The organism is Spiroplasma endosymbiont of Cantharis lateralis (assembly GCF_964030855.1).
GTDB lineage: Bacteria > Bacillota_I > Bacilli_A > Mycoplasmatales > Mycoplasmataceae > Spiroplasma_A.
This window is the reverse complement of the sequence record NZ_CAXIQF010000003.1, coordinates 1-115,343: the sequence shown is the minus strand read 5'-3', so window position 1 is coordinate 115,343 and position 115,343 is coordinate 1. Positions and strand designations below refer to the sequence as shown.

General features: G+C 23.8%; 105 protein-coding genes and 1 pseudogene. 15 read left to right on the top strand and 91 right to left on the bottom strand.

The features are described 5' to 3' along the window. Positions 1-100 precede the first annotated feature (100 nt). The 4 genes from AAHM99_RS01015 to rpsU all read right to left on the bottom strand — a co-directional run bounded on the left by AAHM99_RS01015 (position 101) and on the right by rpsU (position 1,925). Complete coding sequence (locus AAHM99_RS01015) at positions 101-499, bottom strand: AAA family ATPase (RefSeq protein ID WP_342274939.1); 399 nt, start codon at positions 497-499, stop codon at positions 101-103. Further along, positions 489-1,040, bottom strand: a complete 552-nt coding sequence (locus AAHM99_RS01010; protein WP_342274938.1) for a Holliday junction ATP-dependent DNA helicase RuvA — start codon at positions 1,038-1,040, stop codon at positions 489-491. Before AAHM99_RS01010 ends, AAHM99_RS01015 begins: the two co-directional genes overlap by 11 nt. A gap of 108 nt (positions 1,041-1,148) precedes the next feature. After that, positions 1,149-1,562, bottom strand: coding sequence for a hypothetical protein (locus AAHM99_RS01005; protein ID WP_342274937.1), 414 nt, complete (start codon positions 1,560-1,562; stop codon positions 1,149-1,151). Between the two features lie 198 nt (positions 1,563-1,760). Continuing rightward, positions 1,761-1,925, bottom strand: a complete 165-nt coding sequence (gene rpsU / locus AAHM99_RS01000; protein WP_020834273.1) for a 30S ribosomal protein S21 — start codon at positions 1,923-1,925, stop codon at positions 1,761-1,763. A gap of 123 nt (positions 1,926-2,048) precedes the next feature. On the opposite strand from rpsU, the gene coaBC reads away from it, so the two are divergent. After that, complete coding sequence (gene coaBC / locus AAHM99_RS00995) at positions 2,049-3,224, top strand: bifunctional phosphopantothenoylcysteine decarboxylase/phosphopantothenate--cysteine ligase CoaBC (RefSeq protein WP_342274936.1); 1,176 nt, start codon at positions 2,049-2,051, stop codon at positions 3,222-3,224. 7 nt (positions 3,225-3,231) lie between these two features. Here the strand turns inward: coaBC and AAHM99_RS00990 are convergent, their stop codons facing one another. From AAHM99_RS00990 to udk, 13 genes are all read right to left on the bottom strand, one after another. Then, a complete protein-coding gene (locus AAHM99_RS00990; protein WP_342274935.1) occupies positions 3,232-5,028 on the bottom strand; it encodes a PTS transporter subunit EIIC in 1,797 nt (598 codons plus the stop codon). A 57-nt stretch (positions 5,029-5,085) separates the two neighbouring features. Further along, entirely contained in the window at positions 5,086-7,239 is a 2,154-nt protein-coding gene (locus AAHM99_RS00985; RefSeq protein WP_342274934.1) for a hypothetical protein, read from the bottom strand. A 357-nt stretch (positions 7,240-7,596) separates the two neighbouring features. Beyond that, the gene (locus tag AAHM99_RS00980; protein WP_342274933.1) at positions 7,597-8,319 is read right to left on the bottom strand and encodes an ABC transporter permease; all 723 of its coding nucleotides are present in this window, start codon (positions 8,317-8,319) and stop codon (positions 7,597-7,599) included. Next, entirely contained in the window at positions 8,312-8,980 is a 669-nt protein-coding gene (locus tag AAHM99_RS00975; RefSeq protein ID WP_339031038.1) for an ATP-binding cassette domain-containing protein, read from the bottom strand. The genes AAHM99_RS00980 and AAHM99_RS00975 overlap by 8 nt, the downstream gene beginning before the upstream one ends. A 168-nt stretch (positions 8,981-9,148) precedes the next feature. Next, the gene (gene deoC / locus AAHM99_RS00970) at positions 9,149-9,811 is read right to left on the bottom strand and encodes a deoxyribose-phosphate aldolase (RefSeq protein ID WP_342274932.1); all 663 of its coding nucleotides are present in this window, start codon (positions 9,809-9,811) and stop codon (positions 9,149-9,151) included. Between the two features lies 1 nt (position 9,812). Continuing rightward, complete coding sequence (locus AAHM99_RS00965; RefSeq protein ID WP_342274931.1) at positions 9,813-10,793, bottom strand: Gfo/Idh/MocA family protein; 981 nt, start codon at positions 10,791-10,793, stop codon at positions 9,813-9,815. Next, entirely contained in the window at positions 10,786-11,364 is a 579-nt protein-coding gene (locus AAHM99_RS00960) for a hypothetical protein (protein WP_342274930.1), read from the bottom strand. Before AAHM99_RS00960 ends, AAHM99_RS00965 begins: the two co-directional genes overlap by 8 nt. After that, positions 11,354-12,496, bottom strand: coding sequence for an N-acetylglucosamine-6-phosphate deacetylase (nagA, locus tag AAHM99_RS00955; protein ID WP_342274929.1), 1,143 nt, complete (start codon positions 12,494-12,496; stop codon positions 11,354-11,356). The genes AAHM99_RS00960 and nagA overlap by 11 nt, the downstream gene beginning before the upstream one ends. Positions 12,497-12,570: 74 nt before the next feature. After that, positions 12,571-14,781 (bottom strand): AAA family ATPase, encoded by a 2,211-nt coding sequence (locus tag AAHM99_RS00950; protein WP_342274928.1) that lies wholly within the window; start codon positions 14,779-14,781, stop codon positions 12,571-12,573. 72 nt (positions 14,782-14,853) lie between these two features. Then, entirely contained in the window at positions 14,854-17,721 is a 2,868-nt protein-coding gene (gene parC / locus AAHM99_RS00945; RefSeq protein ID WP_342274927.1) for a DNA topoisomerase IV subunit A, read from the bottom strand. Positions 17,722-17,733: 12 nt separating this feature from the next. Further along, a complete protein-coding gene (locus AAHM99_RS00940) occupies positions 17,734-18,714 on the bottom strand; it encodes a hypothetical protein (RefSeq protein WP_342274926.1) in 981 nt (326 codons plus the stop codon). A 31-nt stretch (positions 18,715-18,745) separates the two neighbouring features. Beyond that, on the bottom strand, positions 18,746-20,680 hold the full coding sequence (gene parE, locus AAHM99_RS00935; protein ID WP_339031052.1) for a DNA topoisomerase IV subunit B: 1,935 nt from the start codon (positions 20,678-20,680) through the stop codon (positions 18,746-18,748). A 193-nt stretch (positions 20,681-20,873) separates the two neighbouring features. Continuing rightward, on the bottom strand, positions 20,874-21,497 hold the full coding sequence (gene udk, locus AAHM99_RS00930) for a uridine kinase (RefSeq protein ID WP_339035005.1): 624 nt from the start codon (positions 21,495-21,497) through the stop codon (positions 20,874-20,876). Between the two features lie 116 nt (positions 21,498-21,613). Between udk and AAHM99_RS00925 the strand changes: the two genes are divergently transcribed. The 5 genes from AAHM99_RS00925 (at position 21,614) to AAHM99_RS00905 (ending at position 24,890) form a co-directional block, all read left to right on the top strand. Continuing rightward, positions 21,614-21,910, top strand: coding sequence for a transposase (locus AAHM99_RS00925; RefSeq protein ID WP_342274802.1), 297 nt, complete (start codon positions 21,614-21,616; stop codon positions 21,908-21,910). Between the two features lie 278 nt (positions 21,911-22,188). Then, positions 22,189-22,752 (top strand): DDE-type integrase/transposase/recombinase, encoded by a 564-nt coding sequence (locus tag AAHM99_RS00920; protein WP_342274925.1) that lies wholly within the window; start codon positions 22,189-22,191, stop codon positions 22,750-22,752. Positions 22,753-22,863: 111 nt separating this feature from the next. Next, complete coding sequence (locus tag AAHM99_RS00915; protein WP_339031056.1) at positions 22,864-23,466, top strand: FMN-dependent NADH-azoreductase; 603 nt, start codon at positions 22,864-22,866, stop codon at positions 23,464-23,466. 90 nt (positions 23,467-23,556) lie between these two features. After that, positions 23,557-24,519 carry a GMP reductase gene (locus tag AAHM99_RS00910; RefSeq protein WP_342274924.1) on the top strand — a complete coding sequence of 321 codons (963 nt, stop codon included), beginning with the start codon at positions 23,557-23,559 and terminating at the stop codon, positions 24,517-24,519. A gap of 194 nt (positions 24,520-24,713) precedes the next feature. Further along, on the top strand, positions 24,714-24,890 hold the full coding sequence (locus AAHM99_RS00905) for a hypothetical protein (RefSeq protein WP_342274923.1): 177 nt from the start codon (positions 24,714-24,716) through the stop codon (positions 24,888-24,890). Positions 24,891-24,948: 58 nt separating this feature from the next. On the opposite strand, the gene AAHM99_RS00900 is transcribed toward AAHM99_RS00905, so the two are convergent. From AAHM99_RS00900 to AAHM99_RS00875, 6 genes are all read right to left on the bottom strand, one after another. After that, complete coding sequence (locus tag AAHM99_RS00900) at positions 24,949-26,265, bottom strand: hypothetical protein (RefSeq protein WP_342274922.1); 1,317 nt, start codon at positions 26,263-26,265, stop codon at positions 24,949-24,951. Between the two features lie 56 nt (positions 26,266-26,321). Further along, positions 26,322-27,422 (bottom strand): hypothetical protein, encoded by a 1,101-nt coding sequence (locus tag AAHM99_RS00895; RefSeq protein ID WP_342274921.1) that lies wholly within the window; start codon positions 27,420-27,422, stop codon positions 26,322-26,324. A 121-nt stretch (positions 27,423-27,543) separates the two neighbouring features. Continuing rightward, on the bottom strand, positions 27,544-27,861 hold the full coding sequence (locus AAHM99_RS00890; protein WP_342274920.1) for a hypothetical protein: 318 nt from the start codon (positions 27,859-27,861) through the stop codon (positions 27,544-27,546). Positions 27,862-28,707: 846 nt separating this feature from the next. Next, a complete protein-coding gene (locus AAHM99_RS00885; RefSeq protein WP_342274919.1) occupies positions 28,708-29,343 on the bottom strand; it encodes a hypothetical protein in 636 nt (211 codons plus the stop codon). Continuing rightward, positions 29,343-29,954, bottom strand: a complete 612-nt coding sequence (locus tag AAHM99_RS00880; RefSeq protein WP_342274918.1) for a hypothetical protein — start codon at positions 29,952-29,954, stop codon at positions 29,343-29,345. Before AAHM99_RS00880 ends, AAHM99_RS00885 begins: the two co-directional genes overlap by 1 nt. A gap of 185 nt (positions 29,955-30,139) precedes the next feature. Beyond that, positions 30,140-30,361 carry a hypothetical protein gene (locus tag AAHM99_RS00875; RefSeq protein WP_342274917.1) on the bottom strand — a complete coding sequence of 74 codons (222 nt, stop codon included), beginning with the start codon at positions 30,359-30,361 and terminating at the stop codon, positions 30,140-30,142. 729 nt (positions 30,362-31,090) lie between these two features. Between AAHM99_RS00875 and AAHM99_RS00870 the strand changes: the two genes are divergently transcribed. Further along, a complete protein-coding gene (locus AAHM99_RS00870) occupies positions 31,091-32,053 on the top strand; it encodes a DUF4238 domain-containing protein (protein ID WP_342274916.1) in 963 nt (320 codons plus the stop codon). A gap of 722 nt (positions 32,054-32,775) precedes the next feature. Here the strand turns inward: AAHM99_RS00870 and AAHM99_RS00865 are convergent. The 8 genes from AAHM99_RS00865 to AAHM99_RS00830 all read right to left on the bottom strand — a co-directional run bounded on the left by AAHM99_RS00865 (position 32,776) and on the right by AAHM99_RS00830 (position 43,182). Then, positions 32,776-33,567, bottom strand: a complete 792-nt coding sequence (locus tag AAHM99_RS00865) for a hypothetical protein (RefSeq protein ID WP_342274915.1) — start codon at positions 33,565-33,567, stop codon at positions 32,776-32,778. 151 nt (positions 33,568-33,718) lie between these two features. Beyond that, a complete protein-coding gene (locus tag AAHM99_RS00860) occupies positions 33,719-34,171 on the bottom strand; it encodes a hypothetical protein (RefSeq protein ID WP_342274914.1) in 453 nt (150 codons plus the stop codon). 288 nt (positions 34,172-34,459) lie between these two features. Further along, positions 34,460-34,951 carry a lipoprotein gene (locus tag AAHM99_RS00855; protein WP_342274913.1) on the bottom strand — a complete coding sequence of 164 codons (492 nt, stop codon included), beginning with the start codon at positions 34,949-34,951 and terminating at the stop codon, positions 34,460-34,462. Positions 34,952-35,018: 67 nt separating this feature from the next. Next, a complete protein-coding gene (locus tag AAHM99_RS00850; RefSeq protein WP_342274912.1) occupies positions 35,019-35,510 on the bottom strand; it encodes a lipoprotein in 492 nt (163 codons plus the stop codon). Between the two features lie 16 nt (positions 35,511-35,526). Beyond that, a complete protein-coding gene (locus AAHM99_RS00845) occupies positions 35,527-37,629 on the bottom strand; it encodes a hypothetical protein (protein WP_342274911.1) in 2,103 nt (700 codons plus the stop codon). 18 nt (positions 37,630-37,647) lie between these two features. Then, positions 37,648-40,407 carry a hypothetical protein gene (locus AAHM99_RS00840; RefSeq protein ID WP_342274910.1) on the bottom strand — a complete coding sequence of 920 codons (2,760 nt, stop codon included), beginning with the start codon at positions 40,405-40,407 and terminating at the stop codon, positions 37,648-37,650. A 758-nt stretch (positions 40,408-41,165) separates the two neighbouring features. Beyond that, positions 41,166-42,557, bottom strand: coding sequence for an Mbov_0401 family ICE element transposase-like protein (locus AAHM99_RS00835; protein WP_342274909.1), 1,392 nt, complete (start codon positions 42,555-42,557; stop codon positions 41,166-41,168). A gap of 100 nt (positions 42,558-42,657) precedes the next feature. Further along, the gene (locus tag AAHM99_RS00830; RefSeq protein ID WP_342274908.1) at positions 42,658-43,182 is read right to left on the bottom strand and encodes a hypothetical protein; all 525 of its coding nucleotides are present in this window, start codon (positions 43,180-43,182) and stop codon (positions 42,658-42,660) included. Positions 43,183-43,239: 57 nt separating this feature from the next. Here AAHM99_RS00830 and AAHM99_RS00825 point away from each other — a divergent pair, with 57 nt between their 5' ends. From AAHM99_RS00825 to AAHM99_RS00810, 4 genes are all read left to right on the top strand, one after another. Then, a complete protein-coding gene (locus tag AAHM99_RS00825) occupies positions 43,240-43,536 on the top strand; it encodes a transposase (RefSeq protein ID WP_342274802.1) in 297 nt (98 codons plus the stop codon). A 385-nt stretch (positions 43,537-43,921) separates the two neighbouring features. After that, complete coding sequence (locus tag AAHM99_RS00820) at positions 43,922-44,377, top strand: DDE-type integrase/transposase/recombinase (RefSeq protein ID WP_342274907.1); 456 nt, start codon at positions 43,922-43,924, stop codon at positions 44,375-44,377. Positions 44,378-44,713: 336 nt separating this feature from the next. Then, the gene (locus AAHM99_RS00815) at positions 44,714-46,066 is read left to right on the top strand and encodes a hypothetical protein (RefSeq protein WP_342274906.1); all 1,353 of its coding nucleotides are present in this window, start codon (positions 44,714-44,716) and stop codon (positions 46,064-46,066) included. A gap of 204 nt (positions 46,067-46,270) precedes the next feature. Continuing rightward, positions 46,271-47,149: a hypothetical protein gene (locus AAHM99_RS00810; protein WP_342274905.1), complete on the top strand. Its 879-nt coding sequence runs from the start codon at positions 46,271-46,273 to the stop codon at positions 47,147-47,149. 652 nt (positions 47,150-47,801) lie between these two features. Here AAHM99_RS00810 and AAHM99_RS00805 read toward each other — a convergent pair. The 13 genes from AAHM99_RS00805 to AAHM99_RS00745 all read right to left on the bottom strand — a co-directional run bounded on the left by AAHM99_RS00805 (position 47,802) and on the right by AAHM99_RS00745 (position 64,150). After that, on the bottom strand, positions 47,802-49,103 hold the full coding sequence (locus AAHM99_RS00805; RefSeq protein WP_342274904.1) for a hypothetical protein: 1,302 nt from the start codon (positions 49,101-49,103) through the stop codon (positions 47,802-47,804). Between the two features lie 1,442 nt (positions 49,104-50,545). Beyond that, on the bottom strand, positions 50,546-51,952 hold the full coding sequence (locus tag AAHM99_RS00800) for a hypothetical protein (protein WP_342274903.1): 1,407 nt from the start codon (positions 51,950-51,952) through the stop codon (positions 50,546-50,548). After that, positions 51,939-52,604 (bottom strand): hypothetical protein, encoded by a 666-nt coding sequence (locus tag AAHM99_RS00795; RefSeq protein ID WP_342274902.1) that lies wholly within the window; start codon positions 52,602-52,604, stop codon positions 51,939-51,941. The genes AAHM99_RS00800 and AAHM99_RS00795 overlap by 14 nt, the downstream gene beginning before the upstream one ends. Before the next feature lie 452 nt (positions 52,605-53,056). After that, on the bottom strand, positions 53,057-54,172 hold the full coding sequence (locus AAHM99_RS00790) for a hypothetical protein (RefSeq protein WP_342274901.1): 1,116 nt from the start codon (positions 54,170-54,172) through the stop codon (positions 53,057-53,059). A 2-nt stretch (positions 54,173-54,174) separates the two neighbouring features. Next, entirely contained in the window at positions 54,175-55,341 is a 1,167-nt protein-coding gene (locus AAHM99_RS00785) for a hypothetical protein (RefSeq protein WP_342274900.1), read from the bottom strand. A 184-nt stretch (positions 55,342-55,525) separates the two neighbouring features. Next, entirely contained in the window at positions 55,526-56,053 is a 528-nt protein-coding gene (locus tag AAHM99_RS00780) for a hypothetical protein (protein WP_342274899.1), read from the bottom strand. Positions 56,054-56,108: 55 nt separating this feature from the next. After that, positions 56,109-56,570, bottom strand: a complete 462-nt coding sequence (locus AAHM99_RS00775; protein WP_342274898.1) for a hypothetical protein — start codon at positions 56,568-56,570, stop codon at positions 56,109-56,111. Positions 56,571-56,914: 344 nt separating this feature from the next. Further along, positions 56,915-57,094, bottom strand: coding sequence for a hypothetical protein (locus AAHM99_RS00770; protein ID WP_342274897.1), 180 nt, complete (start codon positions 57,092-57,094; stop codon positions 56,915-56,917). A 439-nt stretch (positions 57,095-57,533) separates the two neighbouring features. Continuing rightward, positions 57,534-60,335 (bottom strand): glycosyl hydrolase family 18 protein, encoded by a 2,802-nt coding sequence (locus AAHM99_RS00765; RefSeq protein ID WP_342274896.1) that lies wholly within the window; start codon positions 60,333-60,335, stop codon positions 57,534-57,536. A 403-nt stretch (positions 60,336-60,738) separates the two neighbouring features. Then, positions 60,739-60,918: a hypothetical protein gene (locus AAHM99_RS00760; protein WP_339031120.1), complete on the bottom strand. Its 180-nt coding sequence runs from the start codon at positions 60,916-60,918 to the stop codon at positions 60,739-60,741. Between the two features lie 129 nt (positions 60,919-61,047). After that, on the bottom strand, positions 61,048-61,548 hold the full coding sequence (locus AAHM99_RS00755; RefSeq protein ID WP_342274895.1) for a lipoprotein: 501 nt from the start codon (positions 61,546-61,548) through the stop codon (positions 61,048-61,050). Between the two features lie 167 nt (positions 61,549-61,715). Continuing rightward, entirely contained in the window at positions 61,716-63,287 is a 1,572-nt protein-coding gene (locus tag AAHM99_RS00750; RefSeq protein ID WP_342274894.1) for a hypothetical protein, read from the bottom strand. 155 nt (positions 63,288-63,442) lie between these two features. Further along, complete coding sequence (locus AAHM99_RS00745; protein ID WP_342274893.1) at positions 63,443-64,150, bottom strand: hypothetical protein; 708 nt, start codon at positions 64,148-64,150, stop codon at positions 63,443-63,445. A 70-nt stretch (positions 64,151-64,220) separates the two neighbouring features. On the opposite strand from AAHM99_RS00745, the gene AAHM99_RS00740 reads away from it, so the two are divergent. Further along, positions 64,221-64,916, top strand: coding sequence for a hypothetical protein (locus AAHM99_RS00740; RefSeq protein ID WP_342274892.1), 696 nt, complete (start codon positions 64,221-64,223; stop codon positions 64,914-64,916). A 20-nt stretch (positions 64,917-64,936) separates the two neighbouring features. On the opposite strand, the gene AAHM99_RS00735 is transcribed toward AAHM99_RS00740, so the two are convergent. The 14 genes from AAHM99_RS00735 to hisS all read right to left on the bottom strand — a co-directional run bounded on the left by AAHM99_RS00735 (position 64,937) and on the right by hisS (position 79,760). After that, positions 64,937-65,401 (bottom strand): M3 family metallopeptidase, encoded by a 465-nt coding sequence (locus tag AAHM99_RS00735; RefSeq protein WP_342274891.1) that lies wholly within the window; start codon positions 65,399-65,401, stop codon positions 64,937-64,939. Then, positions 65,382-66,737 carry a M3 family metallopeptidase gene (locus AAHM99_RS00730; protein WP_342274890.1) on the bottom strand — a complete coding sequence of 452 codons (1,356 nt, stop codon included), beginning with the start codon at positions 66,735-66,737 and terminating at the stop codon, positions 65,382-65,384. The genes AAHM99_RS00735 and AAHM99_RS00730 overlap by 20 nt, the downstream gene beginning before the upstream one ends. 222 nt (positions 66,738-66,959) lie before the next feature. Further along, positions 66,960-68,078, bottom strand: a complete 1,119-nt coding sequence (locus tag AAHM99_RS00725; RefSeq protein WP_342274889.1) for a glycosyl hydrolase family 18 protein — start codon at positions 68,076-68,078, stop codon at positions 66,960-66,962. Positions 68,079-68,124: 46 nt separating this feature from the next. After that, a complete protein-coding gene (locus AAHM99_RS00720) occupies positions 68,125-68,931 on the bottom strand; it encodes a hypothetical protein (protein WP_342274888.1) in 807 nt (268 codons plus the stop codon). A gap of 145 nt (positions 68,932-69,076) precedes the next feature. Further along, on the bottom strand, positions 69,077-70,366 hold the full coding sequence (locus tag AAHM99_RS00715) for a glycosyl hydrolase family 18 protein (protein ID WP_342274887.1): 1,290 nt from the start codon (positions 70,364-70,366) through the stop codon (positions 69,077-69,079). 121 nt (positions 70,367-70,487) lie between these two features. Next, on the bottom strand, positions 70,488-71,864 hold the full coding sequence (locus AAHM99_RS00710; RefSeq protein ID WP_342274886.1) for a glycosyl hydrolase family 18 protein: 1,377 nt from the start codon (positions 71,862-71,864) through the stop codon (positions 70,488-70,490). A 117-nt stretch (positions 71,865-71,981) separates the two neighbouring features. Next, complete coding sequence (locus AAHM99_RS00705) at positions 71,982-73,370, bottom strand: glycosyl hydrolase family 18 protein (RefSeq protein WP_342274885.1); 1,389 nt, start codon at positions 73,368-73,370, stop codon at positions 71,982-71,984. A 139-nt stretch (positions 73,371-73,509) separates the two neighbouring features. Continuing rightward, positions 73,510-74,025 carry a hypothetical protein gene (locus tag AAHM99_RS00700; protein ID WP_342274884.1) on the bottom strand — a complete coding sequence of 172 codons (516 nt, stop codon included), beginning with the start codon at positions 74,023-74,025 and terminating at the stop codon, positions 73,510-73,512. Between the two features lie 77 nt (positions 74,026-74,102). Continuing rightward, positions 74,103-74,393 carry a hypothetical protein gene (locus tag AAHM99_RS00695; protein ID WP_342274883.1) on the bottom strand — a complete coding sequence of 97 codons (291 nt, stop codon included), beginning with the start codon at positions 74,391-74,393 and terminating at the stop codon, positions 74,103-74,105. Positions 74,394-74,794: 401 nt separating this feature from the next. Next, positions 74,795-75,040, bottom strand: a complete 246-nt coding sequence (locus AAHM99_RS00690) for a hypothetical protein (RefSeq protein ID WP_342274882.1) — start codon at positions 75,038-75,040, stop codon at positions 74,795-74,797. Between the two features lie 200 nt (positions 75,041-75,240). After that, positions 75,241-75,864, bottom strand: coding sequence for a hypothetical protein (locus AAHM99_RS00685; RefSeq protein ID WP_342274881.1), 624 nt, complete (start codon positions 75,862-75,864; stop codon positions 75,241-75,243). Positions 75,865-75,954: 90 nt separating this feature from the next. After that, positions 75,955-76,716 carry a Pr6Pr family membrane protein gene (locus AAHM99_RS00680; RefSeq protein WP_342274880.1) on the bottom strand — a complete coding sequence of 254 codons (762 nt, stop codon included), beginning with the start codon at positions 76,714-76,716 and terminating at the stop codon, positions 75,955-75,957. Between the two features lie 85 nt (positions 76,717-76,801). Continuing rightward, on the bottom strand, positions 76,802-78,520 hold the full coding sequence (aspS, locus tag AAHM99_RS00675) for an aspartate--tRNA ligase (protein WP_342274879.1): 1,719 nt from the start codon (positions 78,518-78,520) through the stop codon (positions 76,802-76,804). A 4-nt stretch (positions 78,521-78,524) separates the two neighbouring features. Beyond that, on the bottom strand, positions 78,525-79,760 hold the full coding sequence (gene hisS / locus AAHM99_RS00670; RefSeq protein WP_342274878.1) for a histidine--tRNA ligase: 1,236 nt from the start codon (positions 79,758-79,760) through the stop codon (positions 78,525-78,527). Positions 79,761-79,943: 183 nt separating this feature from the next. Between hisS and AAHM99_RS00665 the strand changes: the two genes are divergently transcribed. Continuing rightward, the gene (locus AAHM99_RS00665) at positions 79,944-81,347 is read left to right on the top strand and encodes an ISNCY family transposase (protein WP_342274877.1); all 1,404 of its coding nucleotides are present in this window, start codon (positions 79,944-79,946) and stop codon (positions 81,345-81,347) included. 86 nt (positions 81,348-81,433) lie between these two features. Here AAHM99_RS00665 and AAHM99_RS00660 read toward each other — a convergent pair whose 3' ends face one another. From AAHM99_RS00660 to AAHM99_RS00650, 3 genes are read right to left on the bottom strand one after another with little or no spacing between them, the layout of a single operon-like run. Further along, positions 81,434-83,809 carry a PTS fructose transporter subunit IIABC gene (locus tag AAHM99_RS00660; protein WP_342274876.1) on the bottom strand — a complete coding sequence of 792 codons (2,376 nt, stop codon included), beginning with the start codon at positions 83,807-83,809 and terminating at the stop codon, positions 81,434-81,436. Between the two features lie 9 nt (positions 83,810-83,818). After that, positions 83,819-84,760, bottom strand: a complete 942-nt coding sequence (locus AAHM99_RS00655) for a 1-phosphofructokinase (protein WP_339031155.1) — start codon at positions 84,758-84,760, stop codon at positions 83,819-83,821. Between the two features lie 2 nt (positions 84,761-84,762). Next, positions 84,763-85,467 (bottom strand): DeoR/GlpR family DNA-binding transcription regulator, encoded by a 705-nt coding sequence (locus AAHM99_RS00650; RefSeq protein WP_339034865.1) that lies wholly within the window; start codon positions 85,465-85,467, stop codon positions 84,763-84,765. Between the two features lie 166 nt (positions 85,468-85,633). On the opposite strand from AAHM99_RS00650, the gene AAHM99_RS00645 reads away from it, so the two are divergent. Together AAHM99_RS00645 and AAHM99_RS00640 are read left to right on the top strand one after the other, a co-directional pair. After that, the gene (locus AAHM99_RS00645) at positions 85,634-85,999 is read left to right on the top strand and encodes a helix-turn-helix domain-containing protein (protein WP_342274828.1); all 366 of its coding nucleotides are present in this window, start codon (positions 85,634-85,636) and stop codon (positions 85,997-85,999) included. Beyond that, positions 85,978-86,853: an IS3 family transposase gene (locus AAHM99_RS00640; RefSeq protein WP_342274829.1), complete on the top strand. Its 876-nt coding sequence runs from the start codon at positions 85,978-85,980 to the stop codon at positions 86,851-86,853. Before AAHM99_RS00645 ends, AAHM99_RS00640 begins: the two co-directional genes overlap by 22 nt. A 50-nt stretch (positions 86,854-86,903) precedes the next feature. Here the strand turns inward: AAHM99_RS00640 and AAHM99_RS00635 are convergent, their stop codons facing one another. The 30 genes and pseudogenes from AAHM99_RS00635 to AAHM99_RS00490 all read right to left on the bottom strand — a co-directional run bounded on the left by AAHM99_RS00635 (position 86,904) and on the right by AAHM99_RS00490 (position 115,254). Next, entirely contained in the window at positions 86,904-87,719 is an 816-nt protein-coding gene (locus AAHM99_RS00635; protein ID WP_342274875.1) for a hypothetical protein, read from the bottom strand. Between the two features lie 240 nt (positions 87,720-87,959). Then, on the bottom strand, positions 87,960-89,363 hold the full coding sequence (locus AAHM99_RS00630) for an Mbov_0401 family ICE element transposase-like protein (RefSeq protein WP_342274874.1): 1,404 nt from the start codon (positions 89,361-89,363) through the stop codon (positions 87,960-87,962). Positions 89,364-89,450: 87 nt separating this feature from the next. Then, entirely contained in the window at positions 89,451-92,549 is a 3,099-nt protein-coding gene (locus AAHM99_RS00625; protein WP_342274873.1) for an Mbov_0399 family ICE element protein, read from the bottom strand. A 57-nt stretch (positions 92,550-92,606) separates the two neighbouring features. Then, complete coding sequence (locus AAHM99_RS00620) at positions 92,607-93,254, bottom strand: hypothetical protein (protein WP_342274872.1); 648 nt, start codon at positions 93,252-93,254, stop codon at positions 92,607-92,609. Positions 93,255-93,443: 189 nt separating this feature from the next. Then, the gene (locus tag AAHM99_RS00615; RefSeq protein WP_342274871.1) at positions 93,444-93,776 is read right to left on the bottom strand and encodes a hypothetical protein; all 333 of its coding nucleotides are present in this window, start codon (positions 93,774-93,776) and stop codon (positions 93,444-93,446) included. Between the two features lie 276 nt (positions 93,777-94,052). Continuing rightward, positions 94,053-94,952, bottom strand: a complete 900-nt coding sequence (locus AAHM99_RS00610; protein ID WP_342274870.1) for a DUF3800 domain-containing protein — start codon at positions 94,950-94,952, stop codon at positions 94,053-94,055. Further along, positions 94,945-95,250, bottom strand: a complete 306-nt coding sequence (locus tag AAHM99_RS00605) for an HNH endonuclease signature motif containing protein (RefSeq protein ID WP_342274869.1) — start codon at positions 95,248-95,250, stop codon at positions 94,945-94,947. The genes AAHM99_RS00610 and AAHM99_RS00605 overlap by 8 nt, the downstream gene beginning before the upstream one ends. Positions 95,251-95,302: 52 nt before the next feature. After that, entirely contained in the window at positions 95,303-95,731 is a 429-nt protein-coding gene (locus AAHM99_RS00600; protein ID WP_342274868.1) for a hypothetical protein, read from the bottom strand. Between the two features lie 309 nt (positions 95,732-96,040). Continuing rightward, positions 96,041-98,842 (bottom strand): type IV secretory system conjugative DNA transfer family protein, encoded by a 2,802-nt coding sequence (locus AAHM99_RS00595; protein ID WP_342274867.1) that lies wholly within the window; start codon positions 98,840-98,842, stop codon positions 96,041-96,043. Further along, positions 98,835-99,110 carry a hypothetical protein gene (locus tag AAHM99_RS00590; RefSeq protein ID WP_342274866.1) on the bottom strand — a complete coding sequence of 92 codons (276 nt, stop codon included), beginning with the start codon at positions 99,108-99,110 and terminating at the stop codon, positions 98,835-98,837. The genes AAHM99_RS00595 and AAHM99_RS00590 overlap by 8 nt, the downstream gene beginning before the upstream one ends. 11 nt (positions 99,111-99,121) lie before the next feature. After that, positions 99,122-100,489 (bottom strand): relaxase MobL, encoded by a 1,368-nt coding sequence (gene mobL, locus AAHM99_RS00585; protein WP_342274865.1) that lies wholly within the window; start codon positions 100,487-100,489, stop codon positions 99,122-99,124. Further along, positions 100,482-100,739: a hypothetical protein gene (locus AAHM99_RS00580; RefSeq protein ID WP_342274864.1), complete on the bottom strand. Its 258-nt coding sequence runs from the start codon at positions 100,737-100,739 to the stop codon at positions 100,482-100,484. The genes mobL and AAHM99_RS00580 overlap by 8 nt, the downstream gene beginning before the upstream one ends. A gap of 108 nt (positions 100,740-100,847) precedes the next feature. After that, on the bottom strand, positions 100,848-101,597 hold the full coding sequence (locus AAHM99_RS00575) for a hypothetical protein (protein WP_342274863.1): 750 nt from the start codon (positions 101,595-101,597) through the stop codon (positions 100,848-100,850). Positions 101,598-101,602: 5 nt separating this feature from the next. Beyond that, on the bottom strand, positions 101,603-102,088 hold the full coding sequence (locus AAHM99_RS00570) for a hypothetical protein (protein ID WP_342274862.1): 486 nt from the start codon (positions 102,086-102,088) through the stop codon (positions 101,603-101,605). 15 nt (positions 102,089-102,103) lie between these two features. Next, complete coding sequence (locus AAHM99_RS00565) at positions 102,104-102,526, bottom strand: hypothetical protein (protein ID WP_342274861.1); 423 nt, start codon at positions 102,524-102,526, stop codon at positions 102,104-102,106. A gap of 111 nt (positions 102,527-102,637) precedes the next feature. Further along, on the bottom strand, positions 102,638-103,099 hold the full coding sequence (locus tag AAHM99_RS00560) for a hypothetical protein (protein ID WP_342274860.1): 462 nt from the start codon (positions 103,097-103,099) through the stop codon (positions 102,638-102,640). Further along, complete coding sequence (locus AAHM99_RS00555) at positions 103,089-103,349, bottom strand: HU family DNA-binding protein (RefSeq protein WP_342274859.1); 261 nt, start codon at positions 103,347-103,349, stop codon at positions 103,089-103,091. The genes AAHM99_RS00560 and AAHM99_RS00555 overlap by 11 nt, the downstream gene beginning before the upstream one ends. Beyond that, positions 103,321-106,464: an Mbov_0397 family ICE element conjugal transfer ATPase gene (locus AAHM99_RS00550; RefSeq protein WP_342274858.1), complete on the bottom strand. Its 3,144-nt coding sequence runs from the start codon at positions 106,462-106,464 to the stop codon at positions 103,321-103,323. The genes AAHM99_RS00555 and AAHM99_RS00550 overlap by 29 nt, the downstream gene beginning before the upstream one ends. 117 nt (positions 106,465-106,581) lie before the next feature. Then, positions 106,582-106,812 carry a hypothetical protein gene (locus AAHM99_RS00545; RefSeq protein WP_342274857.1) on the bottom strand — a complete coding sequence of 77 codons (231 nt, stop codon included), beginning with the start codon at positions 106,810-106,812 and terminating at the stop codon, positions 106,582-106,584. 6 nt (positions 106,813-106,818) lie between these two features. Further along, positions 106,819-109,293 (bottom strand): hypothetical protein, encoded by a 2,475-nt coding sequence (locus tag AAHM99_RS00540; protein WP_342274856.1) that lies wholly within the window; start codon positions 109,291-109,293, stop codon positions 106,819-106,821. Between the two features lie 60 nt (positions 109,294-109,353). Next, positions 109,354-110,136: a hypothetical protein gene (locus tag AAHM99_RS00535; protein ID WP_342274855.1), complete on the bottom strand. Its 783-nt coding sequence runs from the start codon at positions 110,134-110,136 to the stop codon at positions 109,354-109,356. 59 nt (positions 110,137-110,195) lie between these two features. Continuing rightward, positions 110,196-111,098 (bottom strand): hypothetical protein, encoded by a 903-nt coding sequence (locus AAHM99_RS00530; RefSeq protein WP_342274854.1) that lies wholly within the window; start codon positions 111,096-111,098, stop codon positions 110,196-110,198. A gap of 2 nt (positions 111,099-111,100) precedes the next feature. Then, on the bottom strand, positions 111,101-111,490 hold the full coding sequence (locus AAHM99_RS00525) for a hypothetical protein (RefSeq protein ID WP_342274853.1): 390 nt from the start codon (positions 111,488-111,490) through the stop codon (positions 111,101-111,103). Between the two features lie 38 nt (positions 111,491-111,528). Then, a complete protein-coding gene (locus AAHM99_RS00520; RefSeq protein ID WP_342274852.1) occupies positions 111,529-111,900 on the bottom strand; it encodes a hypothetical protein in 372 nt (123 codons plus the stop codon). A gap of 141 nt (positions 111,901-112,041) precedes the next feature. Next, positions 112,042-112,260, bottom strand: coding sequence for a hypothetical protein (locus tag AAHM99_RS00515; RefSeq protein WP_342274851.1), 219 nt, complete (start codon positions 112,258-112,260; stop codon positions 112,042-112,044). A gap of 5 nt (positions 112,261-112,265) precedes the next feature. Next, positions 112,266-112,478: a hypothetical protein gene (locus tag AAHM99_RS00510; protein WP_342274850.1), complete on the bottom strand. Its 213-nt coding sequence runs from the start codon at positions 112,476-112,478 to the stop codon at positions 112,266-112,268. Further along, a complete protein-coding gene (locus tag AAHM99_RS00505; RefSeq protein WP_342274849.1) occupies positions 112,453-112,602 on the bottom strand; it encodes a hypothetical protein in 150 nt (49 codons plus the stop codon). Before AAHM99_RS00505 ends, AAHM99_RS00510 begins: the two co-directional genes overlap by 26 nt. A 242-nt stretch (positions 112,603-112,844) precedes the next feature. Then, the gene (locus tag AAHM99_RS00500) at positions 112,845-113,360 is read right to left on the bottom strand and encodes a hypothetical protein (protein ID WP_342274848.1); all 516 of its coding nucleotides are present in this window, start codon (positions 113,358-113,360) and stop codon (positions 112,845-112,847) included. Positions 113,361-113,891: 531 nt separating this feature from the next. Then, positions 113,892-114,050 (bottom strand): hypothetical protein, encoded by a 159-nt coding sequence (locus AAHM99_RS00495; protein ID WP_342274847.1) that lies wholly within the window; start codon positions 114,048-114,050, stop codon positions 113,892-113,894. Between the two features lie 16 nt (positions 114,051-114,066). Continuing rightward, a pseudogene (locus tag AAHM99_RS00490) lies at positions 114,067-115,254 on the bottom strand (DNA topoisomerase). Positions 115,255-115,343 lie beyond the last annotated feature (89 nt).

Here is a 115,343-nt window from a genome sequence, read left to right as displayed (position 1 = left end):
ATAATGTTGAAAATGAAATAATATGGGAAATCTATTTTTAAATGGTTCGGCTAATTTATTTATTTCTGTTGTTGCACCAACTAAAGTAAAGTTTGCAATTTTATATTAACAACTTTTGATTATATTCTTTACCTACAATTATGTTTAACTTATTATCTTCTAGCACTGGATATAAAATTTCAAAAACTTCTTTTGAAACAGAATGAATCTCATCAATGAATAAAATTTCATTTTCTTTTAAAGATGTCAATGGTGAAATAATATCACTTGGTTTTTGTAAACTTTGACCATTTAAAATATAAATTTTTTTATTTATTATTTTAGATACTAAATAAGCTAAACTTGTTTTACCTAAACCAGATGACCCATGAATAAGAATATGATCTAAATTTTTATTTCTTTTTTGAGCAGACCTTACAAATATATTTAAATTATTTATTATATTTGTTTGTCCAATAAATTCCTTTAAACTATTTGGTCTAAAAACATTATTTTCCATAATTGTTTAAACTTAAAATTGTTTTAGATAAAAGAATTTCTTCACTTAAATTTAAATCAATATTTTGAATAGCTTTATAAATGTCAGATAATTTATATCCAAGTTTGTTTAAAGAATTTATTACATTCATTTGTTTTAAACTATATTTCTCATTAAATAATTTTAATCTTATTTCACTGATGACTTTTTTAGAAATACTTTCAGATAAATTACAAACTCTACTTAAAGAATTTATATCCTGCTCTTTGCAAATTTTAATGAAATCTAAATGATTTAAATTTTTAAATATTTTTTTAATAGTTGTTATTCCAATATTTTTAATATTTAGAATTAAATCTGCTAAATCTCTTATTGATTTACTTTGAAAAAATAGTAAATCATTAGAATAATCATTTTTATAATTTATAACATACAAAATAAGCATTTTGTTTAGTTGTAAATTCTCATTAAAAATTTTGTAACCTTTATAGCCAATATTATTAACTTTTAATAAAATAAAATTTTCATCTTGTTCTGTTATAGTGCCTTCCAAATAATACATTAAAGTATCACCCCTATTACATAATCGCTATAAAATAAAAAAAACAAAACAAATTTTGTTTTGAATATAATTTTTTATAATAATTTAAATTTTATCAAGATAAGTATATTATTCTTCGTATACTATTTTTATTTTTCTTTTTTTATTTTGTTCTAATTTTTCAATATTTTCTTTAAAGAATGCAATTCTTTCTTCTTTAATTTGACTTGCTCTTTTTTTATCAATTGGTCTCTTTTCCATTGCTAATTTTATTTTTAAATCTTCAACAGTATAGTTTCTTCCATTATTTAAAATCTCATGAATTCTGGCTTTATTTTTAATTGCCTTTTTAATTTCTTCAGGTAAATCACCTAATTTAGAAGATCCCGTACTATTTGACTTTCTTAATAATTCAATTTTTGTAATTTGATTATTTACTACTGCTTCTGGTTTACCAACAGTTCTACCACTTTCAAGTTTTTCTAATGATCCAAGTGAATATAAATTGTTAATTGAATATGCCTTTTTGTCCTTCTTTTTCATTTCACAATTTCTCCTTTAAAGTTTTATTATTACATTTAATTATATCTTATTTGCTTCTATTAAGGTTATAAAAAATAAAATAATTATTATTTTAATTAACAAAATAATTTATATAGATTTATAAAATATTTTAAGAATATGATGAAATTACAAATATTAGTTTAAAACCAATTTCAAAAAAATAAAAAAAAATTTGATTTAACCAAATTTTTTGTTTTGTTTTTGTTTGTAAATACGTTTTTCTTTTTTACTTAAATGATATTCACGTTTTCTTGCTTCTGATTTATTTGAAGCAGCTACTTTTTGAAAACGTTTTAGTGCTTTTTCAATTGGTTCACCTTCGCGTACAACAACACTTGCCATTTTTTCAACTCCTAGTCAACAATAATTATAGATTGTAAATTGCTTTGTGTCTATATTTTTTGCAAAAAAAGTGAAAAAAATGATAAAAAAGTAGATAATATTTAAAGAAATGGGTAAAAATTCATGAAAAAACAAATAAATTTAATAGTTACAGGAGGAATTGCTGCTAGTAAATCTCTAAAACTATATCAATTATTAACAAAAACATATGAAGTTAAGTTAATAATAACTAAAAATTCTAAAAGGTTTGTAAATTTTGGTGATATTGACTATTTAGAGGACATATTTGATAGAGATTTCTATGACTCACATCATTATGGTGAGCATATAAAAATCGCCTTTCAAAGCACTCTAAATGTGGTTTATCCTGCTTCTTACAACTATATTGGTAAAATTGCCAATGGAATAGCTGATGATTTAGCTAGTTTAATATTTTCTGTTTCAAATTACAAAACAATTTTATTTCCAAGTATGAACTCAAATATGTATTTAAACCCTATTTTAGAGAAAAATAAGAATATTTTAGAGTCTAGTGGAAATGTTAAGTGAATTGAACCAAAATATGGTAAATTAGCAAGTGGTCATGAAGGAATTGGTAGATCATTAGAACCTGATGAAGTAATAAAAGTTATTGATTTCGAACTAAACAGTTTTAAAAACTTATCAAATAAAACAGTTCTACTAAATTTTGGTAAAACTAGAAGTTATATTGATAAAGTTAGATATATTACAAATGCAAGTAGTGGCAAAATGGGATCTGAATTAAAAAAAATCCTAAAAACAAATTGTAAAGAGTTAAAAACTGTCTTTGGTGACACATTAGTGGCAAATATTTCAGATAATGATAATATTTACGTAAAAACAAACTCTGAAATGTTAGAACAAATGTTAAAAAACTTTGATAAAGCAGATATTGTCATTTGTGCAGCTGCTTTATATGACTTTGAAGTTGAAAATTATATTGATAAAAAAATAGAAAAAAGATCTCTTTCAAACAAGGATTTAAATTTAACCCTAAATCCCGCAATTGATGTTTTAAAGGAACTAGGAAAAGTTAAAAAAAATCAATTCCTGGTTGGTTTTTCCTTAGCAAATGATTTTGATTTAGAGAAAGCTTGAAAAAAAGCACAAGAAAAAAATCTTGATATGTTAGTAGTAAATTTAGCAAGCGCTATGGAATCAAATAGTAATGAGATTAAAATATTATTAACAAAAAACAAAAAAATTATTGAGTTTAATAAGGCAAAAAAAAGTGAAATTGCCTTTAATATTATAAAAACAATTAATGATAATATTTAAAAAAGAACTATTGAAGTTCTTTTTTAAATATTTTTTTCTTATTTTTATTTGAAATAATAAAATTTAATATTTCAATCTTTTCTTTATTGTTATCAAAGATTGAAAAAATCATAGTATCTTCTTTTTTTTCAATTTTTTCAAAATAATCGAATAAGTTTATAGCATTATTACTGTTTTTAAATTTAATAGTTAAGTCTTTTTGAGTTAAGTGATAACTAAGAATATTTTTTATTCCTCCAAAATCTTCAATTAATTTATAAATTGAATCTCTCAATAACTTAGCATTTATAATATCATTATTTTCTTCTCTATTAAATTTCTTAAATCAAAAGAAGGCAACAATAAATATAAAGATACTTGCAATAACTCCTACTATTGGAATTATTCATATTTTTGTATTTACTCCATTTGCAGTTGGAATAATACCACTTAATATAAAATCAAAAATACCAGTTGAAAATGATGTTCCTAGTTTAACTTTAAACAACGAGGTTAACATTGCTAAAATACCATTTAAAGGACAATAAATAGCAAAATAAAATAAAGGCATTGAATAACAAAATAGATATTCTACAGGTTCTGTTACTCCTACAAGCATAGCTGTTAAAGCAGCTGTAATGTAAATGCCCATTTTTGATCTTTTTTCCCCTTTTGGTGTCATTAATAACAAAGTTAGTGATAAAGTTGGCAGAATAAAAATTGAATTTATATAACCTCCTGAAATAAATCTACTTACTCTTAAACCAACATTTCAACAATCATCAACGGTAATATATTTATTAGTTGAAACAATATTTCAAATAATTTGATCTCCACTTGGATTTGATTGAAAAATACTTTCAGTTTCTTTAAATCAAATATTGATTCGATTTTCAATTAATTTAAAATCATTCTCTCCTAAATAATTTTTAAAAATAGTAGTAATTTCTTCTTGTCCGAATCCCTTTTCTTTAATATTTAAAAGTTCAGTTACAATAGCTAGATTTTCACCATTTGATTCTCTTAAAAGATATTGAATTAATAAGTCTTGTTGATATGAATTTAAATCTCCACCTACTTGGGTATATCACATTGGCGATTGTCAAAGTAAATTTGAGCCAAATGGTATTAACATTCTTTGTATTGTTCTAAATATAAAAGCATCTAATCCAATTGGTGATTTGGCAACAACACTTCCCATCATGGACAAAACATAACCAAATATTGGTCATACTATTATAAAAAAAGAAGCAAAAACCATTGAAAAAATAATAGTTAAAATTATTACAAATCTTTCTTTAGCAAAAAATTCTAAACCCTTTGGTAAATTTATATCTTTAAACTTCTTATAAATAAATGTAACATAGGTTCCAACAAGAATACCACCAATAACTCCAGAATTAAATGTTTCTAAACCACCAAAAAATAATTTTGAAAGATAGAGATTTTTTTGCAAGTCCTTTCAAAATCAAATATCAAATAAGTTTTTATTGACTGAATTATCTTTAATTGAAGCTCAAATAAAAACATTAAAGACTAAATAAGATAAAATCCCACAATAAACAGCAACTCCCTTATTTGAAGTAAAACCTATAATAATTGCTAGTGCAAATCAAATACCAATATTTGAAAATAAAATATTGCCGATATTAATTAGTAGATCTACTTTTGTAGCATTTCCAATCGATAAAATAATTCCAAAAATAGGCATTAAAATAATTACAAAACCAAAACTAGTTCCTAATTTTTTCAAGAAACTTTTTGTTTTATTTTTTGTATATCATGATATATCAAATCCTCTAAATTGAGTTTGGTAATTTTCCATGACTTTTCCGCCTTTTATATGGTTATTTTAGCATAAAAAAAAGATATGTTAATCAACCTATCTTTTAACTAATTTATACTTACTTAAAACTATTTTAGATGAAGTATGATGATTTTTTTTCTTTTTAAGCTCTAACTCTTTTGCTTCATCTTTTGTTATTATATTTAAATTTTTTCTGCTTTCTAAATATAAAATCCTTTTTTCATCACCCTCATATTGATTTTGATTTTTTAATTCAGTTGAAAAATTATTTTTATTTGCAAAAGATATTTTTTGATTAACAATTATTTCTTTTGAATTATTTCTTTTTGAATTAACTATCTTACTTTGATTTTTATTTGTATTGGTTGTTGTAACTGTAATCTCTTTTGTATTATTTACCAAGTTATTTGTGTTATTTTCAACACTAATTTCTGAGTTATTATTAACAGTTTGTTTTTGACTTAACATTTTATTTTCTGTTAAATTATTTACTCCACTCTTGTTTTCAACAATGTTTTCTGAATTATAATTAATAACTTTATTTTTATTAGTTGAGTTTTTCTTATTTACTGTATTATTCTCTTTTTTATCTTTTAGTTGCTCAACATTTTTATTTTCTATGATTACTTGTAAGCTATTGTCCGGTTCTTGTAAAAGTTTTGATTTTTCTTTAATAGAATTTACTACTCTAAAAGCTTTTTGTTTTGAATTTAAGGACCTATTAATTGTTTCTGCCCTTCATTTTCTCTCAAGAATTTGAAAAGTAGTTTCAATTTTTCTTTTTTCTTTTTTAATAGTATCTTCAAAATTTTCATTAAGTTTTCTTTTTCTATTTTCCAGTTCTCTTAATTCAGAAATTTTTCTTTCTTCTCTTAATTTAGTAAGTTCTTTATGAAGGAACTCATTTTCTCTAATTAACTTCTCAATTTGTCTATCTTTAGCTCTTGCTTTCTTTTTAATTTTTTTAATAATTTTTTCAGAATTAGCTTCAAATAATAAGATATTATTTTTTTCTCCAGCTTCAGAAAGTTCAAGATCTTTTTGAAATTTATTACCTGTAATAAGTTCTCTATTATTTTTATTTTCAAATAAATAGTTATTAATTTCTTTAATAATTACATTTGGTTCTGTAAGATTATTACTTTCTTTAGAGTTTTTATTCAATTTACTTTCAGTATTTTTGTTTTCATTAAGTATAAATTCTTGTGAATCCTTATTATTTTTAATTTCTTTTTTAACTGTTGAGTGATTTTGTTCAATACTGTTATAGATTACTTGATTATCAATATTGCTTTCAACTTTTTTCTCAACTTGATGAGTAATTTTATTATCTTTTAAACTATTTTCTAAATCTTGTGCTTTTTTTAGTTCTCTTTTCTCTGATTTATTTCTATATTCTTGTGTATATCTAGATCTGTTCATATTAATCATTTCTTCTTGATAGTCATCAAATCCAGGAACATCAAAAAATGTTTCAAGATTAATTTCTATTGTTTTTAGAATTTCAGAGTTGAATTCACTTTCATCTAAATTACAAAGCTCATGAGCCATTTCTTTATAATCAAATTCACTCTCATCATTATAAAAATTTTCCTCTATAATTTCATCAGGAATTTTATCAATAGTTTTATAAGTAGTTATAGCATTTGATATTTTTTTTAATCTATTATTTGCAAATTTAGCAATATTTAATTTTAACTCTTGGGTAATTTCATCATCTTCAAACTTAGCTATTTCATATTGTTTTTGAGCTAACTTTATTTTTTCTTGTTCTTTTTGAATAGCCATCTGAATTTTTAATTTTTTGCTAGCAATATCTTGCATTTTATTTATTTCTTCCATAGAACCAGTAAAACTATGCAAATTTTCAGAAATATTATTAATTGTTTGATATTTCTTTCTTAATGCCTCTCCATTAGTTTGCTTTTTTTGAAAAATTTGTTGAATTATTAATAGATTAGAATGACGCTTTTGCGAATTTAAATCTTGTTTTAAGTTTGAACCACCACTTTTTTTACTATTTTGATAAATAATAAAATCTTCTATTTCTAAAAGTTTTGTTATGTATCTGCCAATATTTTCTTTTGTTTCTTCACTTGAAGAAGAAAATTCAGTTGTAATAAGGTTTATAGTTGAAGGATTTATATTTAATTCAACTAAATCATCAATTCTCTTTCTGATTGAACTTGGTAAATTATAATCATCCATTTCAAATCCGTACTTTTTCATTGATAACCCCCCTGAAATACAAATATTACCTATATTATATCAAAAAAAATGCCTTTTTATTAAAACCTTTCCTTATGACTTTATATAAATTATGACTTTTAATTAATTATTTATAAATATCAAAAAAAAAAAAAAAAGTTTTAATTTAAGTTAATTGATAAATAAAATTGTTATTTTTGACTAAATTAAGCTAAATTAGCCAAAATTTACCCTTTTTTAGCTATTTATTTTAAGTTTTTAGCAGTATTTAATATTATCTTAATAATTCTCTATTTAAGTTAATATGAGATAGAGTATAAATTTTTCACCATTTATTTAATTTATTAATATACTTTCCTTTTAAATAAGTAAATTTGCTTATTTTTTGAATGTTTTTAATGAAAGATACAAAAAATAACTTAAAGTCACTATTCAACCCAAAATTACAAATCCAGCAATTAGTAATTTTGTTGTAGATAATTCTATTGATCCAACAACATGACTGTAGAACATATATAAACATCCAAAAGGAGTTAATACTTCTATATAATAGAAATTTTGATTTTCTTCCATTAAACTTTGCAATGGAATAACTAAACCTGATAAAAACAAAAATACATAGAATAATAGCATTGAAAAAGGAATTATAGAGTTAATAGAAGTAACCAAAGATCCCAAAATTATAACTATCATAAAAGCTAATGAATAAGAAATAATTGGAAATGTTAATAGCATTAAAATAGCTTTATAATTAATATTTACTTTAAAAAGCAATATTGTAATTAAAAAAATTATCAAAGAAACAAAGATAAATATAATTAAATTAACTAAGTATAAGGCAATAGTATATCTTTTTATCGCCCCTTGAATGATTAAATAATGCTTAATTCTTTTTTCAACTTTATCTGAACAAAAATAAATACTTATAGGAATAATTGTTCCAGTTAAAGATATTAACAATATTATTCCTATTACTCCATAATGCAAATATTCCCTTCCAAGTAATAGTCCAAAAATTATTATTAATGCAATAGGAAAAACCACAGAAAAAATTCAATTAATTGGAGTTTTTATAACTCTTAAAAGTTCAACTTTAAACATCTTCTTTAACCATCTCTTCTAATATTTTTACTCTTTCCTGGTAGTTTCCTTCTAATTTAAAGTCTCTGATAATTTTTCCCTTTTCTAAAAAAATAACTCTATTACAAATTTTTGCAACTTCCTCAGGATTATGTGAGACTAATAATAAATTAATTTCATTATTTTGATAAACATAATTATAAATAATATTAATTATTTTAATTCTTCATTTGTAATCAAGTGAAGTTGAAATTTCATCCAAGACTAAGAAATTAGGTTTATTTAATAAAGCAATTAAGAATTTAAATTTTTGTTGTTGACCTGCTGAAATTTTTTTAAACTTATTATTCATAATTTCTTTTAATTCAAAATTATTAAAATATTTATTATGATCCAAACTAATTTTATATAATTTGCAATATAAATAAAAAATATCCTTTAAACTAATGTCTGTATTAAAATTTGAATCTTGAAAAACAGCATTATAAATATATTTTTTATCACAATAAAAATTTCCTTTATATGAATTTTTTAGATTTAAAATTAATTCTACAAGAGTTGTTTTACCTGCACCATTTAATCCCATAAATGCTATTCTTTCACCATCATTAATAATAAAACTTTCAATATCAAGAACTTTATTTTTTTTATAATAATACTTAAGCTTAGTTAACTTAATCATTTTCTCTCTCCTTCTCTAATGATTAGATTGTTATTGAAAATGTTTTTAGCAATTAAAAATAATGCCAATGATACATAATTTTAAAACATAAAGAAATTAAATAATTAAAACTTTATTAAAATAAAAAAATAAAACTTTATGTTAAAAGTTTTATTTTAATTATTAATTTTAATACCCAGTCTTATGTTCTTCACCTTTAACGATTGCAACTCCACCACTTGTTCCTAAACGTGACGCACCATTTTCAATCATTTGTATAGCATCATCATATGTTCTAACTCCACCAGCTGCTTTAACTTTTGCATTATCTTTTACAATTGACTTCATTAATGAAACATCTTTAAAAGTAGCACCTCCTGATGAAAAACCTGTTGAGGTTTTTACAAATTCTAAATTTGCTTTCAATGCTAATTCACAACATTTAATAATTTCTTCTTGTGTCAATAAACAATTTTCTAAAATTACTTTTACACAATTATTTGGTGCTGCTTTTTTTACAGCAACCATGTCATTTAAAACCAAATCTCAATTAGCATCTTTTACTGCTCCTACATTTATTACCATATCGATTTCACTTGCACCATTTTCAATTGCTTGTTTTGTTTCAAATGCTTTTACTTCACTTGTTGTTGCTCCTAATGGAAATCCCACAACAGTTGTTATACCAACATTACTTCCTTTTAATAAAGATTTTGCATAAATTATATGACTTGGATTAATACAAACTGTTGCAAAGTCATATTCTTTTGCTTCAATACATAATCTTTCTATTTCAACTTTTTTAGCATCCGCTTTTAATAAAGTATGATCAATATACTTATTTAATTTCATCTTAAATTTCTCCTGGTTTTTCTTGATTTTTTTCAACAAGATTTAAAACTCTTATTGTTTCACAACTAATATCTAATAAATAATCTCTTAAATTAAAATCATTTTCAGCTATCATTTTTAAGAAAACTGATATTTCATATTCAAATAAATCTTTATCATTTTCCGTTTTATGAATTACTTCGGCTTCATTTGAATTTGTTTTATAAACATTTATTTCTTCTAATTCTATAACATTTTTAAACGTCATAGTTGCAATATCTGATAGTAACTCATTTTCAATTATTCCCCTACTTGCTTTACTACAAACTATATTTGTTAAAACATCACTATCATGTTTTAAAATAACACAATCATTCATCCCACTTCCATTACCAAGTCTTTGACCCATTGATTTAACTTCAATAACTGGTCCAAAAAGAGCAATGCTTAATTCAACTGGATAAATTAACATATCATAAGTTGAACCCTTTCCAAGTTTTGAATCAAAAACTGAATCATATTGTCCCATTTTAACTTGAGCCATTCTTGAAGAATAGCGATTTAAATTTAAATTAGCAATAAATGGTTGATAGCTTTTAACAAACTTAAATAAATGAGAAATTTGCGGACAGTGAAATGTTTTATAAGCTTCCATTAAGAAAACATTATTTCTTTTTGCAATCTCTGCTATCTCAAGTGCTTGTTCAAAAGATAGTGTCAATGGTTTTTCAAGTAAAACATGTTTTTGTTGTGTTAAAAAATATTTAGATTGCTCATAATGCAAGCCATTTGGTGAGGCAATATAAACTGCATCAACTTCATCTAACATTTGATCAAAATTATCAACAGCTCTAGCATATAGCTTATGATCACGAATAAAATCTTTTGCTCTAGTCTTGTCTCTTGAATAACAACATACAACTTTACAATTTGGATTTTTTACAGCAGCACTTATAAACTGTTGTGTAATTTTTGAAGTACCAATTGTTCCAAACTTAATCATGTTCTTCCTCCTGCATAAATGGATTAAAATCCTCATCATCTTTTTCTATTACTTTTGATTTTTCTTTACTAACTTTGAGTTTAATTTTATCCTCTTGTTCAAACCATAATTTATTTGCAATTACTTGTTCTGATAACCTTGAAAAGCTTTCTAGTATTGAAATAACTACTCCTAAAATTAATTGAACTATAATAAATATTATAACCATTACATAAATATTTTTTGAAACAAAGAATATAGTTACAATATCAATAATTGAAAGAATAAAAATAGTTAAAATAAATATTGAACATAAAAGTATTTGAATTTTTTCTCTTCTAATATAATTATAGTTTAATTTTTTGTTAACATTTCTTCTAACAAAAAAGAAAATTAATAAACTTGCAATAGCTGATAATAATAATAAAATCTGAATTGCAATATAGGTTTTGTTATCTATTAATAAATTTTGTCCATCACTTTTAAAAACATTAATAAATGATATTAATGAAATTGAATAATTAAAAATTAATCCTAAAGTTAATAAGAATTTTATCATAGTAAAACTTCTTGGATTAACTTTATTTTTCATAAACCTTTTCACCTTCTACAAATGTTTTTAAAACTTCTAAATTTTTATTTAGAACAACTAAATCAGCAAATTTATTTTTTTCAATACTTCCTCGCTCATTAAAAATTTTTAATTGCTTTGCAATATTGATTGAAGTCATTTTAATTAATTCTGTCATTTGAATTTCAGGATTAGCTTCAAGCATTACTCTAATATTAAAATCATAAGTCGCTCCTGCTCCTGCTAAAACACCAGTATCTTTTAATGAAACTCTCATTCCCTTTTTAATTACTTCTAAATTTCCTAATTTATATTCACCGTCATCTAATCCTTTAGCATTCATAGCATCTGTTATAATGCAAATATTTTCTGCTCCTTTAATCTTATAAATTAATTTTAAAGTATCTTTTTCAATATGAATTCCATCGGTAATTACTTCACATAAAATATCATCTTTATATAAACTAAAAGTTGCAAGTCCTGGTTCATATTGACTAACTCCACTCATTCCATTAAATAAATGAGTTACATGTCTAAAACCAATTTCATAATCTTTTTCACATTGAGCAAAACTCATGTTTGTATGACCAACACTTGGTAAAATATTATTTTCTAATAAATACTTGGTAAAACTACCATCTTGTAAGTCAGCTGCATAAGTCATAATTCTTATACTATCATTTGATGCTTTAACTAACTCTTTTAAATAGTCAATATTTGGATTTGTTAATAAAGAAACTTCATGTGCTCCTTTTTTTTCTTTTGATATGAAAGGACCTTCCATATGTAAACCCAAACATTTTGACCCTAACTTTTGATTATCCATGAATTTACTAAATTCTTTTAAATACTTAATATTATTTTCCTTAGAATTGGTAACACTTGCTTGAACATAACTTGTAATACCCTCTTTTGATACATTTTTTGAGAAATTTTCAAAAGCGCTTATCGTACCATTCTCAAAGTCGTAACCATAACCACCATGAACATGACAGTCAATAAATCCAGGTAAGAGTCAATTACCTTTAATATCAATACCTTCCAAATTAGTTTTACCCTTATTAATCGATTTAATAATTTTATTTTCTATTTCTAATCAACCATTTTCAATTACTTCATTCTCAATTACAATTTTAGCATTCTTTATAATCATATTTTAGCTCCTAACAACTATATTTTAAGTCAAAAAGTGAAAACTTTATTAAAGAAATTAAATAATTCAAGATTTTATTGCTCTTTTAATAACATAATTGCTTCTTTTAAAGTAGTTAATCTTGGTTTTGGGTTCCTATTACAAGCTTTTATAAAGAGTAACTGATCTGAAATTATAAACAGATTTTGTTTTGCTCTGGTAATAGCAGTATACAACATTTTCTTATTAAGTATAAAATTAGAGTTTCTATTATTTCCATCTAAAATAATAATTGTATTTTTATATTCACTTCCTTGAGTTTTATGAATTGAACAAGCATAGCTCAATTTAACTTTTTGAAATGAACTTAATCCCATTTCTATTTCTCTTTCGTTAAAAACTATCTTTGCAGTTTTTAATTTATCACCAATGAAATTTAATTCTTTAATATAGCCTACATCTCCATTTGAAAGTTCATAGATTGGGTCATTTTCAATATACATAACTTTATCATTTACTCTAAACTCTAAATCATATCTTTTATAAGCTTTTGATTTTGAAGGATTAACTAAACTTTGAATAATGCTATTTAAATAATCAATACCTAAATTTTCTTTATACATTGGAGCAATAATTTGCAAATCATTTAATTGATCTTCAATATTTGTTGGATTTAAATTACTATACGTTTCTTTTAAAATATTGACAACATGATCATAGTCCTTTGAAAAAGTGAACTTAACATTTGAAGTATTTTCAAAATTAAAATTATTAATAGTTTCATTTTTAATTGCATCTGAAAGTTCAATAATAGAATTAATCTCTCCTTCACTATTTAATTGTCGATTATTTTTAATAAGTCTTGTTGTTTTAAAATAATTGCTAACAATTAAATCTTCATAAAGATTACCATAATTAACACTTGGTAGTTGCTCAACATCTCCTACTAATAGCATTTTTTTAATACCCTTTACTCCTCTTAAAAGCGAAGCAAATAAATGATTATCTATCATTGAACATTCATCAATAACAACTAAGTTTTTAAATATTGGTTTAGATTCATTTGCTTCAAAAATATCATTACCAGAATATTGCAATAATCTATGAATTGTTGAAGTTTTGTATCCTGAGTCATCTTTTATTTTTCCAGCTGCTCTACCAGTTGGCGCAGTTAGCGCAAAATTATTATCGTTATAGACTAGTTCATACATTTTTACAATTCCAGTAATAACTGTTGTCTTACCAGTGCCAGGTCCTCCTGTTATTATTGAAATATCATTTTCCATAAAATTTTTAATTGCTTCTACTTGTTCGTTATTATATTTAAAATTTTTAATTCCACTTCTAGTAGAAATAAAATTTTCAACTTCCTCTAATTTTTCTTCAAAGTTAAATTCTTTTTTTAAATAGTTAGTTCTATTTAACAAATCAAATAATTCTTTTGCAATAAATTGTTCATTTTCATAACTCTCTTTAGTATATATTTTTTGATTTTTAAAATAAATAATTTTTTGATTTTTTGCATAAAGAAGTTTGTTTTTAATTTCTTCATCACTTAAATTAAAATGTGTTTTCATTTTTTTAAGCAGCTGATTTATATCAGTAAAAGTATTACCCTCTTTAAAAAGAATTTCTTTTACAAACTCATTTGCAAATCAAGAAACTCTTTTTTCATCATTTTCTTCCATACCAAAAGTTGTACAGACTCTGTCAACTTCATAAAATGGTTGCATTCCTTTTTCATTTGCATAACTATAAAAATCTTCTCTTAAAATTTGTTCAATAAAATTAATATCTTCTTCTTCCTTTTGCAATAAATTTAAAAATTCTATTTTTAAATTATTTTCCACAAATATATCCAAAATTTTTGTATCACCAAATTTTGAAATGACTACATCATAAATTATTTCTGCTTTTGCTTGTGTCATATCTTTTATATTAAATAACTCAGCTTTATTATTCATTATTTTTGCAAAAACATCATCTTTAAAATATTCAACAATATTTTTTGCTAAATTTTTTCCAACTGTTGGAAAAATTGGTGAACTTAGATACTTAATTAAACCATCTTGATCAAAAGTTTTGACTTGACTAAAACTTTTTATTGATAAACTTTTTTGATTTCTTTTTGTATCATCAACTTCTTCTCCACTAACTTCATAAATAATACCAATTTTCATCATGCCAATTGGTCCTGTTATTACAATTGATTTTTTTTCATCGCTAAACAAAACAAAAATTGCTATCGCATAGCCATTATCTGATTTAAAAATAAATTTTGACACTTTACCTTTGTATTGTTTCATGTTTCTTACTTTCTAAAATAAAAATTATATTAATTTAATCATAATTAAAATAAAAAAACACATAAAGTGTTTCTAAATTAAGTCTTCTAAATCTAATTTAAGTTCACTAGTTTCTTCATCACTAATACTTACTTTTTTACTTTCATTAGATTCTCTTGATTCCTTGATCATTTCTTCTTGAAACTCTTCAGATATTATTTCTTCTTCAACTTCATCAAGAACTATTTCATTCTCAACTTCCTCAAGAATTATTTCATTTTCAACTTCATCAAGAATTATTTCATTTTCAACTTCATCAAGAATTATTTCATCTTCAACTTCATCAAGAACTATTTCATTTTCAAGTTCATTAAGGATTACTTCATCTTCAACTTTATCAAAAATTACTTCATCTTCAACTTCACTATTTAGATTTTTTGATTTTTCAATTTTATTAACCGCTGTTTTTTTAGCGGCTAACTGCTTTTTTACATTCACAACTTTCTTTGGTTCTTCATCATCTCCACCTTTTGGAGTTGGTGGTACATCATTATTATTAATAATGAATGATTTTTCTAAAGTTGTTGTAATTATTTCAGCCATATCTAAATCTTCTGGTACATCTTCTAAGTCAGCAAATTTAAAGTTTTTAACATTTAATTGTATTAAATTATCTTCTTCATCTAAAATATTTAAAATATCATTTGTTTGAATGTTATATAAGAATGTCGCAAATTCATCACGTTTTTTATTTCAAGGATATAATCTAACTCCTCTTTTTGGTCTCGCCATAATTGGAACATGATCTTGCTTAATTTTTTTAACATTTCCTTTATTTGTAATGATTAAAACATCACCATTACCAAATGCTTTACCAGCAACAATATCTTCATCTTTTACTACAGTTGACTTAACTCCTTTTGCATTAGGACCTGCTGAAGGTATCTCAGCGATATCATATCTAACAGCAAAACCAGTTCTTGTTAACATTGTTGCAGATTTTGTTTTTGAAGTTACAAGTGAAGCTGATACAAGTTCATCTCCATTTTGTAATTTAATAATTCTAAAAGGTTTTGAAAACATTTTAGTTTCTAAATCTTCAACTGGTGTACGTTTTATCATTCCCTTTTTAGTTGCTAAAAGTATTTCTTGTTTTGCATTTTTAAATTGTTTAACAACAAATGCAGCAAGAATTCTTTCATTTCCAGAAATTGTTGCAACTTTATTTATATGCATTCCAATTTCTTTTCATTTACTTGGAATAATTTTATAAACAGGAATTGAATAATATGTTCCTGCACTTGATACAAGTAAAATAAAATCTAAACTTGATGCTGGAACTTGTGAAATTCAAATATCATTTGGTTTACGTTTGAAATCTTCCATTGAGTTTTTTCCCAATTGAGAATCTTCAATTGCTTTTAAATAACCGTCTTGTGAAATTCAAATTGTATAGTCCTTTTGAACAATTGTTTTTTTAATTTCAACTTCAATATTTTCAATTTCACTAACAACTTGACTTCTTCTTGGAACACCAAATTCTTTTTTAGTTGCTGTCAACTGTTCAATTACTTTTTGATCAAGAACTTTAGCATCACCTAAAATTGCTTTATAACCTTCAATTAAAGATGATAATTCTTTTTTCTCTTCTTCCAATTTAACAATATCAGTTGAAGTTAATCTATATAGTCTTAAATCAACAATTGCTATTGCTTGAGTCTCACTAAATTGATATTTTTCAATTAAGTTTAGAATAGCATCACTTCTATTTGATGAATGTCTAATTATCTTAATAACTTCATCAAGAATTGAAATTGCTTTAATTAAACCTTCAATAATTTCTAATCTTTTTTCTGCTTTCTCTAAATCAAATTTAGTTTTTCTTGAAAAAATTTCTTTGTAATGCTTGATATAAGCAGTAATAATATCAATTATTCCTAACTGTTTTGGTTGTTTTTCAACAATAACAACATTATTATAGTTATATGAAATTTGTAAAGGAGTATTTTTTAATAAAAATTTTCTTGTAATTTCGTAATCAGCTTTAGGAGAAAGTTCAATTACTATTCTTAAACCAGTTCTATCAGTTTCATCGCGAACTTCTTTTACTTCTAAATGAGGATTTGCATCAACAACATCTCCCATTTTTTTAACAAGATCTTGTTTAATAATTTCATAAGGAATTTCATCAATAACAAGATTGTCACCTTCTCTATGAATTTTTGATTGAACAATTACTCTTCCTTTACCAGTTGCAAATGCAGAGTCAATTCCTTCTTGGCCCATAACAATTCCCCCTGTTGGGAAGTCTGGTCCTTTAACAATTTTTGAAATATCACTTAATTTTATTTTGGGGTTTTTAATAGTTGCAATAACTGCATCTATTATTTCAATACTATTATGAGGAGGCATATTTGTTGCATAACCAGCAGCAATTCCTGTTGCACCATTTACCAGGATATTTGGAAAATATCCTGGTAAAACTGTTGGTTCTCTTTCAGAATCATCATAGTTTGGTGCAAAAAGAACTGTATTTTTTTGCAAATCAGCTAAAATAATACTTGATATTTTAGCAAGTCTTGTTTCAGTATAACGCATAGCAGCAGCACTATCGCCATCGATAGAACCATTATTACCGTGCATATCAACTAAAGGAATATTTAATTTTCATGGTTGACTCATACGAACTAAAGCATCATAAACAGATGTATCTCCATGAGGGTGATATTTACCAATAACATCTCCAACCACACGAGCAGATTTTTTATAAGCTCTGTCATGAGTTAAATTTATTTCGTTCATTGTAAATAAAATACGTCTTTGTACTGGCTTTAAACCATCTCTTACATCAGGTAAGGCTCTTTCTTGAATAATATACTTAGCATATCTTCCAAATCGATCACCCATTAAGTCTTCAAGCGCGAAATTAATTATTCCTTTTTCTTCTTTATTATTTGACATTTTTATATCCTCCTAGTTTATATCAAAGTCCATCTCACTAATATCAGTGTTAATGAAGTCGATAATATTTAAATTTTTAATTGTTTTTCTACCCTCATATGATAATTCTCAAAGTCCTGTGATAGAATTTTGAACATACAATTTTGGATTATTTTTTGATACTAAACTTCTTCCAAGATTTGCCATTATTTTACTTACTTCTTCATCTTTTCTAATTTGAATATATATTTTTTCTAATTCTTCAATTTCATTAATATTAGCTTCTAAACTAACTTCATTAACTTTATTTTTATCTTCAGCTGCTAAACCAAAATCTATTGTGGCATAACCATTATAATACATTATTTTATCATCTACTTCAATTGATGAAATATATCTTGGAATACCTTCTATTTTCATAATTTTTTTTGCAAGCAGATTAATTGATTTTAATGAATCATCAATTTTTACAATTACATCTTCAAGATTTAGTCCAAAAATCTCAATTGCTCGATCCTCTTCAACTGCAACTGAACGCAAGTTAATAAAGATATTGAAAATGTCTATTCTCGTGGAACTTATTTCTTTTAAAACTTCTTTTGATTTTAAAAGAATTGGTCCTGTTGTTGGGTTTAAATAATATGAATCAGTGAATTCATCATAGACAAGAATACCCACATGTGGCTTAGATATTTCTCTGGCTTTTTGCATAACACTTTTAGATTTTTCAAGAAATTTGTTTATTGTTTTTATTAATCAGTTTACTTCTTTGTCTTTTTCTACATTTATTTCAATTCATTGTTCAGTTGCTAAAGATGTGGCTGAAAAATCATTTTCAGCATAGTCTGTACTTTTTAATTCAAAAAAAAGGATAGGTTCTTTCAGTTCATAATAAAAAGAAAATGTATTAAAAATATCTCCATATCTTTTAATTTCCTTATTTATTTTATTATATTCTTCAATTTTTTGAACAATAATCTTTGCCTTTTGTGCAAAAGAAAGTTTATTTTCCACATTTAACACATCCATCCTAGCAACTGTTTAACTAAATAAATTCCGTATTTTCTTCAAGTGTAAATTTAACATTTTCTTCAATTCATTCTTTTCTTTTTTCAGAATTATCACCCATTAGAGTTCTAAAAGAATTTTCAGCAGCTAGTGCATCATTAATTGTTACTTGTATTAATTTTCTATGTTCTGGATCCATTGTTGTTTCTCAAAGTTGATCAGCATTCATTTCTCCTAACCCTTTGTACCTTTGAATCTCAATTTTAGCTTTAGTTTTTTTCATATGACTTGCTAATTCTTCTTCTGTTCATAAATACATAAAGTCCTTTTTATTTGAACCTGTTGTGACCTTAAACAATGGAGGCATTGCGATGTAAATGTTTTTATTGATAATCAATTCTTTCATATAGCGATAAAAGAAAGTTAGCAATAAAGTTTGAATATGAGCACCATCGGTGTCAGCATCTGTCATTAAAATTATTTTTCCATAATTGATATCACTAATATCAAAATCACTTCCAATACCAGCACCAATTGCATTAATTATTGTTGTTATTTCTTCATTTTTAAGCAAATCAATTAATTTTGTTTTTTCAGCATTTATGACCTTACCTCTTAATGGTAAGATAGCTTGAAATTTTCTATCTCTTCCAGATTTTGCACTTCCTCCAGCTGAATCCCCTTCAACTAGATATAATTCATTTTCTTGTTTATTTTTTCCTTGTGCTGGAGTTAATTTCCCAAGCATTGTTCTTGACTTTGATTTTGATTTTTGATCTCTAACTGCTTGTCTTGCTTTTCTTGCTTCTTCTTTTGCTCTTCGAGCCAATAATGCTTTTTCAATAATTGAAATAGCAATTGTTTTATTCTCTTGCAATCAAAAACTAAAGTGCTCTTCAGTTACTTTTTCACAAGCATACTTAGCTTCACTTGTTCCTAATTTTCCCTTTGTTTGACCTTCATATTGAATTAAACTTTCTGGAATTTTTACAGTTACAATTGCTATTAAACCTTCTTTAATATCTGATGAATCTAATTTTTTATCTTTTTCTTTCAAAATACTTTGAGTTTTACCATATTCATTTAAGGCTTTAACCATTCCTGTTCTAAAACCAGTTAAGTGAGTTCCTCCATCACTTGTTTTAACATTGTTGGCAAATCCTAATACTGTTTCTGAAAAATCAGTTGTATAAGTTAAAGCAATTTCTACATCAATATTTTGCTCACTACCTTTTAACATAATTGGTGAGCATAAAGCTTTTTGATCACCTCTTAGTTCATTAACAAATTCTGTTAATCCATTTTCATATAGATATTCAACATACTTATCACTTCTATTATCTTTTAAAGTTAATTTAAGCCCAGAATTTAAAAGCGCTGATTCTTTTAATCTTTCACTAATTGTTGAAAATGAAAACTTTGTTGTTGAAAACATTGTTTCATCTGGTAAAAAGTTAACAATTGTTCCAGTTTGCTTTGAAGTTCCAGTTTGTTTTAACTGATCAACTAATTTTCCCCCATGAGCAAACTTAATTTGTGATATAAGTCCATCTCTGTGAATAATTACTTTAAATTTAGATGATAGTGCATTAACAACTGATGAACCAACTCCGTGCAATCCTCCAGAAGTTTTATAACCATCACCACCAAATTTTCCCCCAGCATGTAATACTGAGAAAATAATTTCTGGTGTTGATTGACTTGTTCCTTTATAACTTCCTATTGGAACTCCTCTACCATTATCTTTTACTGTCACTGAACCGTCTTTTTCAATTGAAACATTAATTTCACTACACACTCCAGCAAGAGCCTCATCAATTGAGTTATCAACTATTTCCCAAACTAAATGATGTAAACCCCTTGAATCAGTTGAACCAATATACATACCAGGTCTTTTTCTAACTGCTTCTAGACCTTCTAATATTTGAATACTATCTTCTGTATACGATAAATTATTATTGTTTTCAGCCATATTTTACCTCATTGTTTCATATTAGAATTAATATATCACATTTCATTAAAAAATGTCAATTTAATCAAAAACCCTTTAAAATAGGCACTTGTCTTCGAAATAGTTAGTTTTTACGATAAAAAACACTTAATGTGAGAATAGTTTTAATAAAAAAAAGAGTTTTGTAACTCTTTTCATTCAATTATTAATGATTTTACTTTTTCAATAAACTGCTAATTTTTGCAGCTACTAAATCAATTGCAATATTATTACCCTCATAATAAGGAATTATTAAATCAGCATGTTCAATTGAAGGCTCTACAAAAAATTTATACATAGGTCTTACAGTATTTAAATATTGATTTGTAATGTCATCTAGTTTTCTTCCACGTTCATTGACATCACGCATAAGTCTTCTAATAAAGCGAATATCATCATCTGTTCTAATAAAAATTTTGATATCGCCTCTTTTGCGAATTTCTTCAATATGTAATGCTAATATGCCATCTAAAATAACTACATTTGAAGGTTCTACTTTAATAAACTCACCACTTTGTGAGTGAGTTTTAAAATCATAAACTGGTGTTTCAATTGCTTTAAACTGTTTTAAATCATCTAAATGTTTACAAAGCAAGTCGATGTCTAATGAACTTGGATGATCAAAATTTACTAATTGCTTTTCTTCAAAGGTTAAATCACTAAAATCTTTATAGTAACTGTCCATTGTTAAATGCGTTACAGGCTTGTTCATAAAGATTTCATTGGCAATAGTTTGTGCTACAGTAGTTTTTCCACTAGCACTACCCCCTGCTACAATAATTATTGTGACTTTTTTCATATGTACCTCTATATAACCATTTAATATTTTATTGTAGTGTAACCTTTTTTCGGACACATTTTAAAAATACTTTATATATTGATATAAAATATTTGTGAACGAAGAGAGGTTTTATTTTGACTAAGTATTCAATCAATCAAAAAATTGAATTAGTATTAAATTTTTACAAATCTAATTTGTTATTAGCACAGTATTCAAAAGCAGTAGGAATTGATAAATCAAGATTGAAAAACTGAATAAAAATTTATGACGAAAATGGAAGAAGTGGATTTAAAAAATCCTTTAAAGCCAATAATGAGGAGATTATAAATTTAAAAAGAGAGCTTAAAAAATCAAAAAGAGAGAGTGAAGACTTAAAATTAAGAGATGAAATGTTTAAAGAATTAAGAGAAATGATTGATAGAAAGAAGTAAATAAGTGAGAGTTAAATACATTTAAATCAAAAGTAGTTTATAACTTTACAATTAAATACCCAAATATTGCAATTAGAAGACTTTGTAGAATAATTGATTTAGCAAAAAGTACTTACTATGATTGATTATCAAAAGGTAAACCAAAAATTAAGGCAATTAATTGAGGTTTGGTTTTGAGAATTAATGATGTTTATAAAAATGAAGTTAAAATCTATGGTTCTAGAAGATTAATGAAGTATTTAGATCTAAATTGTAGTCATAAAAAAGTTTTGCGAATAATGAAGTTTTTAAAGTTAAAACCTAATAACTATAAAATACAAAAGAATAAATCAGTTACTCCAGAAAAAATTGGTAAGTATCCTAGATTATTTAAATATCAAACAGATTTGAAAAATTATGGAGATATTTTCTCTGTTGATATTACCGAGAAAATAATAGCAGGATGCAAACTATACACTTGCGCCTTTTATCATGTAAACACTAAAAAAGTTTATGGTTTGGTAACTAAAAATATTAAAGGTATGAAATTAGTATTAGAGTCATTTTTTAATATGGTTAATGAATTTGGAACATTTAAACCAAACTCAATTATTCACTCTGATAATGGCTCAGAATTTAAATCTTATCAATATCGCTTAGCTACAATGTGATTTGATTTTGGCTTAAGTATGTCTAGAATTGGTAGATCAACGGACAATGGATATATTGAAGGTTTTTGAAGTACTCTTAAAAGAGAAGCAATCAAGGAAGGTTATAAATACAATGTTGTAAATGAATATATTTATAATTTGAAAATGTATCAATATTTTTATAATAATAATAGAGTTAGTTATAAAATATAGGTGTCCGAAAAAAAGGAACAGTACACATTTAATATTTTATATTTAATTATTAAAAAAATGAAGTATTTTTGACAATTTAACTATAAAATTAACTTGATAAAGGAGAAAATTATGGCAAAAAAAATTTTAGTAATCACAGGTACAGTTAGTCCTGTTGAAAAATCATTTTCATTAGCTTTAACAAATCGTTTTGTTAAAGAATATCAAACATTAAACCCACAAGATGAAATTATTCATTTAGATTTAAACAATGAGCAAATGGCTCATAAGACTCTTTCAAGAGAAAACTTTGGTACATATTTTAATGAACAAGATGCTTTAAAATATATTAATCAGTTAAAAGAAGTTGATAAAGTTGTTATTTCAAGTCCAATGAATAACTTTAATGTTTCAGCTTTAATTAAAAATTACTTAGATCACATATTATTAGCAGATCAAACATTTTCATATAAATATGTTAAACAAGGAGATGCTAAAGGTCTATTAGAACATTTAACAGTACAAATTTTAACAACTCAAGGTGCACCATTTGGATGATATCCATGAGGAAATCACACTGAATTTTTAAAAGGAACTTGAGAGTTTGTTGGTGCAAAAGTTAATCAACCAATTCTGTTTGCAGGAACTAAAATAGCACCTGTTTCAACAACAAATCCAAATGATGCAATGAATGCCATTGCTGATAAAATTATTGAAGCTGCTAAAAAGTTTTAAAATAACCTTAAAGGTTATTTTTTTGTTTTAACTAATTTTCTTTTTTAAGCTTTTATTGCTATAATTTCAAAGGAATAAGGAGAAATGTAGATGTACGCTTTTGACTATGAAGATATTCAACTAATACCAAGTATGTGTGTTGTTAAATCAAGAAGTGAATGTAATACTGAAGTTAAACTTGGCAAACATACTTTTAAAATGCCTGTGATGCCTGCAAATATGGCATCAGTAATTAATGAACAATTATGTGAGATGTTAGCCAAAAATGGTTACTTTTATGTTATGCATCGTTTCAATGTTGACTCATATGCTTTTGTTAAAAAAATGCTTAAAGCTAATTTAATTGCATCAATTAGTGTGGGAGTTAAACAAGAAGATTATGACTTAATTGAAAAACTTGCTAAAGACAATATTATCCCTGATTATATTACAATTGATATTGCTCACGGCCACTCAATTAGTGTTAAAAATATGATTGAACATATCAGAAAACATATGAAAAAATCAACTTTCATTATTGCTGGAAATGTTGGAACACCCTATGCTGTTAGAGATTTAGAATTTTGAGGAGCTGATGCAACTAAAGTTGGAGTTGGTCCTGGAAAAGTTTGTATTACTAAATTAAAAACAGGATTTGGAACTGGTGGATGACAGTTGGGTGCTATTAAGTGATGTAGCAAAGCTGCTCACAAACCAATTATTGCTGATGGTGGTTTGCGTGTCAATGGTGATATTGCTAAATCAATTCGTTTTGGAGCTGCAATGTGTATGATTGGAAGTTTATTTGCAGCTCATGAAGAATCACCTGGAGCTAATGTTACTGTTGAAGGTGAATTATTTAAAGAATATTATGGTAGTGCCAGTGAATATAATAAGGGTGAAAAAAGATATGTTGAAGGAAAAAAAGAGCTAATTAAAGTAAGAGGAAAATTAATGGAAACTTACAAAGAAATGCAAGAAGATCTGCAATCATCAATATCATATTCTGGGGGAACTAAGCTTAATGATATTAAAAAAGTGGATTATGTAATTTTGAAAACAAGTAACTTCTAATTTGAATATTTCAAATAAATGCACAAAACAGTGCATTTTTATTGACTTTTATTACATTTCAAACTCCCCTATCGGCTCATTTCAACTCCCCTATTCACTCTTTTATAAGATATTTAATATTTAAATTCTAAAACTTCTCAATTAACTTTCTATTTTATAAATATCTAGTAAAATTATCTTGAGGAGTGATTTAAATGAAAGAAAAATGTCAAATTGCAAATTGCGATCAGGATTTGAACTTTATGGATAAAAAAAGAATTTATCAATATGATGAAAATTTAGAAGATGAAACTGCAATTTATGTTTGTGATGAATGTTATAAAAAAAATAAAGCTGAAGAAAATAATATTGATTGAGAACATTCTTCATAATAAAAAAATACTAACCAAGTTAGTATTTTTTTATAATTAATTTAAAAATTTAAACTTCTTAAAAGAAATTATTGCCTTTATTAAACCCCGCAAAGAATTTCATTTTTAAATATTCTTGACCCATATTTGGATGTTGGAATCTAAATTTATTTAAAGCGGAATACAATAATTTTTCTTGTTCATCTAATTTATCAAATCATTGTTTTTGAAATAAAATATTATCTGCCAATATCAGCGAACAATTTGAAATAAAAGCCGCTTCATTTTTTGATTTTAAATGAATAATTTTTAAATACTGTTCAAAGAAAGTATTTAAATTTTCTTTGCTTTTGTCATAAACCATTGTCACAAAAAAATTTGCTTTATCTGAAAACATGACAATCGTTGCAAAATTTTCAGAGATAAAAAAGTTATTAATTGAGTTTACAACTTTAAAATCATCTGGTGTTATCTGTGGTTGAAAGACATCTTTAATTGTAAAATTATTTGTTTTGGGTAAACTAAATTTCACAATCCCAAAGTTCTTATATTGCCCTTTTAAAGTTTTTACAAAGAAACTATAAGTATCTAGTAAAGAACTTACATGATTTGAAACTTTCTTTAAATTATAAATAAACATAGTTTTAACACCATCTTCTTCAATTGAATTAAAGTAGTTTCTAAATTCTTCTTTTAAAGCTTCAAGTTGAACTCTAGAGATGAATAATTTATTTACAATTGCAGGAAAGTTAAATAATAGGATTTCTTCATCACTGCTATTTTTTGTAATTTTAATGTCTGCAATTTGATTCATATGTTCTTGACAAAAACCAAAATACTTAAATTGATTTGGATCAACTTCCTTGAAAAAAGATTCGCCCATTTTATAGTTATTATCAAACACATTTCTTTTATTTGATGTTAAATAGTTTGTATGATCTAATTCATTAAAATCATACAAACTATTTTCAACAGCTTTTTTTTCACAATTAACAAAATTACAATTTTCAGTCTCACTCATATTTTTGTATTTATTTTCAAATAATTGCGAAGAAAATTTTAAGTAATCTTCATACTTATCATTGGCAATAATTGCCTTAATAAAGGGCGTATAACTTGAATTTTTTGTTTTTATTAAGTGTTTTTTGCAACACTCTAAAAATTGCTCTCCACTAAGACAAAAACATAGTTCTTGGTCCTTAAAAGTAAAAAAATTATAGCCATTTTTAACTAAAAAATTAATATTGTCATTATCTAGAAAATAATTACTAAAAATTGATTCAATAAATCTTTGTGTGTCCTCATTTGATAACTTTATATTTTTAGCTGCCTTATATAAATCTTGCTTACTGACAAGATTTTTTAATAATTCATTTTGTAGTATTTTTTCACCCATAGTAAACCCTCCAATAAAAATAGTTTTTTACATTAACTTTATACATTTTATTAATTCTATTTTCTTTTTTTATTTCATGCAAACTTTGGTTCCACATATTTTGGTTCTACAGCATCCTTTTCAAAGATTTTATTATATTTAAGCTCATTTGTAAAAACCAAAGTTGGATCAGCTTTAGCATTAAATTTGCTAACTCCTGAATAATAATTAAAGTTCTTCTTATTTAAAACTAATTTTGTATTAAAAAATTCTATTAATTCTCTTGAATAAACTGCATTTTCACAATGATTTTCATAGGCAATTTTTCTTATTTCAACAATATCATTTGCTGTTTTTACAGAATAAATTCATTTTAAATCTACTAAATAAACATCAAATAATAAATTAGCAAAATCCTCACGATATTTTTTATTTTCTCTTAATAATGGAATTGTATTTAAAAAATTGTCAAAGTGACTATTTCTTAAGAAAAATTCAATTTCATCAGCATAATTGATAATATCACCATCATCAATGCTATAAATTGCTTGACCCAATTTTTTAATAAACTCTTCATCATATCTGAAAGTTGTTTTTAAAACTTCTAGATATCTTTTATAATCTTCTTTTTCTTCTTCTTTAACTTTAACATCTTTATATTCAAAATACTTTTCTCTTAACTGAGCCACAGCATTAATTCCCATAGTAGTTAAAATATCTCTTTTACTTAAATTAGCTTTAAAGAACTTTTCATAGTGACTTCCAATACCAATTACTTTATCTGTTTTAAATTCTGCTGGCACTAAAGTTACAATTGGAAAAATAAAAGGATAAATACACTTAATTGAATAATAAAATATTCTAGATTTTCATGCCTTGATAACTCCAAGAGATTTTAAAATTTTATTTAATTGTACTAATTCCTCTTCTTCAATAAAAAATAAGGCATCAATTTGCAGATTCATTTCTTTATTTGCTAGCTTTTTTGCAAATTTTGGATAATACTTTTCAAAACTCATATTTGATTCTAATCAAGAACCATTAAATATCTTGTTTAACTCTAAGATATCGTTTGCATCACTATATATACCTTGTTTTAAAATATGATCTTCACTTAATGTAAAAGTTTGTTTTCCTGGATGAATAAAATTCTTAGCTATAATCTTTTGTAATTTCATGTTTCTTTCTCCCATTAAGTTAATTTATTCTATTATATCAAATTTTAATAGGTTTTTAAAGGGGTTATTAATAAGGAATATATAAAGTTTTAGAGCTGTACTATTCCTTTTTTTCGGACACCTATATTTTATAACTAACTCTATTATTATAAAAATATTGATACATTTTCAAATTATAAATATATTCATTTACAACATTGTATTTATAACATTCCTTGATTGCTTCTCTTTTAAGAATACTTCAAAAACCTTTAATATATCCATTATCTGTTGAACTGCCTATTCTAGAAATACTTAAACCAAAACCAAATCACATTGTAACTAATCGATATTGATATGATTTAAATTCTGAATGATTTTCAGAGTGAATAATAAAGGTTGACTTAAATGTTCCAAATTCATTAACCATATTAAAAAATCACTCTAATACTAATTTCATACCTTTAATATTTTTAGTTACCAAACCATAGACTTTTTTTACTGTTTACATGATAATAAGCGCAAGTATATAGTTTACATCCTGTTATTATTTTCTCTGTAATATCCACAAAGAAAATATCTTCAAAATTATTTAAATCTGTTTTGTATTTAAATAATTTAGGATACTTGCCATTTTTTTCTGGATTAACTAATTTTTTATTTTTTTAGTTATTAGGTTTCAACTTTAGAATATTCATTATTCATAGAATTTTTTTAGGACTTAATTTAAATCTAAATAATTCAATAATCTTCTAAATCCTTAATTTTAACTTCATTTTTATAAGCATCATTAATTCTCAAAATAAAATCTTAATTAATAATATTAAAATAATTTACTTTGTAACTAATATGAATTCTATGGATTAACATAGTTTTAATTAATGTATATAAAATTGTACTAAATAATGCAAACTATCACTTTATTACTAATTATTTTATAAATCAAGCTAGATACTATTCTTCAGCTTATGAATTAAGTATTTTATATCTACATTGTTTATCAAAGTAGTTTGATCAATCTCAATAGCTTTTTTATTAAGTTAATTCAGGATTCCTTATCTTTAGTTTTTTTATTTGATTTAAATTAATGTAAAGAATAAGCAATTATGCTCCAAAAAATAACAAACAATTTTGTTCTCCTTTATAATAAATAAAAGGAAATTTTATAAAAGGACTACTATTAAATGCCATAAAAATGGAAACAACCAAGATTAATTAAAGATTAATTTTTAAAAAAAGAATTTATTAAAAAAAATTAATAAATTCTAGTAAATAAAATCTATCAATTTTTTAAAAATGAAATAATTTAATCATTCTCCTTATTACTAGAAGAAGCTAAATCATCATATACTTCTTTAATTGTTTCAATGAAAATAATAAAAGATTTTTTTTGATTTTCATTTTTTTGTTTTAAATTATCATTTTTTTTAGTTTTATATTTATGTCTAACTTTATTTCAATTATTTCCCTTTATATTTCTTAATCTTCCAGTATGTTCAGAATAATCTCCTATTTCCTCTCATAAATAATCACCATTAATTCTCTTAATAATATTTAATTTATTAGTATTTTGATTTATTTTACATATTGCTATATCATATGAAAATTCCACATTTCCATTTTCAGATGTTTTTTTAACTGTGATAACAGATGTGGAATTATCACAATCTCATCCTTCATTGGAACTAAAGGCATTTTGAAATAAATTAAAAAAATAATCCTTAATTTTTTTAGGTTCCTCCTTATTACTATTTGTAATTCTTAATTGATAATCAATATCAAATTTTTTATCCTTATGTGCTAAAACTAAATTTCTTTTAGAGCTACCAACTAAATAAAAATTGAATCTGTAGCCATTTTTTACTCTAAAATTTTTTGTTTTAGAAATAAATTCAGATTTTTTTGGTTTTAATTCCTTCTTTGTTACATATTCTAATCCCATTATTTTAAATCCTCTATTAATAAATCCGATACTATTTTGAACTGTTTTTTACTTTCATTTATTACTTTTATATACCCTTTTTGATAATCCTCAGGTAATAAATTTTTTAATTCATATAATTTTTTAGTAAACCATTCAAGATTAGTGTATATTAAAGTAAAGTGAACAATTTTATTTCTTAACTCTAAAACTGACTTAAAATTTTTTTCTTCTAAATCATCTATTAATTTTAATTTTTTTAATTCTTTTAAAATTGTTCCTAAAGTATAATAATTAGAATCTAGTTCATTTAATTCATTTAATGTAGTAAAGTCCTCAGAATTATTTGCGATTTCAAATTTTTTATAGTAAATTGTATTATCTATTAATTTTTGTTTAATTTTATCTTCTATTGTATTTAAAAATCTAAAAACATTATACTTTATTCTCTTATCATATCTTATTAAATCAGATATATTTTTATAATTTAAACTATCAGTATTTCTTTTTTTACAAAAATAAAAAATTAGAAAATTAATTATTTTTTTGCCTATTATCTCTACGTATTTTAAATAATCTTCCTTATCTTTATGACTAAAATTAACCTTTATTTCATTTATAATCTCTACCATTTTTGCCCTTTTTACCCTTCTAATTTTATTTTAAAATAAAATATAATTTTTAGCAATAATATTTCATAAATATATAGTATAAAAAAATAAATTATACTGTTCTTTTTTTCGGACACCTATATTTTTATAACTAAATCTATTATTATAAAAATATTGATACATTTTTAAATTATAAATATATTCATTTACAATATTGTTTTTATAACCCTCCTTGATTGCTTCTCTTTTAAAAGTACTTTAAAAACCTTCAATATATCCCCATTGTCTGTTGATCTCCCTATTGTAGGCATACTTAAACCAAAACCAAATCACATTGTAACTAATCGATATTGATATGATTTAAATTCTGAATGATTTTCAGAGTAAATAATTGAGTTTGTTTTGAATGTTCCAAATTTATTAATCATATTAAAAAATGACTATAATGCTAATTTCATACTTTTAATATTTTTAGTTACCAAACCATAAACTTTTTTAGTGTTTACATGATAAAAAACGCAAGTATATATCTTGCAAACAGCTATTATTTTTCTCTGTAGATATTACAGAGAAAATATCTACATAATTTTTCAAATCTGTTTGATATTTAAATAATCTAGGTTACTTACCAATTTTTTCTGGATTAACTGATTTATTCTTTTGTACTTTATAATTGTTAGGTTTTAACTCTAGCAACTTCATTATTCGTAGAATTTTTTTATGACTACAATTTAAATCTAAATACTTCAAAAATATTCTAGATCTATAGATTTTAACTTCATTTTTATAAACATCATTAATTTACAAAATTAAATCTCAATTAAGAGTTTTAATTTTAGGTTTAGGTCTTTATATTCAATCAGAGTAAGTGCTTATTGTTAAATCAATTAGTCTACAAAGTCTTCTAATTTCAATATATGGATATCTAATTATAAAGTTGTAAACTACTTTTGATTTAGATCTATTTAACTCTGACTTACTTACTTTTTTCTATTAATCATTTCTTTTAATTCTCTAAATATTTTCATCTCATAGTTTTAAATATTCACGCTCTCTTTTTGATTTTTTAAGTTATTTTTTTTTTTTTTTTAAAAAAAAAAAAAAAATCATTGCTCCAATTATTATATTAACTACTATAATTAATATAGGAGAAGCAAATGAAATCATTAAAAGATATTAAAAGTCATTATTTGCCACAATTTAATTTAAAGTATTGAAAAAATAGTGGAGCTAGATTATATGAAAAAAATAAAAAATTAATTAGGACTTACAATACAAAAAATATTTTTTTTGAGAAAGGTTATTATTATATTAATAAAATAAATTATGAATCAAGACTGGGAGTTATTGAGAATAGAATGAAAGGATTAATTGATAGAATCTATGAGAGTAAAAAAAATATAGATCTAACTTTAAATGAGATTCATTTTATACAATTATATTTATTATTGCAAGCATATAGGCAATTAAAAACATCTAGTGTTATCAAAAATTTGGATAACCAAAATAACTATTTATTTGGTATATTCAATAATATATCCGAAGCGGAAAGAAAAAATAGTACTATTAGTTTACTAGAAACAATGGAATCTCTCATAAAGGGAGAAAAACATAAAGATGCTGATATTTGAATTGATATGCAAGTGTCTTCAATGGTATTGAATATTGTTAAAAGTAAAGATAATAAATTTTGTATTTCTGATATTTGTGGCTTAATCGAAACCGATGAATATGGAAATTTTATTATGGGTTTCTTTCCTCAGTCTCCTGATATTGCTTTTATAATATCTAAAGTTAAATATTTTTATAATTCTAAAAAAATGGTGAAAAAATTTGGTTATGGTAATCCTGGATCATATGTATTATTGGATGAAGCAGTAAAATTAATTTCTCAATATAATATTGAAGGTGTATCTGATTTTGGGCAATCTTTTTCATCGAGCATTACTTCTGATAATAATAAAAAAATCAATAAATTGAATTTTATAAATTTTAAAAAAAATACCATTGATGAAATTAATAAAATATTTTTGGATGATGGTGAAAGTTTTATTTTTACTCAAGAAAATGACTACATAAATGTTTTGAATAAAATTAAATTAAATTATAGATATATATAATTTAAAAATATTATAATAAAGATATTTACCTTTTTATAAATTCTATATCTTCTATTCTTATTTAATTTATCAAATTATTTTTGTATGACTCAAATTTTTTTTAGTGCTTTAATTAATTTTACAATTCATCAATATTATTAAATATAACTCATTAGGACTCTTAAAAAAAGAAAAAAAGTGTCGATAAAAATAGTATTCTCAACTTGTATCAAAATTGAAAATTGCATTTATATATAAATGAAATCCTTTCATCTCATATTTTATTTTTTATCTAAATTTGTAAGCTTATTTTAATTGCTCATATTCCCTTTATTTTTTTAAGTTCTTCTCTTAAAATTTTTTAACTCTAAATCTTCATTAATAAAGAAGTCATCAAGATATTTTATATTAATGAGTACTTCATTAATTATATTTTATCTTTTTTTCAGAAGTTTACTGTTTGTCTTTCATATTTTAATTCCAAACTATTTGATATTTTATTAGAACTTACAACATTTGAATATTTTCTAGTTTTATTATTTTTATTTACTTTTATTAATTTTTCTAAAAAATGAATGCTCCTTTATTGAGATGTTTGAGCTCTTTGAAATTGTTTATTATAAGCAACTGTTTTATTTCTTCAAAAAATAAAAACAAGAAATCTGCTATTTTACTAACATATTTCTTGCCAACTATCTATATTAAATTTTAAATACACTTTTTAAATTGTATAAATTACCTAATTATACAACTGAATTTGCTTTATGCATATAATCAAAAGCAGTAATTAATCTAAATAATCCAACTTGAGCATGATGCATCATAACTTCTGCTTGACCTTGTCTTGCTGCTCTATCATAATCTTCAGAAGCTAAAAGTAACATTTGTTTTGCTAAAACAATTTCACTCGGATGAGGTGCATTATTTAATAATTCATAAAATGAACTTATATTACCATAAGTAGCTCGAATATATACTAATTTGTGCTCAATTGATGATTGAGAAAATATCGGAACAGCACTTCTTTCAAAAGTACTCATTGTCAAATCAATTGCTTTCTCAATATGGATATTTCCTAACTTTCCTTGCTCTTTATTAATATTGAAGTTTGCTTTATGCATATAATCAAAAGCAGTAATTAATCTAAATAATCCAACTTGAGCATGATGCATCATAACTTCTGCTTGACCTTGTCTTGCTGCTCTATCATAATCTTCAGAAGCTAAAAGTAACATTTGTTTTGCTAAAACAATTTCACTCGGATGAGGTGCATTATTTAATATTTCATAAATTGAACTTATACTACCATAAGTAGCTCGAATATATACTAATTTGTGCTCAATTGATGATTGAGAAAATATCGGAACAGCACTTCTTTTAAAAGTACTCATTGTCAAATCAATTGCTTTCTCAATATGGATATTTCCATAGGTTTTTTGAGTTATATTTTTATTATTTAAATTTATATTTAAAACTGGTGTAACTGCTGATGTTGATAATGATAGCGACCCTATTAAACCTAATAATTTTATCATTATATTAATTACCTTTCTTTCAACTACCCACCCTTCCAACCTTTATAATTATGAGCTATAATAATAATTATAAACTATATAAAAAAAATAACTATATATTTATGTACTATTTCTTTTTTTCGGACACTGTACTGTTCCTTTTTTCGGACACCTATATTTTATAACTAACTATATTATTATAAAAATATTCATACATTTTCAAATTATAAATATATTCATTTACAACATTGTATTTATAATCTTCCTTGATTGCTTCTCTTTTAAAAGTACTTCAAAAACCTTCAATATATCCATTGTCTGTTGATTTGCATATTCTAGACATACTTAAACCAAAATCAAATCACATTGTAGCTAAATGATATTGATAAGATTTAAATTCTGAACCGTTATCAAAGTGAATAATTGAGTTTGGTTTAAATGTTCCAAACTCATTAACCATATTAAAAAATGACTCTAATACTAATTTCATACCTTTAATATTTTTGTTTACCAAACCATAAACTTTTTTAGTGTTTACATGATAAAAAGCGCAAGTATATAGTTTGCATCCTGCTATTATTTTGTCTGTAATATCTAGAGAGATAATACCTCCATAATTTTTCAAATCTGTTTGATATTTAAATAATCTAGGATACTTACCAATTTTTTCTGGATTAACTGATCTATTCTTTTGTATTTTATAGTTAACTTTTGACTATCTTAGTGAAAAACTATTATTTAAACTGAACTACTAATAAGTTTCTTATTAGTTTCATATCAATTGATTAATATTTTAAACATTTTTTGATACCTTACAATTTTAATTTACACAATGAATTATTTTTGGTATATAGATATTAAAAAAAATTTATACATATAGAATTATGTATAAATTAAATTAATATTTGATTTTTTATTCATGGATTGCTTCTTGTTTAGCTCATTTTTGAATTTCCAACATATACTCTTTTGTATTATTATTTAAAGTTTCATCCTTTTGTCATTCTTCAATAAATATATCAAAACTATCTGTTTGATCTCTAAAATAAGTTACTTTTGAGATTTTTGATTTTAAAGATTCATAGTCTAATTGCATCATTTTATAAGATTCATACGCTCTTATAAATGCTTCATATATTCTACTTTTTTGTCAAGCTTCACTATTTAATTTTATTAATTTTTCTTGTTCTTTACTACATTCATTACATTCATCAAGTTCCTTTGCTCAAATTGCATTCATTTTTTCTTGTTCTAAAAAATAGTTATCTAATGCTTCTACAATATCATCTCCAGATTTTGGTTGATTTGGTAATTCAAATTTTTTCTCACTTTGACATGATATAACAGATGTTGAAGTTGAAGCAAATAAAGTTATTGCTGTAAATAAAGTTAATAATTTTTTCATAATTTCTCCTTTTAAATGAATTAATAAATATAGAATTATGTATAAATTAAATTACTATTTTCTTTTTTTATTCATGGATTGCTTCTTGTTTAGCTCATTTTTGAATTTCCAACATATACTCTTTTGTATTATTATTTAAAGTTTCATCCTTTTGTCATCATTCAATAAATTCATCAAAGTAATCTGTATTTACTATAGAATATGTTATTTCTGAAGTTTTTGATTCTAACGCTTCATATTTCAACTGCAACATTTTATAAGATTTAAAAGCTCTTATAAATGCTTCATATATTCTACTTTTTTGTCAAGCATCACTATTAAGTTGAATTTCCTTTTCTTGATCTTCACTACATTCATTACATTCATCAATTTCCTTTGCTCAAATTTCATTGACACGCTCTTGCTCATAACGATATTTATCTAATGCCTCTACAATATCATCACCTGATTTTGGTTGATCTGGTAATTCAAATTTTTTTTCACTTTGACATGATATAACAGATGTTGAAGTTGAAGCAAATAAAGTTATTGCTGTAAATAAAGTTAATAATTTTTTCATAATTTCTCCTTTTAAATTAATAAATATTTGACGATTCAATTTCTATAATTTTGTTTATAGTTGACATAATATCATTATCATAAATTAATAAGGGTATAGTCAAACCTAAACTCGTTTGGTAATTATATAAATAAGTTTTATAAACTTGTACATTTATATTACTATTTTGTTTAGCAGCCTTTTTAACGGCATCAAGTGCTAAATCCTGACTTTGATAATAAATAAAGTTAGAACTATCATTTACATCTCTAATTCTATACACAGCATATCTACCATCTGAAATAATATTATCATAAGATAATTTAAAATTTGGATCTCATGTTTTTATTTCATCTCTATGTACATATTTTGCTGTTAATGAAATATTATTATGTAATTTTCTTAATGCTGCTTCTTCACTCTCTCCAGATGATTCTACTTTTCCAAAAGCATCATAAACTATATATTTTTTTTGTAATGTTCTTTTACTGTTTATAATTTCCTTTTCTTTGGCCTCTTCAAGAGTATTTGCCAACAGTTTACCATCTCTACTTGATAAATCTTGATCTGTTCCATATGAATATTTTAATACAGAACTAAAAGTACCTTGCAGTGGTAAAAAATTATCTAATTGTTCTTTTGTAACATAAAAATCTTCTCTCATTTTATACATTGTTTTATTATCAATTATATAAGGCTCTTTTAATATTCTTTCCTTTATTGGTAAAAAGTCATTATAACTTTGAATTAATGAGTATTTGAAACCTTGATTACCATTAACATCATATAATTTATCTTTTGCAATAGATCCTTCTGTATTTAAATTTAAATTATTATTTTTAAGATCTTTAAAAGTTAATTCCTTATTTGGATTTTCAAAATTTTGCAATCCATTAAAATAATTTGAGAATCATTTACTATAAAAATTTGCTAAATTATCTTGTGTCATATCACTTGTTGTATATGCATTTCCCATCTCTGGTGAAAATCAAATTTCATCTCCACTTTTTTTATCTTTTGTAGTATATCCTGTAAAAGAAGTACGAGTTTCATCATAATAACTAAAATCATCTAATGTAACTTTTTTATTTTTATAACTAGAATGCATTAAATTAATGTTTCCATTACTACATGATTTTTCATTATATTTAAAATTAAAAGTCTTTGTTAAATAAGGTCTCTTACCTTCATTTTTACTTTGTCAATTAGCTCTAAAATATCCAAGAAAAGAAGATCAAGAATTAAATGTTTTATTATCTAACATTTCCAAATTAACATAGTCACCAAAACCATAATCATCACTTGCTCCTTGACATTGAACTGTTATTCTATAATCTTTTTTTGGCATAAATTTTATTCTATATTTCGAGTTAGCATCCAATAAATTTTTATAATAACCTTCATAAAATTCTGATTCCAACTCTCTTTTTAATTTAGCAAAACTCTCTTCTTGAGTTCCAAAGAAATTAATTGGTTTAATTGCTTGTTGATTTAATCCTGTTTTTTTATTGACATAATATCCAGAAGTAAATTTTGATATTAAAGCTTCAACATCATTTTGATTGAAAGCATTATAGTACTCATTTGCATAAATATAGTATAAAGATTTATTAATTTTTAGATTATATTTCTCATTATTTTTGGCTTCATCTGGTGTATCAAATCATTCAATTTGATCATAACTGTACTTTGCTTTTACATTTCCTAAATTAGCATAAGTATTCAATGCATTTTCTTTTGATAGAGCTATATTTCCAAAAGCATCTCTATATACTTGACTAAAATTATTTATATTAATATCATAAATTTTTTTATCATCTAATGTCATATGCTCATAATTTTTAATAATTTTTGATGGATTTGAAGAAGTCAATTGCATTTGCACAAAGTTATTTTTTAGAATATACTCATCTAGTTCTTGAGGAGAGTTAAATTTCTTTCCATCAAAATAACTATATTCAGTATCTCCAATATATAGTCTATTTTCTTCTATATCCTTATAAAGTTCTTCAATTTGTTGATTTGATAAATTGCGAAATCTTATATTACTAATATTGTTTTCACTAGTAACTATAGGTAGTATAGTTGAGCTACTTAATACCAGAGCTAAACTTACTTTATATAATAATTTTTTAAACATGTTTTTTTCACCCCTCTTTTAATAAATTTCATGAGTTTGTTGCTCAATTCATTTTCTAAATTCTCATTCATTTAAAAATATATTGTCTTTGAAATCAAAGGTTTTTAACTCACCATTTTGATTAATTACTTGATAATTAATATTATTATCTAGATAAGTTAATAATTGATTTAATGTTTTAAAATACTTATTTTGTCCATAAAAATCCAACTTATAAAAATCATACTGACTTCCTTGATATTCTTCTAAACTATTATAGATTGAAGTTTTTATTAGATCACTGTTAATAATTAACTTAGATTCAATCGGTTGATTTGTTTTAATGAAAGAAATAATTTCTTCTTCACTATCCTTATAAATTTTTTCACCATTTTTCATTATATAAAAATATTTTTTATTAAATTTAGAATTAGCAATGTTTTCTTTTAAACTTGATATTGCATCATACTTATTTTCAAAAGCATTGCCAAAACCATCTAAATAATATTCTTTTTTATGCATTACATATTCTTCTTTAAATAGCTGTTCAATAAATATTTCTTTTTCTTTATCTAAAGCTTCTTGATATTCAGATCAAGTATATCCACCTGGTGAGTTTACGGGCTTATTAAATTTATCATTTGTTAATGTATAAACCTTACTTTTGTTCATAATACTTGCAAATATTTTTCTTGAAGAGAAGTAATTTTGAGGATTTTTGTAAGCATCTAATATTAACTCTTCTTCTGCTGTATCTTTATGCAAATAATACTTATTTTTAAACTCATAAATAGTTGTTGATGACGACTCTGGATTTTTTGGAACTAAATAATTTATTGCTGAATCTGAAATTTTTATAACGTTTACTTTTGGATTTGGTTTTTTAATTGATATATTAATTAAAGGAATTTTAATTGTAGGCACTGTATAAAATAATGATGTATTTTGATCTAATTTTGCTTCAAAACTAACTACTGACATAAAACTTAAAGCTTGGCTTATACTCCATGCCTTTCCTACTCAACTTAATCCAGATACTAAACTAGTAGCACTGGCTTTTGAATTATAATTCTTATTTGTAAATCCTTTAAAACCAATTCCCTTATAAATATCTTCACTTTTACTTTCAATTTCCTTTTGATTTTCTTTATGAATCTCTTCCATGCTACTATCTATTTGCAACTGAGAAGTATTTTTATCTTTAAAGGTATTTTCAGTTTTTTTCTTATTTTTGCTTAACTTTTCAAGTGGTTCCATTACAGTTTCTGCTATTTTTTGAAATTTTACAACTCCATCCAGTAATCTTTTATTTGCACCACCTTCTGAATAAAATTTATCCACATTTATAAAAAGAGAATATATATCTTCAAAACTACTTTCTCTTAAAGATTCCAATCCATTTTCAGAATCATTTGAAAAAACGTTTTCAACCATTTCTTCTTGTGAATTAATTATATCTGCTAATATATATACAAATGCTTTTTCTAACTCTTCAAAAGAAACTCCAATTCTATGTACTCTACTTTTAATTAATAATTTATTAAATACAACAAGTAATTTATTAAAATTTGTAAACTCTTTATCTTTAATAAGATTTAAATCTAATGACGCATCAAAAAAATAATTATCATCAATTTTATTCATTATAAATTCTAATTCTTCCTTGCCTTCTTGACTCCAATCAATATTCTCTCTTAAATATTTTAAATATTCAAAAGAAGCAAAATTGCTTTCTTCACCAGAATTGGGTTTATGAATTCAAGGCAAAACAATATCTATGACAGTACTTGTCATTGATGATAAACTGACAGCATAACTATAAGCAATTAAAGGATTAATATCAACAGAACCAGTTTGCTCAAATTTAATATTATTATCTTTAATTTCTTCAGTTGATTCAAAGTATTTTGGACCAACTAAATAACCATTTTGTAAATTAAGATTTCCCACTTGTGCTCAATAAGATTTTTTATCTGCATCTAAAACTTCTTTAATATGCTCTCTAGATAATTTTGGATCTAAAGGTTTTATTAAATTTTCATATTCCAAGTAGTTATAATCGGAAAAAGATTTTCCATTATATTCAAAACCAGTTGTCATATTTTTTCTTAATCAAGATTTAATTTCTGTTTCTGTTTGACATATTCCACTTTGCAAATAGCAAGTAGTTTTATCATCACTTTTTTCCAACTCTTTTAGTTTAATTTCTTCATAGTAGGATCTTGCATCACTTTCATTATTTGTTTCTTTACCTTCAACGAAAATTGATGATTCATAATTAAAGTATGTTTCTAAAGCATTATCTCTTGAAAGATACGCTTGATTATCATGACCCCTATAAACTTTGACCTCTTCTTCTACATTAGAAGTTACAATATCAGAAGAAAGTTCTCCAGAAGCATTAATTGTATAATTGCCTGGATTTCTCATTGTCTTTTCTTCTGTGATTTTGAATTTCTGATTTATATATAAATCTAGCTCTTCTTTTGTGTTAAATAACTGATTGTCAAATTTAAAAATATTTGTTTCGTAGTTAAAAGTTCTTTGCGCTTCATTATAAGCATAATTATAAACTTCTTCTTTTGTTAAAAACTCTTTACCTGCAAAACTATAACCTATTGGCTGAGGTTCTACAATATTATTATTTGTTAATACAAGACTAATTGGAACTATTGTTCCAATAGTTCCAATAGATATAAGTGAAACAATAGAGAGTCTCTTTTTTGTTAATCACTTGGTATTTTTTGATTTAAATATTTTATTTACTAATTCAGTGAAATTATTAGTCTTTTTTCTCATTTTTCTTTCTCTTTTGAAAATAAATTAAATAAGCGTAATAGAGTTTTTTTCATCTAATTGCTTTATTTACTAAATTTTCCTCCCCTTATTTGCTGAAATTTACTCTTATGTGCATTAGTAAAAACGTCACATAGTTATTTTATACACCTAATTTATTACAAAAGCAATATTTTTACCATAAATTTAATAAATTTTGGAAAATTTTGTATTAATCTTAAATGCCTATTTTATAATGCTATACATAAATGTAATAATTTATTAACTATAATTAGTAACATTGTGCTTGTAATATTCAACTTTAAAAACAGCTTCTTATTTGAAAACAAAAAAGACCAGCTATTAAACTGATTGACCGTGTAAATTAATTGGGGGGATTTGATTTATTTAAATATTGGAAATAGATCCCAATTTAAATCAAATGTACAAGAATATGTGTAAAAACTGCAATGTTTTTATTTCTAACTAGATATTAGCACATTTTCTAAAAAAAAATATTAAAAAATAAATTTTTTAATATTTTCAATTTATAAATCAGCTTATTTTTCTTGAAAAAGATTCATTCTTTATCTTTTTCCTACCCATTGGGTAGCAGGATAAGTAGTACTATCATTTTTACCCAGAACCCTTTAAACAAGGGTTCTTTTTGGGTAAAAAGTGCTAGCACTAGCAATTTTAATGCTAGCAAAAATGCTAGTATTAAAAGGGCTTGGAACCAAGCTTGCGAAAGAAAAATTAAATTTTGCTTTTATTAACTAATTTTACGAATTATTTAAATTTCTAATTCGAGTTGAATAAATTGTACTAGGCTTATCTAAAATTGGTAAATTAATTTCTTTTAACTTTCTATTTTTATTAGTATTTTTATTATCATTATTACTATTATCAAAATATTGATCACTAATAGTTTCCTGCAATTTATCTTTTAATTTATTTGTTAAAAAATTAACTAAATTAATGCCATTTATTTTGGCAATTTTTATATTTATTAGTATCTCAAAATTATTTTTGCTATAAATTTTTGCACCGTAACCTTTTGTGCTTTTAATCAAATGGCTAACTGCTGCTTCAGCGTGACAACCATTATTTCAAGATTTGAAATGATTTTCAATGCCTTTTCTATTGTTTGTTATATATCTAATAGCTTCTTTAATCCTTTGAATATTTAGCTTTTCCATATCTAAACATGTAGTTAAAAATTGAACTAATTCATTAATTTTATTTTCAGAATAATATTCAATTGTTTTTTGATACAAATCTTTTAATCGATCACTATTCTTACTTTTTGAACTTTTTTTATATGCAAAACAACGATATATTTTTTGAAATAAATGAAATTTGTCAAGTATATATTCAGCACCTATATAATCAGCAATTTCTTTTATCCAATTTGCCCCATCTCCACATAAAATAATTTGCTTTTTTGATAAATCCCCATAGTTTGTTTCTAGCATTTGTAATAAATATTTTGAATAATCATGTGTATCACATTTTTTACCCTTTGAGAAAGTTTTTACAAATGCCCTTTTATTTTTTAATTCATATTTTTTATTATTCCTCTCTCTAGTTTCATATGCAACAGCTACTCTAATTCTGATTTCTTCTTTTTTATATTTATTTCTAATAGTTGATCAACAATCATCTATATCAATATAAACTATGTCATTATCAGATTCTATAACTTTATTGTTATTCTCAATATGTTTTGCTAAATCTTGAGAATTAATTGATTGCAAAATATTGGAGACAGTTTGTCTATTGAAATTGGCATTTTTAAAGAATCTAATAATATCCTTTTGACGTTCACCACCTTCAAATGAATTAATAATTTTCATTTTTAGGTCATAGACAACTCTAGAATATTTTTGAATTTGTAAAAATGGATCAACTAAAAATGCATATTTACCTGTATTTTTATTCTTATATTTTGTATGTTTAAATGTAACATCACCAAATTCTGTGATTTGGGTTCTTTTTATATTATTGTCATGAATAATTCATCCTTCTTTTAAACGTCAATTAGAATTTTTTATTTCTAAATCTTTTTGTTCAAAATACCTCTTTAATTCTAACTTTGCTTGATTTAATACACTTTGTTCGATTTCTTTGAATAAATTAGTTTGATTTACCATATCTTCTCTTATTTCATTCATTTTTTCTTTTCCTTCAATTCAAAATTATTGTAATATAAAAATTGAAATAAAAAAAATACCCTCTAAGGATATTTTTAAATATTATTTTGATTGGTTAATATTAATCTTCTAAAAGTATTTGATTGTCTTCTAAATTTGCTGATGGCTCATCAATAATATCAAATTCCTGATTTTTTGATGGTTCTAATTTATTTACTTGATCCATATTTCAATTAGCTTTAGCAGATTTTGCTCAAGAGTAAGTTGAATTACTAATTTCTAATAAATCATTAAATACTTCACTAACTTTAACTTTATGATTTTCAAATTCTGCTGCTTCAATTTCTTTATTTTTTATTGAAATACTTAATTCACCATCACTTGGTAAATTAATTTGAATAAAAGGTGAATCAGATTTTTCTGAACGCTTTAGAACTTTGCCTTCTTCTGTTGAATATTCATAATTTTGAACAAGTTTTGTTGAAATATTCAAAAATTTAGCTTCTTTATCTTCAGTTTTTGAAATTAAAATTACTGCAAATTCATTACCATTTTTATTTGTATAAACCTTTTTGATATTATTTCTAAACATATGAAAACTAACATATTTTTTTGTTGCTGTAGTGTAACCTTTTTTCGGACACATTTTAAAAATACTTTATATATTGATATAAAATATTTGTGAACGAAGAGAGGTTTTATTTTGACTAAGTATTCAATCAATCAAAAAATTGAATTAGTATTAAATTTTTACAAATCTAATTTGTTATTAGCACAGTATTCAAAAGCAGTAGGAATTGATAAATCAAGATTGAAAAACTGAATAAAAATTTATGACGAAAATGGAAGAAGTGGATTTAAAAAATCCTTTAAAGCCAATAATGAGGAGATTATAAATTTAAAAAGAGAGCTTAAAAAATCAAAAAGAGAGAGTGAAGACTTAAAATTAAGAGATGAAATGTTTAAAGAATTAAGAGAAATGATTGATAGAAAGAAGTAAATAAGTGAGAGTTAAATACATTTAAATCAAAAGTAGTTTATAACTTTACAATTAAATACCCAAATATTGCAATTAGAAGACTTTGTAGAATAATTGATTTAGCAAAAAGTACTTACTATGATTGATTATCAAAAGGTAAACCAAAAATTAAGGCAATTAATTGAGGTTTGGTTTTGAGAATTAATGATGTTTATAAAAATGAAGTTAAAATCTATGGTTCTAGAAGATTAATGAAGTATTTAGATCTAAATTGTAGTCATAAAAAAGTTTTGCGAATAATGAAGTTTTTAAAGTTAAAACCTAATAACTATAAAATACAAAAGAATAAATCAGTTACTCCAGAAAAATTGGTAAGTATCCTAGATTATTTAAATATCAAACAGATTTGAAAAATTATGGAGATATTTTCTCTGTTGATATTACCGAGAAAATAATAGCAGGATGCAAACTATACACTTGCGCCTTTTATCATGTAAACACTAAAAAAGTTTATGGTTTGGTAACTAAAAATATTAAAGGTATGAAATTAGTATTAGAGTCATTTTTTAATATGGTTAATGAATTTGGAACATTTAAACCAAACTCAATTATTCACTCTGATAATGGCTCAGAATTTAAATCTTATCAATATCGCTTAGCTACAATGTGATTTGATTTTGGCTTAAGTATGTCTAGAATTGGTAGATCAACGGACAATGGATATATTGAAGGTTTTTGAAGTACTCTTAAAAGAGAAGCAATCAAGGAAGGTTATAAATACAATGTTGTAAATGAATATATTTATAATTTGAAAATGTATCAATATTTTTATAATAATAATAGAGTTAGTTATAAAATATAGGTGTCCGAAAAAAAGGAACAGTACATATTTTTTTGTTGCTTTTTCTTGATTCATGTTCTTTCCTTTCTTCTCTGATAAGAGAATATAATATACAGATAAATAAAAAAACTAGTTCTGCAACTAGTCTCAAAATTTTTTCAAATGGATAAATAAAAAGATAGAATCTAGTTACAAAACTAGTGCTCTATCTACCTTAATAATATCTTATCATAAATTTTTATAAATCAATGTTAAAATTTTCAATTTTTTCTTTTAAATTATGAGTAATAAGCGATTATGTCCCTACATATTAACAAGCGACTTTGTCCTCCTTTATAATCAATAAATGGAGGTTTTATGAAAGGACTACTATTAAATACCATGAAACAAGAACAACTAAGATTAATTAAGGAATTATCTTTAAGAAAAGAATCTATTAAAAATACAGCCTTTAAATTAGGTTATAGTGTTAGACACACAAGAAGAAAACTTAAAGAATATCAAGAGATTGGAGCAAAAGCTTTTATTCATAAAAATACCAATAAAATACCTATAAATAAAATTTCACAGTTATTTAAAGATGAAATAATTGAATTATTTCAAACTAAATATTATGACTTTAGTATTAAACATTATTGAGAAAGAAATTGAAAAAGCAAAATAAGCTATTCTGCAATTAGACACATATTAATAGAAGAAAATATTTTAATTGATACTCTTAACAGAAAAACAAAAAAAGATATTCGTAAAAATTTAAAGGCAGCAAACCAAGAAAATTTAACAAGCGAGTATCTTTCAAAATCAATTATAACAAGCAAACCCCATCCTACGCAAAAGAAAATTGTAAAGTTTGGAGAAATCTATGAAACTGATGCTTCAAATCATCAATGAATTAAGAACTTAAAATGCCATTTGCATATTGTAATTGATAAAGCTAGTAAAAGGATTTTGGCAGGTTATTTCAGCGAACAAGAAACTACTGAAAGTTATTATAATATCTATAAAAAAGCCTTTAAACATTATGGTTTACCAAAACTAAATGTTAGTGATAATCGCAATGTTTTTAGTAGTAAAAATAATCGTGACCATTTTGGCGATAGTGTTTCAAATACACAATTACAATTTATTTTTCACTCTTTAGGAGTAAATACAAAAACAACATCAATCCCCCAAGAAAAAGCATTAGTTGAAAGAACTTTTGGAACATTACAAAGAAGATGACCTCAAATAATTAGACTCTTAGATTTAAAAAATATTGAGCAGTTAAATAATTATTTACCCCATCTTATTCAGGAATACAATCAAGATTTTTCAATCCCTTTAGACCAATTAGAATCAGTAACTAGAAAATTTGATCAAGATGAAGATATTGTTTTCTCTTATCGAAGTGAAAGAATTATTGATAATGGTCATAGTATTAGTTTTAAAAAAACTAAGTGATTTATTTGTAAAGGCTTTACTCCAATTTACTTTAAACCAAAGTTAAAAGTAATGGTTATGGAAACTATAAATAAAAAGTATTATGCGCTAATTGGAAATGACATTTACAATCTTACTCAAGTTGAAGACGAACGTTTACATGGAAATGCTAAAACACTATCTAATGAAGAATTTGAAACTACTAAAGTACCCAAAATTGAATCTCCTTGAAAAGCAACTAACTGATATTTTTTTGATAGAAAAAGAAAAAATACAAGATCTATTTATTAGATAAATCTTGTATTTTGGGACATAATCGCTTATTATCTACATCATTTTCTTTTTTCTATTCATTTTTATAATATCACAATAATATTTAAAAAATAAATAATATATTATTCTTGCTTCTCTCTTTTATATGAGTAATAAGCGATTATGTTGCTACATATTAACAAGCGACTTTGTCCTTCTTTATAATAAATAAATGGAGGTTTTATGAAAGGACTACTATTAAATACCATGAAACAAAAACAACTAAGATTAATTAAGCAATTTTCTTTAAGAAAAGAGTCTATTAAAAATACAGCCTATAAATTAGGTTATAGTGTTAGACACACAAGAAGAAAACTTAAAGAATATCAAGAGATTGGAGCAAAAGCTTTTATTCATAGAAATACCAATAAAATACCTATAAATAAAATTCAACAATTATTTAAAGATGAAATAATTGAATTATTTCAAACTAAATATTATGACTTTAGTATTAAACATTATTGAGAACTAAATTGAAAAAGAAAAATAAGTTACTCTGCAATTAGACATATATTAATAGAAGAAAACATTTTAATTGAAACTCTTAACAGAAAAACAAAAAAAGATATTCGTAAAAATTTAAAGGAGGCAAACCAAGAAAATTTAACAAGCAAGTATCTTTCAAATTCAATTATAACAACCAAACCCAATCCTACGCAAAATAAAATTGTAAAATTTGGAGAAATCTATGAAACTGATGCTTCAAATCATCAATGAATTAAGAACTTAAAATGTCATTTGCTTATTGTAATTGATAAATCTAGTAAAAGGATTTTGGCAGGTTATTTCAGCGAACAAGAAACTACTGAAAGTTGCTATAATATCTATAAAAAAGTATTTAAACATTATGGTTTACCAAAATTAAATGTTAGTGATAATCAAAATGTTTTTAGTAGTAAAAATAATCGTGACCATTTTGGTGATAGTGTTTCAAATACACAATTGCAGGTTATTTTCCATTCCTTTGGAGTAAATAAAAAAAACAACTTCAATCCATCAAGAAAAGGGATTAGTTGAAAGAACTTTTGGAACATTACAAAGAATATGACCTCAAATAATTAGACTCTTAGATTTAAAAAATCTTGAACAATTAAATAATTATTTGCACCATCCAATTCAGCAATACAATAAAGATTTTTCAATACAATTGGCCAATTAAAATCAGTAACTAGAAAATTTGATCAAGATGAATATATTGTTTTCTCTTATCAAAGTGAAAAATTTATTGATAATAGACCTAGTATTAATTTTAAAAAGATAAGTGGTTTATATCTAAAAGGTTTACTCCAATTTACTTTAAGCCAAAATTAAAAGTAATTATTATAAAAACAAGAAATAAAAAAATTATGCTTTAATTAGAAATAACATTTGGAATCTAGTTAAAGATAAAAATTAACTATTTACATGGTAATATTAAAATACTTGAAATTAATTCTATTTGTAAAGTTGCTAACTAATATTTTTTGATAAAAACTAGCAGACTTATCTACTAGTTTAGTTTCTTAATTTGGGACATAATTTTTATTATACACAAAATAAAATTTTATATTCTTGACATTCCAATCTCTTGAATATTTATTAATTTATAAGAATAAAAAATAAAGTTAATAGAAACTACTTAGTTTTAGTAATTTTTACCAACCTTATTTTAATAATGACATAAATATTAAATTTCACTTTTAAAAAATGCATAATTAATGTGTATGTTATATCTTTAAATGAATTTAGTTTTTTGGAATATAGAGGTTGTATTATCTAATATTCCTGAAGTTTTTGTATTAGAAATATAAATATTGCTATCTTCATAAATAACAAAGGTAGATAATTCTTTTTTATTTCATTTTTTTGAATATTTTATTAGTTCAAAACTATTCAAATCTACATTAACTACAATATTTTCAGTTACTCTTTTTTCGTTACTATTAGTTTTCTCAAGAGAAAAAATAATATTAGTATTCTCAATATATAAATTAGTAATTTCTACAAAGTTAATACTAGGTGAATCTCAGTTATAAATTGTAGTTATTTCTATTAAGTTATCATTAAAAAATTCTGATAAAGTAATTTTATTCCTAAATTTTTCTATCATATAAACTTTATTTTTATAATTAAAAATATTGGAAATAGAACTATTAGGAATATTAACAACTCATTGTAACTCTAATTCATTGTTAGAAAAATTAATTTTATTTAATGAAGCATCATAATTATTATTTGAACTTCATTTAGACACATAGACATCGTTATTATAATACAATAAATTTGATAATCTTGATTCTGTTCATTCGAATATTAAATCTTCACTAGTTTCTAAATCATAAACACCCAAATTATTTGATTTTCCAGTTACATTACTTGAAATTAAATAATAAATTTTATTTTCTACAAAAATCATTGAGAACATATTATGAGATTTTAAGACTATAATTTCACTAGTAATTAAATCAACTGAAACAATTGATGCTCCATTATATCAAATATCACTATATACAATAAAAAGCTTATTATTGTATATATGAAAGTCAATTCCAGAAAAATCAAATGTCGACCTAACAGCATCTTCATCTAAAACAACCGATCCTAAATTTTCAACATTACCATTATCTAAATTTAATTTATAAAAATTTGCACTATTATAATTATTATAATCATTAATAATAAATTGATAATAAATTTCATTACCAATTAAAATAGATTTACCACTTTTCTCTTCAAGATTTTTTTCAAGCTTAATAGAATTTATTAAAACAAATTCTGAATTTATCTTATCTTCAACTTTATAAAACTCCAGTATATTTTCTTTTACAACTGTTCCATATCAATTGTTTTCAATTTTTAATGGTGTATCAAAACCATGTAGACTCCCATTAGATAATTTACCCACATTTTTTTGAGCAATAATACCTGAGTCATAGTTTAAATTATCCTTATCAACTTGATTGGAATTGATCATCATTTGCCCAGTACTTGTAGCAGACATTGTAAAAACTGCTATTAAATTTAATAATTTAATCATTTTTTTTACCTTTCCTTCAAAACCCACCCTACCAACCTTAACCATCTTTATTTTATTATGAAATTAAAATAAAGGATTTTTAGTTTTTGATAAAATAGCTACATTACTATCAAAAATGTAACTGATAGGTTTAATATTGCTAAAATAATTTTAGTAAAAACTGTGCATATTATATGCTTTTATTTTTTAATAGAATAGACAATTCCAAATAGACCGAAGGTTTTAACAGAGTGGTTATAATTTTTTTAAGTCAAAAATAATAGAGAAAAATAAAATATCAGTTTTTGAAAAAGTGTACGGTCTATTACATGTATATGATACAGAAGTAAATTGTAATAATTACACAGCAAGAAGAAACAAAGGAATAGAATATTTAATTTTATTTATTTTGATTCTAAGAAACTAGTTTATCAACCAAAAAAATACTTTAAGTTTTATACATTAATAAATGTTATATCATAGATAAAAAATAAAAATATTGCAATTTATTAATTGGTAAAAGGACTAAGTATAATAAAAAATACAATAAACAAGTTATTTCAAACATTAATAGATTCATTAAATAAAATTATGGTGTTTCTAGCAAGTTTGTATGTCCTTGAGTTTAAAAAAATTGCTAGATTAATATTGGTTATAAGTTCATAAATTAATTAAGATCAAAGAAATAGAGGTCTAAGGTATTTAAATATTAATAATAAAAAGTTAAAATTTCAGTGATTTTTTATTTTCAAAATAAAAACTATTCCTACTTTTTTAAACTTTCAATAGTACTCATTGTTCCACTAATACTACTTATGTTTTTCGAAACAAGTATTAACACAATATTGATCTCTTTAAAATAATAACTTTCTCATTTAGCAAGTGTTAATTATAATAATGTAAAATTATTTACACTTGAAGGAAAACTTACCGTAAAGGGAAATTGAAATTAAGAAGCAATGGAAGTTAATCTTCTTTTAAAAAAATAAATAAGTTTTTATTTTAAATTATAGTTTTCTTTTTTTTATTGTTATTCTTTTCTCATTAATCAATTTTAAACTAATTTCTTCCTTTGCTCAAAGATATATTATATATAAAGCAAATAATTTTAACTACTTCTGAAATACTACTAAAGTTAATTTTCTGCAAATATGTATCCATATTACAAATTAATTTCCTTCTAATTTCTTATTATAAAATATCTTATTCCTTTAATATCTTTTTTATTAATAATTTTCTTTAGTTTTAATTTACAAAGTTAAATTATTTTTTTGTTAAATAAAATATAATCTAAAAAAATATATAAATCATTAATCACCAATTATTATTCGCAATAAAAAAAACTCTTGCAAATATATCATAATTATTTAATTTTTGCTATTTTTTTTATTATATTCTTATAAATATTTTTTGAAAAATACCTATTGTTAAAAAATTAGATCTTTATAATATAAATTTATAAACTACTTAGTTGCTTCAAAATTAACTACCTTATAATTACTTAAAATAAATTTTTTTCTTTCAATCATTAAGTAAGATGTCATAAAAACAGTTGATACTATTCATGAAACAAATAAACTGAAACCAAACATATATGTAATAACTTCAACATCATATTCTAATTTTTTTATTGAGTATAAAATGATAAAAGGAGTGAAAGTTAGTAAATTACAAATTATGGCTTGAATAGCTAAAATAAAGTTTTTCCCTTCTCCATTAAATTGAGCATTAATACTAGTTGCCAAAACATAAAAAATAAAAAAGCCAATTAGCTTTGAAAATATTTCTCAACTTCTTTGAGATAAACTACTATCATTATTTGATAAAAATAACGTAAATAAGTGATAAGTTGGAATAAATATAGATAAAGCTATAAGAAAAGAAATAATTGCTATTATTTGAAATTGTAAGATAAGAATTATTCTTTTTTTATAATTTAAATCATTGCTTGTAGAGACAATTGATTTATTTATAGCAAAAATTACATTTGGAATAATTAAAACTCATGATCATATAATTGTATTTGATAATCAATATGCATCACTTTCAACTGCTTTATTCATATTTTTAGCAATCATAAATAAGTAAAATGAGTTATTAATTGTTGAAAATACAAAAGCTGATAAAACATTAAGTCAAAATATTTTTGTAAATGTTAATTTACTTAATTTTAAATTAAAGGTTTTTAAATTAAAAAATCTCTTAAATCCAAAAGCTCTAGCTACCATAATCAAAGAAGTTAAAAATAGCAATATTTGTGTAATTAATGTACTTATACCAAGTCCTATATAAGCATTTTCAAATACCCTATTATTTGCCAAAGTAAAATCAAAGATAATTGAAAAAGATAATTTACTAATAAGTAAAGCAAGAAATCCCTTATACATTTTCAAATTTAATATTACAACTGTTGAAACAGAAGTTAAGATTTCTGGAATTTTACTATAAAGTTGCAATGTAAAAAATACTCTTTGCTCATAACCCTCGTTAGAGCCAATAACTTTTACAAGATTACCGACATTTAAACTTAAAATGAAAATAAGAATTAAATAAATAAAAAATGTTACTAAATAAACTTCTCTCAACTTATTTAAGTGTTCTTTTTTATTTATTATGATCTTGCCAAATCATCAAAATAATGGAAATACTATTGTTTCTTGAATAACTTCCAACATAATGTTCAAATAATCTCATTGTGCATAAGTTTCAACACTTGCTGACATATATTGAGTTATTACTAATGTTCTAACAAGTATTCAAATAGCAGGTATTAATGAATATAAGAACATTCATGGAAATAACTTTCAATGACCTTTTTGTTCTTTAATTACTAAAATAGTATCCTCTTTTGTGAAGTTAATTAAATTCATCTTCAATCTCCTCTCAATTTTTTAATACCCAGTTTTTAGTATAATTAAGTCAATAATCTAAGTCCCTATTTTTTTCACTTTTTAAAATAGCATTATTGTCTTTCTCTATTCTTTTTAAAATAGATAATTTTACAGCTGTAACATCATTTTTTTTATATTTTAAGTGTCTGAAAATAATTTTAATTTCTTCAATATACTTTTTGTGTTCTTGCTTGTCATCACCAAAGTTAACTCATAATAGACAAACATAACCAATATCATCATATTTACTTCCAAAATAACAACCATCTCAATCAATTACTTTAATTGGCATTAATTGCTCATTAAAAATAATGTTTACTGGACTAATATCTCCATGAACTATTACATTTCCATTCTTTTTTTCATAAAAATTTTGATACATTAGAATTATATCTATAATTCTAAGAGTAGATTTTATAGGCATTTTCTTAACCTTTTCTAAAATTGTGCCTTCTATAAAATCATATGAATAGTTTTGTGCATCTAGATTTTGATAATTAGGAAAAAAAGAAAAATTATTTTTTTTAAGGATTTTAATAACCGATTTAAAGTTTTTATTACTATTATTTTCTTTAGAAATTAAGTTACTATTTCTAATAATTTTTTTACCAGAAAGTCCATTATGTTTCATAGATATATTTCTCCTTTTCTTTTGAAAATTTTTATATTAATTAAGTATGCTTGTTAAAATGGTTTTATAAAAATTATTTTGTATTTTTAAATACTTAATATATTTAAAATTTACATTATTACTTGCAACTAAAAGTAATTTTATTTAACTGTTGTTTAATTTAATTTAATTTTACTCATAATTTTCTCCATTTTATAAAATTATATCACACTTATAAATTTATTTATTCTGGTTATAAACTGTCTATTTTTTTTTTTTTTTTAAAATGAAAAAGTTTTTTTAAAATTGAAAGCAAACATAAATATCTTAAATTACTAAAAAAATAAGAAGTTTTAAAATAGAAATAATTTAAAATGAAAAAACGCCATTTCTAATATGGTGTTTTAAGAATAATCACTTATAAATATTTACTATTCCAATGTGTTTCATTAATCACAGTTCAAATATATTTATTAAAAACTATAGAGATAAAAATGCTCAGCTACTTTCGTAAAGCTTCCAAAATAAAATTTATAATTAAATTCTGTAATTGTAGGATCTAATATTCCTAAAAAATCAGGATTCAGTTTTACATTAATATAAATTTCAAGCTCCGGACTTTCAGGTTTCCCAACAAGATTAATTAATTTATTTTTGTAGTCTTCAAATTGACCACAATAATGAAGTCGATCTACTTCAATATTTACAGGTGCAGTTATCTCACAAAAACCTACTTTTGGATTTTTCTCATGAAAATTTTTAAAATTATATTTACTATCATAAGGTGTAATATCTATAAAATTATTACTCATCTTTTTATAAATAAAGCTATCCGTTTTTTTCATATCTCAGTATCAATTACCAAAAATGTCTTCCATTTTTGTAATAAAATTTAATTGATCTTGTAGAAAATAATTTTCAGGTTGTAGTCCCTCAAAATTAGGTATTGCATATTTATCATCACCTCTAAGAACATAATCTACTTTTGGTTGATTAATTAAATTATGATCTATTCAAAGCTTAAAAATAGTCTTTTTATCAATTCAATAATTTTTAATAGGATAAACAATCTCTTTGCTATAGCTAAATACATCGCTTTTCTTAGAAGACATTGTTACAGAAAAATTTCCTATTTGATAATCTCCTATTTTTAATTTATTCTCATCCAAACTGTAAATATTATCAGAAGAGCATACATTTCCTTCAATTGTTAAACAATTATAATTTTTTTCTCTTTTAGCTACTTTCAAAACAATATCATCTTCTCTATATTTAATATTTCTTAAAGAAGCAAACTTATTTTTTTGAAAAAAATAATTAAATTTTTCTATTAAAAATTCTACTCCATCAAAATTTCGTAAGTGATTTTTAATAGAATAAAAATCTGTTTTGGGATTAGTATCATCTCCACTTGATTCAATCAAATAATTTTCAAAATCCTTAATTGTATCAATGTAGACTTGTTTTACCACTTTTGAAGGAATAGCAATAAAATTAGGTTCTCTAATAAAATCTGGAGTACAGCTTATAGCTAAAGTGCTTGGAATAATTGTTGCTAACAATGAAGAATAAATAGTTAGTTTCTTCATAATTAACTGAATTTAATGTCTGATATTGACATACTTGCTTCTGCTCTTGCTCAATAAGCATTTCAAGCTGAAGCTCAAACCCAAGTGTTTACAGATAATCTTATTTTAAATTTAAAATCATTTAATCATTTAGTGGTCAATGTACCAAAAGCTTTTTCCTGATTTACATTTTTATAAGTTAAATCAAAAGCATTAATTGTTGTATTTTCGTTAACATTAATTCTTTTATATTTTGGCTTAATATGATTAGTATCTTTGTATTGCTGATTTTTTGGATTTGGTTCTTTTTGGTTAACAGTATAATTGAATCTTCCCATTCCCTGAGTATAGTAATTTGTATTTAAACTATAATCCATATATTTATAAGAACTTAAAAATTTACTTTTACCTAAATCAATATCTATTACTACTGCACTAGTTTTAAAATCAGATTGCTCTGAATTATATGCATCAGATCTAGCTGATTGTGTTGCAACATTCGCAATTCCTGAGAAAACATCTTCAAAAGTTATAATTACAGATCCAATGTATTTTCCATATTTAGTTGCTCTAGCTACTGCGTTTTTATAAGTTATTGTTTCAATAAAAAAATCATCTTTCTTTAAACCATAACCTTCATTCTTTGTTAAAACAATTGCTTCTAAAACTTGTTTATTTAATTTTTTAACTTCACCCATGTGAGTAATTTTAATTGCTTCGCTTAGGATAGGCTTTACAACAGTATTTTCATTTATTAAAAAAATATCTTTAATGTTCAGTATTCCTTCAAACTGTTTACTATCGCCTAGATATAACATAGTTAAATCTCCCTTAGATTTACTTCCCTCAGTAGTAGGCAATTGTGGCATAACCACAAATCAGTCATCATAATTTTTTTGAACAGAAGTTATAATTTCTAAAATTTCACTTTCCTTATCATTTATTTTTGAAAGTTGTGATAAAATAGTTATCACAACAAATTTTTCATCATCTAAATTATTTATAATAGGGTATAAATTTACTTCCCCACTTTTTAATTTTAGTTCACTTAAATTAAGAGTCGCATATTCTGAATTGAGTAAATTATTCTCATTCTTTTCTAAAATATGTTTATTTGTTTCCAAAACTAATGTTGGAACAGCAGTGATTGATAAACTAATACTTGACAAAGTCGCTAATAGTTTATTCATTTTTTCATCCTTTCGTGTATGATTTCTCATACGCTTATATATTAATTCTTTTTTTTAAATAAATTTAAAAAATCAACATTAATTTTATAAAAAGTGGAACAATTCTCAATATTTTTTTCATTTTTAAAAAATATTTAATTAATAATTTCAAAAACTTATAATAATCTTCTGCTTTTTTAAAAAACTACTTATTAATAAAGTAATATAAAAATTTATTGTCGTTTATATATTTAATTTTTCCAAAGTACATTTTAAAGCTGTTCTTTATATTTTCTGGATCTAATATATCTAAATAATTTTCATTTAAAGGTATATCTAAAATTATTTCTAGTTCACTATTCTCTAAATTCATAATCCTTAATTTATTTTTAATTCTTTCAAGTTGAGAGCAATAATGTAAATCTTTTTCTTGTAAATTTTCATTAGAGTTTATTTCACAAAAATTTATTTTTGGATTTACTTTGTGAAACTTTCTAAAGTCATTTCTTTTAATTGGTTCAACAATTTGTGCAAATTTATTACTTAAATAACTATACATAAAGTTTTTTGTCTTTTTCATCTCTCAAAATCAATTACCAAAAATGTCTTCAACGCTGGTAATAAAACTTATTTGTTCTTCCAAAGTAACTCCATTTGGTTTCATTATTTCAAAATTAGGAATTGTAAAGTAATCTTCATTTTTTAAAACCTCTTGAATTTTTTGATCATTCATTAAGTTATGATTTTCTCAAAGATTTGAAAAATTCTTTTTATTAATTCAGTAATTTCTAACTGGAAAAATTTAATTGTTTTTTGTAAGAAGAGCCAATTCCTTTTAATGACTCTATTAAAATATTAAAACTTCCTAAATTATACTCTCCAATTTTTACAATATTATTATCTTCAATAAAAGTTGTTCCTATTTTACAAATCATTTTATCAATTGTTTTACAATTAATATCTTGTTCAAGTTCTTTTATATTTAACTTTATATTATCTGTTGGATACTTGCTTTTAATTAAATATTTCCTTTTATTTAATTCATATAATGAGGTAAATTTATTAGCTAGAGTTGTAGTGATATTCCCTTTCCCTAACTCTATTTGAAAATCATAAAAATCTTTTTTAGGATTTTCATTATTACCATAAATATCATATAAATATTTCTCAAACTCAAGAATTGTTTTTTCAGTAATTTTATTAATGATTTCTAATGGAATTCTGTCAAAGTCTAATGAAGGTTTTGCCATAATTGCTGGTCCACAACCTTATTACTAAATTAGTAAGAATAATTGATGAGACTAAAGAAGAAAAAATTAAAGTCTTTTTCATAACTAATTTAGTTTAGTCCTTTAAAAGACATCTCACTTAATTTTTTAATCTTTTTTTTATAATTTCTTCAGTCTCAAAAATTTGTATCTTTATTAATCATATAATAATATTTTTTATTTATATAATTGAAAAAAGTTACTTTATTATCATTATTTAAAAAATTATTTTTAATAGAATCAATATTAACACTTGTAAGACTTGATACTTTAATAGTTTTTTCAATTATAGATTGATTTTTATTTTGTAACTTATTTCAAATATATTACATAATTATTTTAACTACTTGGAAATTTAGTTTATTGCCATTTAATTTTAAATAGACTAAATAAAATAGAACACTATCATTGCTTTTATAAAAAAATTGAACTCTATTACTTCTTAAAAATTGAATAGTTTCTATTGATAAACTAATACTAGACAAAATAGTTAATAGTTTATTCATGCTTTTTCCTTTCTCGTATAATTTTTATATATATATTAATTAGATTAAAGAGAAAAAATAAAAAATTTGATGAAATATTAAGAAAAAATGAACTATTTCTAAGATTTGCTTCATTTTTTAAAAAATCACAATTGATAACAAGTCTGTTTTAATTTTAAAATCAGTTTTACCATAAAAAGATCATTAGATATTAATTATATTTTTAAACTCTCTTAAAGAGTTTGTATTTAAAGTAACTTCACTTTAAGAGTTGATAAAATTTCTAAATCAATATAACTTTATTATTTCTAATCTCATTATATATATCGAAATTTTAACTTCATTTTTCAAAAAGTAAAAAGTCTATTGTTAAGTATCTAAAGCACCATATCTCAAAAAAATAAAAAAATCTTATTCAATATTTTGAATAAGATTTTAATTGATTACATTAACCTACAAACTATTTATTTCCTCAAGTTTCTTTAAATCAAGTTTCAAACATTCAATTTGAAAAAGCATCATAGTTAATAGCTCATGTCATTAATCCACGAATGTGAATATTGTCATTTTCTAATAAAACATATGATTTATATATTGATTCTCTTGTTGCTGCACCTCTACCTGCAGGTTCATTAGTAGCAGCTCCTAAAACGAATTTATTTGTTGGAATTTTTTCATAAAAATCGTTTTGGGCGCTATATTTTGTTGTTAAGTATTTTGTTACTAAGTAGTAGAATTCACCTCTATACTCAGTATCATCATTTGAAATATATGAAGTATTAACTCCTAAATAGTTTTTTTCTTCTTCATCAACAAATGGTCCAAATGCTCAACCATTATAGTATTGAGGATTTATAAAGTCATATAGACCATCAAGTCCTTTTAAGAAAGGAATATAACTTGCTTGATTACCACCTTCTGTATTGTATTTTAAGTATGGTAACTCTGGTGCCATTGTTAACATAAATTCTTTACCTTTTGAGTTTTGAATTTTTTTAGCTTCTTTTAAAGCTGAGATTGTAGTTTGTTGACTTTCTCTGTCTCCAAGTGCTCCACCTTCTCAATCAATATCGATTCCATCAAATCCATATTCATCCATATATTTAATAAATGTAGCAGTTAATTGATCAGTTTGATCCTGTCTAAATCTCATTTCTCCACCAGTAGCTCCACCCATTGATAAAATCACTTTTTTACCAGCGTTTTGTAAAGATTTAATTCCTCTTTGAATTCCCTCTTTACTTGTTGGACTAAATGCTTCAAAAGTAGGCATTGCATATGGTTCTCATGTATATAAGAATGAAATATCAATTACATTATATGCAGAGTTTAATAATTCATTACTATTTAATAAATCAACTGGATTATTATGTTGGCCTTCTCCACCTCATTCATATCAGTAACCTACTAAAAGTGCATCATTTGAAGGTTTTGGTTTTTCACCATTTTCTTCTAAACTAAAATTGATTACAACTTGTGATTCTTCATTATAAAATTCAGATTTTGCCTTTGTTTTAATTGTAGCTCCAGTTGTAGAAATGTTTTTAACTTCAACTTCATCTTTTTTAACATTTTTATTCTTAGCATAAACTTCATCCAAGATTGTTGAGGTATTTGCGTCCTTAATTACTCCTAAATTTGTTTGTGTTAAATCAACAGATAAATCTTTTTTATTTGAAGGTTTTTCTTTTTCAATAACTTTAAAGTTAACTTCAACAGAACCTTTATAGATTTTGCTTCCACTAATAGAATTAATAGTTGCACTTGTTTCTGTTATGTTTTTAACTTCTAAATGTCCTAAGTCTAAGTTTGCATTTTTTTGTGCTAAAGCGCTTAAAATACTTACTTCTGTATTTTCATTAAGTTCACCTAATTGAGTATTTTTAATAATATCATTTAATTCATCAGGTTGAGATATTGAAACTACTGTGTAAAAATTAATATCAACAGTTCCTTTATAACTATATGAATTTTCTTTTGCTTTAACTGTTGCTGAATAATTTGTAAATTCTTCAGTTATTCCTTTATTGCCAGTTTCTTTTATATTAGAAATTTCAACTTGATTTAAATCTAATCCTTTATTGGCACTGTCAATTAACTCTTTAATTTTTAATTCACTTAGATTTTCACCTTCAGCTAAATGAATTGCTGTGTTTTTACTTTTTTCAAAGTTTGTTTTTGTAATAACTTGACTTAATTCTTTCTTTTCAACAGGTTTAGCATTTTCTGAAACACTGTATGAAAGTCATACTTCATCTTTATATTTAGATTTACCTTCTTCATTGGGGATTAAAATTGAGTTATACTCATTAGTATTTTTTAAAGTTAATTTTGAAGTATCTAAATTTGGATTATTTATTTTAACAGCTTGCATAATTGTAGCTTCATTTATATCTGAAATATTACCCAATCAAGTTGTTTTAACTTCATTATAAAGTGAAGATACTGATCCAGAACCTTCTGAATTTCCTTTTAAAGTAAAACTAATATAACATTCATCTTGATATACTGTTGAACCAGATTTAGCAACAACTTGTGCTCCTCATTCAGTTACTGATTTAACTTCTAATTCATTAATATCAATTTCACTATTTTTTGCTTTAACTTGATTTAATATATTTTTTTCAGTTTCTTGTTCAGTAGAACCAGCTTGTATTTCTCCCAATCAGCTGTTTTTAACTGCTGAATAAAGTGCTACTGCTGATGAATCTCCACCATTAATTACATTATAAGAAACTGTTGATTGTCCTTTATAAAGAGTTGAATTACTCTTTGCTTCAATAGTTGCTCCTCATGGATTAATAGTTTTAACTTCTAATTCATCTGTGTTTATTAATGGATTAACTCCTTTTAACTCTTTTAAGATTTCTGCAGCATCATTGCTAGTGATTGTTCCCAATCAAGTATTGCTAATAGCTTCTCATAAATATTGAGAATCTGCCTTTCTATTTCCAAAATCAAATTTAACACGAGCTTCCCCATCGTAATCGGTTGCTCTGTTTTTTGCAACAAAAGTAGCATTTCCATTAAATAAATCAACATCTTTTAATGCCAATTTATCTGTATCTACTTTTGGATTATTTTGTTTAAGTGCACTCTTTAGAATACCTTCACTTACATTGCTTATTTTTCCTAAATCTTTGTTTTTAATGATTTTATCAATGTCCTTTGTATTATCTACTGTTAAATTACAACTAACAACAGCTGATGATGTTGAAGCAGTAAATGCAACCGCAGATAAAATTGATAATAGTTTTTTCATTTTTATAGTCTCCCATGTTTTGTATTATATACAATTAAAAGACATTGTCAAAAATAAAAAACTTAGAATATGGTAGAAAAAATACTTTAAAAGTTTACTTTTTGGTTAATATAAACTAAAAAGTAGAACTATAATGAAATATTTTTATAAAAAGAGGAATAAAGTATTCATAATACAACTCATAATATGAAATAGTAAGTAATAAAGTAAACAATTACCTTAAAATATAAAAATATTTTTAAATCTTAATTTTAAAAAGTAATTTGAAAAACTATATTTTTATAAAGACACTCAATTTCTTATCTTATACTGATAGATCTTGTTTTAAATGAGAAATTAGTATAAAAAAAGTTATTATCTTAAAAAATAATAACTTTCAGAATTCAATTAATATATTTCTATATTAATTTGCATATCCACCTTTTGGTCATACTAAGTATAATACTCCAGGTATAATTGCTAAAATTAATAATAAAATTAATGTAATCAATTTATGTTGTGGATGTAATAATCAGTAAATTATTCCAGGTATAATTGCCAATATTAATAATATTATTAATAATAATAGACTTTTATCTTTCATATGTTTTTCTCCTCAAATTAATTATAGATAATTTTACCTTAAAATTCCATAAAATATTGATTATTTTATAAATAAATTTATCTATTTTTTTATTAAAAATAACGTTGAATCATTCACTATCTTTAACAACTAATCAACTTCTATTGTTCCTACTCTAGCTCATTCTTGAATTTTCTTCATAAATTTTTTTGTATCCTTTGTTAAATTATCATATCCTTGACTTTTATCCATAAATTGTTCGAAGTCATTAATGCTTTCACTTTTATAAGTTTTTCCTGAATTTTCTGATACTAATTCGTCACACTCAAATTGAAGCATTTTATAAGATTTATAGGCTTTAATAAAACTTTCATATACTACACTTCTCTGTCTTGCTTCACTTTTTAATAGTATTTCATTATTTTGACTTTCGCTGCAATTTGAACATTCTGCAAGTTCTTGTTTAATTATCTCATCTACTTTTGCTTTTTCTTCAGTATAATAATCCAAAGCGTTTATAATATCTTCTTCTGATTCAGGTTGATCTGGTAATTCAAATTTAATTACCTTTTCTTTTTGACATGAAATAACCATATTAGATGTAGAAACAAATAAACTAGTTGCTGAAAATAGTGTTAATAATTTTTTCATATATTATTTTTCCCCTTTAAAATTTTGTATTGTATTGATATTGTCCAAAATTGGATTTATCAATTTTAACCACTTATATGTTATATACTTAAAATTAAACAAAATCAAGATATTTGCTCTAAAACAAAAAGATAAAAAAAATCTATTACTTAGATTTTTTTAAACAATTAAGATTTAATAACACCTTTTTTAGCTGATTTTTTTCTTATGACAAGATAAGTTATTGTTAAAATGACTGCAGTTCCACTAGCTGCTAAAATTATTACCCATATATTTCAATTATTGTTCTTAGCAACATACTCGCCAAAAGTATCACCTGTATAAAGTGATTTATAGTCTAAGCTTTTTGAATGGTTTTGACTTCTATAGTAATTTAATTTACTTCCAAATCCATCTAAAGCATGACCAATTTCATGAACAACTACACTAAATTTATATGGACTACTTCAAAAGCCTTGTTTATATTGACTGTTAAATTCTTTAAATGTTAGACTAGGTCCTGTAATTACAATGTAAGAATATGCAGTACTTGCAAAAACATTTTGTTTATCTACATAGTAATTTGTACTTGTATAACCCATTGTTCCATCGTTCATATCTGTTCCATCATCATTTTTTAGAGGAAAATCAGGACTTAATATAAATGCTACTAATATATTATTTACCCATATATCATTTTGTATAATGTTATATAGCGAATTATAAGTTTTTAAAGTAATATCTTTTAACTTTTGAGTATTATTAGTTGATCATTTTTCACTATCTGATCCCAAACTATTTGGAGTATTTTTTAAATATACCTCTTCAAGATTATCATAGACATGTGATAACCAAACTCCACTATAATTATTTTTATCTTTTGTTGCTTCGACTAATGTTTTATCTAAATTATCAAATGACTCATAGTGGTTTGCATTAAAGTTATTAAATGCATCAATTGATTCTTGACTTGCTGGAGTGTACGAATCTTGCATTCATGAAGAAGCAACTTCTAATAAAATGCTTTTTTGAGTTTGATTAAGATAAATAGTATTTCCTGTTTGTACTCTAAGTTGAGAAATTATAGAATTTAAAGTCTGCTGATTATTTGCTCAAATAATTGAATTATTTGAATATTTCAAATTTAGAGCATTACTTGGTGGTGTTGGCAAAGTTGTATCATAATATACTTTATTTTCCAAGTTTTCAACTAGTTGAATAAATTTTTGTGATATTGACACTGAGTTCTCATAAGGCCCATCAAATGTACCTCCTGTTTTAATAATTTCAGGAAGAACATTAATATAAAAATTATTTGTTACTTCTCAACTTTTATTTTTTAAGTCATCTTCTGTATTTAATCACTTACTAAAACTTTCTGCAAAAAACTCTGCGTCACTTGAAGAACCATAAATACTTGGCATAACAGTAGATGCCAACATGTTTTGAATAAATAGTGACTCATAAATTTCACTTTGAGTTCCACTTATATTTAAAGTAGTTTGAATTTTTTGAATATCGCTGTTTGAAATAGAAATACTATTTACATAGTAATATTTTAAAAGACGCCCATAATACATATAATTGTTTTTTGGAGTTATTAAAGATTTATATGAAATTTCTTCATCTTGATTTACATATTTAATAGTTTTTGCAAAATTATTGTTTTCGATATTAGTTTTTACAAATTCAGATATTGAAACTGTAAAAGAAAAAAATAATGATCATAATAATGTTCAAAACATTATAATTTTTTTCATTTTTTCACTACCTCTTTATATTTTCATATATATTTTTTAGAACTTATTTCAAGATATAAATCAAGATTATTATATAGCAAAATAAATAAATAAAATTATATTTTAAAACTTTTAAGGTGTTAAAAGTAATTATTTTAAAGGTTCATTTTTGACTACTATTTTATATTTCAATTATTTTCTTCTTTTATTTGTATAGCAAATACTGATAGTATTGAGATATTTGTTAAAGTATTAAAAATCTTTCAATAATCCTGAGAGTTTTCTTCAAAAATATTATGAATGCTTTCGCTGCTTAGCGAATTATATTCAAACATATTTAAAATTATTTCTGAAGAGCTCTCAATTGTTTCAAAACTATTTGAGTTTTTTATAAGTTCTAAACCTTCTATAATTTTTTTATTAAAATTAAAATTTTCATTAATTAAATTATTACAATAATTAACTATTATATTTTGAATTTCATTAAGACATTCAAATAGGTTCATTACCTCTTTATTATTTTTTACATTATTATAACTTTGAACTATTCACTTATCTAATAAATCTGCTATTTGCTTTATTGACTCTATATTAGGTCAATATTTATGACGATCAAAAACTTGTAATCTATTTAAAGAAATTAGTTCATTTCAAAAATCATAATAATAAAAATTAATCATATCTTTGACTTCTTTAAATTGATCAAGATATTCAATATTTTTAAAATAATTAAATATCTTTTCAAAATCTTTATTTAGCAAGTTATCTCTTTTAAGCTGAATTTTTTGATCTTCAAATAATATCGATATTATTTGTAAGGCTGGATTATAAAATTTAAATATTTTCTTAGAATTTTCGTGATTAAAATCATATTTACCTAACATAAATTATTCTCTTTTCTCTTTATACAATTAATATATAATAAAATTAATGAATTATAGAAGGTTTAATAAAATGATAAATAATTTTAAAGCATACAAATTAACATCAAAAGACAAAGAACATTTAAAAAATGTAAGTCCCTATTGAGAAAAAGACATTAAAAAAAGCATTAAAAAACTTATGAAATGAATATTGAGATTTAATAAAAATCCAAATGACTTCATTATTGAATATACGAATAACTACGAATTGTATGATGTGTTATTTCAGCAAATTGATAATTATTCAAATTTTTACAATCAGAAGTTTAAATTAATTAATAATAACTCTAAGCTATTATCTAAATTTCATAAATTAATTGTGGATTATGTTTTTATTCTAGGTTGAGTAAAATCAATTGAATTAATATGCACTTTCTTTGAAGATATTGCAAAAAAAGATATTGCAAAAAAATCACAGTATGCAATTGAATTGATAAATAATTGCCTAATTTCATATTTTGAAATTTATAAAAAAGAAGTTTTAAAAATAATGAAAAAAGATGAATATTTAGAACTAATTTTTGAAAGAATTTTTTCAAATAAAAGCACTATTACTAGAGTAGACATTGCTGCAAGAGATGTTATGAGTTATTCAAAAATGTTAAAGAAAAAAAATAAACTAAGTGAAGAAAAGCTTATTAAATTAAATATACTTTCTATTGAATTAATTGTCTTCTCAAATTCAATAACCTATTTTTATACAAGATTTTTAAGTAATGTTTATTAAAAAATAAACCAATAATTGGTTTATTTTTTATTTAGCAACTGTTCAAAATTCTCTACTAATTTTTCAACTTCCAATATTAAATCCTTATATGATTCTTCTTTTTTACAATCAAAATTATATTTTTTAAATAATTGAGTAGCTTTTAAACTTCCCCCATCTTTTAAGAAATTTATTATTTGAGAAGCATCTTTGGTTCTTTTAAATTCTGAATATAGTTTAAAAGAAACTGCAATTGATACAGCATATTTATAGATATAAAAAGGCTGTTCAAAAATATGAGATATAGCTATTCAACTATATTTATATACTTGATCATCATATCTATCAAAAATAGATTTTCCTAAAACTTTCTTATTTGCCTTTTTTAGTATTTCTGATATTTTATCTAAAGTAAGAACCTCACCTTTTTCACTTGAGTTATAGCACTGATATTCAAACTCGGCATCTGCAATAGCAGAAAAGAAATTAGAAGAAAATGAATTCAATTCTATTTTGAATTAAAATCAATTTCTTACTTTCATTCTTTTCATTTTGAAATAAATAATCAAATAGCAAATGTTCATTAAATGTCGATGCTACTTCAGCAATCATATTTGAAAATCCATTTAAAGGTTTTGGTTGATTTTGTTTAGCAAATAAATTATGAACAGCATGACCTAGTTCATGTGTTAAGGTTGAAATTGATTCTATATCTTCTGTAAAATTTAAAGAAATTAAAGAGTCATAAGTATTGCTTCCAACTGTAAAAGCTCCAGTTGATTTATTTTCATCCTCATAATAATCAATTTTATTATCTGATAAACAATATTCTAAGTTAGCAATATATTTTTCTCCAATTGGTTTTAATGAATTTTTAATTATTTTTTGAGCGTATTCAACACTATAATTTTTTCTTTCCAACTTAAATAGTTCCAAACTTGAATCCGTTCCATAAAATTTCTCTAAATTTAAGTATTTTTTAATTATTTCATAATATCTATAATAAACACTAGAGTTTTTAGAAGTAAATTTTATTAAGTTTAAAAAATTTGTAATGGAGAAATCAGCTCTATCAAAAAAGTTTTCCTTAAAACTTTTCATTCCAACAAGTTTTATTGATTCAATTTCCTCTTTTACAATAGATTCATATATTTTTGCATAAGTATGTTGTTTAAATTTTAAGCCCTCTTTAAATTTTAAACTTGCTTTAATTCTTAACTGTTGATCTTTAATAGGATCTGAATAAGTTAAAATATCTGAGATAAACTTTTGATTAATAATATATTCTTTATTTTTATACACTAACTTTTTTTCTTCATTATCTTTAAATCTCATTGATTCATACATTTCATAAATAATTGAACTAGAGTTTGAAACCTTTGATAACAACTCTCTTTGGTTTTGAGGCATAAGATATTTTATATTTCTAAAGAATTCTTTGTAACTTTCTGAATAATGAATAAGTTCAGAATCTTCTGATAGTCACTTTAAAATTTTTTCTTTTCCAATATTTTTAATTTCCTCATTAACTCATGAAAATTTACCATCAAATTGTTGCATTTTATTATTGAAAATTGAGTCTAATTTTAACAATCTAGGGTTATTTTGTTCGATATATAAGTGCTTTAAAAAATGATTAATTTTAGAAACACTCTTATCCACTGCAATTGAATGCTTTAAAAAATTTATAAAATCACTCTTATTTCTTAATTTATTTTTATACATTAATAGCTCATTATTTTTTTCAACATACAAGTCTAAGTCTAATAAGAACTCTTTATCACTTTCATAAAGGGAAAGTAAATCTCATTTATATTTATCTTCTGCATCAATTCTCTTCATAATTTACCCAAAAAATTTATTTAAAAATTTTCTTTTCTATTATTTATTACTAATTAGAAATTCTATATTTTTAAATTAGTATTATTTAAAAATATAGATATTTCAAAATTTTATAAAGAATTATTTTTTATAAATAATTAATTTTCTTAACTAAATTGATTTTACATTAATTTTGATAACTTGTCATTTATAACTATATATAAAAAATAACATCAGACAATGTTATTTTTTTTCTTTATTATGAGTGTCATTATATCAAGATTCAAAACTTCATTTTTTAAACATAACTTGTTGACCATTACTTTCAATCATACCTTCATAAGCATCAAAGTTTATTGCTCAGGTCATAAGACCTTTTGTATAAATACCAACTTCACTTAGCAATTGATATGATCTTTTAATAGATTCTTCAGTAGCAGCTCCTGCTCCGGCTGGCTCATTTGTTGAAGCCCCCATTACAAATCTATCTGGATCAATTAATCAAAAGTCATTTAATCGACTATACTTTGTTGTTAAATATTTAGTCATTAAATAATAGAATTCCGCTCTATGATTAACATCACTATTTGTTATATAGTCCATTGATAAATTTAATCTTTGTTTATCTTCAGGTTCTATAGACGGACCAAACCCTCATCCATTATAAAACTGTGGATTTATTCAGTCATAATAGTCATCTAATTCTCTTAAGAATGGAATATAACTACCTTTATTATCTTTTTCAGATTTATTTGATAAATATAGCATTTCTGGAGCCATAGTTATCATAAATTCAGGATTTTGATCCTTGATTTCTTTTAAAACATCAATAGTTACTTGTTGACTTTCTCTATCTGTAAGGCAACTACCTTCTCAGTCAATATCCAAGCCATCAAAACCATATTCATTAACTACATTTAGAATTGTTTGTTTTAATTCATTTTTTTGATCAGATCTAAATCTCATTTCACTTCCAGTAGCTCCACCCATTGAAATAAGTACCTTTTTACCTTTTGATTGTAATAACTTAATTCCTGCTTTCATGTCTGCTGGATTTCATAGTTGAAATACAGGCATAGTATAAGCTGTTGGTGAATATAAAAATGAGATATCAATTACATTATAATTAGTATTAGCTATTTCATCAAAACTTGGTTTAACTTGAGCTGCTCCTCCTCATTCATAGTAATAACCAACTAAAACTTTATCAATAGTTTCTATTGGAGCATCCTTTAGTTCAAATACAACCTCAACACTTCCCTTATAGATTCCATTACCATTTGATGAAACCAAAGTCTTACTATTTGTAGTATTAGAAAGTTTAATTGAATCTACTTGTAATTCAGAATTTAATTCTTTCAATCTAGCAATAATAGTAGTATCTTGATTATCTGAAATTTCACCTAAATTAGTTACTTTTAAGATGTTGATTTAAATCAATTTCCAATGGAGGGGTCACTTTCAATGAAAACATAACTTCAACATTTCCCTTATAAATTCCATTGCCATTTGATGAAACCAAAGTCTTACTATTTGTAGTATTAGAAAGTTTAATTGAATCTACTTGTAATTCAGAATTTAATTCTTTCAATCTAGCAATAATAGTAGTATCTTGATTATCTGAAATTTCACCTAAATCAGTTACTTTAAGATGTTGATTTAAATCAATTTCCAATGAGGGATCAACTTTCAATGAAAATACAACTTCAACAGTTCCCTTATAAATTCCATTACCATTTGATGAAACCAAAGTCTTACTATTTGTAGTATTAGAAAGTTTAATTGAATCTACATTTAATTCAGAATTTAATTCTTTCAATCTAGCAATAATAGTAGTATCTTGATTATCTGAAATTTCACCTAAATTAGTTACTTTAAGATGTTGATTTAAATCAATTTCCAATGAAGGATCAACTTTCAATGAAAATACAACTTCAACACTCCCCTTATAAATTCCATTACCATTTGATGAAACCAAGGTTTTACTATTTGTAGTATTAGAAAGTTTAATTGAATCTATTTGTAATTCAGAATTTAATTCTTTCAATCTAGCAATAATAGTAGTATCTTGATTATCTGAAATTTCACCTAAATTAGTTACTTTAAGATCTTCGTTAATTTCTTTTTTTCCAACAAAAAGACCACATGATATAACACTAGTTGATCATGAAGAAATTAAAGTTAATGAAGAAATTAAACATAGTAGCTTTTTCATATTTGGTACCGTCCATTTTCTATATATTATCATATAAAAAAATAAAAAAATATATGGATAAATCTCAAAAATATTTTCATATAAATCTATAAAATAACAAGTTATTATCTATTTAATTTATTTTTTTTAAATTATGCTCTTCTTATTATTTATTATAGGTTTCATTATATCAAGATTCAAAACTTCAGTTTTTATTATAAAATTTCTCTCCATTAATATTAATATTTCCTTCAAAAGCATCATAATTTATTGCTCAAGACATAAGGCCTCTTGTATAAACTTTATCTTTTTTAAGAAGTTTGTGTGATTTTTTAATTGATTGTTTAGTTGCAGATCCATTCCCTGCAATCTCATTTGTTGAAGCCCCCATTACAAATTTATCTGCATCAATTAAATAATAGTCATTTTTTGGACTATATTTTGTTGTTAGATACTTAGTCATTAGATAGTAAAATTCTGCTCGATACTTGGCATTATCATTTGCAATATAATCTTCTTTAATTTTTAATTTTTTTTGTTCTTCAGGTTCAATATATGGTCCAAAACCTCTTCCATTATAAAGCTGTGGATTTATTCAATTATAATATCCTTCTAAACCTTTTAAAAAAGTAATGTAACTACCTTTACCTGTAGTATCTGATTTATTTGTTAAATATGGCATTTCTGGAGCCATAGTTATTATAAATTCAGGATTTTCATCCTTAATTTCTTTTAAAGCATCTACAGTTGTTTGTTGACTTGTTTTATCTGTTAATGATTTTTGTGCTCAGTTAATATCAAGACCATCAAAACCATATTCATCAACTACATCTAAAATTGTTTCTTTTAATTCGTCTTTTTGATTACTTCTAAATTTCATTTCACTTGAAGGTGAACCACCCATTGAAATAAGAACCTTTTTACCTTTAGATTGCAATAACTTAATTCCTGCTTTTACTTCTTCTGGATTTTGTGGTAAATATTTAGGCATTTCATAATTTGATTTTGAATAAAAGAAAGAAACATTAATGACATTATAATTTGTTTCTGCCAATTGTTCAAAAGTTGGAATAGTTTGTCCTTCCCCATTTCAATCAAAATAATATCCTACTAGAACTCTATATTCTAATCTAACAACATCTCCCTTTAAATTAAAATTTATTTGTAGTTTTCCACTATACACTCCATCATCTGTTGCTGTAATAACAACAACTCTTTTTTTAATACTTTCAATAATAACTGATTCCATTTTTAAATCAGGATTTAATTCCTTAATTTTAGTTTTAATTGTATCTTCTTGTTCATTTTCAATAAAACCTAAATTTGTTTTTAATACATGATGAACTAAATGATTGTCAGCTGATGTATCTCCCATATTAAAGCCACATGCAACAACTGCAGTTGAAGTTGTTGCAACTAAAGAAAATGAAGACAGCAAAGTTAATATTTTTCTCATTATTTTACCCTCAATTCAAAAATATAAAAGTATAAGTAAAAATAAATTTTTTATATGTTCTATTATTACTTTTTAACTACTAAAAACCAGTAATAATACTGGTAAAAAATAATATAATTGACTATTTTTTTTCTTGTAAATAAATATCTTTATATCACTTTGAAAAAGTTCATTTTTCTCAATAAATAATTAAAGGTTCTTTACCTTCTTGTGGTATTCTATCTATCTCTCCATCATATGCATCACTATTTATTGTTCAAGCCATAAGACCCTTTGTATAAATACCATCTTTCGCAAGCAGCTCATATGATTTTTTAAGTGCTTCTTCAGATGCTGCACCTGTTCCTTCAGCAACGTATTCATGAGTTGAAGCTCCTAAAACAAATTTATCTGGATCAATAATAAAGTAGTCATTCTTTTTACTATACTTAGCAGTTGCATATTTTGTTAATAAATAATAAAATTCTGCTCTATATTCTGAATTATCATTTGTAATACTGCATTTAAGTTCTCCACTTGGTTCTTCTTGACATGTATCATCATTATCATCTCAATTTAAAATTCTTTTTTCTTCATCTTCCAGAATAACATCATAGCCATATTGATTATATGCTTTAGGAGTTACTCAATTATAGTAACCATCTAAACCTTTAAAAAATGGAATGTAACTTGGAGCTCCTCCAATTTCAGTTGCAAGTCTTAGTCCATCAGGAGTAGTTGATAATGAGATTATAAATTCTTCTCTCTCGTCTTTAATTTCTTTTAAAACATCAGTCATTACTTGCTGACTTTCTCTATCTGTAGTACTTTGTATTTGTCAATTAATATCTATTCCATCAAATTTATATTCATCAATTACATTTATAATTGAGTTTTTTAAATCTTCTTTTTTATCAGTTGTAAATTTCATTTTTGTTGATTGTGAACCACCCATTGAAATTATTGCCTTTTTATCATTTTGATGAAGTAACTCTATTCCATTTTTTATTTCTTCGGGTTTTTTTGGATTAAAAGTAGGCATCTCAAGTGCTTTTGAAGCATAAAAATCTCCAATGCTAATAACATTATAATTTGTTTCAACTAATTCTTCGAAAGTAGGAATTCGCTCTCTTTCAACAGCTCAATCTTTTTCATCATTATAATATCCAACTAAAACTTTTTCTTCTAATTTAATAGGTTCACCCAACAAATTGAATTTTACTTCCATAACTCCTGTATATGCACCTTTTTTAGTTGCTGCAATAAGTGCTGTTTTATTTTTATTTACTTTAGCTACTTTATATGAATTTGCATCCAAACCTGGATTTAATTCTTGAATTTTAGCTTTTATAGTTTCTTTATTATCATTTTCTAGCATTCCTAAAGATGTTCTTAGAACATGATTAACTAAATGATTTTCATCATTGATATCTCCAATACTATAACCACATGCAACAACTGAAGTTGTTCCAATAGCTACTAATGACAATGAAGATAATAGACCTAATATTTTTTTCATTATTTTCCCCTTAATTTAATTTTATATTTTCATAAAATATTAATACTTTTGTATTTTAAATTCTAATTTATTTTATTTATTTTCTTTATTTTCTTTATTTTCTTTATTTTCTTTATTTTATTTATTTTCTTTATTTTCTTTATTTTCTTTATTTTCTTTATTTTCTTTATTTTCTTTATTTTCTTTATTTTCTTTATTTTCTTTATTTTCTTTATTTTCTTTATTATGAGTGTCATTATATCATGACTCAAAACTTCACTTTTTAAACATAACTTGCTGACCGTTACTTTGAATCATACCTTCATAAGCATCAAAGTTTATTGCTCAAGTCATAAGACCTTTTGTATAAATACCATCTTCACTTAGCAATTGATATGATCTTTTAATAGATTCTTCAGTAGTAGCTCCTCTACCAGCTGGTTCATTTGTTGAAGCTCCCATTACAAATCTATCTGGATCAATTAATCAAAAGTCATTTAATCGACTATACTTTGTTGTTAAATATTTAGTCATTAAATAATAGAATTCCGCTCTATGAGTAACATCATCATTTGTTATATAGTCCATTGATAAATTTAATCTTTCTTTATCTTCAGGTTCTACATAGGGACCAAATGCCCATCCATTATAAAACTGTGGATTTATCCAATCATAATAGTCATCTAATTCTCTTAAGAATGGAATATAACTACCTGTATCTTCTTTATCAGTTGAATTTTTTAAATAAGGCATTTCTGGAGCCATAGTTATCATAAATTCAGGATTTTCATCTTTGATTTCTTTTAAAGCATCAATAGTTACTTGTTGGCTTTCTCTATCTGTAAGACAACTACCTTCTCAGTCAATATCCAAGCCATCAAAACCATATTCATTAACTACATTTAGAATTGTTTGTTTTAATTCATTTTTTTGATTGGATCTAAATCTCATTTCACTTCCAGTAGCTCCACCCATTGAAATGAGTACCTTTTTACCTTTTGATTGTAATAACTTAATTCCTGCTTTCATGTCTGCTGGATTTCATGGTTGAAATACAGGCATAGTATAAGCTGTTGGTGAATATAAAAATGAGATATCAATTACATTATAATTAGTATTAGCAATTTCATCAAAACTTGGTTTGACTTGAGCTTCTCCTCCTCATTCATAGTAATAACCAACTAAAACTTTATCAATAGTTTCAATTGGAGCATCTTTTAATCTAAATCTTACTTCCTTATTTCCTTTGTAAATACCTTCATCAACTGCTGAAATAGTTGCACCTTTATTTCAAATATTTTCTATTTTAACTGCACTTATATCTAAGTTAGGATTTAACTGCTGCAACTTATTTTGAATTGTTATTTCTTGATTATCTTCAATTTCACCTAAGTTATATTGAGTAATGACACTACTTAGTTCTTTTTTATTATCTGGTTTTGGACCAATTAAATTACATGAAACTACTGTAGTTGATCATGATGTTATTAAGCTAATTGACGACAAGAAAGATAATAGTTTTTTCATATATTTTACCCCTTTATTTAAATATTATAATAAATAACATTTAAAAGTTTTAATTTAAATAAAAAAGTCAATTAGTAAAAAAATACTAATTGACTGAAGTTTTATTTATATATATTTAAATATATGAACGGTTTTTATACTATTTATGTACTAACATATTAAATGTTCCATTAGCATCATTTGATTCAAATGAAACATAGAAATATTCATCATGAACTAACTCATTATTTGAAATTACTGAACCTTTTTCAAATTTACCATCTTTATTAATTGCCTTATAAACATTTAATGATTTAACATCATCAATATTTAATTTTAATGTTGTATTAATATATTTAATATCTTCACTATTTAAGCTATTTCCTGAATAATTAAACATATCAACTATTTGACCTGCTAAATAGTCAATTCCCAAGTTTGGTAAACTAATGTTTGATTTAAATTCATTGTCTGTATAATCCATAGATTCACTTATTGTATATTGTGTATCTAATGTAACAATATATCCTGGTCTAATTTGAAAATCAGCTAAAGATTGTTCTGCTTGATAACCATAAAGATTACCCTTTACTGTATCTCCATCAGCAATAGCTTCAAAACCAATAGCATATTTATAATTTCCTCTATTATCTAATTTATCAATTGTAACATCCATATTTGAGATTTCATACTCTTTAGCATTAATAACCCATGCTAATTCAGAACCTACTGTTTTTGTACCATCAAAATTAGTTACGTATCTGTTGTACTACCTGTAATTGAAAAATTTGTAACATTATGATCTCTATTAAAGTTTCTTTGATCTTCAATAGCTTTAATTAATACTTCCTTGTAATCTTGTGTACCAATTTTTATTTTTCCATCCTCGTCAAAATGTTTTTCATTTTTTACATCAAATCTAATTGTTCCAACTTCATCATTTGAAGTAATTTTATTATTAATATTTTGTTCCATTGTAGCAACTGGTGCTATAGCAGAACTAGAAACTGATAAAGTTCCTATAATACTTAAAAGTTTTATCATATATACCTTTCATTCTTAAACCCACCCAACCTACCAAAAATTAGCATTTTAAATTTTATTTTTAATATCGAAAGTTGTTACATTTTTTGGGCTAACTTTTATTAACTTAAATAAATCGTAGCATAGAACTTTTTAAACAATTTATTAATAGAAATGTATAAACTCTTTTTATTTTTTTAGATAAAAAGCTTTCTTTGTTTAAATTAAAAAATGCTTTATTAAAAGAGAAAATATCTCCATATAAACTTAAATTAGTTAATTATTTTGTCTATTTTGTAAATAAAAAAAATCAGTATTAAATACTGAATTTACAAATAAAAAAAACTTTCTTATAGAAAGTTTTAATTAAAATTATTTATTTATTAAAAGGTCTAATTTTTCATTAATTTCTTTTAATAATTCTAAAAGAGGTTTTTCAAAGTTTTCAATTCTTCCTGAATTTCCAGCTTGTCCACCAAATCCACCATTAGGTCTTCCGCCACGATCTCCACCGCGACCACCAAATCCACCTGGTCTTCCGCCACGATCTCCACCGCGACCACCAAATCCGCCTGATCTTCCACCACGGTCTCCACCACGATCACGGTCTCCACCACGATCACGGTCTCCGCCACGATCACGGTCTCCATCTTGTTTTTTAGGTCCATCGCTTGGTGATCTTCTAAAGTTATCTTTGTTATCAAATCCCATAAGTTCATTGCCTTTCTATTTAATTCTTTTAAAGGCAATAATACGCTATCAAAAGATGTGTAATTTAACACTCTTATTATTATATAGGAATAATCATTCAATATTAATTTATTTAAATTAAGTTGTCACAAACTTAACTTTTAAGTAGTTAAATTGATTAATTAGTAACTGTTTTAGTGGCATCACTTTTAATTGTACTATTTAAAAGTTTTAAAATACTAATATTAAATAAAATAGCAGATAAAGTGATAATTAAAGCTACAATTGTGACTCCAAGAAACAATGCTAAATCAATATTTGCTGAAACATAATTGGGTACTTCTTCAATCAAAATGTGACTATTTAAACTTTTTTCAATCAAAATAAACTGTGAAAGTAGTATTGCTTTAATAATTACAATTGCAATAAGCATTATAATAGTTAAAAATACATATATATTATTTAGATTTTTAAATCTCAAAAACGGCTTTTTAATTGAGTTATTTGCAAAAAATATTAATGTAAAGATAATAAGAATTGTTGTTAAAGATATAGATAATATTTTTAATAATTCTAAATTTGTATTAAAAATATCATCTATTGAAGCAGTTTGATAATTCCCTATTAAATACTTGCCAAAACTATTGTAGATAACCACTCCATTCTTATTTTTATCTTCAAAAGTAAAACTAATAATAAATTTGGAAAATAAAGCAAGAAAAGAAAAAATGAATGCAATAATTACAGTGATTAAATTATAAGTATAATATCCCTTAATATTTTTATATTTTCTTTTAAGCATTTAAAATATCTCTTTTCTTTGTAAACATATTTTAGATTTTAACATATTGTTAATCAGTGTAAAAAAAAGAAAAACTACTTAAAAGTAGTTTTAACTAATACCATTTATTTTTTTATAATATTGCTTATCCATTACTTTGTTATTAATAAAATTATATAAGAAACTAAATCCTACCAATAATCCTATTATTCCAAAAAATGCAATGAAGAATCATCCAATACCAGGGATTCCAGCTGGTCCAACATGATGAATATCTAAAAAGAAATATGGATATAATAAATTTATATTTTCAGTAAAATAGTAATCTCCTGAGTTAAATCTAAGTTCTCCACGAAACATTGCATAAATACAATAAATTAAAACCATAGTAAATTGAATTCAAAATTTTTTAATAAAGAATTCCTTATAATTAACTTTTTCTTTATTGCTCATAAATAAATTTACATATAAGATAAAAGCCACTGGAATAATTGCATGATCAACTAATGTTACAAAAATACTAAAAGGATGTGTTGGAAAACCTTCAACTGGAATTAAAATTCCATTGTAAACAATTAAAGTAACAGTTATCATTGTTGCCAATGAATTAGCTGTTGTATAACTTAACATTTTTGTTTTACCTTCATTTTTATGATTTATTGCTGCATATAAAAATCAAAATTGAACTAGAACATTTGAAAGTAAAGTAAATGTTGTAAAGTAATCTATTGTATATATTTCATAATTACCTTGATAATCACCATTAACTTCACCTGCTGTTGCTATAGTTCAAATATAATATGAAAATATAGTAAAGAAAGATAAAAGTCCAAAAAAATATTTATAAATTAATTGAAATTTTAATGATTTCATAATTTTCTCCATTTCTTTTTTTAATATAATTGAATTATATCTCAATCATTATAAAATTAATTTATTAAAAAAATAATCCTTTAGATTATTTTATTTTAATATGAAGTTGATCTAATTGTGACGAAGCTACTTTATCTGGAGCATTTGTCATATTATCTATTCCTGATGAATTTTTTGGAAAAGCAATTACTTCTCTTATATTTTCAGAACCTGTTAATATCATACAAATTCTATCTAATCCTAAAGCACAACCCGCATGATAAGGAGCTCCATATTTATAAGCGTTAAGGAATCAACCAAAGTTTGTTTCAATTTCGTCTTTTTTAAGTCCAATAGCATCAAACATTCTTTGTTGGATTTTAGGGTCAGTAATTCTCTGACTTCCCCCACCAATTTCAAAACCATTTAATACAATATCATATGCTTTTGCTAATGCATTTGCCTTATCAATATCAAAATTATCTAAACTTATATCTGCTGGCATTGTAAATGGATGATGAGATGCTACAAATCTATTTTCCTCTTCAGAAAATTCAAATAAAGGAAAGTCAATTATTCAAGCTAATTTCATTACTTCTTGATCTAATAAATTTAGAATTTTTGCAGCTTTATTTCTAATTGCTCCCATTGCCTGACTTGCTTTAAAATATTCATCTATAACAAATAGAACTGTTGACTGTTTTTTTATTGAAAAAAGTTTTATTAACTCATTTTTTTCAAAATCTGACAATTTTGAACCTATTGATCCTGTTCATTCTTTTAAATCATATTTTGCAAATGCTAATATATTAACACTATTTTGTTTAGCAACTTCTGTTAATTCTTCCAAATCTTTTTTACTTAGCATAGAGTCAATACAAATTGATCTAATACTTTTATTTTCAATATTAGAGAATAATGGTATTTCACTTTTTTTAAAAATTTCATTTAGAGTTTTGATTTCAAAGCCAAATCTTAAATCTGGTTTATCATTACCATATTTGTCCATAGATTCTTTTCATGTAATTCTTTGAACTGGTTCTTTAATTTTAAGACCTTTAATTTCAAAAATAATCTTCTTAATTAATTTTTCAATTGAATTCATAACATCTTGATCATCTGCAAAAGACATTTCCATATCAAGTTGTGTAAATTCAGGCTGACGATCTATTCTTAAATCCTCATCTCTAAAACACTTCACAATTTGAAAATATCTATCTAAACCTGAAATCATAAATAATTGTTTATAAAGTTGAGGTGATTGAGGTAAAGCGTAAAATTTACCTGCGTTCAATCTTGAAGGAACTAAAAAGTCTCTTGCCCCTTCTGGAGTTGACTTACCAAAAATTGGAGTTTCAATTTCAATAAAATTATCGTTTAAAAAATAATTTCTAATAGTTTGATTCATTTTACTTCTAGTAATTAAATTTCTTTGCATTATTTCTCGTCTTAAGTCTAAATAACGATAAGTTAATCTTGTATCCTCTTGAGACTCAATATTATCTTTAATTTCAAAAGGAGTTAATTCAGATCTATTAATTACAGTTAATTTTTCAACCTTAATTTCAATTTCACCAGTTTTAATTTCAGAATTTTTTGACTTTCTTTCAATAACTATTCCTTCAACTTCCAAAACATATTCAGATTTAATATTTTCCAAATTCTTTGATTCATCAATAACAAGTTGAGTTACTCCATATCTATCTCTAAGATCAATAAAATTCATTGCTCCCATTTTTCTGATTTTTTTAACTCATCCTTGTAAAATCACTTTTTGTTTGACATTCTTAATTGTAAGTTCTCCACATGTGTGTGTGCGTTTCATTTTTTTATTCTCCAACAATTGCATCTACTATTTCATCAAATGCAACTTTTTTCTCTTCTTTTGTTAATTGATTTTTTATAATAACATTATTTTCTTTTAGTTCATTGTCACCTACTATTATAATATTTTTAGAATTTAGTTTTTCAGATTGTTTAAAAGCTGATTTCATACTTCTATTCATAAAATCAAAGTCAACTTTTAAACCTGATTTTCTTAACATTAGTAGTAATATATTTGAAAATTGTTTTGCTTTTTCACTTAAAGCAATAATATAGGCATCCAAAGTATTAGGAGTTGAAATATAATTTTTTTCTTCTTCTAAAGCGATTAACAATCTTTCCATACCAATACCAAAGCCAGATGCTGGTAAATCAACATTTCCTAACTTTTTAACAAGTTCGTCATATCTTCCACCACCCAATAAGGTTGAACCTTTTTTATCTTTGATTTCATAAACAAAGCCAGTATAATAGTCCAATCCTCTTACTAGTTTTTTATCAATTATTGGTTTTATTCCAATATTGTTTAAATTATCAACCAAAGTTTTAAAGTAACTTTTGTCTTCTTCATTTAGATAATCTTTCATATCAATTACATCATCAAATTTATTTGCATCTATTTTACAATCTAAAACTCTTAATGGATTAACTTGAATTCTTTTTTTGCAATCATCACAAAGTGATTTAGGTTCTAAGTATTTCTTTAAATCACTAATGTATTCTTTTCTTTGCTGACCATTTACTAAATAATTTAAGTGAATTGTATAATTTTCAATTCCAATTGTATTTAGAATTATTGAAGATAAGCAAATAATTTCACTATCAATTTCAGGTGTTTTAGGTCCAAAAACTTCAACTCCAAATTGATTAAACTGACGATTTCTTCCAGCTTGAGGTCTTTCATATCTAAACATTGAACCAAAATAGAACAATTTTAATGGTAAATTTTCATTTATATACATCTTATTTTCTAAAATAGCTCTAACAGTTGGTGCTGTACCCTCTGGTCTTAAAGTCAATTCTCGATTTTTTCGATCTGCAAATATAAACATTTCCTTAGAAACAATATCTGTTTCTTCACCAACACCCTTTTTAAACAGTTCTAAACTTTCAAAAATTGGTGTTCTTATTTCATTATAGTTAAATGAATCAACAATATTTCTTATTATCATTTCCAAAGCAAAGTATTCTCTTACTTTTAAATCAATTAAATCTTCTGTTCCTCTGGGTTTTTGAATCATATTTTCACCTCTAACCTTTATATTTTACACTTTTTTTAAAAAGAGCAAAATAAAAACCCAAAAAATGGGCTTTTTGTAAATAACATATGATAATGTCTCAATGTATAACAAATAGAAATGTCCCAATATTTATATAAATATTGATATCCTCCAATTACAATTAAGTATTAGAGGTAACAAATTATGAAATTAAAAAGGAAATTAAGTTATATGGAGAATTTAAAATATAAAACAGTTAAAAAAGTTATTTCTGGGGAAATAACAAAAATGAGAGCAGAGCAAATTCTTAACTGCACACGAAGAACAATTAATAGAAATATTAAAAGATTATCAAATGAAGGTATATCTGCATTTATACATAAAAACTGAGGTAAATTATCAAATAGATCTACACCCTATGAAATTGAACAAAAAATATTAAATTTGAGAAATGAAAAATATCATGACTATAATCTAGTTCATTTCAAAGAATCCTTAGAAGAATATGAAGATTTAAAAGTTAGTTACACTTACTTAAGAGATTTATTATTTAAAAATGAGGTTTACTCCCCTTATATGCACAGATCAACTAGAAAAGAATTAATTAGACAATTAAGACAAAAGTCCTTAGAAAATAAATTAACAAATAAGGAACAAGAGTTTTTTAAAGATAAGATTATTAGTTTAGAAGAATGTAGACCCATGCAAAATAGAAAGGAATATTTTGGAGAAAGAATTCAAACAGACGCATGTAGCCATAATTGAGTAACCAATGAAAAATGATCGCTACATGCTTTCATTGATGACTCAACAGGAAAAGTATTAGCAGGTTATTTTGATTATCAAGAAACATTATTTGGATATTATACAGCTACAAAACAAATGTTTCTAAATTATGGAACTCCTGAGGAAATACTTACAGATAAAAGAACAGTATTTTATTATAAGACAAAAGAAAAAGAGTCTACTGAAACAGACTCTAATATACAGTATGCCTTTACGTGTCAACAACTTGGAATTAAGCTAACAAGTACTAGTTGCGCGCAAACCAAAGGCAAGATTGAACGTCTTTGAGGTTCTTTTCAAAAACGACTTCCCCAAGAACTAAGACAATTCAATATCAAAACTATTGAGCAGGCCAATGATTACTTAATTAATGTTTTCATACCTAATTTTAATCACAAGTTCTCTACTCAAATTGATAATAATAAAAATAAAATGAAAATTTGAAATAAAAATACGGATATTAATTTTGTTTTAGCTAGAAGAGAAGAAAGACAAGTTCATAAAGGTGGAATAATTAAATATAAAACAAAAACATATTTAACATATGATGGATACGATATAACAACTTTTGCAAGTAAAACAAAATTACTAATAACTGAAACATATGATAATGAGCTCTATGCAAATTATACAGATAAGTTCTATAGATTAGTGGAAGTCAAAACTAAAAATACACCAGTTGGTCAGGTTAATGAAGTTAAAAAAACTGAGTCTAAAATTAAAAAACCTAGTGTTCCATCTAATCACTTTAGATATACAAATTATATTTACTTTTCTAAAACATGAAAGGAACAATATAAAAATCGTAGATTTGCAGTTTAATAAATCTACGATTTTGAGACATTTTCATTTGTTATTGACACAAAATAAAAACCCAAAAAATGGGCTTTTATTTAAAATTTTATTAACTATTTATTTACTTTTCTTGCTTCTCGTTGTTTGTGTTTTTCTTCAACAAGAGCTTGATAGGCTTTTTGTTTAGTTGCTAATTCATTTTCAAATTCACTGTAATTATCTAATTTTTTATTTAAAATTGATAATCTTTCTTCTTTATTGTTAATTTTTACATTATTTTTAACATTTTCAATTTTTTCTAAAATAGACTCTTTTACTCCATTAGTTGCATCAAGAGTTAATTTACCATTTTTAATATCAGCTGTTCTTCATAGTCCTAAAACTATAGCTGACAATAAACTAGCTCCCAATACAATCAGAACAGCTGCTCCTGCTCCTAAAGCAATTGAACCACCATTCATTGAACCATCTTCTAAATAACTTGAACTTAGTAATGGGAATACGAATACCCCACCATGTGATGCAAGCAATTTAATTTTTAATGCTCCAACTAATCCACCAATTAATGCTCCACCAGCCATTGCACTTACTGCAACTCTTTTTGGATCTTTAACCATAAATGGAATTGCACCTTCTGAAACGAAACATGCACCCATTAATCAGTTAGCTTTTGCAGCATCTCTATCTTTTGCTGTTCAAGCTCTTGGGAAAATAATTGTTGACATTGCTACCATTAAAGGAGGTAACATCCCTGCTAACATTGCTGATGCCATAATAATTGTTTGATCATTAAAGGCATTTCCAGCTGCATTGATATCTGTAACTAATTTACCACCAACTGCTAAATTACCTAAAGAATAAGCAATTTTATTAATTGGTCCACCCATATCAACACACATCATAAATCCAATTAGAATTGATACTAATCATAATAAGTTTAATTGTGCTAATTCTGAAATACCAAGGCTTATACCACCCATTACAAATCCTAAAGGAATATTAATAGCAAACATTGTTAATGCTATTGATAATAATGATAAGACGGGAATAAAGACAATATCTCTAGCTCCTTGTAATCCTTTTGGGAATGAAGCCATTGCTTTTGATCAACCAACAACTAGTAAAGCTGCAAAATAACCACCAACAATTGCTCCAATAAATCCAGACTCAGTTCCTTGTAAATTTGATGGAATTAATCTTGATCAAAGACCATTTCATCCATCGGCAATTGACTTACCGTCTGCATCATATGCATAACCAAATCCTAAAATGTTTGTAGATAGTAATCCTGCAACCATTCCTGGCATTAATCCTTGAGAACCCACAATTGAAAATGCAATAAATGCTCCCAATATTGGTACCATCATAGACATTGATATTTTACCTATTGCAGCAAACCAACCGGCTCCTTTATTATGAGTACCAAAATTTCCCATTCAATAATTTCTAAAATCTTCTCAAGTTTTCCCTTCATTTGAATTTAATCATGAGATAGATATTTCAGAATCACTATTAGGAGTAACACCATTTCCTGCAGCAAAGTCTATTAGGAAAGCAATTCCTAATATAATTCCCCCAGCAACAACAAATGGTAACATTCTTGAAATTCCACCAAGTAAATTCCCTTTGAAATCAAGGAATTTTCTCATTGTAAATTCACTTACTTCTGATGAATCAGATGCAGCTTTTACTTCAGTTAATCCCTCACCTTTTTTATATTTTTCAATTAATTGATCACCTTTAAAGATAGCTTCTTTAGTATTTGTATCAATAACTTTTTTACCATTCAATCTTGAAAGTCCTTCAAGAGCTTTATCATGAGCTAAAATTATAACTTTAGCATTATCTATATCTTCTTGTGTTAACTTGTTCTCAATTCCTCTACGTCCTTGAGTTTCAATTTTAACTGTTAAACCCTTTTGTTTTGCATATTCTTCAAGTTTTTCTTGAGCCATATATGTATGTGCAATTCCTGTTGGACATGCTGTAATACCTATAACATCATAACTACCTGATTTTTCAACTTTTTCAACTTTTTGTTCTTGTTTTGTTAATGCATTTTCTACATCTTTAATTGTTTTAGCACTTCTTAATTTTTTTTGTACTTCTGCTTTCATTAAGAAACCAGATAGATCTGCAAGAGCAGTTAAGTGCTCATTTCCATCTTTTCCATTTGTCATAATCATAAATACTAAATCAACTGGTTGATCGTCAAGTGATTGTCAATCAACTTTATTTTTTAATTTTACAAAAGCAATTGCTGATTTTTGAACTGTAGGATTTAAAACGTGAGGAATACCAATTCCATCTCCAACCCCAGTTGATCCTTCAGATTCTCTTTTGTAAACAGCTGCTTTAAAATCATCAATAGATTTAATGTATTTTTCTTTTTCTAAACTTTTAGAAAGAAATTCAATAACTTCATCTTTTGATTTTAAATCAGCATTAAAGAAACTTATTTGTTTACCGAATAAATCTTTTAATTCCATGTGAACCTCCTATTTTATTTTTTGAACATCAATTTTTGAAACTAATTTTTCTATTTCTTCTTTTGAAGCAAGTCATTCGTTAAAAGCAGTTGCAGCTCCACTAGCTGCTGCGTATTGAAGTGTATTTTCAATACTTAGATTTTTATATTTTCCAAAAACAAATCCAGCCAACATGCTATCTCCTGCACCAACTGAGTTTACAAGTTTTCCTTTTGCAATTCCAACTTTGTAAATATCATTATTTGAATCAAAATATAAACTTCCTTTTGAGCCCATACTTAGCAATACATTTTGAGCTCCTAGTTTTTTTAATTTCTTGATTAATTCCTTTGTTTCTTCGAAACTTATATCTTCGTTAAATTTTATTCCTAATGTCGAACAAATTTCTTCAAGATTAGGTTTAATTAAGAAAGGTTTTTCTTTTAAAACATTTTTTAAAAGTTCATTTGTAGCATCACAAATTAGAATTGCTTTTTTTTGATTTGCAATTTTTCCAATTTGTTTATAGATATCTTTATCAATACCCACTGCAACACTTCCTGTTAGCATAACAATATCTTCTTTTTGAAGATTAGATGTTAAATAATCAATTAAATTTTTTAGAACACTTTTTTTAGTATTAAATCCCATTCCATTTAATTCTGTTTCTTGTTTTGATTCTAAGTGTTTAATTTTATAATTAACTCTAGTTGATCCTTCATTAAGAAAAAAATTGTTATTTAAATTTATTTCTTGAAATTTATTTAAAAAAATTTCTTTATTGTTCTCTCCCATAATCCCAATTGCTTGAATATCTGCTTGCAAATTTTTTAAAATAATTCCAGCGTTTATTCCCTTACCGCCAATAACTTTATACTCATCAGTATAATAATTAGTTATACCTAATTCTACTTTTTTATTGGCTAAAACAATATGATCAATTGCAGGATTTAACGTTAATGTATATATCATTTTTATACCTCTTCATTAATAAGTGCTATTTGAGATTTATCACTAAATTTTACAAGTGATTTAGATTTATTTTTTGATGTATCTGCTAAACCAAATGAAAATTGTGAATTTTTAATAGCTATTTTTTTAACTTCTGCTTCGTCTTCATCTGTTGTAAAAAAATTAAATTCATTGTCTACGGCATTAATACCTATGAAAGCCAAATCAAAATTATATTTTGATAATGCAGTTATTGTTTCAACACCACATATTGCTCTTGTAGATATTTTTAATTTTCCTGGTAATAAATTAATATCTTTAATACCATTTTTTGCTAAAATCTGAGCATTGATAATTGAATTAGTATAAATCTTGTTATTTAATTCTGGTTTTAATATCTCTGCTAGAAAAAAAGTTGTTGAGCCTGCATCTAAAAAGATCGTCTCAAATGGTTTAATACAAGCTAATGCTTTAATTGCTATATTTTTTTTTGCATCAACATTAGTAAGCAATTTTTCATCTAAAAATGCTTCCAATATTGATTTTTCTCTAATGGTCTTTGCTCCTCCATGAACTCTTTTTAATTTAGATTCATTGTGAAGATCTGTTAGATCTCGTCTTAGAGTGGTGAAAGGAATATTTAAGTGTTTTGATATTTTTTCATTTGAACAATAATCTTGTTCATTTACAAAATCTAAAATCAATTTTAGTCTTTCTTCTCTGATCATTCTTTCACCTCCATAATATAATATTCCAAAAAAGATAAAAAACAACCAAAAACAACCAAAAATTTAAAATAAAAAAATAGGGAATACCATACTGAATATAATCCTCTATGTATAGAGTTAGAATAAAAAAATTCTAATATAATCTATATAGAAGAGGATTTTTTATATGGCAAATTTTAAAGGAAATAAATCAAATATGGTATCTTTGGAAACTAAAATAGAAGTTGCAAAGGATTGAGCAATTAATCAACAAAGTTGAAAGAAATTAGCAAAAAAACATAATGTTTCATATTCTGCTGCAAGAAAATGAGCTTTAGGATATGAAGAATATGGAATTGAATATCTCAAGAAGATTTCTTCAAGAAAGGGACAAACCGCAGGAATTAAAAAAATTGATATAGAGCTAAAAAATAACCCATTTAGAAAAGAGATTCTGGAACTTAAAAAGAAAAATAAACTTTTAGAAATGGAGAATGAGATACTAAAAAAGTTCAATCAGTTCCTGGAGGATTGAGAAAAAAACAACAATTAAAGTATAACTATATTGAGAAAAATAAATCTGATTGATCAATTATTTTTTTATGTAAAGCACTTAAAACAACACAATCAAGTTATTACAGGTGAGTAAAAAAAGAAAGGCCCTCATTTAATTATAAGTTTGATGAGGTTTTAGCCGATTATATTTTAGAGATATTTAATTATTATAATCATATTTATGGTTATCCTAGAATCAATATAGTTTTAAAGCGCTTTTATAATATCAATGTTTCAAATAAATTAGTTTATAAATATATGAAACTTTTGGGAATAAGATCAAAAATTAGAATAAAGAGAAATATAAAACCAAAAGAGATCAAAGTTAGAAATTCTAAATACCCTAATATTGTTAATAGGCAATGAAATAGTTTTGATAAAGGTGAATTATTTGTAACGGATGTTACATATTTGCCTTATGGTTATAATAAGTTTGCATATTTGAGTATTATGAAAGATGTTAATACTGGCTTTATAGTTGGATATGATATATCTATGAGAAATGATAATAAAATTTATTTTAGAACATTGAAAATGGCTGAAGGCTATATGCTAAAAAATAAGAACTTAATAATTCACTCAGATAATGGCTTTCAATATACATCAATTTTTAGTCAGATGTATTGTAAGATGAATAAAATCTCTATATCTTTAAGTAGACCTGGAAACTCACTAGATAATGCTGCTTGTGAAACTTTTTTTTCTTCTTTAAAAACAGAGTGATATCAAAAGAACTTGAACTCTTTTCAAGAAGTATACAATAATGTTTTGGAGTATATTCAATTTTATAATTTCAAAAGAATAATGGTAAAGCATGAAAAAACACCATGAGAAACATGGTGTTCTAAATAGAATAAAAAAGCTATTCTATACTTGACATAATATGCTTAGGGAATACCATACTATTTTCTCTTTTTCTTATTATTTTCAATTGACAACCCTCTAGTTTTTGCCATTGCTAAGTTTATATCAGAATATTTTGCTTCTTGAGCTATTCCTTCATCTCAAATTGGATTAATAACTTCTCTTGCTTCACTTTCAGCTCTAGCTTCTTGAGCAATAACATCAGGATTTGCACCTTGTTCAATTTTCATAGCTTGTTCAATAGTTAAATATGGATCTTCAGGTCTAACTCCCTTTTCAACTAATGAAGAAATTTGCATTCTTATTTTTGAACTTGAAACTTTTTTATCTTTAAAATCAACTTGTCATTGTACTGGTGATACTTTTTCAAATTTGTAAGGTTCTTTAATAATTGCATATAACATATTTACAAATTTTTCAAATCCATCTTCTCCCTTTCAAAAATTTGTTTCTTCATCTACTATTAAATTTCCATTTTTTAAGTCAAACTTTGAAAAATGCATTTCAAATATTTTATTTGATCAGTCGCCTTCTGGAATTAAATAAAAATTAGTAATAAGTGAACAATTAAATATATGGCTATCAAATTCATAGATTGAAAAATTAAATCTATCAACGCTTGTTGTATCAATTGATACACTAAAATTAGTAACATCAGACACTTTACTTAATCAATGTAAAACAGATTGTGTATATTTTAGAACAAATTTTAATTTTTGACTTGAGAAAATCATTGTTTTTCATCTTGTAAAATTAAAGTCAAATTCAGATTCTTTTCTATTAGAAGCAATATTAAAATCCAGGTTTGCTTTAACAAATTCATCAATTGGTAAGTAAATCATTTCCTTTTTCATGTAAACCTCGTTTTATTAAATAAATTATACCATATAAACATAATACTAACAATACTTAAGTAAGTACGGGTTGTATAAAAAATGTGGGGACTTATTATTAATTATTGCATTTAATAAAATATTCAGTTTCTTGCTTAATTTAATTATAATACTAATTTTAAAAAATAAATATATTATATTTAACTAAATTCTATATTTGAACGCTAAAAAATTTCAAATAATATATATTTGATTTTTATATTATTTTGAATTATGTTTAAATCCAGCTTGATATTTTCTTGCTCATTTACCATTTAAATTTAGAGCACTTTTTTTATCTTTACTCAGATTACCAAATTTAGTAAACTCCTTTATTTCTTGAAAGTTATAACTTATATTTTTTAATTGTAGTGTTTCTAAATCAAATTCGAGTAATTCAGAAAAATCATATCCATTAGTTTTTAGTTTCTTTATTTTTAAAAGATTATTGAATATTTTGTAACTGTAAATTTTTTTACCATAACCTAAAGTTGACTTTATAAAACTGGAAATTTGTCCCTCAGTATGTGACGATGAATCAAATTCTTTATAGTAGTTTTGAATGCCTCTTTTATTTCTTTTTACAAATGAAATAAAACTTTTAAAATCTTCTAACTTATTAAATCAATTATTTTCTTCAAGATTTAAGAAAATATCGTTACAAATATTAAGAATTTCTTCATATGAATTTCCATATATTATTTTTTCTCTGATTTTATAAAATGTGTTTTTATAAAATATAGTTCTTGTATTTTTATATCTTGCTCTATTTGGAAATATTCTTGCAAGTTCTTTAATTAAGTGATATTTATCTAGAACATATTTAGCACCTAATTCATCTGCTAAATTGGGAATTCAATTGGCTGCATCACCCATCAAAATTAATTGTTTATTTTCTATATTTTCATATCATTTATGTAATAATTGCTTTATTTCTTTCGAAAACTGCACAGTTGATATAGTAGTACCTAATTGTAAAAAATTGTAATCAATTCTCTTATTTTGAAGAAAATTTCTATTATGAATTCCCTTTACAACTCCTGTATGTGCAACTAAAAGCCTAATTCTAAACGAAGTTTTTTTATTATTTTTTATCAAATTAGGAAAAGTATCATCTGTTTCTAAATATATAAATGGTTTATCAATAACATCTATTTTTGGACTCTCCAGTTCATTTAATGTTTCATTTGAAATATTAAATTTTTTAATTGTATTTGAAATAGTTTGTTCACTTATTCCGCTATCTCTTAATGCATCTACAATATCTCTATATCTATTACCCTCTCCAACTCTGTTTAATATTTCAATTTTTAAATGAGGTATCATTCTCTGATATTTTTCAATTGGAATATGTTGATCAACTAATGTTTTAACTTCTTTTGTTCATTTGTTTCGATATCTTGTTCTAATAAAATTGACATTCCCATAGATTGTTTTAATAGTTCTTTTTCTATAATCTTTTATAATTCAACCTGCATTTTCTCTTTCCTTACTACTCTTTATCTGATAATCCATTTCTTCAAATTCTTGCTTTATTTTATTTTTTACATCAATCAATATATTTTCATGTAAATTTTCAAAATATATATTTTGATTAAAAAATATTTTCTCCGAAAAATATTTCATTTAAATCTGCCTTTCTTTTCACTCATTCTCTTCACAAAAATATTTTAAGGCATTTTTTAAATAAAAAAGTCTTTTAAGTCTTTTAAATTATTTTATTTTTCTGACTTTTTTGCGTTTTCAAAATATAACTCCAAATAATATTCCAAAAGCGATGCTTGAAATTATTACGATTATAATTCAAATCTTAAAAATGGAATCACTATTAATTTTATCAGGTTTTTCTATTTCAGGCTTTATTGGTGGATCAGGCTTTTCTGGAGCTATTTCATCGCTTTCTGGATTGTTAATAATTTTGTAATTAGTATAATTTATTAATTTTATTGATTCATCTATTGAAATAATTGTTACTTGTAAAATTTCCTTGTTTTTTGAATTTAAAAATCCATTAATCTTCTTAACAAATTCATCATCTTTATTAATATCTTTGCCTTGTAAACCATTGATTGAAATATAGTAATCTTCACCGTAAATATATTCTCAAGTTACTTGTTTAGGTCTATAAGCATCTAAAATTTGATTTACATAATTATATATATAGTTTTCTATAAAATTATCTTTAACTTCAATAGGGCTGTGTGTAAAATTATATTCAATTGGTTTAATTTGAATTTCTGATAAATCTAAGGATTTAGTCTCATCATATTCTTTATTATTTATTATATTAAAATGTGTTTCATTAATTAAAATAGTTGAAGTTGCTACAGCTTTTATAGATAATTTCATATACTTTACTTCTTTTTCAGTATCAATAAATTCTTCTCAATTTATATCTTTAAATAAGATATTATTATCGTAAATATTATAATCTGATTGATAAACTGCTTCTTTTGCAAATTTGGACATAATTTTATTTGTATAAGCAACTATTTTTTCTTGAATTACTATTGGATTTATTTCATTCATTTTTAATGAAGAAATTTCTAATTCAGCTAAGTCCTTATAATTAACGGGATCTATGGGAACCTCTACTTTTTGTTGAATTTGATCACTTACATACTGCTTTCAATATAAAATTAATTCTTCATAACTTAATTTTTCAATTTTTGAAGTAGTATTAACATCAGTATATTTAATTAAATAATTTTTTAAGTGTTTTCCAGGAATTGAATTTCAAAATTCCAAAATATTAGAATTTTGCTGGATTTCATTTAAATTTAGAAAATTTGTATAGTCTTTTTGATCTTTTGAAATATAAATTAATTTATGAATTGTACTTCCAGATTTAGCTGTTATTTCTTCAAATCCTGGATTTGAAGGATCTATTTCCTTATCAACATAATCTTTTAAGTAAATTACATAATGTCACAGCCCTCGAATACTTCATTGTTCATTTAAAATTGGACTAATATTCTCCACTTTCCCAATTTTATTAAAATTAATAGGATCTAATTTAACTCTTTCGATTCTATCAACATTTTCCATATTAAATTCTTTCAATAAAGCTACTCCACTATTTGCAACATATGCTTCAGCAATATATCCATTAAATGATTTTTCATTTTTATTTGGTTCATTTTGTTTAATTATATTTCCATACTTATCAAGAGGATCTATATAAAAAGGATATTCATTTTCTTTTTGATTTACAAAAATATATTGATTTCTCATTCCAGTTTTAGGATTAATTGTTGAATCATAATTAGGATTAACAGAACCATCATCATTTAGTTTTGTAATTAATTTTTTTTGATCTGGATTTGTATCTGGATTTCATCCTAATCAACGGTAATTTAAATCCTTAGATAAAGCATCAATTTTTATATTTAATTTTAATTCAGTTTCTTTTCCACTATTTGGATCAATTAAACCTTTAACATTGACTTTATAATCGTTATTTCCTTTACCTTCAAAATTACGATTATCATTTAATCTAGTTCTATAAACATTTTCATAAACAGGTACTTCTTCTCCATTTACATACATTATTTCTTTTCCATTAATTCCAGTAAAAGTAATATCTACTGAATTATGATATATAAAAGTATTTGTTTTTGGATCAAATTCAGGATTATCTTTTATTAGTTCATTTTCTAGTGAATTTGGATTTACAATTTGTCCAGGAATTATTTGTAAACGTTTTTGAGCCTCTTTTTGGAAATAATAATCAGTTAAATTTATTTTTGTAGGCATTTTTACATTAGTTACAAACTGCTCTTGTCCCGATATTTTTGATTCATCTTTTAAGGTAATTGAAGCGATTGAATGTTTATCTTCATAGGTAGTATTCACTTTTAAAATTGAATTAGAAGTACCAAATCAAGCTTCATAATCTATTCCAAATGAATTTTTTAATCTTTTTATAATTTCTTCATCTATTAGTTCTTTATTTGACTTTTTTAAATTACCGGGTTTGCCATTTTTCTCAATTGAAGAAATATTTGGAGAAGTGTCGCTATTTATTGAAAAGTTAGAACTTAATGCTTCATCCACCTTTTGTTTTAAAGAATTTTGATTAAAATTTGAATTAAATGTAAATGAATCATAATCTAACATAATTAAACCAGCATGATTATAAACAGAACCACCTTTTCAATATACTGAGCTACTTAATTTTCATTTTAAAGTTAAATTATTTCCACTTCATGAATGACCAAATTCTATTTTTACTTGTGATTTGTTATTAGAATTATGATATGAAAAAACTTCCTGTCAAGCTAAAGATGATGAAATTTTATTATAATTTATTGATTTTGTTGAAGAAGTGGAGACATTCTTACCATTAGAATTCATTCATCCGGTTTTAGCATCTCAAGTGTTATATCCATAATAGAATTTTGTTGTAATGTCTTTATAGTTTTGTAAAAAAACAGTCTTACTTGGAGCATACTCTAAGGAATTAATTGTAATTGCATTTCATTCAAAATTATATCAACTACCATTTCCAGCTTTAGAATAAGTTCTATCAGAACAACCTGAACAACTAGGTAAATTACTATCTTTGCCACTATCAATATATAGTCTATGCTTAGTATAATATGAATTTGAATTTTTCGTAAATGTTGGATAAGTTGGGTTATATCTTAATCCAGTTTTATAATTGTAATCAATATTACTATTTATAATACTTTCATCGTTTTTTGCAATACTTTTATCAGTTTCTGCAATAGTTGATGCTCTAAATTCTATTGATAAAGGAATACTAATCAATGTTGATAATCCAATGATTGATAAAAATATTTTTTTCATTTATTTTCCTCTTTTCTATTAAAAAAGACAAAATATAAAATTTTGTCTCATTGAAATCTATCTTGTTTTTTCTTCTTCTCATAAAATGGAATCATCATTTGTTAATCTTGAATCATCTATTAATTCGAATTCTGAATCCTTTTGAATTTCATTAGCTAATTCTATATCATTAAAAATATCTTTTGCTTTATCTTTAAATTTTTTAATTGAATTAGTTACATTTATAGAATTTTGTTTCAATAAATCATCAACTAAATTTTTATAACTAGTAGTAAAAGATTTGTTTTCATATTCCTTAGTTTCTTCATTAAAGATAGTTGCCACTATTTTCACTTTTGATTCATCTTTCATTTCTTGTTCACTTTCAGGAAGTCTGAAAGAAATTGAAGCTAAAATATGTTTTCCAGATTCTTTCTTCTTAGATTCATTTAATACTAAAGGTTCAAACTCCACGGCTTTTCCTTCACTATCTTTATCCAAGTTTCAAGTTTTATCTGGTTTTTTTGATATTTTTGCCCCCCCTACAGCAAAGTCTGGAACTATTATAGAAAGAAATTTAACATTACCATACTTTTCTCTAATAGTTTCACTTTTAATTGTTTCTGGAGTGTTTAATCTACAAAAATAATATGAATTACCATTTTTATTTACTTGTTTTGATGACAATTGGTTAGAATAAACGGGTGTATTTGCATAATTTGACATTTTAATTTTCCTCTCATTGTTCAAAAGAGAAATAATACATTAAAATTCTAAATTCCCAATAAGCAAGTTTTTTAATAAATTTGAAAGAAAGATAAATAAAAAGAGAGAATTTGTTAGAATCCTAACATATCTCTCTTGAACTATTTTTATTATACAATACTTATTTTAAATTTTTTTATAAAATTTATTTTATATATCGATAGATACTCCAAAAACAGATCCTACAGCCATTAAAAGAGTTCCCAATGAAGTACAAATAATTAATGTTATGATTATTCCTTTCAAACTTTTTTTTCATTTTTCCATTTTTTCTTGTTTTCCATCTTCATCAGCTACTGCATAGCCAATTCAAAAACCAGCAATTCAAAAAACAACACATAATACAACAGCAAATGAAAATAATCCTAAAATTGGTGTAACTTTTCCCAAAACTCATTCTTTTATTGGATCAATATTAATTTCACCTTCATCTGCAAATATGGAAATTGAACTATATATAAAATACTCTAATTGTTTTAACATCTTTTTTCTCCTTTTTATTCATTTAAAATATGTAAGGAAAAAAATAAAAAGAGATTTGTCAGTTTCCTAACACATCTCTTGTGAACTATTAATATTATATATTAATTTTTTAGATTAAAATAAATATAGCTATATAAATAAATATAATAAAAAAACTCGATAATTATCGAGTCAGTCAGTTCTCGTCCTACAAAATTGATTACGGAATACAAGAGATTGACAAATTGATGTTTCTTCAATTTACTGACAAATTAATAATAGCACTCTTTAAAAAAATTAGCAAGAATTACATTTTTTTATATTATTAGAACTTGACATGTCAATTACATCAAAACTAAATAGAGATTTTACTAAAAAATTAATACTATAATTCTTAAAATAAGGAAAAAATAATTCCAAATCTAAATTCTTATTTAAAATTTTATTGGTTGCATTTGCTAAAATATCAGCAAATTGAATTGGAAAACTTTTATCAGATTCCAAATATTCTACAGATATATTTATTTTTTTTGCATATCTAGCATATAACATTTTATTGATATAAAAGTATGGTGGATTGGGAATTTGCATAAGATAATTTTCAATAATTGAGGCTTTTAATTCCAAGTCAATATTATCATCTGTTTCAACATCTAAATATATTTTTAAAAATGCATTACTTTCTAATAAATTATCATCTATAATTTTTTTTACTATTGAAATTATCATAAACTTCTTTTTTTGTAAATCATTTAATGCTCTATCACTATTTACTTGAATAAATTTAGTTGAATCTTCACCTTTTTTACATCAAGAAACTGAACCAAAATCTATACAATTATTATTAAAAATACTAAATAATTTTTCATATTTGTCTATATTTTTTTTATTTTTTTTATTTATTGCAGTTTTATACTTACTAAATATATCATTAGCTTTATATTTTTCATCTATTCATGAATATCAAAGAGATAAATCATTTTTATCATATTTTTTATTTTCTATGTGTTTTCCAAGCATTCTTATGTTTTTCATAGATTCTATATATTTTTCATTAAATTCATCTCTTTTTTCCTTATCTAAAAGTACATAAGAATAAATAACATGATCATCTTTTTGATTATAAAATTTACAAGAATCATCTATATACAAATAATATTTTTTAATATAACCTTCATTAATAGTAATATTATCCATATTTTATAGCCTTTTCTTTATTACATTTTGGATGCATGGGTTGCAAATTACTTATAAAATTGTCTTTTGAATTTTCATTTATATGATCTACATCTCAACTAAATTCTTTATTTGGCTGAAATCCTTGATATTGAGCTTTTAACATTAGTTCTTCACAGTATGGACATGGAGCTTCTTGACTTAAATCTCAATCCAATTTATTCAAATCATTAAAATATTTATATATTTTAATATTAATATAATCTTTTCAAATTATATTAAGATCATCTTTACTTCATCTTCCTCGTTTATCTGACATTTTATTCTATCTCCTTATATTATTTTCATTCCAAATTTTTACTATATATTCTTTAATCATAATTCTTATGAGTAAACTCTATCTGTCATTTTTTAATATTATCAAAAAATTTATTTTTATCTTCACTTTTAGAATAAAAATAAATTTTATAATATCCTGTTTCGGTTACTTCAAGTGATTTAAAAGTTTCAAAATTTGCAATTTCAGAAAGAAAATCAAATAAAGTTACAGATTTATTGTAATTGCGTATATAAAAATAAGAAGTATATTCATTATTTATTTTAACTTTCAAATCAAGAATAAATTCTCTTAATTCCATATTTTCCTGAATTAAAGCTTGTATTTTTTCTTCTGGAGATGAATTTGAATTAACAATATTTAAAACTACTGATCCATTTATTTTAGATTTACTAATAGAAATACTTTTAATCATTTCTTTTTCATCACTATTATTAATTTCTAAAGTTGGTTTTAATTCCATATTTTTGCCTCCCATATTTAAAATTATTATAAACTATTTTTATTTATTAAATTTAATAATTTTAACTCAATAATTATCAATTTCTAATTCACGAAGTGTAGCAGGATAGAGAGTGATATCACACCACTATTTTTTGCCCATTGAATGGTTAAAAAATAGTGATATCACTCTATAATAAAATGATATCACAAAAATTTTAGTATCAAAAACCCTTATTTTATAAGACTTTTCAACACTATAATTCTTAAAATGATATCATTTTTCGGGATACCCGAAACTAATTATTTTTTGCAAAAATAAAAACAAGATTTAAAACCTTGTTTCCTTCAATCTTTCTAATAACTTTTTATTGTATTCAGAGATTTTTAATTGTTCTTCATACAAACCATTGTACTCTCTCTTTTCTCTAGTAGTCATTTCTGTTGGTAAAATATTTATAAATTGATAATATTTTTCTTTTATTTTTTCTAACTTTAAGTAATTTATTTCAATTTTTTCTTTTATTGTCTTTTTATCTTCAAATTTTAAATCATAAAATAATGAATCAACTTCATTTTCATCTGTTTCTTTAGAAATATCGCTATTATTATCAATTTCAGCCATTATTTTCCTTAATGAATGAGAATTTATTATTCTTCTTTGAGATTTTAAATTTTTATTTTGTTCTTCTAATAATTGTTTATAGTTATAATCATGAAAATCATTAACCTTCTCTTGCAAATTTTGATTATCAATTTTTATTTCTTCATCTTTAATATTCATTACATCTTCTCAAATAACAGTTTCTTTATCTTCAGTTAATAAATTTATTCATTCAATATAATCTTTTTCTATAAAATTAAAATAATGATCTCTCTTATAATTTATTGCATTTGATGGAACAAAACTTCTTTTATAATTCATGTAATTTCTAAACTGTTCTACTTTATAAGAGTAAATTGAATGTATTAGAGCAGGATTTTTACCAGTTTTTTTAATAATCATAAAATTATCATCCAAATTTAATATTTCATTAGATCTAACTAAAGGAATTGTTATAGGAGAAGCTGTTTCTTCTTTTAGTTTATTCTTATTATCTTTATCTTCAACTCTTTTAAACTTATCACTTATCGAAAAACTTAAAACAGGCTTATCTCCATATTCTTTTGATAATTTTTCTGCTGTATCAGTATCATTGGTTCTAATATATATACTTGCATTACAATTGTATCTAATAGTTTTAGACTCCGTATCTCCATATGCAGTTGATAATTGTCCATAATCTTGAAGTATCAGCATAAAAAATATATTTCTACTTCTAGCTACAGTTATCATTTGGGCAAATGTCGGTATTTTAGGAAAATTACCAAATTCGTCTAAATAAAATTGTATTTGTCTAGTTAATGTAGCTTCTTTAATTCTTCCACTGATTTTATTATTAGTAGCTATTTTAACTGATGTTTTATACAATTGATCAATAAAACATGCTACAAGAGGATGAAAAGTTTTATCATCATCAGGAATAATTAAGTATAAAACTGTAGGTTTTTCACCATATGTAATTTCATCCATATTAATTAAATTTTGAGTACTACACAATAAACCTTGAACACTAGTAAAAGTATATAAAGTCGTTGCAGACTTTGCACTTGTAATAATTGATTTTTGAGTTTGTTCACTAGAATTGATAGTTGTTAATATTTGATTTAAGCCAAAAGAATCTTCTCCATTTTTAATTTTAGCATTTTTAAACTTATTAATTCATTCTTCAAAATCTGTTTCATCCATCATTTTTATGACATTGACTATATTAAATTTTTCCAGTGGCATAGCATCTTGATTATTATCCATAATTTCAAGCATTATAACTGCTATCCCTATAAAAAAAGTTCTTGCAGAATCAGTTCAGAATGGATCTCCATTTCCATTGTGCTGAATAATTATACTTGCCAAACTCATAACTTCTTTTTCTGATAAGGATTTAAGATTTTTAATATGATTTTCAACTTTAACATCAAAATCAAATTCATCTAAATGATATCTTCCATTTGAAACAAATAATTTTATTTCTTCACCTTTTTCTCAACCGCTGTTTATTACATTATTTTCAAATTTATTAATACAATCAATGCAATTTTTTAAATCATGATTTGAACATTTTAAATGACTTTTTTGATTATTTAATTCAATTATTTCGTTATTTATATATTCTTTAACTGTAACCAAATTTGTAAACGTTTTTGTAAAAGTAAAATTTTTACGATAATTTATAGATTCTTTGCGATAATTTCAACTAATAAATAATGGATTTCAAGCATAACTACTTGTTGTATCTCTAAAATTTAGAACTTTAACGTTATAACCTTGTTCTTCTAAAATACCACTTGTTTGTTCATAAATTTCACCTTTTGGATCTGTAATCACCATAGTTGGTTGTTTATCATTATCTAACATTCCATTTCTTATTATTCCAGGAAAAATTAGTTTTTGAGTTTTACCACTACCTGTTGAACCCAAAACCAATAAATGAAGTTTCTCCAAAGTATGATATATCAAATTGTATTTAGAATTATTCTTTTCTAAGTTTAATTCTCATTGAGCAAGAGATTTTTTGAATTTGTCTACATCTAAAATATTATCTTGACCATCATAAATTTCATAATCATTGCTTATAGGTGGAATTACCAATATATTTTTATCCTTTGTTCTATATTGAGCATTAATAACTCAAGCAGGATTTTTATTTAATTTTTTAGTTTTACTTTTATCACAATTACTTTCATCGCATTCAAAATAATGATGAAATTCTTTTAATGTTTTTTCTGGTTTTTTTGAATCATAATTTAAAATTTCATTATGCATTCATTTTGAAACACCATATTCTTTAATCTTTGTAGTATCTATATTTTTAACTATTTTTTTTGAATTATTTTTAAAAATTATATTACAAAACATATATAAATAAAGAATAATTAAAGCTATTAATAATATATATCAGTAACTAAAAATTAATTTTACTATTATATTATTTATCAAATCTTTTTGATAAATAATATAAACTATTAACACCAAAGATAATCCTAGAATAAAAAATATTGTCAAAAATAAAATTCTTTTTAACTTTTTAGACATAATTTCCTCCCAAACTGACAATTAAGAGAACTATTATAATTACTACTAATAAAAGTGCTGCTCTTTTAAATCTTCTATATTTTTTTTCAACAATAAATCGATTATATTTTTTTTCTTTTAAAATTTTTTTAATTACTATTTCATCTAAATCATTCTTACTCATTAATTTAATTATTCTTTTATATTTCAAGAGTCTTGAAATTAAAACTACTAAAATGACTAAAAGTAATCCTCCAATAAAACCTATAAAACTTTCAATTTCTTTCATATATTCACCAATTATCTATCTCTAGTTTCTAAAATTTGCTTTGTATTTTCAATTTCAGATTTTAAAAATTTATTTGTAGCAAAAATAATACTTTCTACCTGAGACATTAAATTTGAAATAATAGAAATTTTTATTTTTTTAATTTTTCCATAATATCTTGGCATAAAAATGCCTTTGTTACTTACGTCAATATTTCTTTTAATTGCATACAAAATTTTATTTCCAATTCTTGAATATAGACCATCTTTTCCATATAAACTCTCATTTTTAAAATTGGATTCTTTATTACCATTAACTTCATTTACTACATCTTCATATATTCCTAGATTTTTAAGATAACTCATATATTGTTTATTAATATTTGTATCATTTTTTAAAATATGATTTATTAGTTTATTTATTGAATCTCTTCTAGTTTTACTTAACAAGTTATAAGTTAATTTATTAACTTTTCTAAAGTTATCTTTATTATTATTTCTATTATATTGATTGATTTCTTGTAGAATTTTTTCATAGTTATTTGAAAGATCATTATAAATTTCTTTAACATCTTGTCATGTAGTTTTATTAAAAATGAAAGGTTCCCTCAAACTTTTTTTAAAAAATTCAACTAAATTTTCTCTACTTTTAGTAAATTCTTTTAATTCAATATTCTTTTCTTTCAAAATCATATCTCTTGCAAATTTGAATCTAAATTCTTCTAAAAGTTCTTTATCAAAATTATAAACATTTTGATAACTACTATTAATTCTTGTTGATTCTTTTTCAAAAAAAAGTAAATGAACATGGGGATTATCAGTATTACTATGAAAAGAAAAAAATCATTCCATTTTATCAGGATTAACATTTTTTGATCAAAATAACATGTCAATTCGTTCTTTCAAAGTATTATAAATAGTTTCTGAATTATAAATATTATATTTTTCGCAAAATATATCACTAAAAGAAATAACAGTATCTCAAATAAATTGTTTATCTCCATCAATTTTTAATAGATTATTTTTTATTTCTTTTAGTCTTTCATCATCAACAATTCCATCTTTACTTCAAATTCCACTACTTTGTTTTTTTATTATTTTATATTCTTCTAATTTTTTCAAATATGATTTAAAATCGTTTTTTTTAAGCTTATTAAGTTCTATAATTTCTTCTCTAGTTAAATCAAATTTAATATTGGCATCTTTTCTTGTTATATAGTCAAGATAAGTTCTATTATTTATTTTTCCTTCTAATTGAGCTCTTCCTGAATAATAATATTCAATTCTCTTTTTTCTTTCATCTTTTGTTTTTCCAAATTTAGCAAATTCCTTAATCTTAAAAATTACAGGAGTATTTAATTCTAAAGTTTCTTCATTAATAGTTTTAGCTTCTTTATACATTATTCTTCTCCTTTTCTAATAGTTCTTTTATCTCAAATATTTCTTTTTTATCACCAAAGACATTTTCTTTCCTATATATATTTAGTTTGAAATTCTCAATTTTTTTAAATTTATTATTGATTTTATTTAAAGTTTTTTGAAATTTTTCTAGAAAATTCAAATCAATTTCATTTATAAATGCTATTTCATCCAAAAACAAATTTCATATATTTTTTATTTCCTGAATTTCTATTAAAATTTTATCTTTCACTAAACCACCTGTTTTTCTAATGAATTCATAAAATATGTCAAGAAAATAAAAAAACAAGAGATTTGTTAGTTTCCTAACATATCTCTTGTGAACTATTAATATTATATACTAATCATTTCAATTTACTAAAATATCATTGATTTTTTCACTTAACTTTTTAATTCTATTAAATCTTAATGCTCAAAATTTAGTTAAATTATCTATAAATTTCATATCTTCTTTTAATGATTCTTCTATACCTGGTAATATTGGATTATCAATTTGATATTGTTTACTATTTTTATATTGTAATAAAGCTTTATTCATACCACCATCATATGCATAATAAATTTGATCCTTATCACCCTTTAATTCATCTGCAACACCACTATAATAATCAACATATTTTTTAAGAATTTTATTTCTATTTTGATATCATTCTCTTGAATAACTATTTTGTGTCAAAGAATCTATATCAATTTCATCATATTTATAATTTCCTTCAAATTCATCAACTCTAATTAAATCTCATTGAGCCTCATTACCATATCATGCACCACTTTGAAAAATGAAATCTGAATAAACTGCTCTTTTTTCTACAGTTTCTCCATCACTTAAATAATCATAAGTTGCTTCACCTTGCTTTAATGCTTGATACAAGTAATACTCACTAGCTTTTTTATATTCTTCTTTTGTTTTATATACATAATCAAAATTCAAATTTAATTGTGATAATTCAATTGGTTCAAAATCCTTTGGTATCTCACCAGGGTTAGTTGAACCACCACCTTCTGGATCAAAAAATTTACAACTTATAACAGCACTAGTACTTGATACACCTAAACCAAAAACCACTAATAAACTCAATATCTTTTTCATTCTAACTACCTTACTTCTTTATCAATATCTCTTTTATTATGAACTCTATCGTATTCATTATTATATTTCTTATCATAATAATCTAATTTAGTTTTAATAACCTTATTTTCTTCTCTTAATTGACTAATTTCTTGTTTTAATTCAATTATTAAATCCTTAACTTCAATTTTAAATTCATTAAACTCTTTTTCTAATTTATGATGTTTTTCTTGTCAATATTTTGCTTCTTTTTGTCATTTTAAAGCCTCATTTTTTCAATTAATTTTGTCTTCTGGATCTTTTGTTATAATCGGTGGATCTAAAATTATTTTTTCTTGTTTAGGAAAAATCTTTAAATAAGAGTTAACTTGTTTTCTAATATTTTTTTGAATCATATGAGCATCCTCTACTTTTAATTTATCAATGTATTTTTTAAATTCAATTAATGGTGTTGATTCATTTAAATGAATAGTATTATTGTTAAAATTGATTTGTATTTTGATATCTTGCATATATTATAACACCTCTTATCTTACTAATGCATTATCATTTTCTAATTGTTTTTTAATATAATCTTTAGTAATTTTTTTCTTAAGAATTTTTAAATTATTAGGCAATTTGTTTAAAATTTCCTTTGTTTTTCTTTCGTCTAAATTTGAATTATTATCATAAATTCCAAATGTAAATGGAACATCATCAGCATTAATTTTTTCATTGTAAGCATCATTATAAGAACATCTGCCAGCTAAAGCACTATGAGTCCCCAAAGTTCTAAAAACTACCTCATAGATATTTTTCTCTTTATTTTCAAAGACTTGAATATCATAAACTTCTACTCCAAAACCACTTACACTTGTTCAGTTTCCATTTTTTTCTTCTTTATTTGGTATCCAAATTTCACCAACTTTTCATAAATTATTCGTTAAATTACTTCTTGTATATACTGGCATATTTATTTCTCCTTTTATCTTGGTTCTTTAAAATATGTCAAGAAAATAAAAAACAAGAGATTTGTTAGTTTCCTAACATATCTCTTGTGAACTATTAATATTATAAAGCAATTAATTCTTTTTAATTTGAATTTCTTCATTAATTTTTAGTTCTTCTTCTAACATTCAGTTTTTTTCCTTTAATTTCAAATTAATATCAGGAATTATTGGTCTTCCATCAATATTTCTAGATTGACCCAACTCATTTATTAAAAAATTAATTTTCTTATTAATTAATTCAATTTTAATAAAATTTTGTTCATTTGCAATCTTTATTATTCCAGAAAATCTTGGAATAATATTTTCATCTAGCGATTTATCCAATATTTCTTTAATTAAATTATTATTTTTATTTATATTTTTAGAATAAATTATATTTTCTAATTGGCGAATTAAATTTTCCTTTAATATTGAATTAAAAGATTCTTTTTTATCTTTACAAATTGCACGAAATTTATTTAATATTTCTATTTCTTCTTCATCATAAAATCTAATTAATATATTTTTTCTTTTCTTTTTTTTGTTATTTTTCATTTTTTCATCCTTTCTTTGATTTCTTTATTTTTAATAAATAGCACTTTTTATTATCTAAATTTAAGTAATTAAAAATTTTTAAGCGCCCAAAATTAGTAATTGATAATGATTTTTCTTCTTTTAATTGTTTTTTAATTTCTTTAAAAATTTCATCATAAATATAACTAACTTTTGTTTGGCTGATTCCTGTATTAATAGAGATATTTTTGCAAATTTCCTTTTTAGTAACTTTCTGTGTCTGCTTTATCATTTTCTTTTAAATTGCCTTCTTGTTTTTCTCTAATTAATTCAAGTTTTTTAGCAACTTTATCAAAAAATTTAATTGCAATTTCTTTATGTAGGTTTTTAAAATTAAACATTAAAATGTTATGCTTTAAAATCACTTCTTGAATTTCTATATTATTTTTAAATAAATCAACATTCAAATTATGATTTTCTTTTAAATGAATGTGTAAAGTCTTTTCTTCACTTTCTTTTTCTAAAAAAATAGGTTTGTCAAATGTAATATCAATATATTTTAGTCCATTAATTAAATTAAATAGCCTTGTAGTTAAATAATTTAAAACTCAAAATTTTAAAACTGATTCATCTCCTGAAATAATTCTAAAATCCTCTTTTTGAACATCCATTTTTAATGTAAATCTTCTTGACTTTGAGGTAATTAATAAACCTGTGCCTTTTGAAGCTGTTACTAAATCTCTCTTTTCTTGATCTGTAAAACCATCACTATCTGAATAAAGCTCTTCAATTTTATTAATGTTATTTTCTGTAGCTTGCATGATAAAAGCATATTGACTATTGTTGATAATAGCCTTCGTTTTTTTCTCAATATCTGGTGTTGATAAAAAATCTTCAGGATTTTGTGTAATAATGGTTATTCCTCCATTTCTTTTTCTAATCATTTTAACCATTCTAAAGATAAAGTTTAAAGCTATAGGAAAGTCTTTATCCATTAGCAAGTGAGCTTCATCTACTATAACTCTTTGAGCTGTATTTGGATTTAATCCATAATTAACTTTAATTTGTCTTTCTAAAAGTTTAATAACTAAAAACATCTGCATCGCAAACAATCTATTGTCAGAACCATCTTTTAAACTACTCATGTCAAATATAGTTAAATAATTATTTGCAATATCTATACTAGTGTATCCATTGTAATACATTGAATATGTTCCTTTTTTATTTTCACGTAAAGATTCTACAAATCCATCTTCAAATAACTCGATTAATCTATTGTGTAAATTTAAATTATCTTTATCACCTGCATCAAGCAATCATTTATAAAAATCTTGAAGTATTGGGAAATCATTATTCTTTCATTCCAATATATTTTTATTATTTAATTTTTCTAATCAATAGTTATAAAAGAATCAAAATTTATTTTTTAAATATCTTATATCTTCTTCATTAATATCTATAAAAAAAGTTTTAAATAAAATTTCAATAATACTTTGGTGATTTAAAATAAGAGCTTCGTTTAAATTCATATTTTTATCTATCAAATGATCTTTATTTATATTTCAAAAATTTTTATTATAATCAATTTTTTCTTTTTCTTCTTCATTCATAATATCTGCTAAACTTGGCATAATTTGCATTGGGTTAATTTTATAAATTCCATCTCCCAAAAAAATCTTACTTTCACCAAAATAATCAGCAAATTTTGAATATTCATTTTCAGGGTCAATTATATAAACTTTATTACCATTTAATACTTCATTTTTTAACATTCTTTGCATAGTTGTCGATTTACCAGCACCACTAGTTGCTGTAAAAAACATATTTGCATTTCTTCTTTCATCATTTCTAATATGGGAATTTAAAAATAATTCATCTTTCATTAAAGATGTTCCTATAAATCAACCTTGAAAGTCATTTAGTGAGTTATTAATATAAGGCATTCCTCATACTAATGAATATAAAGGTGCTTCTCTACCATTAATTTCCATTAAAGGATCATTTGGTTTAGGTAACATTCCTGAAAAAGCTTCTATTTGTTTATAAGGATTAGAAAATAATTTTAAACCTTGTGTTTTTAAAGTATTTTTAGTTTCTTTTATTGATTCTTTTAACATTTTATTATTTAAACCTTTATTTATGATGTAAATATTAAATTTATATAATTCATCATGTCCATAACCAATAATATCTGCAAATTCTTCTAAATTTTGAACTTCTTGTTCACGTTTTCTTTGAGTTAAAATCTCTTTTTTACTAGTTGCATTAGCTGTAGCAATTGCCGCTCTTCTTGCTTTTGCCAAAGATTCTTCAAAAACTTTTTCATTTACTTTTTTAAAGTTTATTATAACAGGACTACCTGTATTAAAAATTTCACCAATTCAACCACAATTTGGATTATTTTTATAATTTTCAACCGATCCAATTGAAATTTTTAAATTTTTATCAATATTTAAATAACTAGCTCTATTTTCTAATTGATCATATGAAAAATAATCTTCTAAGTTATCTTTATATTTATAAATATTATTTTCATTATCATCTGCTATATCAAAATCAATAATTTTATTTAGAACATTTATTTTTCTTATAATATCTAACTTATAAGCATTTAAATTAGCTCTTTTAAATTTATGAATAATATCATTTTCTATTAATTTTAAATTTTCAATATCTTCTGAATAAAATGCAATATATGTTGATTTTTCTATTCACTCAAATATTTTACTAATATCTGGATTTGAATACTTTTCAACTTCCATTTCTAGTAATCTTATTCTAGAAAAATATTGTTTATCGTTTATTTCATTATTTTTTCTTTTTTTATCTCATTCATGACGTTTTTCTTCTAGAAAAAATAAAGTATCTTTTCTAGATTTTAATTCATCAAGTTTTATTAAAGTGGCTCCAAATTTTCCTGAATCAATAGTTCTATAGATTTCTCATATTTTTTCTAAAATATCATCTCTTTTTATTTCTTCATAATCAAAAAAGGCGTTACCATCAATTTTTATAATACTCATATATTTTTGATTTTTTAAATAAATATACTCATCTTCTATTTTTTTATAAGGAATTAGATTAACTGTACTATTTTTAGAGTTAATATGATATTTTTTATTTATAAAAATAAAAATAATTCCTTCAAAAATAACAGCGTATATTTTTTTATTGTGTGTTTGGCTTTTTGTATTTAATAAAAAACCAATCACTATAAAAATAGCTGTAATTAATATTCCCATAATTCTAAATGTTGATCCCAAATTTCAAAAATATAAACAAAGACCAACCCCAATTCCTAAAAATAATACAAAAACAGCTAAATCAATAATAGTTAAATTTAGCTGTTGTATAACTAAAAATTTTCTTTTATTAGTATTTTCTGGAATAATTGGATTTCTTGTCATTTTTTCATCTCCTAACATATTTTATTTGTTCGTAACATGTCAGAAAAATAAAAAAGAGATTTGTCATTTCTGACATATCTCTTGTGAACTATTTATATTATATAATAATTATTGAATTTAATTTTTTAAATTTATAAATGACTGAATTAATCCAACTATTAAATTTAAAAAAAGATTGTTTTCATCATAATCAAAACTAATTTTTCTATCTAAATAATCAATATTATCAACTAATCAATTATATAATTCATAATCAATATTTTCTTTATTAAAAATTTGTTCAGATTGATTTTTATCAATTTTTATTGAAATTTCATTTTCATTCATTTTCGTTAAAATAATTTTCATATTTTCTTAATCCTTATCTAATAAACTAATCTTTTCAAATCTTTTTCTAATTGCTTGTTTTCCGCCTTCAAGAGTAGTTGAAATAAATTTAATATTATCTTTATATTCTATTCCACCATACTCATAACTGTTATTATCTATTGAAGAAAAAATAACATTTTCACTATCTCCATTAATTACAATATTTGCATTATGTGAAATACAAATAATTTGTCTATTTTTTTTCATATCCTTTATTTTATTTGTTAATTCTTGGTAAATATAATTATTATCTAAATTATCTTCTGGTTGATCAATTATTAATGGTTTTGTATTATTTTTATTCACTAAAATTTCTAAAAGTGTTGAAGCTCTTTGACCTGGGGATTCAATATTTATTTCTTTGTTATTAATTTTTATAAAAATATCAATTTGTTGTATTAATTCTTTTTTAAAATTTTCAAATTGAACTATATTAAAATTTTGATATTTTTTGTAAATCATTTCTAAAACTTCTATTTTTTTTCAATAATTATCTTCTATTAAATATTTTTCACTTTTAATATTAAAGAAAAATTTAAAAAGTTCTCCAAGTAAATTATATTCGTTTATAGTAAATTTATTAGATCTTATGATACTAATTTTATTTAAATCGATGTCCATAGAGTTAATATTTTTATCCTCATAAAAATTTATATTACTGTTTTTTTTCTTCAATAATTCATTATTAAATAATTTATTTTTATAAATTATTTCAAGAATTTCATTTCAAGTATAATAAATATCCTCTCTTTTTGTTTCTAATATATTAAATACATTTTGATCATCTATAAAGGATTTTAATTCTAATTTAAAATTTATAATTAAATTAGAGCTCTCTTTTATTATTTTATTATTATTATCTATATATTTTTCAAATTTAGGTAAAATATTATTTTCAATATTTAAAATTTCATTTTTAAAGTTATTTAAATTATCATTTAGATCTAAATTAATTAATAATTTATTTTCTTTTATAGTTTTTTCTATAAACTCTTCTTTTTCAATTAAAGATTTATATGTAGATTTTATATCTAAAAAATCATTTTTTAAATTTTCTGTAACATAATTTTTATGTTTTAAAATTTCAGGAAAATTCAATATTTTATGAAAATATCATATATTTTCATTTTTATTACTAATTTTATTATTATCGTTATAATTTCAAAAATCCGATATTCTTTTTTTTGCCAGTAGTAATTTGATTTTATTTAAATTTTTAAGTACTTCTAAAAAGAAATTAAAATAATTTAAAAAGAAATTATAATTTTCTTTTTCATTTGTTTCAACTTTATTTATTCCTCTTTCTTCTATTATCTTTGATAGTTCCTCTTTATTTTCAATGCCATTTGCAATAAATTCATTTTGTTTAAAAAATTCAAAATCATTTTGATTATTAAAATTTGTACTTATTACTACATTATCAATTTGTTTTCCATTTATATTTTTTTCAAATTTATTTGATAATAATTTAAATAATAAAGATTTACCTGAAGATCTTTTACCAATAATTGTATTTAAATATTTACTAAACTTAATTTCTTGTTTTATACCATTAATTTCAAAGGAAATTCCCTTAATATAATTTATATTATTAATTTTTTCAGGATCCACAGTACTATTTTTAGTATCTATATATATTCTTGTATTTTCTGTAAAAGCTAGTTTCAGTCCATTAAAATTATTAATTGCCTTAAATCAAGTTGGATTTCACCCTGTTGAAGTTTTATCTTTTTTTGGATAATAGTCAATTTCATGACAATCACTAGCGGTAAAAAAAATTCCCTCTTTTTTTAATAAATCATTATTATAAAAATTTTCAAAATATGTTTCTATCTCAGCTTTAGCTTTAATTTTTAAATCTGGTCTTCCTTCTTGATTGTAATTTTTTATTACAGGATTTGGAACTAGATTGAAATTTTTTATAAACCCCATATTAATAAAATTATTAAAAATGGGTTTTGTGGATTCTTGATTTTCTACTGCTTTATCAAATCCACGAGATTTTCCATATTCCCAATATATAAGTGTATCCGTTAGATATACATATTTAACAAAATCATCCAAAGTAATATAATCTTTTATTATTTTTTCATTATCGTCTTTAATATCTTTATTAATAAAATCAGAAAATTTAATTAATTCATTAATATTTTCTGGATTAAATGCAACTAAAATTTGAATATATCTTTTGACACTTTCTATTTTAACATTTACTTCAATTCCTGGAATTATAGTCAAACTTTCGTCAGTTTTGTTAATTAATTTACTATAACAACTCAAATTGAATTCCATATGATCTGTAATTACTAATAAGTTTACAGAGTTTAATTTTAATTTCTCTATTATTTTTTTAGGTAAATCTTCCTCTAAATAATTTACATTCGCTTTATCTCAAAATGTACTTTTTGTGTGAAAATGTAAATCTCATTTATTTCATGATGATATTTTTAAATCAAGCATTTATTTTTTCCTTTTCTATATTTTTTTTACTGATAATCATATAGTTTTATTTTCATAATTCTATCCCCTATTATTTTTTATCTCTTTGAATTTTTCTAACTCTATTTGTCTATCTAAAATTGACTGTTGTTGTTTCAATAATTCTATTTGTTTATCTACATTATTATTGTTTATTTCTTTTTTTTCAAATCTTTCAGGATGACAAACTTTTTCTGGTATTCAATTATACACTCCATATTCAATTTGCTTTTCAATTAATAATGGAGTATAAACATGTTCTTTTAAAAACTTTAAATAATTAAAATCTTTATCTTTTTTTTGTTCTTTTTTAAAAATATCTTTATCCTTATCTCATTCTCTTGCTTCATATATATTTCAATATAAAACGTCATGATCTTGACCATTTCTTTTAAAATCTTCTTTTGCTCTTGAATCCATTAATCAATTATACAATTCTTCTTTTTTCAAAACTTCATGAATGAATCAGTAATTAAAATTTCATATCTGTAAACTTGTATCTCCTCTTTTAAATCCAGAAATACTTCTTTCATCACAACCTCATTTATCAATTTCTGGTTTTTCAATTCAATGTGTTCCTTGTTTTTGTCTAATTTTTTCAATTTTCTGTCATTGTTTTGAAGAATCAATAGAATTTTTATTATTATATTTTATTTCAAAAATAATTTTTAAAATTTTTTTAGCATACACATCGGCTTCATTTTGTCATCGCAAATCTCTATATTCTTTAGAATTTAGTCATTGTTCTTGAACTTTTAATCTAGTTGCTTTCTCTGGTGACATTTCCTTTCCAAATAAAATTATACTTAATAAACTTTGTCCCATTTGTATTTTCCTTTCATTACTTATTTTATTATAACTCTGAGAATAAAAAAATAGTGAAATTATTCACTATCATTTTGTTCTTTTTTAGCATATTTACTCCATTTGGTTGATTTATTTTTATATTTTTCTTCAAATTCTTTTATGGTATAATCTCTTTTCTTAATAATTTTGCTTTCCTTTGCTTTTTTTCTTCCATTTAAGGGTTCATTAAATCCATAAATATTTTTTGGATTCAATTTATTTAATTTTGTATCATATTTATTTGTAAATTCTTTTTTTAAAATTTCTTCTTTTTTATCGTTATAAATATTTCCAAGTTCTTGTTTTCTTCTCTTACTTGTTTTATTTAAACCTGTTAATACAACAGCGGCTCCAGCAGTTATGCCTGCCCCTACTGCTAATTTTTTACCAAAATTACTAAATCCACCTTTTACACTAGATGTTTGTTGTTTTAATTGCTCTCTTGCCATCATTCTACTTGCTTTTGTACCAATAACTGATCCAATTAGATTTTTAGTTCCTTTAGCAGTATGAAATGTAGCTGCAACTCCTGCTCCAGCAAGAGCAAAAGCGTTAAATGAGCCATTTTTTTGATATCTTTGCATTGCTTCTTGACGAGATTGAATAAATTGATTTTTAGCTTCTTGATTAACATTATTTGACATTATATTTGATTCTGTTTGTTCTAAACCCTGAGAACCGCCCTGTGAAAGCATTTTATTTGTTCTACCAGTTTTTGATTTACCAACTAGTCCTTTTTTAGTCAATTTTCCAGCTGCAACAGCTAAACCTGTTCCCATCATTATTCCAGCTTTTACCATTCCTAAACCACTCATTGCATCACTTGTACCACTAATGTTTTCACCAACTAATCTTGATACATATTGATCTCCTTTAACAACAAATAATCCCCCTCCAGCTGCAAGAGCTAATTGAAGTAACATTCTTGTAAAGCCGTTCATATTTAAATTGCTGTTGCTTTAAAAGAAATAGTAATTAATGAACAATAAACACTAAATATCAACATTGAAGAGCAAATAACTAAATTATTGGCAATCATTGTTTTGGTATAATCTTTCATTCTTGCTCCTTGATCAAAAACAGATGTTAGAGCATAAAATGCTGTTAATATAAAATAAAAGAATATAGCAAAAATATTTACTACAATATTTATCATTACTAATAATAAACATAAAAATACTATACATAATCCCAGTAATTGCACAACCATATTCCATTCTGCTAAATTACTTGGAGAAGGATACCTTCCATTCATTTCCACAATAGTTCCATCTCATTTTGGATTACCTAAGTTATATAATAAATCTCCAATACTTGCATTTTTTTGCACCAAAAGCTAACATTAAACCTTCATTTACTACTGAAGTTATTTTAATTAATAATCAAATAAATAAAGGTATAAATACTAATAAAATAGCTGAAAAAAGTAGAATATTTTAGTGACTCTCATATTTTTTTACTAATGGGAGTTTCTTCATATTCAAGAATATCTTTTCTTAAATGACAAATAAATGTTCCTGCTAAAAATATTAATCAACAAACTCCTGCAACTATTAGCATTCGAAAATAAGTTGAGGGAATTAAAACTTGTGATCAATCACTTACTTTTCCACCAAATAATATTGACTCTAATAAATCTGATGCTAAATAATTAACTACATCATTAACACCATTTAATAATTCTAATATTCATTTACATGGTAACCATAACATATAATTAATTATTGCTTGTATAAAACCCATATATCAAATTCCTTTCTATATATAAAATTTGCTCATATAGATATGTTAGAAAATAAAAAAAACAAGAGAATTATTAGTCTCCTAACGTATCTCTTGTGAACTATTAATATTATACACATTGTAAATTAATATATTATTTTATTATTCAACTTCTAAAACTATTTTAACATTATCAAAATTTGGATATACATTTTTATCTATATCAAAGCGATATTCCTGATATCATATTCCATTTATTCTTCCTTTACTATCAATTCCATAAAAATCAAATAAAACAATGACGTCATTAGTTTCATTCCCAATTGCTAAAGAATAATCTGTCAAAATAATTTCTTGAATGTCTTCTTCTCTATCAATCATATAATTTAGAGAAAAAAGTAATTGGCTAGAATCAATAAATAAATTAAATACATTATTTCCATCATTATCTTGTAAATAAATTTTGCTGAATTATAATTTAATATTTCTTTGTCAATTGAATATTCAAATCATTCTGAAAGAATTTTCAATAAATTAGTTGATACTTCTTCATTTAATTTATCATATTCCCCATTAAAATCAAACTGTTTCAGATTCAAAAAATATTTTATCACTATTTTTTTCTACTTGACTCATTGCCATTATTGGACTAATCCCAGTAAATGTTAAACTAGCAGCTCCTAACATAGTTAATATTTTTTCATAAAATTTCCTTTCTTTCAAAACCCACCCTACCAACCTTTAATATAAAATTGTTTATATAATAATTATATTTAAAATTTATTAAATATAAAAGTACTTTTTATACTAATTTAAATAATTGACATAATGGAATTAATTGATTTAATTGAATAAAAACATAATGAATTGATAAATTTATTAAAATAAATTAGAACGTAAAAATATTTTAGTCAATAACTAAAATTTAATTTATTTAAACTCAATAATCTATTTTCATTTCATAGTTAATCCAATATATTTTGAATAACTATTTTTTTACCAACATCTGTTTCTAAAGTTTCAACAGACTTTATAGTTTTTTCTTTTTTTATTTTTGAGTTTTCCTTTTTATTTTGATAATTTGGATATTCATTTTGATATCATTGTTTATATTTTTCATATTCTCTTTTTATTATTTTTAATTCTTCAGGTGTTTTATTTTTTTCTTTTTGTTTACTTGCTAAAGTTAAATTATATATATTATTAATTTCTAATAAATTTACTAATTCATAATAGCTACAATATTTTTTATTTATTAATTCACCTGAGTTAATATCAAACATTCTAATTCAAAAAAAGTGGTTAATCGGTATTCCAACATTATAAACATTTTTCTTATTACTATTATTTCCATAACCTTGCATTATCTTAAATAATGAATTATTTCCATTTTTAGATTTCTTTCCTTTAGCAAAAGATATTTCTATGATTAAGTCATTTAAAATATCAAAACACCTTACTAAAAATACTATTTTCAGCAAAGTTCTTATTTATTAAATTATTTTCTAAAATTTGTAGATTGCTGATCTCCTTAGAAAAATCTAACTGATTAAATATTTTCATATAAATATTTCTTTCTATTTATTTATTAAAGATAAATACTATTTTTTTAAAATCTTTTTTTATATTTTTAATATCTCAATAGCCAGACAGTGTAAGTTCTTGTTTTTTTTAAAAAAGAACTTAAGATGTCAAATCTGAATTTACAAAAATTACACTTTATAGTTCAATGATAAACTCTAAAATTTGCTTCACAATTAAAACACTTAAATTCAAAATAATATCTTGAATTATTATTAAATTTTTTAACATTTTTTTTATATTTTAAATATTCAATTTCTGTAATAAATTCATTTTTTTCACAATTAACAGTAAAATAGTTTTTTACTTGTAATTGTAATATTTTGATTTTGCCTCTTTTTATTCATAGCTTTTTAACCTCTATCTTGAATATTTATGATTAATATTTTTTTGTAGTTCTTTTAAATCTGATAAAAAGTTTTCATAACATGTTAATGCCATTTCTTCTGACTCATATTCTTGTCCAAATAGATAATCTGGATATTGACCATCATATTTTTTTCTAATTCTTTATTCAATTCTTTCATTATTTCTAATGAATTATTCAGTCTTTCTTCATATTCTTTTATTAATTTTTTTAATAAATCCATATTTTCTCCTTTACATTTAAAAATTTGTATTTTTGCAACTTGGGAAATTGGAACAACCCTTAAATTTTGTTCCTTTTTTACTAACTCTATCCAAAATATATCCTGATTGACATTTTGAGCAGTTTAAACCATCAAAATTAAAATTTTTAGTAGAAATATCAAGCTTTTGATAAAACTCTTTTAAATATGCTTTATAGTCCTTTATTTGATTCTTAGCTATTAAATCTAGATCTTTTTCCATGTTCTTTGTAAATTCTAGACTTATAATATCTTTAAAATTGTTCTCCAAAAAATCATTAACCTTTAATCCTAATTCATTTACATTCATTGATTCTGATTTATTTTTCTCTAATTCAACATAATTTCTTAGTACATTCACTTCTATAGATGTTTTGTATGTACTTGGTCTACCAATTTCTAGTTTTTGTAACTGTTCTATTAAACTTATTTCATTTAATTTACTTGGTGGACTATCAAAATCATCAATTATTTTTAAATTATTTACAATTATTTTTTCATTTTCAAAATAATTAAATTCAATATTTTCAATTTTTTCTAAACTCTTATCGATTTCATAATAACCCATGACTTCATATTGTTTAATATTTGAGTAAAAAATATAACTATTATTATCTAAAAATATTTCTTTTTTAATACCACTAGGCTTTTTGATAAATTGAATTTATTGTGTTTTGTCATATTAATCAATACAAACGTTTTTCATTATCTGAAAAGATTATCGTTACAATAACTATCAATATTGTCAGGAATTCACTCAAAAATGAGTTGGTGTAATTGCTGGATGACCTTCTTGATCAGAATCTTTTGACTGAGTTTTTGTTAATTTATCAACTTTAGATTTGCCATAGTAACTTGTTATAAAATCAATTAAATTATTTTCAGTCTCAAGATCAAGATTATTAGAATCAGTTCTAATATATGTAATTAAACCTTTTTCATATAATGATTGTGATGAAGATGTAGTTTCTCTAGTTTTAAATTTTAGTTTAGATTTTGCTGCTTTAAGTAAATCAGCTGTTGAAAATGGCTTAAAATTAGTATCTTTAAAACCAGTTGCTCTAATTTCTTTAACAATAAAATAATCAAACAAGGAGTTTCTTATTTTATTTATCTCATTTTCATCATAAATTTTATTTATTAAAAATTTGTTTTCTTTATTATAAAAATAATTTTTAAAAACCATGTTTTTATACTCGTCTTGAAGAATAAAAGTATTTCTTTTTATCAAAGTTACTAATTTGCTTTTGTCTGTTACACAAAAATTCTTAAACA